Annotated in this window: 105 protein-coding genes, 3 tRNA genes and 2 pseudogenes (2 of these 110 running past the window's edge); 39 read left to right on the top strand and 71 right to left on the bottom strand. The window is 73.3% G+C overall.

Annotated elements, in window-relative coordinates; genetic code table 11:
* The 3 genes in view from flhA to BLASA_RS03755 are tightly spaced (each overlapping or abutting the next) and all read left to right on the top strand, a layout consistent with a single transcriptional unit that may run on beyond the window.
* Positions 1-1,325, top strand: the 3' portion of a protein-coding gene (gene flhA / locus BLASA_RS03765; RefSeq protein WP_014374681.1) for a flagellar biosynthesis protein FlhA. Its footprint begins 721 nt before the window's first position; the window shows 1,325 of its 2,046 coding nt (coding positions 722-2,046); its start codon lies beyond the left edge, outside the window; it ends in the stop codon at positions 1,323-1,325.
* A complete protein-coding gene (locus tag BLASA_RS24505) occupies positions 1,306-4,236 on the top strand; it encodes a hypothetical protein (RefSeq protein ID WP_014374680.1) in 2,931 nt (976 codons plus the stop codon). The genes flhA and BLASA_RS24505 overlap by 20 nt, the downstream gene beginning before the upstream one ends.
* A complete protein-coding gene (locus tag BLASA_RS03755) occupies positions 4,233-4,469 on the top strand; it encodes a hypothetical protein (protein WP_014374679.1) in 237 nt (78 codons plus the stop codon). The genes BLASA_RS24505 and BLASA_RS03755 overlap by 4 nt, the downstream gene beginning before the upstream one ends.
* An 89-nt stretch (positions 4,470-4,558) precedes the next feature.
* On the opposite strand, the gene BLASA_RS03750 is transcribed toward BLASA_RS03755, so the two are convergent.
* From BLASA_RS03750 to BLASA_RS03735, 4 genes are all read right to left on the bottom strand, one after another.
* Complete coding sequence (locus BLASA_RS03750) at positions 4,559-5,854, bottom strand: PhoH family protein (RefSeq protein ID WP_014374678.1); 1,296 nt, start codon at positions 5,852-5,854, stop codon at positions 4,559-4,561.
* A gap of 264 nt (positions 5,855-6,118) precedes the next feature.
* The gene (locus BLASA_RS03745; protein ID WP_041775586.1) at positions 6,119-6,526 is read right to left on the bottom strand and encodes a hypothetical protein; all 408 of its coding nucleotides are present in this window, start codon (positions 6,524-6,526) and stop codon (positions 6,119-6,121) included.
* Between the two features lie 3 nt (positions 6,527-6,529).
* A complete protein-coding gene (locus BLASA_RS03740) occupies positions 6,530-7,747 on the bottom strand; it encodes a hypothetical protein (protein ID WP_014374676.1) in 1,218 nt (405 codons plus the stop codon).
* A gap of 23 nt (positions 7,748-7,770) precedes the next feature.
* On the bottom strand, positions 7,771-8,550 hold the full coding sequence (locus BLASA_RS03735) for an isoprenyl transferase (protein ID WP_014374675.1): 780 nt from the start codon (positions 8,548-8,550) through the stop codon (positions 7,771-7,773).
* A 137-nt stretch (positions 8,551-8,687) separates the two neighbouring features.
* Between BLASA_RS03735 and trhA the strand changes: the two genes are divergently transcribed.
* Entirely contained in the window at positions 8,688-9,503 is an 816-nt protein-coding gene (trhA, locus tag BLASA_RS03730; protein WP_014374674.1) for a PAQR family membrane homeostasis protein TrhA, read from the top strand.
* Between the two features lie 10 nt (positions 9,504-9,513).
* On the opposite strand, the gene BLASA_RS03725 is transcribed toward trhA, so the two are convergent.
* The 3 genes from BLASA_RS03725 to BLASA_RS03715 form a co-directional block, all read right to left on the bottom strand.
* Positions 9,514-10,248 (bottom strand): SIMPL domain-containing protein, encoded by a 735-nt coding sequence (locus BLASA_RS03725; RefSeq protein WP_014374673.1) that lies wholly within the window; start codon positions 10,246-10,248, stop codon positions 9,514-9,516.
* Between the two features lie 128 nt (positions 10,249-10,376).
* On the bottom strand, positions 10,377-11,648 hold the full coding sequence (locus BLASA_RS03720; protein WP_014374672.1) for a geranylgeranyl reductase family protein: 1,272 nt from the start codon (positions 11,646-11,648) through the stop codon (positions 10,377-10,379).
* Positions 11,649-11,780: 132 nt separating this feature from the next.
* Complete coding sequence (locus BLASA_RS03715) at positions 11,781-12,554, bottom strand: formate/nitrite transporter family protein (RefSeq protein ID WP_014374671.1); 774 nt, start codon at positions 12,552-12,554, stop codon at positions 11,781-11,783.
* Between the two features lie 409 nt (positions 12,555-12,963).
* Here BLASA_RS03715 and BLASA_RS03710 point away from each other — a divergent pair, with 409 nt between their 5' ends.
* The 4 genes and pseudogenes from BLASA_RS03710 to BLASA_RS03695 all read left to right on the top strand — a co-directional run.
* Complete coding sequence (locus tag BLASA_RS03710; protein ID WP_051004815.1) at positions 12,964-13,452, top strand: vitamin K epoxide reductase family protein; 489 nt, start codon at positions 12,964-12,966, stop codon at positions 13,450-13,452.
* Entirely contained in the window at positions 13,449-14,315 is an 867-nt protein-coding gene (locus BLASA_RS03705; protein WP_014374669.1) for an alpha/beta fold hydrolase, read from the top strand. The genes BLASA_RS03710 and BLASA_RS03705 overlap by 4 nt, the downstream gene beginning before the upstream one ends.
* Positions 14,305-15,081 (top strand): hypothetical protein, encoded by a 777-nt coding sequence (locus BLASA_RS03700; RefSeq protein ID WP_014374668.1) that lies wholly within the window; start codon positions 14,305-14,307, stop codon positions 15,079-15,081. The genes BLASA_RS03705 and BLASA_RS03700 overlap by 11 nt, the downstream gene beginning before the upstream one ends.
* 7 nt (positions 15,082-15,088) lie before the next feature.
* Positions 15,089-15,574: pseudogene (locus tag BLASA_RS03695) on the top strand (haloacid dehalogenase type II); the annotation flags it as partial.
* A 6-nt stretch (positions 15,575-15,580) separates the two neighbouring features.
* Here BLASA_RS03695 and BLASA_RS03690 read toward each other — a convergent pair.
* The 5 genes from BLASA_RS03690 to mca form a co-directional block, all read right to left on the bottom strand.
* Entirely contained in the window at positions 15,581-16,381 is an 801-nt protein-coding gene (locus tag BLASA_RS03690; protein WP_041776083.1) for a DUF427 domain-containing protein, read from the bottom strand.
* Between the two features lie 66 nt (positions 16,382-16,447).
* Positions 16,448-17,221 carry a TVP38/TMEM64 family protein gene (locus BLASA_RS03685; protein WP_014374666.1) on the bottom strand — a complete coding sequence of 258 codons (774 nt, stop codon included), beginning with the start codon at positions 17,219-17,221 and terminating at the stop codon, positions 16,448-16,450.
* Positions 17,218-18,033: a discoidin domain-containing protein gene (locus BLASA_RS03680; protein WP_014374665.1), complete on the bottom strand. Its 816-nt coding sequence runs from the start codon at positions 18,031-18,033 to the stop codon at positions 17,218-17,220. The genes BLASA_RS03685 and BLASA_RS03680 overlap by 4 nt, the downstream gene beginning before the upstream one ends.
* Before the next feature lie 105 nt (positions 18,034-18,138).
* The gene (locus BLASA_RS03675) at positions 18,139-18,477 is read right to left on the bottom strand and encodes a hypothetical protein (protein WP_014374664.1); all 339 of its coding nucleotides are present in this window, start codon (positions 18,475-18,477) and stop codon (positions 18,139-18,141) included.
* Entirely contained in the window at positions 18,474-19,361 is an 888-nt protein-coding gene (gene mca / locus BLASA_RS03670; protein WP_014374663.1) for a mycothiol conjugate amidase Mca, read from the bottom strand. Before mca ends, BLASA_RS03675 begins: the two co-directional genes overlap by 4 nt.
* Positions 19,362-19,606: 245 nt before the next feature.
* Here mca and greA point away from each other — a divergent pair, with 245 nt between their 5' ends.
* Together greA and BLASA_RS03660 are read left to right on the top strand one after the other, a co-directional pair.
* Positions 19,607-20,107, top strand: coding sequence for a transcription elongation factor GreA (gene greA / locus BLASA_RS03665; RefSeq protein ID WP_014374662.1), 501 nt, complete (start codon positions 19,607-19,609; stop codon positions 20,105-20,107).
* Between the two features lie 7 nt (positions 20,108-20,114).
* Positions 20,115-20,447, top strand: a complete 333-nt coding sequence (locus BLASA_RS03660) for an RNHCP domain-containing protein (protein ID WP_041775585.1) — start codon at positions 20,115-20,117, stop codon at positions 20,445-20,447.
* Positions 20,448-20,561: 114 nt separating this feature from the next.
* Here BLASA_RS03660 and BLASA_RS03655 read toward each other — a convergent pair whose 3' ends face one another.
* The 4 genes from BLASA_RS03655 to ilvA form a co-directional block, all read right to left on the bottom strand.
* A complete protein-coding gene (locus BLASA_RS03655) occupies positions 20,562-22,616 on the bottom strand; it encodes a M3 family metallopeptidase (protein ID WP_014374660.1) in 2,055 nt (684 codons plus the stop codon).
* 179 nt (positions 22,617-22,795) lie between these two features.
* Positions 22,796-23,605 carry an ABC transporter permease gene (locus tag BLASA_RS03650; protein WP_014374659.1) on the bottom strand — a complete coding sequence of 270 codons (810 nt, stop codon included), beginning with the start codon at positions 23,603-23,605 and terminating at the stop codon, positions 22,796-22,798.
* Positions 23,602-24,609, bottom strand: a complete 1,008-nt coding sequence (locus BLASA_RS03645; RefSeq protein ID WP_014374658.1) for a daunorubicin resistance protein DrrA family ABC transporter ATP-binding protein — start codon at positions 24,607-24,609, stop codon at positions 23,602-23,604. Before BLASA_RS03645 ends, BLASA_RS03650 begins: the two co-directional genes overlap by 4 nt.
* 137 nt (positions 24,610-24,746) lie before the next feature.
* Positions 24,747-25,973, bottom strand: coding sequence for a threonine ammonia-lyase (gene ilvA, locus BLASA_RS03640; protein WP_014374657.1), 1,227 nt, complete (start codon positions 25,971-25,973; stop codon positions 24,747-24,749).
* Positions 25,974-26,043: 70 nt separating this feature from the next.
* Here ilvA and BLASA_RS03635 point away from each other — a divergent pair, with 70 nt between their 5' ends.
* Together BLASA_RS03635 and BLASA_RS03630 are read left to right on the top strand one after the other, a co-directional pair.
* Complete coding sequence (locus tag BLASA_RS03635) at positions 26,044-27,519, top strand: sigma 54-interacting transcriptional regulator (protein ID WP_014374656.1); 1,476 nt, start codon at positions 26,044-26,046, stop codon at positions 27,517-27,519.
* A gap of 1 nt (position 27,520) precedes the next feature.
* On the top strand, positions 27,521-29,527 hold the full coding sequence (locus BLASA_RS03630) for a VWA domain-containing protein (RefSeq protein ID WP_014374655.1): 2,007 nt from the start codon (positions 27,521-27,523) through the stop codon (positions 29,525-29,527).
* A 95-nt stretch (positions 29,528-29,622) separates the two neighbouring features.
* Here BLASA_RS03630 and BLASA_RS03625 read toward each other — a convergent pair whose 3' ends face one another.
* Positions 29,623-30,975 (bottom strand): DUF2252 domain-containing protein, encoded by a 1,353-nt coding sequence (locus BLASA_RS03625; RefSeq protein WP_041775583.1) that lies wholly within the window; start codon positions 30,973-30,975, stop codon positions 29,623-29,625.
* A gap of 90 nt (positions 30,976-31,065) precedes the next feature.
* Here BLASA_RS03625 and BLASA_RS03620 point away from each other — a divergent pair, with 90 nt between their 5' ends.
* Both BLASA_RS03620 and BLASA_RS03615 read left to right on the top strand, forming a co-directional pair.
* On the top strand, positions 31,066-32,097 hold the full coding sequence (locus BLASA_RS03620; RefSeq protein WP_014374653.1) for an SGNH/GDSL hydrolase family protein: 1,032 nt from the start codon (positions 31,066-31,068) through the stop codon (positions 32,095-32,097).
* 129 nt (positions 32,098-32,226) lie between these two features.
* The gene (locus BLASA_RS03615; protein ID WP_014374652.1) at positions 32,227-33,447 is read left to right on the top strand and encodes an acetyl-CoA C-acetyltransferase; all 1,221 of its coding nucleotides are present in this window, start codon (positions 32,227-32,229) and stop codon (positions 33,445-33,447) included.
* A 75-nt stretch (positions 33,448-33,522) separates the two neighbouring features.
* Here the strand turns inward: BLASA_RS03615 and BLASA_RS03610 are convergent, their stop codons facing one another.
* The 9 genes from BLASA_RS03610 to BLASA_RS03570 all read right to left on the bottom strand — a co-directional run bounded on the left by BLASA_RS03610 (position 33,523) and on the right by BLASA_RS03570 (position 41,683).
* On the bottom strand, positions 33,523-34,356 hold the full coding sequence (locus tag BLASA_RS03610) for a Bax inhibitor-1/YccA family membrane protein (RefSeq protein WP_014374651.1): 834 nt from the start codon (positions 34,354-34,356) through the stop codon (positions 33,523-33,525).
* Positions 34,357-34,494: 138 nt separating this feature from the next.
* A tRNA-Leu gene (locus tag BLASA_RS03605) sits at positions 34,495-34,568 on the bottom strand.
* A gap of 98 nt (positions 34,569-34,666) precedes the next feature.
* On the bottom strand, positions 34,667-36,265 hold the full coding sequence (locus BLASA_RS03600; RefSeq protein WP_014374650.1) for a M28 family metallopeptidase: 1,599 nt from the start codon (positions 36,263-36,265) through the stop codon (positions 34,667-34,669).
* Positions 36,266-36,435: 170 nt separating this feature from the next.
* The gene (locus BLASA_RS03595; RefSeq protein ID WP_014374649.1) at positions 36,436-37,275 is read right to left on the bottom strand and encodes a uracil-DNA glycosylase; all 840 of its coding nucleotides are present in this window, start codon (positions 37,273-37,275) and stop codon (positions 36,436-36,438) included.
* Positions 37,276-37,323: 48 nt separating this feature from the next.
* Entirely contained in the window at positions 37,324-38,280 is a 957-nt protein-coding gene (locus tag BLASA_RS03590; protein ID WP_014374648.1) for a Ppx/GppA phosphatase family protein, read from the bottom strand.
* A complete protein-coding gene (locus BLASA_RS03585; RefSeq protein ID WP_014374647.1) occupies positions 38,277-38,792 on the bottom strand; it encodes a DUF501 domain-containing protein in 516 nt (171 codons plus the stop codon). The genes BLASA_RS03590 and BLASA_RS03585 overlap by 4 nt, the downstream gene beginning before the upstream one ends.
* Positions 38,789-39,391 (bottom strand): septum formation initiator family protein, encoded by a 603-nt coding sequence (locus BLASA_RS03580; RefSeq protein ID WP_014374646.1) that lies wholly within the window; start codon positions 39,389-39,391, stop codon positions 38,789-38,791. Before BLASA_RS03580 ends, BLASA_RS03585 begins: the two co-directional genes overlap by 4 nt.
* A gap of 10 nt (positions 39,392-39,401) precedes the next feature.
* Positions 39,402-40,679 carry a phosphopyruvate hydratase gene (gene eno / locus BLASA_RS03575; protein ID WP_014374645.1) on the bottom strand — a complete coding sequence of 426 codons (1,278 nt, stop codon included), beginning with the start codon at positions 40,677-40,679 and terminating at the stop codon, positions 39,402-39,404.
* Between the two features lie 113 nt (positions 40,680-40,792).
* Positions 40,793-41,683, bottom strand: a complete 891-nt coding sequence (locus tag BLASA_RS03570; RefSeq protein ID WP_051004812.1) for a glycoside hydrolase family 26 protein — start codon at positions 41,681-41,683, stop codon at positions 40,793-40,795.
* A 470-nt stretch (positions 41,684-42,153) separates the two neighbouring features.
* On the opposite strand from BLASA_RS03570, the gene BLASA_RS03565 reads away from it, so the two are divergent.
* Entirely contained in the window at positions 42,154-44,001 is a 1,848-nt protein-coding gene (locus tag BLASA_RS03565) for a glycosyltransferase family 2 protein (RefSeq protein ID WP_231839545.1), read from the top strand.
* Between the two features lie 37 nt (positions 44,002-44,038).
* On the opposite strand, the gene BLASA_RS03560 is transcribed toward BLASA_RS03565, so the two are convergent.
* The 5 genes from BLASA_RS03560 to BLASA_RS03540 form a co-directional block, all read right to left on the bottom strand.
* Positions 44,039-45,367, bottom strand: coding sequence for a mechanosensitive ion channel family protein (locus BLASA_RS03560; RefSeq protein ID WP_014374644.1), 1,329 nt, complete (start codon positions 45,365-45,367; stop codon positions 44,039-44,041).
* A 41-nt stretch (positions 45,368-45,408) separates the two neighbouring features.
* Positions 45,409-46,338: a MazG family protein gene (locus BLASA_RS03555; protein ID WP_014374643.1), complete on the bottom strand. Its 930-nt coding sequence runs from the start codon at positions 46,336-46,338 to the stop codon at positions 45,409-45,411.
* A gap of 4 nt (positions 46,339-46,342) precedes the next feature.
* Positions 46,343-47,344 (bottom strand): SurA N-terminal domain-containing protein, encoded by a 1,002-nt coding sequence (locus BLASA_RS03550; protein WP_041775582.1) that lies wholly within the window; start codon positions 47,342-47,344, stop codon positions 46,343-46,345.
* 60 nt (positions 47,345-47,404) lie between these two features.
* Positions 47,405-50,962, bottom strand: a complete 3,558-nt coding sequence (mfd, locus tag BLASA_RS03545) for a transcription-repair coupling factor (protein WP_014374641.1) — start codon at positions 50,960-50,962, stop codon at positions 47,405-47,407.
* A 115-nt stretch (positions 50,963-51,077) separates the two neighbouring features.
* A complete protein-coding gene (locus BLASA_RS03540; protein ID WP_014374640.1) occupies positions 51,078-51,527 on the bottom strand; it encodes an adenylyltransferase/cytidyltransferase family protein in 450 nt (149 codons plus the stop codon).
* A 307-nt stretch (positions 51,528-51,834) separates the two neighbouring features.
* Between BLASA_RS03540 and BLASA_RS23275 the strand changes: the two genes are divergently transcribed.
* Positions 51,835-53,076 (top strand): YveK family protein, encoded by a 1,242-nt coding sequence (locus BLASA_RS23275; protein ID WP_014374639.1) that lies wholly within the window; start codon positions 51,835-51,837, stop codon positions 53,074-53,076.
* Here BLASA_RS23275 and BLASA_RS03530 read toward each other — a convergent pair.
* The 3 genes from BLASA_RS03530 to BLASA_RS03520 all read right to left on the bottom strand — a co-directional run bounded on the left by BLASA_RS03530 (position 53,060) and on the right by BLASA_RS03520 (position 56,555).
* Positions 53,060-54,343 carry a hypothetical protein gene (locus BLASA_RS03530; RefSeq protein ID WP_014374638.1) on the bottom strand — a complete coding sequence of 428 codons (1,284 nt, stop codon included), beginning with the start codon at positions 54,341-54,343 and terminating at the stop codon, positions 53,060-53,062. The two genes, BLASA_RS23275 and BLASA_RS03530, sit on opposite strands and share 17 nt — an antisense overlap.
* 118 nt (positions 54,344-54,461) lie before the next feature.
* Positions 54,462-55,604 (bottom strand): glycosyltransferase family 4 protein, encoded by a 1,143-nt coding sequence (locus tag BLASA_RS03525; RefSeq protein ID WP_014374637.1) that lies wholly within the window; start codon positions 55,602-55,604, stop codon positions 54,462-54,464.
* 180 nt (positions 55,605-55,784) lie between these two features.
* Complete coding sequence (locus BLASA_RS03520; protein WP_014374636.1) at positions 55,785-56,555, bottom strand: 2OG-Fe(II) oxygenase; 771 nt, start codon at positions 56,553-56,555, stop codon at positions 55,785-55,787.
* Positions 56,556-56,856: 301 nt separating this feature from the next.
* Between BLASA_RS03520 and BLASA_RS03515 the strand changes: the two genes are divergently transcribed.
* The gene (locus BLASA_RS03515) at positions 56,857-58,233 is read left to right on the top strand and encodes an IS1380 family transposase (RefSeq protein ID WP_014374634.1); all 1,377 of its coding nucleotides are present in this window, start codon (positions 56,857-56,859) and stop codon (positions 58,231-58,233) included.
* Between the two features lie 139 nt (positions 58,234-58,372).
* Here the strand turns inward: BLASA_RS03515 and BLASA_RS03510 are convergent, their stop codons facing one another.
* From BLASA_RS03510 to BLASA_RS03455, 12 genes are all read right to left on the bottom strand, one after another.
* Positions 58,373-59,341, bottom strand: a complete 969-nt coding sequence (locus tag BLASA_RS03510) for an oligosaccharide flippase family protein (protein WP_231839544.1) — start codon at positions 59,339-59,341, stop codon at positions 58,373-58,375.
* Between the two features lie 382 nt (positions 59,342-59,723).
* Entirely contained in the window at positions 59,724-63,386 is a 3,663-nt protein-coding gene (locus tag BLASA_RS03505; protein WP_014374632.1) for a PKD domain-containing protein, read from the bottom strand.
* Positions 63,387-63,647: 261 nt separating this feature from the next.
* The gene (locus BLASA_RS23270) at positions 63,648-64,250 is read right to left on the bottom strand and encodes a hypothetical protein (protein WP_014374631.1); all 603 of its coding nucleotides are present in this window, start codon (positions 64,248-64,250) and stop codon (positions 63,648-63,650) included.
* 98 nt (positions 64,251-64,348) lie between these two features.
* Positions 64,349-65,113, bottom strand: coding sequence for a CDP-alcohol phosphatidyltransferase family protein (locus BLASA_RS03495; protein ID WP_014374630.1), 765 nt, complete (start codon positions 65,111-65,113; stop codon positions 64,349-64,351).
* Complete coding sequence (locus tag BLASA_RS03490; protein ID WP_014374629.1) at positions 65,110-66,351, bottom strand: DUF1972 domain-containing protein; 1,242 nt, start codon at positions 66,349-66,351, stop codon at positions 65,110-65,112. Before BLASA_RS03490 ends, BLASA_RS03495 begins: the two co-directional genes overlap by 4 nt.
* Before the next feature lie 155 nt (positions 66,352-66,506).
* Positions 66,507-67,865: a sugar transferase gene (locus BLASA_RS03485; RefSeq protein ID WP_014374628.1), complete on the bottom strand. Its 1,359-nt coding sequence runs from the start codon at positions 67,863-67,865 to the stop codon at positions 66,507-66,509.
* Between the two features lie 375 nt (positions 67,866-68,240).
* Positions 68,241-68,828, bottom strand: coding sequence for an aminoacyl-tRNA hydrolase (gene pth, locus BLASA_RS03480; protein WP_014374627.1), 588 nt, complete (start codon positions 68,826-68,828; stop codon positions 68,241-68,243).
* A gap of 68 nt (positions 68,829-68,896) precedes the next feature.
* Positions 68,897-69,613, bottom strand: coding sequence for a 50S ribosomal protein L25/general stress protein Ctc (locus BLASA_RS03475; RefSeq protein ID WP_014374626.1), 717 nt, complete (start codon positions 69,611-69,613; stop codon positions 68,897-68,899).
* A gap of 135 nt (positions 69,614-69,748) precedes the next feature.
* Positions 69,749-70,792 (bottom strand): adenylyl-sulfate kinase, encoded by a 1,044-nt coding sequence (gene cysC, locus BLASA_RS23265; protein WP_051004806.1) that lies wholly within the window; start codon positions 70,790-70,792, stop codon positions 69,749-69,751.
* 75 nt (positions 70,793-70,867) lie between these two features.
* Positions 70,868-71,848, bottom strand: a complete 981-nt coding sequence (locus tag BLASA_RS03465) for a ribose-phosphate diphosphokinase (protein WP_014374625.1) — start codon at positions 71,846-71,848, stop codon at positions 70,868-70,870.
* 12 nt (positions 71,849-71,860) lie between these two features.
* Positions 71,861-73,372, bottom strand: coding sequence for a bifunctional UDP-N-acetylglucosamine diphosphorylase/glucosamine-1-phosphate N-acetyltransferase GlmU (gene glmU / locus BLASA_RS03460; RefSeq protein ID WP_014374624.1), 1,512 nt, complete (start codon positions 73,370-73,372; stop codon positions 71,861-71,863).
* Positions 73,373-73,404: 32 nt separating this feature from the next.
* Positions 73,405-73,477, bottom strand: a tRNA-Gln gene (locus BLASA_RS03455).
* A 208-nt stretch (positions 73,478-73,685) separates the two neighbouring features.
* On the opposite strand from BLASA_RS03455, the gene BLASA_RS03450 reads away from it, so the two are divergent.
* Positions 73,686-74,669 carry an acyl-CoA desaturase gene (locus BLASA_RS03450; protein WP_231839543.1) on the top strand — a complete coding sequence of 328 codons (984 nt, stop codon included), beginning with the start codon at positions 73,686-73,688 and terminating at the stop codon, positions 74,667-74,669.
* 47 nt (positions 74,670-74,716) lie between these two features.
* On the top strand, positions 74,717-75,328 hold the full coding sequence (locus BLASA_RS03445) for a TetR/AcrR family transcriptional regulator (protein WP_014374621.1): 612 nt from the start codon (positions 74,717-74,719) through the stop codon (positions 75,326-75,328).
* On the opposite strand, the gene BLASA_RS03440 is transcribed toward BLASA_RS03445, so the two are convergent.
* From BLASA_RS03440 to BLASA_RS03410, 7 genes are all read right to left on the bottom strand, one after another.
* The gene (locus BLASA_RS03440) at positions 75,325-76,260 is read right to left on the bottom strand and encodes a 4-(cytidine 5'-diphospho)-2-C-methyl-D-erythritol kinase (protein ID WP_014374620.1); all 936 of its coding nucleotides are present in this window, start codon (positions 76,258-76,260) and stop codon (positions 75,325-75,327) included. The two genes, BLASA_RS03445 and BLASA_RS03440, sit on opposite strands and share 4 nt — an antisense overlap.
* The gene (gene rsmA, locus BLASA_RS03435) at positions 76,257-77,168 is read right to left on the bottom strand and encodes a 16S rRNA (adenine(1518)-N(6)/adenine(1519)-N(6))-dimethyltransferase RsmA (RefSeq protein ID WP_014374619.1); all 912 of its coding nucleotides are present in this window, start codon (positions 77,166-77,168) and stop codon (positions 76,257-76,259) included. Before rsmA ends, BLASA_RS03440 begins: the two co-directional genes overlap by 4 nt.
* Complete coding sequence (locus tag BLASA_RS03430) at positions 77,135-78,226, bottom strand: resuscitation-promoting factor (RefSeq protein WP_014374618.1); 1,092 nt, start codon at positions 78,224-78,226, stop codon at positions 77,135-77,137. Before BLASA_RS03430 ends, rsmA begins: the two co-directional genes overlap by 34 nt.
* 338 nt (positions 78,227-78,564) lie before the next feature.
* Positions 78,565-79,404: a hypothetical protein gene (locus BLASA_RS03425; protein ID WP_041775581.1), complete on the bottom strand. Its 840-nt coding sequence runs from the start codon at positions 79,402-79,404 to the stop codon at positions 78,565-78,567.
* A gap of 88 nt (positions 79,405-79,492) precedes the next feature.
* Positions 79,493-80,401: a TatD family hydrolase gene (locus tag BLASA_RS03420; RefSeq protein WP_014374615.1), complete on the bottom strand. Its 909-nt coding sequence runs from the start codon at positions 80,399-80,401 to the stop codon at positions 79,493-79,495.
* Entirely contained in the window at positions 80,398-82,197 is a 1,800-nt protein-coding gene (metG, locus tag BLASA_RS03415; protein ID WP_014374614.1) for a methionine--tRNA ligase, read from the bottom strand. Before metG ends, BLASA_RS03420 begins: the two co-directional genes overlap by 4 nt.
* A gap of 139 nt (positions 82,198-82,336) precedes the next feature.
* Positions 82,337-82,969 (bottom strand): hypothetical protein, encoded by a 633-nt coding sequence (locus BLASA_RS03410; RefSeq protein WP_014374613.1) that lies wholly within the window; start codon positions 82,967-82,969, stop codon positions 82,337-82,339.
* 175 nt (positions 82,970-83,144) lie between these two features.
* Between BLASA_RS03410 and corA the strand changes: the two genes are divergently transcribed.
* Entirely contained in the window at positions 83,145-84,254 is a 1,110-nt protein-coding gene (gene corA, locus BLASA_RS03405) for a magnesium/cobalt transporter CorA (RefSeq protein ID WP_014374612.1), read from the top strand.
* Between the two features lie 176 nt (positions 84,255-84,430).
* Positions 84,431-85,354: a DUF559 domain-containing protein gene (locus BLASA_RS03400; RefSeq protein WP_014374611.1), complete on the top strand. Its 924-nt coding sequence runs from the start codon at positions 84,431-84,433 to the stop codon at positions 85,352-85,354.
* A 63-nt stretch (positions 85,355-85,417) separates the two neighbouring features.
* Here BLASA_RS03400 and rsmI read toward each other — a convergent pair whose 3' ends face one another.
* A complete protein-coding gene (gene rsmI / locus BLASA_RS03395; RefSeq protein ID WP_014374610.1) occupies positions 85,418-86,281 on the bottom strand; it encodes a 16S rRNA (cytidine(1402)-2'-O)-methyltransferase in 864 nt (287 codons plus the stop codon).
* Between the two features lie 52 nt (positions 86,282-86,333).
* On the opposite strand from rsmI, the gene BLASA_RS03390 reads away from it, so the two are divergent.
* Positions 86,334-87,869, top strand: a complete 1,536-nt coding sequence (locus tag BLASA_RS03390) for a dolichyl-phosphate-mannose--protein mannosyltransferase (RefSeq protein ID WP_014374609.1) — start codon at positions 86,334-86,336, stop codon at positions 87,867-87,869.
* 7 nt (positions 87,870-87,876) lie between these two features.
* On the opposite strand, the gene BLASA_RS03385 is transcribed toward BLASA_RS03390, so the two are convergent.
* Positions 87,877-88,374, bottom strand: a complete 498-nt coding sequence (locus BLASA_RS03385; protein WP_014374608.1) for a DUF4396 domain-containing protein — start codon at positions 88,372-88,374, stop codon at positions 87,877-87,879.
* Positions 88,375-88,564: 190 nt separating this feature from the next.
* Between BLASA_RS03385 and BLASA_RS03380 the strand changes: the two genes are divergently transcribed.
* Positions 88,565-89,467, top strand: a complete 903-nt coding sequence (locus BLASA_RS03380) for a ScbA/BarX family gamma-butyrolactone biosynthesis protein (protein ID WP_014374607.1) — start codon at positions 88,565-88,567, stop codon at positions 89,465-89,467.
* A gap of 1 nt (position 89,468) precedes the next feature.
* Here the strand turns inward: BLASA_RS03380 and BLASA_RS03375 are convergent, their stop codons facing one another.
* The 6 genes from BLASA_RS03375 to galU form a co-directional block, all read right to left on the bottom strand.
* Positions 89,469-90,113 (bottom strand): ScbR family autoregulator-binding transcription factor, encoded by a 645-nt coding sequence (locus BLASA_RS03375; RefSeq protein ID WP_014374606.1) that lies wholly within the window; start codon positions 90,111-90,113, stop codon positions 89,469-89,471.
* Between the two features lie 132 nt (positions 90,114-90,245).
* Positions 90,246-90,322 (bottom strand) — tRNA-Ala (locus BLASA_RS03370).
* Between the two features lie 79 nt (positions 90,323-90,401).
* The gene (locus tag BLASA_RS03365) at positions 90,402-91,112 is read right to left on the bottom strand and encodes a hypothetical protein (protein WP_014374605.1); all 711 of its coding nucleotides are present in this window, start codon (positions 91,110-91,112) and stop codon (positions 90,402-90,404) included.
* Positions 91,113-91,303: 191 nt separating this feature from the next.
* Positions 91,304-91,936 carry a GNAT family N-acetyltransferase gene (locus BLASA_RS03360; protein WP_041776069.1) on the bottom strand — a complete coding sequence of 211 codons (633 nt, stop codon included), beginning with the start codon at positions 91,934-91,936 and terminating at the stop codon, positions 91,304-91,306.
* 10 nt (positions 91,937-91,946) lie between these two features.
* A complete protein-coding gene (gene glp / locus BLASA_RS03355) occupies positions 91,947-93,371 on the bottom strand; it encodes a gephyrin-like molybdotransferase Glp (protein WP_014374603.1) in 1,425 nt (474 codons plus the stop codon).
* Between the two features lie 112 nt (positions 93,372-93,483).
* Positions 93,484-94,404 carry a UTP--glucose-1-phosphate uridylyltransferase GalU gene (galU, locus tag BLASA_RS03350; RefSeq protein WP_014374602.1) on the bottom strand — a complete coding sequence of 307 codons (921 nt, stop codon included), beginning with the start codon at positions 94,402-94,404 and terminating at the stop codon, positions 93,484-93,486.
* Positions 94,405-94,548: 144 nt separating this feature from the next.
* On the opposite strand from galU, the gene BLASA_RS03345 reads away from it, so the two are divergent.
* The 7 genes from BLASA_RS03345 to BLASA_RS03315 all read left to right on the top strand — a co-directional run bounded on the left by BLASA_RS03345 (position 94,549) and on the right by BLASA_RS03315 (position 102,259).
* Positions 94,549-95,886, top strand: a complete 1,338-nt coding sequence (locus BLASA_RS03345; protein ID WP_014374601.1) for an SLC13 family permease — start codon at positions 94,549-94,551, stop codon at positions 95,884-95,886.
* 84 nt (positions 95,887-95,970) lie between these two features.
* Positions 95,971-97,182 (top strand): CaiB/BaiF CoA transferase family protein, encoded by a 1,212-nt coding sequence (locus tag BLASA_RS03340; protein WP_014374600.1) that lies wholly within the window; start codon positions 95,971-95,973, stop codon positions 97,180-97,182.
* The gene (locus tag BLASA_RS03335) at positions 97,179-98,720 is read left to right on the top strand and encodes a carboxyl transferase domain-containing protein (protein ID WP_014374599.1); all 1,542 of its coding nucleotides are present in this window, start codon (positions 97,179-97,181) and stop codon (positions 98,718-98,720) included. Before BLASA_RS03340 ends, BLASA_RS03335 begins: the two co-directional genes overlap by 4 nt.
* 287 nt (positions 98,721-99,007) lie before the next feature.
* The gene (locus BLASA_RS03330; RefSeq protein ID WP_014373933.1) at positions 99,008-100,279 is read left to right on the top strand and encodes an IS110 family transposase; all 1,272 of its coding nucleotides are present in this window, start codon (positions 99,008-99,010) and stop codon (positions 100,277-100,279) included.
* 136 nt (positions 100,280-100,415) lie between these two features.
* Complete coding sequence (locus BLASA_RS03325; protein ID WP_014374598.1) at positions 100,416-101,222, top strand: AAA family ATPase; 807 nt, start codon at positions 100,416-100,418, stop codon at positions 101,220-101,222.
* Complete coding sequence (locus tag BLASA_RS03320) at positions 101,188-101,697, top strand: MarR family winged helix-turn-helix transcriptional regulator (protein WP_051004800.1); 510 nt, start codon at positions 101,188-101,190, stop codon at positions 101,695-101,697. Before BLASA_RS03325 ends, BLASA_RS03320 begins: the two co-directional genes overlap by 35 nt.
* A gap of 103 nt (positions 101,698-101,800) precedes the next feature.
* Positions 101,801-102,259 (top strand): DUF5313 family protein, encoded by a 459-nt coding sequence (locus BLASA_RS03315; RefSeq protein ID WP_041776065.1) that lies wholly within the window; start codon positions 101,801-101,803, stop codon positions 102,257-102,259.
* Between the two features lie 81 nt (positions 102,260-102,340).
* On the opposite strand, the gene BLASA_RS03310 is transcribed toward BLASA_RS03315, so the two are convergent.
* Positions 102,341-102,772, bottom strand: coding sequence for a PaaI family thioesterase (locus BLASA_RS03310; RefSeq protein WP_014374595.1), 432 nt, complete (start codon positions 102,770-102,772; stop codon positions 102,341-102,343).
* A 201-nt stretch (positions 102,773-102,973) separates the two neighbouring features.
* On the opposite strand from BLASA_RS03310, the gene BLASA_RS23955 reads away from it, so the two are divergent.
* From BLASA_RS23955 to mscL, 3 genes are all read left to right on the top strand, one after another.
* Positions 102,974-103,318 carry an FmdB family zinc ribbon protein gene (locus tag BLASA_RS23955; protein WP_014374593.1) on the top strand — a complete coding sequence of 115 codons (345 nt, stop codon included), beginning with the start codon at positions 102,974-102,976 and terminating at the stop codon, positions 103,316-103,318.
* Between the two features lie 94 nt (positions 103,319-103,412).
* Entirely contained in the window at positions 103,413-104,048 is a 636-nt protein-coding gene (gene cpaB / locus BLASA_RS03305) for a Flp pilus assembly protein CpaB (protein ID WP_014374592.1), read from the top strand.
* A 23-nt stretch (positions 104,049-104,071) separates the two neighbouring features.
* Positions 104,072-104,497, top strand: coding sequence for a large conductance mechanosensitive channel protein MscL (gene mscL, locus BLASA_RS03300; RefSeq protein ID WP_014374591.1), 426 nt, complete (start codon positions 104,072-104,074; stop codon positions 104,495-104,497).
* 7 nt (positions 104,498-104,504) lie between these two features.
* Here the strand turns inward: mscL and BLASA_RS03295 are convergent, their stop codons facing one another.
* Positions 104,505-105,197: a YbaK/EbsC family protein gene (locus tag BLASA_RS03295; protein ID WP_014374590.1), complete on the bottom strand. Its 693-nt coding sequence runs from the start codon at positions 105,195-105,197 to the stop codon at positions 104,505-104,507.
* Between the two features lie 150 nt (positions 105,198-105,347).
* Here BLASA_RS03295 and BLASA_RS03290 point away from each other — a divergent pair, with 150 nt between their 5' ends.
* Positions 105,348-105,704, top strand: coding sequence for a VOC family protein (locus BLASA_RS03290; RefSeq protein WP_014374589.1), 357 nt, complete (start codon positions 105,348-105,350; stop codon positions 105,702-105,704).
* Positions 105,701-106,120: a PaaI family thioesterase gene (locus tag BLASA_RS03285; protein ID WP_014374588.1), complete on the top strand. Its 420-nt coding sequence runs from the start codon at positions 105,701-105,703 to the stop codon at positions 106,118-106,120. Before BLASA_RS03290 ends, BLASA_RS03285 begins: the two co-directional genes overlap by 4 nt.
* Before the next feature lie 2 nt (positions 106,121-106,122).
* On the opposite strand, the gene BLASA_RS26190 is transcribed toward BLASA_RS03285, so the two are convergent.
* The 6 genes from BLASA_RS26190 to BLASA_RS03255 form a co-directional block, all read right to left on the bottom strand.
* The gene (locus BLASA_RS26190) at positions 106,123-107,037 is read right to left on the bottom strand and encodes an MSMEG_6728 family protein (RefSeq protein ID WP_014374587.1); all 915 of its coding nucleotides are present in this window, start codon (positions 107,035-107,037) and stop codon (positions 106,123-106,125) included.
* A gap of 46 nt (positions 107,038-107,083) precedes the next feature.
* Positions 107,084-107,656, bottom strand: a complete 573-nt coding sequence (locus BLASA_RS03275; protein WP_014374586.1) for a Sir2 family NAD-dependent protein deacetylase — start codon at positions 107,654-107,656, stop codon at positions 107,084-107,086.
* Between the two features lie 337 nt (positions 107,657-107,993).
* Positions 107,994-108,440, bottom strand: coding sequence for an SRPBCC family protein (locus tag BLASA_RS03270; protein ID WP_014374584.1), 447 nt, complete (start codon positions 108,438-108,440; stop codon positions 107,994-107,996).
* A gap of 29 nt (positions 108,441-108,469) precedes the next feature.
* Positions 108,470-108,829 (bottom strand): hypothetical protein, encoded by a 360-nt coding sequence (locus BLASA_RS03265; RefSeq protein ID WP_166486462.1) that lies wholly within the window; start codon positions 108,827-108,829, stop codon positions 108,470-108,472.
* Positions 108,830-108,875: 46 nt separating this feature from the next.
* A complete protein-coding gene (locus BLASA_RS03260; protein ID WP_014374582.1) occupies positions 108,876-109,574 on the bottom strand; it encodes a LuxR C-terminal-related transcriptional regulator in 699 nt (232 codons plus the stop codon).
* 261 nt (positions 109,575-109,835) lie between these two features.
* On the bottom strand, positions 109,836-110,453 hold the full coding sequence (locus BLASA_RS03255) for a LysE/ArgO family amino acid transporter (RefSeq protein WP_014374581.1): 618 nt from the start codon (positions 110,451-110,453) through the stop codon (positions 109,836-109,838).
* 73 nt (positions 110,454-110,526) lie between these two features.
* Here BLASA_RS03255 and BLASA_RS03250 point away from each other — a divergent pair, with 73 nt between their 5' ends.
* Positions 110,527-111,405 carry a LysR family transcriptional regulator ArgP gene (locus tag BLASA_RS03250; RefSeq protein WP_014374580.1) on the top strand — a complete coding sequence of 293 codons (879 nt, stop codon included), beginning with the start codon at positions 110,527-110,529 and terminating at the stop codon, positions 111,403-111,405.
* A 949-nt stretch (positions 111,406-112,354) separates the two neighbouring features.
* Here the strand turns inward: BLASA_RS03250 and BLASA_RS03245 are convergent.
* A complete protein-coding gene (locus BLASA_RS03245) occupies positions 112,355-112,567 on the bottom strand; it encodes a hypothetical protein (RefSeq protein WP_014374577.1) in 213 nt (70 codons plus the stop codon).
* 449 nt (positions 112,568-113,016) lie between these two features.
* Between BLASA_RS03245 and BLASA_RS03240 the strand changes: the two are divergent.
* Together BLASA_RS03240 and BLASA_RS03235 are read left to right on the top strand one after the other, a co-directional pair.
* Positions 113,017-113,223 (top strand): annotated as a pseudogene (locus BLASA_RS03240) (helix-turn-helix transcriptional regulator).
* A gap of 329 nt (positions 113,224-113,552) precedes the next feature.
* Complete coding sequence (locus BLASA_RS03235) at positions 113,553-114,164, top strand: hypothetical protein (protein ID WP_231839542.1); 612 nt, start codon at positions 113,553-113,555, stop codon at positions 114,162-114,164.
* A gap of 85 nt (positions 114,165-114,249) precedes the next feature.
* Here BLASA_RS03235 and BLASA_RS03230 read toward each other — a convergent pair whose 3' ends face one another.
* Positions 114,250-114,789 carry a sigma-70 family RNA polymerase sigma factor gene (locus BLASA_RS03230; RefSeq protein WP_014374574.1) on the bottom strand — a complete coding sequence of 180 codons (540 nt, stop codon included), beginning with the start codon at positions 114,787-114,789 and terminating at the stop codon, positions 114,250-114,252.
* Between the two features lie 56 nt (positions 114,790-114,845).
* On the opposite strand from BLASA_RS03230, the gene BLASA_RS03225 reads away from it, so the two are divergent.
* On the top strand, positions 114,846-115,343 hold the 5' portion of the coding sequence (locus tag BLASA_RS03225) for a zf-HC2 domain-containing protein (RefSeq protein ID WP_014374573.1). The gene runs 153 nt beyond the window's last position; the window shows 498 of its 651 coding nt (coding positions 1-498); the start codon lies at positions 114,846-114,848; the stop codon falls past the right edge of the window.

Below are 115,343 nucleotides of genomic sequence, written 5' to 3'. Positions count from 1 at the left end.
CCACCGCGACCGGCATCATCGTGACCCGGTCGGCCACCGAGGGCGACATGGGCACCGACCTGCTCGCCCAGCTCGGCCGGTTCCAGCAGCCGGTGCGCATCGCCGGCGGCGCCGCCCTGGCCCTGTGCCTGATCCCCGGGCTGCCGAAGCTGCCCTTCCTGCTCGTCGGCGGGCTCTTCCTGTTCCTCTCCACCCGGATGACCGACGAGCCGGAGGTCGACGAGGACGCCGAGGCCGCGGCCGCGGCGGCCGAGCTGGAACCCGCCCCCGACTCCCCCGAGGCCATCGCGGAGAAAATGCGGGTCGACCCGCTCGAGCTCGAGGTCGCCTTCGACCTGGTCGACCTCGTCGACGCCGCGCGGGGCGGCGACCTGCTGGACCGGGTCAAGGCGCTGCGCCGGAAGGTCGCCATGGAGACCGGTCTGGTCATCCCGCTGGTCCGCACCCGCGACAACCTGGACCTGCCCTCGTCCCAGTACGTCATCTGGCTCAACGGCGTCCCGGTCGCGAAGGGAAGCTCCCCCGCCGGCACCGTCCTCGCCATCGGCGACGCTCTCGACGGGCTGCCCGGCAAGCCCACCCGTGAGCCCGTCTTCGGCCTCGCCGCCAAGTGGGTGCCCGCCGAGCTGCAGCGCGCCGCCGAGATGGCCGGCGCCACCGTCGTCGACCGCTCGTCGGTCATCACCACCCACCTGGCCGAGGTCGTCCGGCAGAACGCCGCCGAGCTCCTCGGCCGGGAGGACGTCCGGCTCCTCGTGGAGATGGTGCGCCGCTCGCACCCCGTCGTCGTCGAGGAACTGACACCCACCCTGCTCACCCTGGGAGAGGTGCAACGCGTGTTGCACGCGTTGCTCGCCGAGGGTGTGTCGATCCGCGACCTCGTCCGCATCTTCGAGGCACTCTCTGTCCGTGCGAAGCACTCGAGCGACCTCGACGGACTCGTCGAGGCGGCCCGCACGGCGCTCGGCTCGGCGATCAGCCAGCCCTACGTCACGCCGGACGAGCGGCTGCACGTGTTCACCCTCGAGCCGGGCTTCGAGCAGCGGTTGCTGGAGGCCGTCCGCCAGACCGAGCTCGGCGCCGTCCTGGCGCTCGACGCCGGGGCCGTCGACGCCCTCGTGCACGGCTGCAGCGGGATGCTCGAGGAGGCCGAGCGCTCGGGGCTGTCCCCGGTCCTCGTCTGCTCCCCTCAGGTCCGCACCGCCCTCGCGCGCCTGATGCGCCAGATCCTGCCCCGGCTTCCGGTCATCTCCTACTCGGAGGTGTCCCGGACAGCACAGATCGAGTCGCTGGGAGTGGTGAGCGGTGCCGTTGCGATCCGTTGAGGCCGCCACGCGCGACGACGCGATCGCCGCCGCCCGCGAGCAGTTCGGTCCGCACGCGCGGGTCGTCGGTGTGCGCCGGGTCCGCTCGGGCGGCGTGCTCGGCTTCTTCGCGACCGAGCGGTACATCGCCGAGGTGGCGCCCGACCAGTTCGTCCGGCCCGGCGTCCCGGCCCGGGCGTCCGACCAGGGACCGGCCACCCCGGCGTCGTCCTACGACTCCCCGCTGGCGTCGGCGTCGCCCGCCCGCGCCCGGAGCGCGGCACCGGCCCGCAACGGCGCGGCGGCCTGGGCGGCCGAGGCCGCCCAGGCCGGCTCGGCAGCTCCCTCCTCCGGCGATCCCGGTCCCAACCCGGCCGCGTGGGACGTCCCGGCGCGCACGGCACCGGCCCGTCCGGCCGCGGCCCGACCCGCCGTGGACGACGACCGGCTCGACGAACTCGCCGGCCTGCTCGGCGCCACTCCGGCCGCCACCCCGCGCACCACCGCGCCGACCGTCGCCCCCTCGACGCCGGCAGCCGGGTCCGACGACCGCGGCTCCTTCCCGCGCGCGGTCTTCCCCAAGGCCACCCGGGAGGCGCCGCGTGCGGCGTCCCGGGCCGACCAGGCCCCGGCCGTCGCGCCCCCGCCGTCGGGCGCCCGCGGTGAGGCACCGGCTACCGCCCCCTCACCCTTCACCGCGGCACTGGCCCGCATGGTGTCCAGCGACCGCGAGGTGCGCCAGGCCGTCGCCGAGGCGCTCGAGGAGCCGGTGGAGCCCGCGCAGCCGCTGCGCGCGGAACGGGCCGCCGTGAAGTCCACCGCCGAGGTGCCGGACGGGCCGGCCCGCCGGCCGTCCCTGGCCGCGGCCATCCGTTCAGCAGATCCGTCCATGCGGTCGAAGGCCGTGCACCAGGAGGAAACCCCGGTGAGAGATCAGGCCACCACGCCGCCCTCCACGACGACGAGCCACGGCTCGGCGCTGCCCACCTGGGCCGACATCAGCGAGGTGACCGCACCCGCACCGTCCACCCGGCAGGAGGAGGTGGCCGAGGCGCTGCGGGTGGCCCTCGCCCAGGGACACTCCGACGAGGCGCTGGCCGGGATCCTCCGGAAGATGCTCGCCGGGGACTCCCCGCAGCAGGCGCTGACCGAGCCGGCCGTCGAGCCGGTCATCGAGCCGGTCGCCGAGTTCCTGCCGGCGCCTGAGCCGGCCGCCGACTTCGTGCCGGCCGCCGAGCCGCTCTCCGCCGCGCCCTTCTCGGCCGAGCCCTACGCCGCCCAGCACTTCTCCGTCGAGTCCTTCGCCGCCGAGCCGGCCGCAGCCGAGCCGGCCGCCGCCGAGCCGGCCGCAGCCGACGTCTGGGCCACCCCGGTGGCCGCCGCGGAGCCGGAGCCGCTCGTCAGCACGGTCACGGCACCCGCCTACCCCCTGTTCGATGCGCCCGCCGGCGATGCCGACCCGGGATGGCTCACCCCCGTCACGCAGTCCCCGCTGTGGGGCGAGCCGGCCACCGCCGACGCCGGGCTGGAGCCCGCGGTGGACGCCCCGATCTGGGCCGAGGCCGTGCAGAGCCACCTGTCCCGGCCGGCCCTGCCGGAGCTGTTCGCATCCCCCGCCGACGAGGAGCTGGTCGGCCAGGCCCCGCCCGTCGCCCAGACGCCGGCCCCGGCCGAGTCCCCGGCGCCCCTCGTCGAGGACTCGGCGGAGCCCAGCCCGGCGGTCGCGCCGCAGGACGTCGCCGAGGAGGCGGCCGAGGTCGCCGCCGAGGTGGTGGACGAGGTGGTGGCCGAGGTCGCCGCCGAGGTGGTGGCCGAGGTCGCCGCCGAGGTCAGCGAGATGGCCCCCATGCTCGCCCGGACCGCGAGCGACCCGGCTCCGATGAGCATGTCGCTCGACGCGACGACGGTCATGCCCCGCATCTCCCTGCTCCCCTCGCTCGCCGGGTCCCACGGCCGTGGGCTGCCCCCGGTGCCGCCGTCCCCGACCCGCCCGGCGGTCCCGTCGTCGCGGAGCAGTGCTCCTGCGGCGCCCAAGGACACCGTCCAGGGCACCGCGATCGCGCCCGATCCGACGCCGGAGACCCCGGCGCCGGAGGCCGTGGCGCCGGTCATTCGCACGCTGGCGACCGTCACCCGCCTGCCGGTGGGCCCGCTCATGGCCGGCGAGGAGTTCCCCGAGCTGGAGGACCTCCCCGCCGAGGAGCCGGTGGCCACCGCACCAGCGGCTCCCGCCCCGGCCGCCCCGGCCGCTCCGGCGACGCCCGGGGACGTCGTCACCCGGCTCGTCGAGCTCGGCGTGCCGCGGGACCTGCTCGGCGAGGACGCTGCAGAGCGGATCGCCGCGGAGGGCACCTACGCGGCGCTCACCGCTGCGCTGGCCGCCCGGCTGCCCGAGGCGCCTTCGATGCCCAGCGGCGCCGGTGACGTCCTGTTCATCGTCGGGCCGGGTGTCGAGACCCTGCGTGCCGCCCGCGCGCTGGCCGCCTCGCTGCGACTGGACCCCGAGCGGGTGCAGTGGGCGACCCGCGGCGACCTGGCCGGGCTGGCTCCCAAGGGCAGCCGCATGACCACCATCGACGCCGCGATCGACCGTCGTCAGGAGGCGGCCGGCGCCGGCACGGTCACGATCGTCGCCGTCGACGCGCCGCTGCGCAGTGACGTCTACTGGATGGCCCAGATGCTGGCCATCTGGTCGCCGGTGGCGGTCTGGGCCGTCGTCGAGGCGACCCGCAAGCCCGAGGACGTCGAGCTGTGGCTCGAGGGGCTCGCCCGGGTCGACGCCCTCGCCGTCCAGGACACCGACCTGAGCACCGACCCGGCCGCCGTGCTGCAGCGGCTCACCGTCCCCGTGGCCCTCCTCGACGGGGTCCGCGCGACTCCGCACCGCTGGGCGTCGCTGCTCTGTGAGCGCCTGGACAGCCCGCAGGCATGAGCCCGTTCCGCTGGGACGTGCTGCTGGTCGGCTTCGTGCTGGCCGTACCGGTGCTCGCGCTCGGACTCCGGGGTGACTTCACCACCGAGGAGGTGGTCAGCCGGCTGCCGTGGTGCCTGGCGGCGGGCTGGGCGGTGGTCGCGTTGCTGCGTGCCGTGGCGACGCCGCCGAAACCGGCGCCCAAGCGCGGGCGCGGGCGCCCCCGCGTGGACGCGCAGGCCGACGACGCCTGACGCACCGGCGCTCTTGCGGTGTTCGACCCGCTCCTGCGGTGCTGCGACACCGCCGACCTGGAGAAGGCACCGCACGAGCGGCCGGCAGCTCAGAGCGGCAGGTCCTCCAGCATCTCGGTGACCAGCGCGGCGATCGGCGACCGCTCGGACCGGGTGAGCGTCGTGTGCGAGAACAGCGGGTGACCCTTGAGCTTCTCGATCACCGCGGTGATCCCGTCGTGCCGGCCCACCCGCAGGTTGTCCCGCTGGGCGACGTCGTGGGTGAGCACCACCCGGGAGTTGGTGCCCAGCCGTGAGAGCACGGTGAGCAGCACGCCGCGCTCGAGCGACTGCGCCTCGTCGACGATCACGAAGGAGTCGTGCAGCGAGCGGCCCCGGATGTGGGTGAGCGGCAGCACCTCGATGAGGTCGCGGGAAGCGATCTCCTCCAGCACCTCGCGGGACACCAGGGCGCCCAGGGTGTCGTAGACCGCCTGGGCCCAGGGCGACATCTTCTCGCCCTCTCCGCCGGGCAGGTACCCCAGCTCCTGCCCGCCCACGGCGTACAGCGGCCGGAAGATGAGCACCTTCTTGTGCGCCCGCCGCTCCATGACCGACTCGAGGCCGGCGCAGAGCGCCAGCGCCGACTTGCCGGTGCCCGCGCGTCCGCCGAGCGAGACGATCCCGATCGCCGGGTCGAGCAGCAGGTCGAGGGCCACGCGCTGCTCCGCGGACCGCCCGTGCAGCCCGAACGCCTCGCGGTCGCCTCGCACCAGCCGGACCTGCTTGTCCGGCAGCACCCGGCCCAGCGCCGAGCCGCGGGAGGACAGCAGGACCAGGCCGGTGTGCGTCGGGAACTCCGCGGCGGCCGGCACGAAGGCCTCCCCCGCCTCGTAGAGCTCGTCGAGCTCCGCGTCGTCCAGGCTCACCTCGGCCATCCCGGTCCAGCCGGCGTCGACGGCGTCGTGCACCCGGTAGTCGTCGGCCTCCAGTCCCACGGCAGCGGCCTTGACCCGCAAGGGCACGTCCTTGGTGACGAGGCAGACGTCGCGGCCCTCGCCCCGCAGGTTCAGCGCGACGACCATGATGCGGCTGTCGTTGCTGCCGTGGCGGAAGCCGGCCGGCAGCACCGCGGGGTCGCTGTGGTTCAGCTCGACGTGCAGCGTGCCTCCCGACTCCCCCACCGGGACAGGTGCGTCGAGGCGACCGTGGGTGACCCGCAGGTCGTCCAGGATGCGCAGTGACTGACGGGCGAACCAGCCCAGCTCCGGGTGGTTGCGCTTGTCCTCCAGCTCACCGATGACGACGAGCGGCAGGACCACGTCGGCGTCGCCGAAGCGCAGCAGCGCCCCGGGATCGGACAGCAGGACCGAGGTGTCCAGGACGAACGTGCGGCGGATACTCACGAGTCGGCTCCCGTGGGACGCCACCCTGGTGACAAGGCGCGCCCCGGCTCGAAGGTGGCCGGGTCCCGGCGCAGGGGCCGGGTACCGGCCCCTCTGGTCGACGAACGCAGTCGCACCATCCGGGCCTCCCGTGAACGGCGAGGGCAGCTCACCGTTCACCGCGGACGCTAGGCCGAGACAGTGACATCCGCGTGACGTACACCCCACAAGAGGGAGTGCATGTCCCCCGGATGCATCACCCGTACCACTTCTCCCAGCCGGTGGTCAGCGGTGGCCGGTGCCGTCGGAGCGGCGGCGCAGCGCCGGACGCTCGACCGTGTCGGTGCGCTCCCCCGGCGGCAGCCGGGTCGCGCCGCGCGCCCGCGGGTCCTCGACCCACTCGTCCTCCGGCCGCTCGTCCTCGCGCCACTCGTCCTCGCGCCACTCGTCCTCGCGCCACTCGTCGTCGGCCCACCCGTCCTCCGTCACCCGGCGACGCGGCCGAGCCGGCGGCGGCCCCGCCGACCGCCGGGGACGGAGCGCCGCCAGCGCCCACAGGGCGGGCACCAGCAGCACCGGCCACTGCAGGGCGGGATCGCCGAACCGCACCATGCCCAGGACGAGCAGCAACGCCAGCCAGCCGGCGGTCCACAGGCCCAAAAACCGGGCCTGCGCCGAGGAACGGGTGCGCACGGCTCAGACGGCCCTGGTCTCCGCGGCGACCCGCTGCGGCGTCAGCGGCTCGTCGAGCAGGCGGACGAAGCGGTCCGCGACCGGCTGGTCGGCCGGTCGGGCAGCCAGCCACCGGGACAGCAGGTCGAAGCCCTCCACGTAGGTGGAGATGTAGGCACGCCACAGCGGATCGGTGAGGAACCGGATCTGCTGACGGGCCCGCTCCGGGCTGACCAGGGCCCAGCGCTGCAGGTACGCGCTCACCTCGTCGGCGTCGGCCCCCCGGTCGTGCAGCAGCACCGCCGCGTCCTGACGGACCCGGTTCAGCGGAGTCGCCGCCTCGGCGATCCGCTCCGCCAGCGCACCGTCGAACCGCAGCCCCAGATCGCCGAGGATCTCCGCCGACCACGCACCCCAGCCCTCGCCGATCGCGGCCGGGACGCCGAGATCGGCCAGGCCCTCGGCCATCAGGCACTCGGGGGTGTTCACGAGGAAGACGGTGTGCTCGACCCGGCCCGACCGCTCGACCAGGCCGGCCTCCTTGCGGCAGTGCTCGGTGTGGTGGCCGGGGTAGGACTCGTGCGCCACCAGGTGCGGCAGCTGGGAGAGCCGGTGCGGCAGGTCGGCGTTGATGGCGACCCGGGACCGGTAGCCGCCCTCGTAGTAGTTGAACCCCGACCACGGTTTGTCCGTGACCACCTCGTAGCGCACCGTCTCCAGCTCGGGGAGGCCGTACTGCCCGCGCACCCGGTCGCGCAGCGCGCTCGACAGCGCATGCACCGCCGTCTCCAACCGGTCGGGCGGGCACTCCTCGCGGCGGCGGTGCGCCGCGTACCGCTCGGCGAGCGTCCCCTCGCCGGGTAGCAACGCGTCGAGCTCGGCGTGCGCCGCGACGTAGGTGGCCTCGTCGCCCAGTTCGACGTCGACCTGGAAGTAGCCGCGCACCTCGTCGACGAAGCCCACCGGCTCACCGCTCATCTTCCGGGCGCTGCACTCCAGCCCGGTGAGCTGGCCGCGCAGGAAACCGGCGCGGTCGCCGTCCAGGGCCGCGGAGTCGAGTTCGCGCAGCAGCTCACGGGCCCGGTCGCGCAGCTGCCGGGGGGTCGATGCCGGCTCGTCCAGGACGGCGGCACGGATGCGCGGATCGCCGGTGTAGGCGTCGACGAACCCCGCCTCCAGACGGTCGAAACGCAGGCCCAGTCGCACGTACTCGAGGGCGACGTCCACGGCTCCGGCGGTCATGGACCCCAGTTTCGCAGCCGCGCCTACTCCCCGAAGCGGCGGTGTCTGGCTGAGTAATCGCGCAGCGCGCGCAGGAAGTCGACCCGCCGGAAGTCCGGCCAGTAGACGTCGGTGAAGTGGAACTCCGCATTCGCCGTCTGCCACAGCAGGAAGCCCGACATGCGCTGCTCGCCGCTGGTCCGGATGACCAGGTCCGGGTCGGGCTGGCCGCGGGTGTAGAGGTGATCGGCGATGTGCTCGACGTCGAGCACCTCCACCAGCTCCGCCAGGGAGGTGCCCCGCTCCGCGTGCTCGGCGAGGAGCGAACGGACGGCGTCGGCGATCTCCCGCCGGCCGCCGTAGCCGACGGCGAGGTTCACCGTCGCACCCGCGCGGTCACAGGTGTCCTCCTCGGCCTGCTTGAGGACGGTGACGGTCTCCGGCGGCAGCAGCTCGGGGGCGCCCATCTGCCGCACCCGCCAGCGGCGACCGGGGCGGGACAGGTCGACGGCGACGCCCTCGATGATCCGCAGCAGCGCGCTCAGCTCGGGTTCCGGGCGGCGCAGGTTGTCCGTGGACAGCATGAAGAGGGTGACCACCTGCACGCCGGCGTCGTCGCACCAGCTCAGCAGGTCGGCGATCTTGTCCGCGCCGCGGCGGTGACCGTGCGCCACGTCCTCGAGGCCGATGGCACGGGCCCACCGCCGGTTGCCGTCCATGATGACCCCGACGTGCCGCGGCACGTCCGCGTCGACCAGCGCCCTTGCCAGCCGCCGCTCGTAGACCTGGATCAGCGCGTCTCGGACCCGCCGACGCACCCCCACGCCGGTCACCCTAGGCCCCGCACCGCCGGCCGGCCGGGAGCCGCCCGGCTGGTCGTGCCGACCACGACCCGGCGCTGGCAGCAAGCTCACAGGGGCTTCCGGGTGACGCACAACCTACCGTTCCGTAACCTCGGGTCATGAGCCTGTCGCCCCACGATCGCCCACGCGTCCGGGTGGAAGCCGACGGCGCCGAGCTCGAGGCTCCCGCCGGCCAGGCCGCGGCCACCGTCGTCGCAGAGGGCGAGCAGATCGAGCACTCCTGGGTGGCCGCCGACTTCGACGACGACGACTGGGACCACCCCGACACCCGTCCGCGCATGCGTGGCTGGCTGCACCTGTTCTCGTTCTTCGGCGCGATCATCGCCGGTGCGGTGCTCATCCCGCTGGCCGCCGCGCAAGGGGCGCGGGCCGGCTGGCCGGTGGCGGTCTACTGCCTGACCATCCTCGGGCTCTTCGGCATCAGCGCGCTCTACCACCGGCGCCGCTGGTCACCGCGGGGCTGGAAGATCATGAAGCGGCTCGACCACTCGATGATCTTCCTGTTCATCGCGGGCACGTACACACCGTTCGCCCTCCTGGCGGTCGACCAGCCGACCGGCATGTGGATCCTGGCCGGCGTCTGGCTCGGCGCCCTGGCCGGCGTCACCCTGAAGATGACCTGGCCGACCGCGCCCCGCTGGGTCGGGGTCCCGCTGTACATCGGCCTCGGCTGGGTCGCGGTCTTCATCCTCACCGACATCCTGCAGATCGCCGGCGTCGCCTCGCTCGTGCTCCTCGCGGTCGGCGGACTGCTCTACACCGTCGGCGGGATCGCCTACGGCATCAAGAAGCCCAACCCGTGGCCCGGCACGTTCGGCTACCACGAGGTCTTCCACGCCATGACCGTCGTCGCGGCGATCTGCCACTACATCGCCGTCTACTTCGCCGTGTACAACAGCCCGTTCGTCGGCTGATGCCGCCGCCTCACTCCAGCGCCCACCGCACGTGGGCGGTGACCGTGACCTCGCTGGCGCCGGGCGCGAGCGGGACCGACCCGACGTCGGCTGCCTCGTCCAGCGGCATGGGGCCCGGCCCGGCGGCGCCGACCTGCTCGTCGATCGAGAGAACGGGGCCGAGCTCCCGGCCGGCCAGCTCCGCGTACTGCTCGGCGACCCGGCGGGCGTCGGCGAAGGCCTCCGCACGTGCCTGCGCGCGCAGGGCCGTGTCGTCCTCGAGCGCGAAGGAGAGGCCCTGCAGCCGCGCGGCCTCCCCACCGGCCTCGACGGCGGCGCCGATCGTCGCACCGGCCTCGGCGAGGTCGCGCAGCGTCACCGAGAGGGTCTGCCGGGCGACGTAGCCGTCCTGCTGCTCGCCGTCCGGCCTGAACCGGGGGTGCAGCTGCAGGTCGACCGACTGCACGTCCCGCTCGGCCACCCCGCGGGCGGCCAGCGTGTCCAGCACCCGGCGGGCCGCGGCGTCGGCATCCTCGAGCGCCTGCTCCACCGTCGGCGCCGTGGCCTCCACGGCCAGCATGACGCGCAGGAGGTCCGGGACGCCGACGGCCGTGCCGACCCCCGCCACCTGCACCCCGGCGCCGGCGGCCGACGCGCCGACGGCCGGGGACGGGGCGGGCGCCGCCGCCGCTCCCGGGGCGGCGCAGGCCGTCGCGGTGAGAATCGTCGGCATAGCCAGCAGGGCGAGGACTCGGCGTGCCTGCACGAGGAACTCCTGTCGTCGACGGCGGTCGCCGGGGAGACGACCACAGGAGCCCCTGCGAAAGCTCCCGGTCCGACGGTAGCCCCACAGGTGTGACCCAGGCCACCGATCCCCGCCGTCGGGCGGCGCGCTCAGCCGCGGCGGAGGTCGGCGGCCGGGAACGGCGGGCGATCGTCCAGCCGGACCGACAGCCGCCCCGCGGTGCGCCAGAGGCGGGCGGTGAGGTCGCGGTCCTCGTCGGTGACCAGATTGCCCATGACACGCAGGGCCACGGTCATCAGCGCCCGGGAGCGCATGCCGACCGGCCCGGCGGCCGGGAGGAAGCGGGGCACGGTGAGCAGCCCGGCCAGCCGCCGGGCGATGGAGAACGCCTCCCCGTAGTGCCGCCGCAGAGTGGCCGGCCAGGCCGCCGCCCAGTCCTCTTCCTCGAGCATCCCGGCGAGGGTGCGACCGGTCTCCAGTCCGTAGTCGATGCCCTCGCCGTTCAGCGGGTTCACGCAGCCGGCGGCGTCACCGATCAGCGCCCAGTTCCGGCCGGCCACGCCGGACACCGCACCGCCCATGGGCAGCAGCGCCGAGGCCGGGAGCCGGACGTCGCCGTCGAGCCGCCACTCCTCGCGCCGGGCCGCGGTGTAGGTCTCCAGCAGCGCCTTGAGCTGCACCCCCGCCGGGCGGCGCGAAGTGGCCAGCGTGCCCACCCCGATGTTCACCTCGCCGGCCTCCGCGCCGAGCGGGAACACCCAGCCGTAGCCCGACAGCAGCTCGCCCTCGCCGCCACGCAGCTCCAGGTGCGAGGAGATCCACTCGTCGTCGGCGCGGCCAGAGGACACGTACCCCCGGGCGGCGACCCCGTAGGCGGTGTTGCGGTGCCATTCGCGGCCCAGGATCCGGCCCAGTGGCGAACGGACGCCGTCCGCGACGACGAGCTTCCGGCAGGCGACGGTCGAGCGGCGCTCGTCGGCGTGCTCGAACACCACACCGGCGACCCGGTCGCCGTCCCGTTCCACGTCGACGGCCCGGGCGCCGTCCACCGGCTGCGCGCCGGCACCGACGGCGGCCTGCCGGATCCGGGCGTCGAGCTCGGTGCGCGGTACGGCGCTGCCGTGGTCGGGGAACCCACCGCCGGGCCAGGGCAGCTCCCACTCGCGGCCGAAACCGGCGGCACGCAGCCCGCGGTTGCGCGCCCTCGACCGCGCCCACTCCCCCAGCCCCAGGTGGTCGAGCTCGGCGATCGCCCGGGGCGTCAGCCCGTCGCCGCAAGTCTTGTCGCGCGGGAAGGTCGCGGCGTCGGCCAGCACGACGTCGTGGCCCGCGCGAGCCGCCCACGCGGCGGCAGCGGACCCTGCGGGCCCGGCACCGACCACGAGGACGTCGGTCGCGAGCGGCGCGGCAGGGACGGTCACCGGCCCAGTGTCCCCCGGCGCCGACGACGCCCCGCGGACGGCCGGCCACGACGGGCGCAGCGCCTCCTCGATGCCGCGCCGGCGTCTCGACCCGCGGGAGACGGGCGGACCTCCGGGTCCGCCGTCGGTTCACTAGCTCTTGACCTGCGCGGTGTGCGTCAGAGTCACGAGCAGCAAGCCGCCCAGCAGGTTTCCGAGCGTGGACAGACCCAGGTTCGTGGCGAGGGCGCCGTAGCCGACCGCGCCGTCCAGCCAGATCCCGAACAGCAGGTGCAGTGCGGACACCACGACGTGGTCGAACGGGCCGAGGGCCAGGAAGAAGCCGACCAGGTAGGTCACCAGGATGCGCGCCGCCACGGTGTCGACCGCGTTGAGCATGTAGGAGAGCAGCGTGATGAGCGCTCCGGCGAGGACGGCGCGCGCCAGGGTCGCGGACCAGCCCTTGCCCGCGATCTCCTCGGCCACGCGCGAGAGCGCGTGCGCCGCCCCCTCGGGCAGCGCACCGTCGACCGTCAGCAGGGCGACGAGGAGCGCCCCACCGACCAGGTTCAGCACGAGAGTGATGCCCCACAGGCGCAGCAGCCGGGCCCAGACGCGCCGACCGCGTTCCTCGATGGCGGCGGCGACGGGGTCGAAGAAGTCCTCGGTGAACAGCTCCGACCGCCCCACCACGAGAAACACCAGACCGATGGCGAACGCCAGCGCGCCGGCCAGGCTGCCGACACCCGACCCGGACGGGGGGGCCACCAGGGCCTCGACGACGCCGAGGGCGACGATGCCGAAGATGATCGTGACCCCGGCGATGAACCCGGTCGAGACCTGATCGAGCGCCGAGAGCGACAGCCTGCGTCGACCCTCGGCCGTCGCCCGCTCGTAGACCTGGTCAGGCGACGGGGCCACGCTCATCGCTCGCACCTCCTCCGGACGGTGCGGCGCCCGCGGCCTGCGGACGCCGTTCTCCCCGTTCGAGGAGGTCAGACGAGCGAGGCTACGAGGAGCACTGCGCCACCCGCCAGTCCAACCGGGACGAGCGTCCTCCGGGGCCCGCACCGCTGGGCGGGCGCCGGACGCAGGGCGGCGGGGCCGGGTGGCACTTCCTGGCCACTCCCGCGAGCTGACCGGCCGGCCGCCGGAAGTGCGTGGTCCGGGGAGTTCACCACGGGTCGGCTGGGCATGACGTGGGTCATACCGATCAGAGGAGCAGCGCGACATGCGAACCGTCACCGAGAGAACGCGCCCGGCCGGGCCACCCGCGGCGGCCGTGCGGCCACGGTCAGGAGGGATCGGCCGGTCGAGCTCGCCGGCGGCGGAGCAGGTGAGTGACGACCTGCGGCGGGGCAGCGGCAGCTTCCTGGAACAGCGACGTCGGGTGGCGGGGCTGACCTCGCTGGCCTCGGCCGCGCTGGGTGTGGTCGGTCTCTACCAGTTCGGGCTGCTGCGCCGGGTGCCGGAGCTTTCCCTGCCGTTCCTGGACGCCGACGCCGTCGACGCCTCCGGCGAGGCCTACCAGCAGCTGAAGACGCCGGATGCCGCGATCGGCCTGCTGAGCGCCGGGGCCACCCTGGCGCTGGCCGGCATGGGCGACCGCAACCGCGCCCGGACGATGCCGTGGATACCGCTGGCGCTGGCCGCGAAGACCGCGGCGGACGCCGGCGGCGGCATCTACCTGTTCATCGAGCAGGTGACCAAACACCGCAAGGTCTGCTCCTGGTGCACCGTCGCCGCGGTGGCCCAGGTCGCCACCCTCCCGCTGGCCCTGCCCGAGGCACGCGCCGCCCTCCGCCAGCTGCGGGGCCGGTCGTGAACGGGCTCGGCGGGCACCTGCACGAGGACCTCCTCGACGGCGAACCGATCCGCTGGCTCGAGAACGGCGAGGGCTCCCCCGTCATCCTCCTGCACGGCATCCCGACCTCGCCCCGGCTGTGGCGGCACGTCCTGCCGTTGATCACCGGCCGCTCGCTGGCGCTGGAGATGACCGGCTACGGCAGCTCCATCCCCGCCGGCGAGGGCCGCGATCTCGGCCTGTCCGCCCAGGCCGACCGGCTGCTGCGCTGGCTCGACATGGTCGGCGTCGAGGCGCCGGTCCTCGTCGGGCACGACCTCGGTGGTGGCGTGGCCCAGATCGCCGCGACCCGGGCGCCCGGCCGGTTCTCCGGGATCGTGCTCACCAACGCGGTCTGCTACGACTCCTGGCCCATCCCCAGCGTGAAGGCCATGGGCCGCGCCGCGCCGGTCCTGCGGTACCTGCCGGAGACCGCCCTCTACCCCTCGTTCGTCCAGCTGATCCACCGCGGTCACGACGACCGGGCACGGGCGCTGGAGTCCCTCGGCGTGCACTGGCAGCACTACGTCACCCACGGCGCCGCCCGCAGCCTCATGCGCCAGGTCAGCGCGCTGCGCGTGGAGGACACGATCGCCATCAGTGACCAGCTGCCCTCCCTCGGCCTGCCCGCCCGCGTGGTGTGGGGCGAAGCCGACCAGTTCCAGAAGGTCGAGTACGGCCGCCGTCTCGCCGCCGACCTCGGCACGACGCTGCAGCCCATCCCCGGCGGCAAGCACTTCACCCCCGAAGACCATCCGGAGGTCATCGCCGCCGCCGTCAACGAGCTGCTCTCCCCGCCGCCGGGGGACACCGCGCCGGCACCGGGGGACGCTCGTGGGCACTGACGCCTCCGCACGGTTCGCGGCCTATCCCATGGTGGAGGAGGCCGACGCCACCGGCGTCGTCGCCGCCGTCTACGCCCGGCTCCTCGAGCAGATGCCGTTCGTCCCCAGCCTGTTCAAGTCGCTGGCGCTCTGCCCGGGTTACCTGCTGCTGGCCTACGAGCAGTCCGCGCCCGTGCTGTCGCAGGACCAGTTCGGGTCGACGGCGCAGGACCTCGTCTCCTCGGTGCGGGGCGTCGTGCAGCCGCCCGCCGACGCCGACGTCCGGGCCGGGCTCGCGGAGTTCGCCGGCCCGCTGAGCCGGATGCTGCTCCTGGCCGCCGGTCTGCGGCTGGCACTGGACGGCGAGCTCGACCTGCCGTCCGCGCCGGGGGACGCTCCCGCGCCCCGTCCGGTGCAGCCGCGCAGCCCCGCCCCCTCCCCCTGGGACGCCCCGGCCCCGCGGCTGTACGGCGAGATCTGCACCGCCCTGGAGACGCCGATCGTCAACAGCATCTGGCGCACGCTGGCCGGACGGGGCCTGCTGGAACCGGCCTGGGCAGCACTGGGTCCCCAGGTACCGGCCAGCCGGCCGGCCGCCGACGACCTGCAGGCGAGGGTGTCCGAGGCCGCGCGCCGACTGCCCTGGCGGGTCGCCGCCACACCGGCCGCCCTGGAGCAGGCGGGGCTGGGCGACGCCCGCCCCGGCATGGCCGGCGTCCTGGACGCCTACCTCGCGACCCTGCCGCGGGTCCTGGTGCTGGTGGCCTCGAGCACCGACGCCGGATGACTCCGCCACCGGATCCCTGTCCCCGGCCCGCCGTACCGTCCTCGTGCCATCGACCTCCCTGGACACGGCCGTCGACCACGTCATGAGCGGGTTCAGCCAGCTGGCCGTGCACCCCGACGTGCCCGCAGGGATCCGGGCCCTGCGCGCGTCGGGACGGCGCCTGGTCACCCTGACCAACGGCTCCACCTCGGTGTCGGAGGCGCTGCTCACCGGCGCCGGCATCCGCGATCAGTTCGAGGCGCTGCTGTCGGTGGAGGACGCCGGCGCCTGGAAGCCGGCCCGCGGCGCCTACGAGTACGCCGCCCGGACCTGCGGCACCGACCCGGCCGCGATGCTGCTGGTGGCCGTCCATCCGTGGGACGTCGACGGCGCCGCCCGAGCCGGGCTGAGCACCGCGTGGATCGACCGTGCCGGAACGCCGTACCCGGAGTCCTTCACCCCGCCGTCGCTGCGCGCCACCGGCCTGACCGACCTCGCCGCCCAGCTGGGCTGACCACGATCAGGTACTGACCTCCACCTCCACCTCCACGCCGTCCCCGTCGAACGAGCGGTGGCCGGCCGCCGGGAGAGCCTCCAGCAGGGGCTCCCGGTAGCACCACGCCACGTCGTCGTACCGCCGGCCGTCGACGGTCACGTGCTCGTAGCTCGCCACCCCCTTGTACGGGCAGACCGAGGTGGTGTCGCTCTGCTCCAGCACGCCGTCGTGCACGTCGGCCTCCGGGACGTACCAGCGCACCGGCAGGCCGGTCTCGAAGACCCCCACCGGTGTGCGGGTGTCGGCGACCACCTGCCCGCCGACGCGGACGACGACGTGGCGGGAGGAGCGCCGGGCGTCGACGCGGTGGAACGGGTCGCGCGGATGACCGAGCAGCTCCTCCTCCTCGACGTACCAGGCATCCAGCCGTTCCAGGTAGAAGGAGACGAACCCGGCCAGCGCCGGACATCCGGGCACCGGGTCGGGGTAGGACCAGGCGGCGTCCTCCACCCGGTGGCCGCCCACCTCCAGGTGCCAGTAGCGGGCCTCCCCCTTGAACGGGCAGGTCGTGCGGGTGGCGCTCGGGTGCAGCAGACCGGAGGCCACGTCCGCCTCGGGGAGGTACCAGCGCGGGAGCAGCCCGGTCTCGTGCAGCAGCAGGGCGCCGGTGGTGTCCACGACGGTGCGCCCGCCGAGTACGCCACGGATGCGCTCCTGGACCGGATGCAGGTAGAGCGCGTGCTCCGGAGCCACCGACCAGAGGTCGGCATTGAGCTGCCCGGTCGAGGGCCGGGCGAGGGGACCGGTGCCGAGAGTCAGCGACATGACCCGACCGTAGGCCCCCGACTCCACCGATACCTCCCTCCTGGCGCGTACCGCCGGACCAGCGGACTACCTGGACCTCTCAGCGGGGCCGGCCTCGAGGCGGCCGGAGGCCGCCGCCGTCCCGCGGCGCCGGTAACGGTGGACGGCGGTCGCACCCCCGGCGGTCAGTGCGACCAGGACCAGGACTGCTACGACGAACGGCCACGACCCCGGTGACGTCCCGTACGCGCCGAGAGCCACGTAGGCCACGGTGCCCGGGATGATGCCGAGCGCGGTGCCGATCAGGTAGTCCCGGAGGCCGACGGTGGTCAGTCCAGCCGCGTAGTTGATGGCGGTGAAGGGCAGCACGGGCACCAGCCGCACGCCGAGCACCGCCAGCAGTCCACGACGGCGGAACAGCGCATCGACGCGCGCCGTCCGCCCGCGGGTGATCCGTTCGACGGCGTCCCGGCCCAGCGCCCGTCCCAGGAGGAAGGCGGCGAGGGCGCCCGCCAGCGCGGCAAGGAGGACGAGGGCGACTCCCGCGACGAGTCCGAACAGCAGGCCGGCCGCCACGCTGAGCACGTTCTTCGGCAGCGGCGCGAGGGTCGCTACCGCGTACAGCAGGACGAACAGCGCGGGAGCCACGGGTCCCACGGCGGCGACGCCCGCGCGCAGCTGCTGCTCATCGGGGAGCCCGACGAGGAGCGCCACCACCGCCGCCAGCGCCACGACGAGAACGAGGACGGTCAGCCGGACCCACACCGACTGGGTGCTGCCGCCGGCCCCGGCCTGCTGAACGGAGCTGCCGCCGTCGGCGGATCGGGGTGGGCGTGTCCCGGCCCGCGACACGGGGGTCACGGCGCCTCGTAGAGCTCGATCTCCGCGGCACCGGTGTTCCCGCCACTCGTCGCCTCCGCGTCGATCCTGAGCACCTGGCCGGTGAAGTCGGCCTCGTTGACCACGGCCGTCGTGCCGGCGTCGAACGGGCCGTAGGTCTCGCCGCCGTCGACGGTCACGGTGAAGGTCTCGATCACCGCCGTGCCGTCGCTCATCGACCGGCTGCGCAGCGCCACCCCCACCACGTCGACCGGGCGGCCCAGGTCGAGAGTGATCGACGCGTCGTCGCCGTCACCCGCACTGGACCACTCCGAGCCGAGGTTCCCGTCCACGGCGCCGGCGGCGGCGAACGCGTCCGAGAACTCAGAACTGACGTCGACGACCTCGGCACCGAGAGCCGCGTTCGCACCGGGAGCCGTGGGGCCGTCCGCGGGAGGTGTCCGGAAGCTCATCAGCTCGCTGCGGTAGAGGTTGCCGTCGGCGCCGGACCCCTGCACCCGGTAGAAGTACTCGGTGTCGGGCTCCAACCCGCGCATGACCGCCTGGTGCTCGGCGTGGGCGCCACCGCCCATGTCGGCGTCCGTGGCGATCCCGTCCCCGAGGGACTCGTCGCGCCCGAAGACCACCGCGCAGGCCATGTCGATGTCGGTCGAGACCCGCAGCGTCGCCGACGTACCCGACGCATCGGGCTCCACGACCGGCGTCTCGACGAAGACCTCCTCCGCGGGGAGTACCTCTCGGCCGGCGGACGTGGGAGCCGCGGGATCGGCACAGGCGGCCAGGACGACGACGGCGACGGGCAGCAGCAGGAGCCGACGGAGGAGGGGGGTCACAGCCGACCCAACGGCGCTGGCGGGGACGGCGTTCCGACGCGCCGGGACCAGGGAGGACGCGGACCGCGGGGAGGTGCCCTCAGCGCCCCCGGACCGGGGCGGAGGTCAGGCCTGGGGGCTCCGCTCGTCCCCGTCGCGGCGCGGCGCCTCGATCGCCCGCGGGGCGCGCCGGAGCGTGTCGAGCAGCTCCTGACCGGGCTCCGGCCGGGCGTCCAGCCCGGAGAGGTCGTCGGGAACGGTGACGCGGGGCTCCTGGTCCTCCGGATCGAAGCTGCGCGGCAGCTTCTTGAGGTGGCCGCTCATCGACTTCACCAGCAGGGCGACGGCGATGAGGAGCACCACGATCAGCAGCAGGCCCAGCGGTCCGGCCTTGCCGACGTCCTCCGGCAGCTGCTCCTGCTGGGTGGCGGCCAGGACGTAGGTCGTGGCGACGGACGCGGTCATCGGACGGTCACCTCGCTGCGGATGCCGGCGAACAGGTCGTCCTCCGGGGTGGTGGTGTCGACCAGGGAGCGGGCGAGCTCGTAGTCCTCGGTGGGCCACACCTGCTGCTGGGTGTCCACCGGGCAGGCGAACCACCGGCCGAGCGGGTCGATCTGGGTGGCGTGCGCGATCAGCGCGGCGTCACGCACCGCGAAGTACTCCCCGCACGGGACGCGGGTGGTGACCCGGTGCGAGATGTCGTGGGCCGGGTCCCACTTCTGCAGCCACTCGGCGTACGGCGACTCCGCACCGGTCGCGAGGATCGCCTCGTGCAGCGCCTTGGTGCGAGGCAGCGTGAAGCTCATGTGGTAGTAGAGCTTGCTCGGCTGCCAGGGCTCACCCAGCTCCGGGTACCGGTCCGGATCGCCGGCCGCCTCGAAGGCGTGCACCGAGATCTCGTGGGTCTTGATGTGGTCCGGGTGCGGGTACCCGCCGCGCTCGTCGTAGGTGGTGATCACCTGGGGCTTGAACCGGCGGATCAGCGCGACCAGCGGCGCCGCGGCCTCCTCGACCGGCAGCAGCGCGAAGCAGCCCTCGGGTAGCGGCGGCAGCGGGTCCCCCTCGGGCAGCCCGGAGTCGACGAAGCCGAGGAACTCCTGCTCGACGCCGAGGATCTCCCGGGCCCGCGCCATCTCCTCGACGCGGATCTGCGGCAACCGTTCCCACACCTCGGGACGGTCCATCGCCGGGTTCAGCACCGAGCCGCGCTCGCCACCGGTGGCGGTGGCCACCATCACGCGGACGCCTTCGGCGACGTACTTCGCCATCGTGGCGGCGCCCTTGCTCGACTCGTCGTCCGGATGAGCGTGCACGGCGAGCAGGCGCAGCTGGTCGGGGTGGGTCACCCGAACAGTGTCCCTCGCCGGGACGGGGAGACGACGGATGCCCGGCCAGGTGTGGCCCACACCTCGTCGGAGGACCACCCGGACGGGCGTCTGGTGGCGTTGGTCACTCGGTCGGTACGCTCGGGTTCCGCTTTCCGCGGAGGTCGTCGCATCACTGCATCGGACCGATCCGCGGTGTTAGCTTGGCCGGATGACCAGCGGCCACCCGCCCGGGTGGCCTCCCCGAGTTCCAGGAGTTCTTCCACGTGTCCACCCCCACTGACGAGCACGACGGCATCTGGCTGACCCAGGACGCCTACGACCGGCTGAAGGCCGAGCTCGACCAGCTGGTGGCGAACCGCCCGGCCATGTCCGCCGAGATCAACGCCCGCCGCGAGGAGGGTGACCTCAAGGAGAACGGTGGCTACCACGCCGCCAAGGAGGAACAGGGCAAGCAGGAGGGGCGGATCCGCCAGCTCACCGACCTGCTGCGCAAGGCCCGCGTGGGCGAGCCGCCCACCACGGCCACGGACGCCGCCCTCGGCACGGTCATCACGATCAAGTTCGCCGGGGACGACGACACCGAGAAGTTCCTGCTGGGTTCCCGCGAGATCGCCGGCACCACCGAGCTGACCGTCTACTCCCCCGAGTCGGCCCTCGGCTCGGCGATCATGGGCGCCGCGCCGGGCACCTCGGTGACCTACCAGGCCCCGAACGGCCGGGACATCACCGTCGAGGTCGTCGCGGTCGAGCCGTTCGTCCCCTGACCGTTCGGTGACCGCACCGCGCGCCCGCTCCCGGCGGGCGGAGAACACCGGCTTCCCGTGCGTGCACTGCGCTGCACCGGTGCCGGCGAGCACCGACGGGCACTACCGCAACCACTGCCCGTACTGCCTGTGGTCGCTGCACGTCGATGAGCTCCCCGGCGACCGCGCCAGCGAGTGCCGCCGGCCCATGGAGCCGGTCGGGCTGGTGGAGAAGTCGGGCAAGGGCTGGCAGGTGGTCCACCGCTGCACGGCGTGCGGCCACCGCCAGCCCAATCGGCTGGTGCGTGACGGAGACGCGCCGGACGACCTCGACCTGGTGCTCTCGCTGCCCTGGTTGTAGAGCAGTTCTGTCGTGAGGAGTGGGGGCCCGGAGGGTCCCCACGATCGAGCGACGCAGCGGCTCAGCGGCGCGGGGGGACGGCACTTGGCCGCGGTGCGGTCCGGAGGATCGCAGTCAGCAGAGCCCCCGGCGGCGGAGCAGCGGTGCGGGGTCGGCGTCCCGGCCGCGGACGGCGCGGAAGGCCTCCAGCGGGTCCACCGAGCCGCCGACGGCGAGCAGCCGCTGCCGGAAGGCGTCCCCGTTCTCCCGCCGCAGGCCCCCGTTGTCCTTGAACCACTCCACGGTGTCGGCGTCGAGCACCTCCGACCAGATGTAGGAGTAGTACCCGGCCGAGTAGCCGCCCGCGAAGACGTGCTGGAAGTAGGTCGTCCGGTACCGGGGCGGCACGAGCTCGGATGCCACACCGGCGGCCTCGAGGGCGGCCCGCTCGAACGCCACCGGATCGCCCACCTCGGTCTCCGGCGCAAGCCGGTGCCAGGCCTGGTCGAGCAGGGTGGCGGCCAGGTACTCCAGCGTGCCGAACCCCTCCCCCCACAGCTGGGCGGCGTCGATGGCCTCGACCACCGACGACGGCAGCGGCTCACCGGTGTCCACGTGCCGGGCGTAGTGGGCGAGGACCTCCGGCCAGAGCGCCCACATCTCGTTGACCTGGCTCGGGAACTCGACGAAGTCACGGGGCACCGCGGTGCCGGCGAAGCGCGGGTAGGTGACGGCGGAGCTCAGGCCGTGCAGCGCGTGACCGAACTCGTGGAAGAGCGTGTTCACCTCGTCGAGGGTGAGCAGCGTCGGCCGCCCCTCCGGTGCCCGCGAGATGTTCAGGTTGTTGACCACGACCGGCCGGGTGCCCAGCAACCCCGACTGCCGGACGAACGAGCTCATCCACGCCCCGCCGCGCTTGCCTTCCCGGGCGAAGAAGTCGCCCAGGTACAGCCCTACCTCCTTACCGGCGGCGTCGCTGACCTCCCAGACCCGGACGTCGGGGTGGTAGCCGGCGAGGTCGGCCCGCGGGGTGAACCGGAAGCCGTAGAGCAGCTCGGCGGCGTGGAAGACACCGTCGACGAGCACGCGGTCGAGCTCGAAGTACGGCCGCAGCGCCGTCGTGTCGACGGCGTAGCGCTCGGCCCGCACCCGCTCGCTGTAGAACGCCCAGTCCCAGGCGGCCAGCTCCACGCCGTCCCGCACGGCGATCCCGCGCAGCACCGCCGCCTCCGCCTCGGCGTTGGCCACCGACGCCGGGACCATGGAGCCGAGCATCCGGTCGACGGCCTCGGTCGTCGCGGCGGTCTGGTCGGCCAGGACCAGATCGGCGTGGGCCCGGAAGCCGAGCAGCCGGGCCCGCTCCGCGCGTACCCGGGCGATCCGCTCGGCCACCGGGCCGTTGTCGTGCTCACCGGCGGAGGCGCGGCTGGTCGATGCCTCGAACACCCGCCGGCGCAGCTCGCGGTCGCGCAGCTTGGCCAGCACCGGCTGGCCGGTGGGCAGCACCAGGGTGAGCAGGTACCCGCCCAGATCGCGGTCGGCGGCGGCGCGAGCGGCGGCGGCGACCTCCTCCTCGCCGAGCCCGTCCAGCTCCGCGACCTCGGTGACGTGCACCGCCGCCGCCTCGGTGGCCAGCTGCAGGTTCTGGCCGAAGGTCGTGGAGAGCTGCGACAGCTCCTGGTTGAGCTCGCTGAGCCGGGCCCGGCCGGTCTCGTCGAGCCGGGCACCGGCGAGCACGAAGTCGAGGTGGTACCGCTCGACCAGGCGGAGGGACTCGGCGTCCAGGCCGGCGTCGTGCCGGGTGCTGTGGACGGCGTCGATCCGGGCGAACAGCGCAGGGTCCAGCCGCAGGGCGTCGTCGTGGGCGGCCGCCAGCGGGGCGATCTCCCGCTCGATCTCCCGCAGCCGCGGGGTGGCGACCGACGACGAGAGGTTGCCGAACACCGACCACGCCCGGTCGAGGAGCGCACCCGAGCGCTCCAGCGCGACGACCGTGTTCCCGAAGCCGGGCTCCTCGGCCGACCCGGCGATCGCCGCGACCTCCCGCCGCTGCTCCGCCATCCCGGCCAGCAGCGCCTCGCGGCAGTGCTCCAGGTCGATGTCGGCGAACGGCGGCAGCCGGAACGGTAGTTCCGACGGCGCGGCGAGAGGGTTGGCGGGCGACAGGGCGGGGGATTCGACGGCACTCATCGCCGTCATTACATCGCGATCCGCCGGATCGCACCCGCGGGCCATGACATCGCGATCCTCCGGATCGCACCGCGGCCAGGAGCCGTCCCCCTCCGTCGCTGAGCCCATCCGTCGACACGTCGGGGACCCTCCGGGCCCCACTCCGTGCCGACCAGACGGCCGCGAAGAAGCTGGAGCGTTCAGCGGGTGGCGACGCCCTGGTAGGTCCGCACCGACAGCGGGACGAAAACCGCCAGGAACACCACCACCCACAGGAACACGTAGAGCACCGGGTTCTGCAGCGCCCAGCTGTCCCCCGACGTCGTCACCCCCGGGGCGATGTTGCCGAACAGCTCCCGCGCCCCCTGGACCACAGCGGACACCGGGTTCCACTCCGCGAACGTCTTGAGGACCGAGGGGAAGCCTTCGATGGGGACGAACGTGTTGGCGATGAAGGTGATCGGGAAGATCACGATGAAGCTGGCGTTGTTGACCACCTCGGGGGTGCGCACCAGCAGCCCGACGAACGCCATCACCCAGGACATCGCGTAGGCGAAGGCCAGGAGGAGCAGCACGCCGAGGATGGCCTCGCCGATCGAGGTGTTGATCCGCCAGCCGACCAGCAGGCCCGTCACCATCATGACGGCGATGGTGATGACGTTGAGGGCGAGGTCGGCCAGGGTGCGGCCGACGAGCACCGCCGACCGCGCCATCGGCAGTGACCGGAACCGGTCGATCAGCCCCTTCTGCAGGTCCTCGGCGAGGCTCGCGCCGGTGATGGTGCTGCCGAACACCACCGTCTGGGCGAAGATCCCGGGCAGCAGGAACTCCGCGTAGCTGATCCCCTCCGGCAGCGGGATCGCGCTGCCGAAGATGTAGCGGAACAGCAGCACGAACATGATCGGTGACAACGTCGCGAACACGATCAGGTCCGGGACCCGCTTGACCTTGATCAGGTTGCGCCGGGTGATGGTCAGGCTGTCGGAGACGGTGTCGGTCAGGGCGCTCATCGTGCCGCTCCAGCGGAGGCGCTCGACGGGGCGGCCTCGGTGTCGTCGACGGGCGGGGTCTCGTCCTCCGCGGCGTGGCCGGTGAGGGTGAGGAAGACGTCGTCCAGGTCGGGGCGGCGCAGCCCGACGTCCAGCACGGTGACCGTGGCGCCCTCCAGCCGGCGCAGCGCCTCGGCCAGCACCGGCGGACCGCCGGTGACCGGCACGGTGACCCGGCGGGTCTGCTCGTCGCGGTGCACCGGCCCCGCGGCGAGCGGGGCCAGGGCGTCGGCGACGACGACGGCGTCCTCCACCGACCCGAGGGTGAACTCCAGCCGCTGGCCGCCGACCTGCGCCTTCAGCTCGTCGCCGGTGCCGCGGGCGATGACCTTCCCGCGGTCGATCACCACCATCCGGTCGGCCAGCCGGTCGGCCTCCTCCAGGTACTGGGTGGTGAGCAGGATCGTCGTCCCCCCGTCGGCGAGATCGGCGATGAACTCCCACATGGCCAGCCGGCTGCGCGGGTCCAGCCCGGTCGTCGGCTCGTCCAGGAACAGCACCCGCGGGCGGTTGATCAGCGAGGCCGCGATGTCCAGCCGGCGGCGCATGCCCCCGGAGTAGGTCTTGGCCGGCCGGTTCGCCGCCTCGACGAGGTCGAACCGCTCCAGCAGCTCGCCGGCCCGCCGGCGCGCCTCCGCCTTGGGCAGGTGGTAGAGCCGGCCCACCATCTCCAGGTTCTCGAAGCCGGTCAGGTACTCGTCGACCGCGGCGTACTGCCCGGTGAGCCCGATGGCCGCACGCACCTGATCGGCGTCGCGGGTCACGTCGAGGCCCACCACCTCCGCCCGCCCCTCGTCGGCCACCAGCAGGGTGGTGAGGATGCGCACCACCGTCGTCTTCCCCGCGCCGTTCGGACCGAGCAGCCCGAGCACCGACCCCTCGGCCACGGTCAGGTCCACTCCGTCGAGTGCGGTGGTGGCGCCGTAGCGCTTGACCAGCCCCTCGACGACGATCGCGTCGGTCATGCTGCGGACGGTAGGCGGTCCCACCGACAGTTCCCGGACGTCTTCCCCGATGGCGTGCGCACGTGAGCTCCTCGATCCCCGCCCCGCCCGGTGCGAGGTCAGGAGCTAGGACCCGGACCGGTCCCGGGACTCATCGGTCACTCGGGCGTGACGGCGTAGCCGCCGCGGCGGAGTGCGGCGATGACCTCCCCCGCGTGCACCGGGCCCCGGGTCTCCAGCACGACGAAGACCTCGACGTCGCCGACGCCCAGCCGGGTCGTCGTCCGCTGGTGCTCGACCTCCAGCACGTTGGCGCCGACGGCGGCCAGCTCCGCCAGGACGGCGGCCAGCGAGCCGGGGCGGTCGGGGACCTGCAACCGCAGCGACAGGTACCGGCCCGCTGCGGCCATGCCGTGCTGGACGACCTTGAGCAGCAGCACCGGGTCGATGTTGCCGCCGGAGAGGACCGCGACCACCGGCGGCGCGAAGGCGGTCGGGTCGGCCAGGACCGCCGCGACCGCCGCCACCCCGGCCGGCTCCACGACCAGCTTGGCGCGCTCCAGGCAGAACAGCAGCGCCCGGGAGAGCTCCTCCTCGCTGACCGTGCGCACCTCGTCGACCAGCCCCTGCACGTGGGCGAACGTGAGGTCGGTGGGACGCGGGACGGCGATCCCGTCGGCCATCGTGGACATGGACTCCAGCGCCACCGGCCGGCCCGCGGCCAGCGACCCGGGGAACGCGGCCGCCTCCGCGGCCTGCACCGCCACCACCCGCACGTCGGGACGGCGCTGCTTCACCGCGGCCGCGATACCGGACACCAGGCCCCCACCCCCGGCGCACACCAGCACGGTCGCCACCTCGGGGCACTGCTCCAGCACCTCGAGCCCCACCGTGCCCTGCCCGGCGATGACGTCGGGGTGGTCGAACGGGTGGATGAACACCGCACCGGTCCGCTCTGCGTGCTCCGCCGCGGCCAGCAGCGGCTCGGCCAGCGACTGGCCGAACATCTCGATCCGCGCCCCGTAGGCCTCGGTGGCGGCCATCTTGGGCAGCGGCGCGCTCTCCGGCATGTAGACCGTCGCCCGGGTGCCCAGCAGGCGCGCGGCCAGGGCCACGCCCTGGGCGTGGTTGCCGGCGCTGGCGGCCACCACACCCCGCGCGCGCTCGGCGTCGGTCAGCCGGGCGATGCGGGTGTAGGCGCCGCGGATCTTGAAGGAACCGGTGCGCTGCAGGTTCTCGCACTTGAGCCAGACCGGGCCACCGACCCGGTCGGCCAGGCCCCGCGAGTGCTCCAGCGGGGTGCGGCGGACGACGCCCTCGATCAGCTCCGCCGCCGCCTCGACGTCGGCGCCCGAGACGAGCGGCGGCCCACCGGATCCGGTCACGCAGGGATCCTCGCAGGCGGCGGCACGGACGCCGCACCGGACGCGCCCTCCTCGTCGTACCGTGGCGGGGGTGACGGACACCACGGGTGCCACCACCGCACCGGCAAGCCCCTCCCCCGCAGCCACCACCCTCGGCGAGCTCCGCGCCACCGGCGCCACCTTCCGGCCGGTCAAGGCCGAGCTCCGCGCCAACCTGCTCACCCGCCTCGCCGCCGGCGAGGCCACCCTGCCCGGCATGGTCGGCTTCGAGGACACCGTCCTGCCCGAGGTCGAGCGCGCACTGATCGCCGGCCACGACCTGGTGCTCCTCGGCGAGCGCGGGCAGGGCAAGACCCGGCTGATCCGCACCCTCGTCGGCCTGCTCGACGAGTGGACGCCGGTGCTCACCGGCAGCGAGCTCAACGAGCACCCGCTGGCGCCGATCAGCGTCTGGGCGCACCGGCAGATCGCCGAGCACGGCGACGCCACCCCGGTCGGCTGGCTGCACCGCAGCGACCGGTTCGGCGAGAAGCTGGCGACACCGGACACGAGCGTGGGCGACCTGATCGGCGACGTCGACCCGATCAAGGTGGCCGAGGGCCGCACGCTGGGCGACCCGGAGACGGTCCACTACGGCCTGGTGCCGCGCACCAACCGCGGCATCTTCAGCATCAACGAGCTGCCCGACCTGGCCGAGCGGATCCAGGTGGCGCTGCTCAACGTGCTGGAGGAGCGCGACATCCAGATCCGCGGGTACCGGGTGCGGCTGCCGCTGGACCTGCTGCTGGTGGCCAGCGCGAACCCGGAGGACTACACCAACCGCGGGCGGATCATCACCCCGCTCAAGGACCGGTTCGGCGCCGAGGTCCGCACGCACTACCCGATCGAGCTCGCCGACGAGATCCGGCTGCTGCAGCAGGAGGCGGCGCTGAGCTGGCCGACCGCGTTCGGCGCCGACCACCTGGCGCGACCCGTCGTCCCCCAGCACCTGGTCGAGATCGTCGCCCGCTTCACCCGGCTGGTCCGCGAGTCCAGCCACGTCGACACCCGCTCCGGCGTCAGCGCCCGGTTCGCCATCGCCGGGCTGGAGACCGTCGCCGCCTCCGCCGTCCGCCGCGCCGCCGTCGCCGGCGAGACCCGGCCGGTGGCCCGGGTCGTCGACCTGCCGAGCATCGTCCCGGCCAGCCGCGGCAAGGTCGAGTTCGCCGACTCCGGCTCCGACCCGGACGACGACCGCGAGCTCGAGGTGCTCGAGCACCTGCTCCGCCAGGCCACCGCGCAGACCTTCCGCGCCCGGTGCGCGGGGCTGGACCTCAGCGGCCTGCAGGAGCACTTCACCGGCGGGGAGACCGTCGAGTCCGGCGACCTGGTGCCCGCCCCGGCGCTGCTCGGCCAGCTGGGCACGATCCCCAAGCTCGCCGAGCTGCTCGGCCGGCTGGGCGTGCCCGAGGGCGACCAGTCGGCCGAGCAGGCGGCGGCCGCGGTGGAGTTCGCCCTGGAAGGCCTCTACCTCACCCGGCGGCTGGCCAAGGACACCGACGGCGGCCGCACCGTCTACGGGGCCTGAGGTGAGCGGACGCCGTCCGCGCGGCTACCGGTACGGCGCCTGGCGGGGTGGCCCGGACCCGCTGGCGCCGCCGTACGACCTGGGCAACGCCGTCGACGAGATCGGCGACTCGGTGCTCGGCGGCAACGGCGTGCGCGAGGCGCTGCGCGAGCTGCTCCGCCGCGGCACGGAGGGCCGGCGCGGCCTGGACGAGCTGCGCCGGTCGGTCCGTGACCGGCTGCGCAGCGCCCGCACCGCGGGCCGGATGGACGGCACGCTGCAGGAGGTGCGGGAGCTGCTCGACCGGGCTCTCGCAGCGGAGCGGCGCGAGCTCTTCCCCGACCCGGACGACGCCGCCCGGTTGGCCGAGGCCGAGCTCGACGCGCTGCCCGAGGACACCTCCGGGGCGGTGCGCGCGCTCAAGGACTGGTCGTGGCGCTCGGCCGAGGGCCGGCAGGCCTACGAGCAGATCCAGGACCTGCTGCGCCGGGAGGTGCTCGACAGCTCGTTCGCCTCCATGAAGCAGGCGCTGCAGCACGCCACCGAGGGCGATCTGCAGGCGGTCAAGGACATGGTGGCCGACCTGTCCCGCCTCGTGGACGCGCACAACCGCGGCGAGGACACCGACCAGCAGTTCGCCGACTTCATGGCGGACCACGGGCAGTTCTTCCCGGACGACCCGCAGTCGGTCGAGGAGCTCATCGACTCGCTGGCCCGGCGGGCGGCCGCGCAGGAACGGATGATTGCCGGCCTCTCCCCCGAGCAGCGGGCCGAACTCGCCGACCTCATGGCCCAGACGATGGAGGACATGGGGCTGGCCAGCGAGATGGCCCACCTCTCCGACGCGCTGCGGCAGGCCCGCCCCGATCTGCCGTGGGGGCAGCGCGGCCAGGTGCCCGACGGCGAGCAGTCGCTGGGGATGGGCGACGCCACGCGCGCCGTCGCGGAGCTGGCCGACCTGGAGGCGCTGTCCAACCAGCTCTCGCAGGGCTACGCCGGTGCCTCCCTGGCCGACGTCGACGAGGAGCTGCTCGAGCGGGCGCTGGGCCGCTCGGCCGCCGACGACCTCGCGGCCCTGCGGCAGCTGGAGCGCGAGCTGGAGCGCCAGGGCTATCTCAACCGGTCCGGCGGCACCCTGGAGCTCTCCCCCAAGGCGGTGCGCCGGCTGGGCGCCACGGCACTGCGCCGCGTCTTCGCGAAGCTCGACGCCACCGGCCGCGGGGAGCACGACGTCGCCGACGCCGGTGCCGCGGGTGAGCTCACCGGCAGCTCGCGCGAGTGGCGGTTCGGTGACGAGCAGCCGCTGGACGTCGTCCGCACGGTGAAGAACGCCGTCCTGCGGACGGCGGGCACGCGGCGCCTTCCTACCCACCCCACCGCCCCGGACCAGGACCGCCGGGTGCGGATCGCCGTCGAGGACTTCGAGGTGGTGGAGACGGAGCGGCGCACCGGCGCCGCCGTCGCCCTGCTGGTCGACCTCTCCTACTCGATGGCGCTGCGCGGCACGTGGGGCGCGGCGAAGTCGACGGCGATGGCGCTGCACTCGCTGGTGACCACGCGGTTCCCGCAGGACGCGATCGAGATCATCGGTTTCTCCTCCACCGCGCAGGTGCTCCGCCCGGAGACCCTCGCCGAGCTGTCGGTGGACACGCTGCAAGGCACCAACCTGCAGCACGGGCTGATGCTCGCCCGGCGCTTCCTGGCCCGGCACCGGGACGCCGAGCCGGTGGTCCTGGTGGTCACCGACGGCGAACCCACCGCCCACCTCGAGGACGACGGCACGCCGTTCTTCTGCTGGCCGCCCATGCCGGAGACGATCGCCCGCACGGTGGCCGAGGTCGAGCGCGTCGCCCGCTCCGGCGCCACGGTGAACGTGTTCGCGCTCGACCCCGACCCGGGGCTGATCCACTTCGTGCACGACCTCACCCAGCGGGCCGGCGGCCGGGTCTTCCAGCCCGACACCGAGCGGCTCGGCGAGTACGTCGTCGCGGACTACCTGCGCACCCGCCGCGGCCGCCGCGCCCGCTGAGCGAGGTCCTCGCCGGGCCGCCCCCGCCCCCGCCCCCGCCCAGGCATAGGAGGCAATGCCTACGGTTTCGGCCACGCGGACGTAGGCATTGCCTCCTATGCCCGATCCGCCGGCAGCGGGTGCGAGCCGCTCGAGCTGATCCCGGGGATCATGCCGGCCCGGAAGGCGTTGACGAACAGCCGGAAGTCGTCCTGCGTCCGGCGCGCGTAGGAGTGCGCGAAGTCGACCAGGTCGGCGACGAACTCCTGCCGCCGGTCGCCGACCATCTCGGAGATCGCGTCCTCGGTCTGGAACGGCACCAGCGTGTGGTCGCTGTCGGCGTCCCCGACGCAGTGCAGCTTCGCGGTGGCCCGCCCCAGCTGGACCATGACCGGGGCGATGTCCTCCGGCTCGGTGAGGTCCTCCCAGTCCAGGTCCAGCTCGTAGGGCGACAGCTCGGCGACGACGAAGCCACGGCCGTCGATCTCGGTGTAGCCGAGGAACTGCGAGGTGTTGGCCTGCAGCGCCCGCTGGCTGAGCGCCGTCCGGTGCCCCTCGTTCTCGAAGTAGGCCCGGATCTCGGGGTCGGTCACCACCCGGCTGGGTGCGGGCACGTTGCCCTGCTTCAGCGACAGGACGACGTCGTTCTCCAGCGCCTGGTCGTACCCCTCGAGCAGCACGTTGTAGGCCGGCAGCCCGGCGCTGCCGATGCCGAAGCCACCGGTGCCGATGACGTCCTTCACGTCGTAGGTGACCTCCCGGCGGCGCTGCCCCTTGGGCACCGTCTCGCGGTACCGCTCCAGGGCGGCCAGCACCCGCTCCCGCTCGTCGCCCTCCAGCCGCCGGTTGCGCGGGCGGTCGGCGAACCGCCGGTGGTAGCCCTCGATCACCGTGATGCGCTCCAGCAGCCCGAGACGGGTGCGGGTGGTGGTCTCGTGGATCACCTCGCGCACCGCCCCCTCGGTGTTGTCGGCCAGCAGCGCGAACGAGCGGTCCTCGTCCGACCGCCGGAACGCATCGACCTGGTCGAGGTAGGCGTGCAGGTAGCCGCTGAGCAGCTCACCGATGACGTCGTCGCCGAACGCCTTGCGCCACGACAGCAGCGCGAAGCTGGCGGCGAACCGGCGCAGGTCCCAGCTGACGTGGCCCAGGTAGGCCTCGTCGAAGTCGTTGACGTCGAAGACGATCCGGCCCGCGCTGTCCATGTACGTGCCGAAGTTCTCCGCGTGCAGGTCACCCTGGATCCACACACGCGACGTCCGCTCGTCGCACCAGGGGTCCTCGGACGTCGCCATGTCCGCGTAGAACAGGGGCGCGCTGCCCCGGTAGAAGGCGAACGGATCGGCCGCCATCTTCCGGAACTTGGTGCGGAAGGCATCGGCATCGGCCTCCATGAGGTCGCCGAACGCGTCGACGAGGACGTCGACGATCTGCCGCGTGCGGTCGTCGTCGGATGTGGGACGGGTCACACCAGCGAGGGAGGAGGCCACAGGTTGCACCGTAGGCGGCCGATAACGTCAGCGGTGCCACGACAGCGCCGAAGGGGGACGGGAGGGACCATGACGCGTACCGACACGGCCCGATGGCTCGCCACCGGCGCCGCCTACGGCGGCGGCGGGGTCGGGATCGCCGGCGCTGCCCTGGTCGCCCTCCTCCGCGAGGAGGCCCGCGCCGCCCGCCGCAAGGTCGAGGCCCGCTCCCACAAGAACGACCCGCCCTCGGGCGACGGCGTCTACGGGCGCGGCCGCGGCGAGCCGATCGTCCTCGCGGTGCTCGGCGACTCCAGCGCGGTGGGCCTGGGAGCGCACCGCGCCGCCGACACCCCGGGGGTCCTGGTCGCCGCCGGGCTGGCCGAGCTCGCCGAGCGCCCCGTCCGGCTGGTGCGGCTGGCCAAGTCCGGTGCCCGCGCCGCCGACCTCGAGGTGCAGGTCGACCGCGCGCTTTCCGAGGAGCCCGCGGTCGCGGTCATCATGATCGGCGCCAACGACGTCACCGCCCGGACCCCGACGCCGGTCTCCGTCGGTCACCTCACCGACGCGGTGCGCCGGCTGACCGCGGCCGGTTGCGAGGTCGTCGTCGGCACCTGCCCCGATCTCGGGACCATCCGGCCCATCGCGCAGCCGCTGCGCACGCTGGCTCGCCGGTGGAGCCGCCAGATGGCCGCCGCGCAGACGATCGCCGCCGTCGAGGCGGGCGGGCGCACGGTCTCCCTCGGCTCCCTGCTCGGCCCGGCGTTCGCATCGGACTCCAGCATGTTCAGCGTCGACGAGTTCCACCCGAGCGCCGCGGGCTACGCGGCGGCGGCGGCGGCGCTGCTGCCCTCGGTCGCCGACGCGGTCGGCGTGTGGCCGGCCCGCGCGGACCGTGGGCTGCGGGGACTCCGCCGCGAGACCGTGCGTCCCGTGGCCCGCGCCGCGGCGCGTGCGGCCAACCGCCCCGGCACCGAGGTGCAGGCGGCAGAGGTCGGCGGCTCCGGCACCGGCCCGTGGGGTCCCTGGGCGCTGCTGCGCCGGCGCCGGCCGACGCAGATGCCGACACCGGAGCAGGCCGAGCACGCCGGGTCGGCAGCGGGGGCTCCGGTCGGCGGCTGAACGGCGTGACGCGCACCACACCGGTGCGCGAGGGGGCCGGGGCGGATCCGTCGCCGGGCAGCCGGGGTACGTTCCAAAGTGACCTACGTCCGGCGAACCGCGTCGGACCCACCTCATCGTGGAGGACCCATGCCCGAAGCCGTCATCGTCGCGACCGCGCGCTCCCCCATCGGCCGCGCCTTCAAGGGGTCGCTCAAGGACATGCGCCCCGACGACCTGGCCGTCGCCGTCGTCCGCGCGGCGCTGGACAAGGTCCCCTCGCTCGACCCGACCGACATTGACGACCTGATGCTCGGCTGCGGCCTCCCCGGCGGCGAGCAGGGCTACAACATGGGCCGCGTCGTCAGCGTGCTGCTGGGCATGGACCACCTGCCCGGCACGACGATCACCCGCTACTGCTCCTCGTCGCTGCAGACCACCCGCATGGCCTTGCACGCGATCAAGGCGGGCGAGGGTGACGTCTTCATCTCCGCGGGCGTCGAGACCGTCTCCCGGTTCGTGAAGGGCAACAGCGACGCCATTCCCGACACGAAGAACCCGGCGTTCGTCGACGCCGAGGCCCGCGTGGCCAAGGTCGCCGAGAGCGGCGCCGACTCGTGGACCGACCCGCGGCAGAACGGCGACATCCCCGACGTCTACATCGCCATGGGCCAGACCGCCGAGAACCTGGCGCTGCTCAAGGGTGTCACCCGCGAGGAGATGGACGAGTTCGCCGTCCGCAGCCAGAACCTCGCCGAGGAGTCGATCAACAACGGCTTCTGGGAGCGGGAGATCGTCCCGATCACCACGCCCGACGGCACCGTCGTCACCACGGACGACGGCCCGCGGCCGGGCACCACGCTCGAGGGCATCTCCGGCCTCAAGCCGGTCTTCCGCCCTGACGGCCGGGTCACCGCCGGCAACGCCTGCCCGCTCAACGACGGCGCGTCGGCGGTCATCGTCATGAGCGACACCAAGGCGCGCGAGCTGGGCCTCACCCCGCTGGCCCGCGTCGTCTCCACCGCGGTCACCGGCCTGTCGCCGGAGATCATGGGCTACGGCCCGGTCGACGCCTCCCGCCTGGCGCTGAAGCGGGCCGGCATGTCCATCGACGACATCGACCTGGTCGAGATCAACGAGGCGTTCGCCGCGCAGGTCATCCCGAGCTACCGCGACCTGAACATCCCGATCGAGAAGCTGAACGTGCACGGTGGCGCCATCGCCGTCGGGCACCCGTTCGGCAGCACCGGCGCCCGGATCACCGGCACGCTGATCAACGGGCTGCAGACCAAGGACAAGACCTTCGGCCTGGAGACGATGTGCGTCGGTGGCGGCATGGGCATGGCGATGGTGCTCGAGCGCCTCTCCTGAGATCCACCGCCAGAACGAGCAGTGGCCCGGCCCCCTCGCGGGGACCGGGCCACTGTCATGTGCAGCGGAGCTGGCTCACTCGTCCTGGAAGTAGGACAGCAGCCGCAGGATCTCGATGTACAGCCAGATGACGGTCACGAGCAGACCGAAGGCGATGTACCAGGCGAACTTCGCGGGCGCGCCGCGGCGGATCGCCTCGTCGGCCAGGTCGAAGTCCAGCAGCAGCGTGAACGCCGCCACACCGATGACCAGCAGGCTGAAGCCGATGGCCAGCGGGCCACCGTCACGCAGCCCCAGGCCGCCCGGGGTGAAGAAGCTGGCGATCAGGTTCACCACGACGAGCACCAGGACGCCGATCAGCGCCCCGACGATCCAGCGGGTCAGCTTGGGGGTGACCCGGATGGCGCCGGTCTTGTAGATGACCAGCATCCCGGCGAAGACACCGAAGGTGCCGATCAGCGCCTGGACGACGATGCCGCTGCCGAACTGGGCGGCGAACACCTCGCTGATCGCGCCGAGCGCCACGCCGTACAAGGCGCCGTAGGACAGCGTCGCGACCGGGTTGGCGATCTGCTTGAAGGCGATCACCAGGCCGAGCACGAAGGCGATCAGCACGGCCGGGAGGGCCAGGCCCAAGGCCGCCTGGCCGGGCATGGCCCAGGTGGCTGCGGCGGCCAGGACGGTCACCAGGAAGGACAGGCCCGTCTTGGTGACGACGTCGTCCATCGTCATGTATCGCATATCCGCGGTCGTCCCGTACGGGGACGGCGCGGTGTACGCGTCCTGCTGCGGCGCCGGAGCGCCGTACTGGGGCGTGCCGTACTGGGGTGCGTTGCCCCAACCGGCGGACTGCTGGCCGGGGCCGGCATTCCCGAACCCGCGGCTGAACGCCGGGTTCTTACTGGGCATCGTCATCTCCTCGAGGTGACATCTGGGTCGTGGAGCCAACTTGGCGCACTCCACTCGGTCAGGTCAACGCCCGACACGCCCGAACCGTTCCGCAGGAGGGCGATCCCCCTCTGCCGGGTGTCCTGCCGGCCGAGCGCGTGCCCCCGGTCGGGTTCGAACCGACACTGGGACCCTTTTAAGGGGCCTGCCTCTGCCGATTGGGCTACGGGGGCCCGAGGGCACGCTAGTCGCGCGCCGACGGCAGCGGCGCCGCCCCTCCCGGAGAAGGGACGGCGCCGCCGGTCGGTCAGGCGCTGGCGGTCAGCGCCGATCAGGCCGTCTCGCCGCGGTCGTGGTCGTGGTCGTGCTCCAGGCCACCACCCTCGCCACCACCCGGCGCGAGCCGGTGCTCCCGGTCCTCCGGGTCACCGGCGTAGGTCCCGCCGGGGACCTGCTGACCGGTCACACCGTTCACGGCCCGTGTCGTGTAGGCGAGCGTGAGGATCGAGTAGGCGATCGCATCGGCGTTCTGGTCGAGCGCGTCGAGGTCCAGGTTCCCGATGTCGTCGCACTCCTGGTGGTAGCACGGGTCGTAGGCCACCCCGGCCTCGCCGTCGTACGCCTCGGCCTGGTAGGGCTGCATGACGCCTTCGGCGCCGGTGAACAGACCGCCCGACGGGATCCCCGCCAGCGCGAACGCCTGGTAGTCGCTGCGGCCGCTGAACTCGGTGCCCTCGTAGAAGAGGTCACGGGATTCGTAGAAGTCCTCGAACACGTACTCGATCTGCGCCGAGCCCTCGGGGACGACGAAGTTCGGCTGGAACGAGGACTGGTCGCCGTCGTAGATGAACCGGGCGAAGTTCGGCGACGCCACCATGTCGAAGTTCAGGTACAGGGCGATGTCCTCGATCTGGGCGTCGCTGAGCGAGTTGACGTAGTACGTCGACCCGATGAGGCCGAGCTCCTCGGCGCCCCACCACGCGAAGCGCACCGTGTTGGCCGGCTTCACCTTGGCGATGCTCTCGGCCACCTCGAGCAGCGCGGCGCTGCCGCTGCCGTTGTCGTTGATGCCCGGCCCCACGGCCACCGAGTCCAGGTGCGCGCCGGCCATGACGACGTTGCCGGAGGTCCGGCCGGGGAGCTCGGCGAACACGTTCTCCGTCTCGCGGATCCCGCTGACCGTGTCGATGGACAGGCTCAGCGTGGCATCGGCGAGCGACTCGCCGATGGCCGTGGTGGTGAACAGCGCCGGGATGCCCACCGGTGCACCGAGCGTGCCGTTGATCAGCCCCTCGTTGCCGGGCGTACCGCTGTTGTAGATGACCACGGCGCTGGCGCCGGACGCCTCCGCGTTGGCCGCCTTGGTGCCGAAAGTGCAGCCGCCGCGACGGACGAGCGCGATGTCACCGTCGACCAAGCCCGCGAAGTCGGTGGCCTCACAGCCACTGGTGGTGGTGGCGGGGTCGACCGCGACCGCGGTACCGGTGACGTCCGCTGCGCCGGAGAAGCTCATGTCGGAGAAGTCGGAGCCGTAGGCGAAGGACCGCGCCGTGGGCGCGGTCTGGACCAGCGTCGGGGTCCCGACCAGCTCGTAGTAGGGGAACTCGAACGCCTGCCGGGTCACCGCGTAACCGGCGGCCTCGAGGCGCGCCTGCACGTAGTCAGCCGAGGCGTCGTAGCCAGGAGTGCCCGAAGCCCGCGTGCCGCCGTTGGCGTCGGCGACCGCCTGGAAGGCCTTGAGGTGGTCCATGGTGCCGTCCAGCGTGACGCACTCGAGCAGCTTGGCGACGGTGTTGTCGTTCCGGCTGTCACAGCCCGGGCCGGCCGCGCCGGCCGGGAAGCTGGTGGCGACGCTGCCGGCCAGCGCGAGCATCCCCGCCGCCGACGCGGCGACGAGCCGCGAGCGACGGGGTGCGGTGGATGGGGTCATGGGAGAGAGCCTCCTTCGCGATGGCGTGCGCCGCTCTGCGCACGCCCCCATGCACTCTCTGTGAGTGACCACACCGTGTCAACTGCTTGACACTTTCCGTGAAGTGTGCAAGGAGTGAGCAGGTCGCCTCGCACCGTGACGCCGCTGGGCGTCCATGGGCGCAGGGGCGATCACGGGCGGTGGTGCTCCTGGCGGCCCTGCCGCGGTGTCCCGATCGGCCGCGGGAGCCCGCCGTCACCGAGGGGCGGCGCCGATCCGGCCAGCTCCGTCGCCCGGGACAGCACGGCGTCGAGCATCGGCTCGGTGAGCTTGCCGGTGAAGGTGTTCTGCTGGCTCACGTGGTAGCTGCCCAGCAGGGTTAGCGGCCCGCCGGGACCGTCCAGCGCCACCTCCACGCCGTGCCCGAACGCCGGGCGCGGCCGGGGCAGCGCGTATCCGGCGGCGGCGAGCACCGGCCACAGCGCCGTCCAGCCGAAGCCGCCGAGCACCACGATCACCCGCAGCCGCGGCAGCAGCTGCAGCTCGCGAGCCAGCCACGGTGAGCAGGTGTCCCGCTCCTCCGGCGTCGGGGCGTTGGCCGGCGGCGCGCAGCGGACCGACGCGGCCACCCGGACGTCGGTGAGCTCCAGCCCGTCACCGATGTGCGTGGAGGTGGGCTGGTTGGCCAGCCCGGCGCGCCAGAGCGCGGCGAAGATCCAGTCCCCGCTGCGGTCGCCGGTGAACACCCGGCCGGTCCGGTTGCCGCCGTGCGCGGCCGGCGCCAGCCCGACGACGGCGATCCGTGCGTCGGCCGGGCCGAGACCAGGGACCGGCCGGCCCCAGTAGTCCTGGTCCCGGAACGACGCGCGCTTGATCCGCGCGACCTCCTCCCGCCAGGCCACGAGCCGGGGGCAGGCGTAGCAGCCGGAGATCCGGTCGTCGAGCACGGCGAGGTCGCGGACCGCACGGGCCGCCCGGGCCACGCCCGCCGGCGTGCGGGTGACGGGGAAACCCCCGGCGTCTACCGGCATAGGAGGCTATGCACCCCCGCGGGGGTCGGAGGACGTAGGCATGGCTTCCTATGCCTGGGCCCGGGCCAGCCGCAGGGCGATGCCGTCGAGGATGTCGTGCTCGCTCACCGCCAGCTCGGGCATCCCGAACTCGTCCATCAGCACCCGCAGGATGAGCGCGCCGGCTCCGATCACGTCGACTCGGCCGGGGTGCATGACCGGGGAGGCGGCGCGGCGCTCCCGGGTCGCCGCGAGCAGATCGGCGGAGACCTGCCACACGTCCCCGACCGGGACGCGCGACCCGTGGATCGCCTCGGAGTCGTAGGCGGGCAGCTCCAGGGCGAGCGCCGCGACGGTGGTCACCGAGCCGGCCAGCCCGACCAGGCTCGCCGCCCGGTCCACCGGCACCTCGGCGACGACGTCGGCCAGCGCGGCGCGGATGTCGCGCTCGGCCAGGGTCACCTGCTCGGCCGCCGGCGGGTCGTCGCGCAGGTGCCGCTCGGTGAGCCGCACGCAGCCGATGTCCACCGACCGGGCGGCGATGACCCCGCCGCCGTCCCCGAGCACGAACTCCGTCGAGCCGCCCCCGATGTCCACCACCAGGTACGGCGGCCGGGGCGGCTGCAGCCCGTGGGCGGCGGCCGCGGCGTCGACCGAGCCGGTGGCGCCGAGGAAGGACAGCTCCGCCTCCTCGCGCCCGGTGACCACGTCGGGCAACCGGCCGAGGGTGGCCCGCACCATCTCCTCGAAGTCGGCGCGGTTGGCCGCGTCGCGGGTGGCGCTCGTGGCGACCATCCGGACGTCGGTCGCACCCAGCTCGCGGGCCTGCGCCGCGTACTCGGCGAGCACCAGGCGGGTGCGCTCGATGGCCTCGGGCGCGAGCCGGCCGGTGGCGTCGACCCCCTGGCCCAGCCGCACGACCTCCATCCGGCGCAGCAGGTCGGTGTGCGCCCCGGTGGCGGGCACGTCGGCCACGAGCAGCCGGATGGAGTTGGTGCCGCAGTCGATCGCCGCGACCCGCGTCACGCGCCGGCCCCGTCGCTGGGCCCCTCGGGCAGGGCGCACGGGCCCTTGGCCCACCACTCCCCCATGCCCTCGACCGCGCGGTCGCCGATCGGGTTGACCCCGGGCCCGGCCGCCAGCGCGTGACCGGCCAGGGCGTGCAGGCACTTGACCCGGTCGGGCATCCCGCCGGCGGTGGCGCGGGTGGGCAGCACGTCGCGGGCGTTCCGGGTGGCGAGGTAGGCCTCGTGCGCAGCCCGGTAGCCCCCGGCCAGCTCCGGGTCGGTGGCCAGCTCGTCCTGCCACTCCCGCATCCGGCCGGCGGACTCCAGCCGGCTGGCGGCGGCCGAGGCACGCGGGCAGGTCAGGTAGTACAGGGTGGGGAACGGCGTGCCGTCGTCCAGCCGCGGTGCGGTCTCCACGACGTCGGGCTGGCCGCACGGGCAGCGGTGCGCCACGGCCACCAGCGCCCGCGGGGGGCGGCCCAGCTGCCGGGCGACGACCTCGCGGTCCTCCGGGCTCACCGGCTCGCTCACTGCGCTGCCCCTTCCGTGCCGGGCCGATCCGGTCCGCCCGCTGCGTCCGCGTCGGCCACCGACCGCAGCAGCGTCTCGTACCAGGACACCGGCTCCGGCTCCTCGGCGGCGGCGGCCAGCGTGCCGGCGTCGCCCTCGACGGCCTCGCCGTCGACGACGATCACCAGCCGGTCACCGGGCAGCACGTAGGAGAGCCGCTCGCGCGCCTGCCGCTCGGCGTACGCGGGATCGGCCTGCCGGTCCAGCTCGGTCTCCAGCTCGGCGGCCCGCTGGTCCAGCGCCTCCCCCTCGGCCACGAGCCGGGCCAGTTCCGCCTGCCCGGCCAGGTACTGGCGGATCGGGCCGGCCAGGGTGAGGGCGAGCAGCAGCACCAGTCCGACCAGGACCACGGCGCGGCCGGTGAACAGCGGCCGGCGGCGAGCCGCGGCCGGGGTGGCAGGACGCCGCTCGGGACGGCGGTTGGGACGCCGCCGCCCGGGCCGGCTCGAGGTGCCCGACCGCAGGCCGGTGCGCACCGGGCGGGTGGTGTGGACGCGCGGCACCCGGCCGGTGGCGCGCCGTCCGTCCCCCCCGCCCCGCCGGCCCGGAACGTTGCTCATCGGCCGCTGATCAGACCTTCAGCCGCGGAAAGGCCGACGCGCCGGCGTACCGGGCGGCGTCGTCGAGCTCCTCCTCGATCCGCAGCAGCTGGTTGTACTTGGCGACGCGCTCGCTGCGGGCCGGGGCACCGGTCTTGATCTGCCCGCAGTCGGTGGCGACGGCGAGGTCGGCGATCGTGGTGTCCTCGGTCTCGCCGGAACGGTGGCTCATCATCGAGCGGTAGCCGTTGCGGTGGGCCAGGTTGACCGCGTCGAGGGTCTCGGTCAGCGTGCCGATCTGGTTGACCTTGACCAGCAGCGCGTTGGCGGCACCGCGGGCGATGCCGTCGGCCAGCCGGATGGGGTTCGTGACGAACAGGTCGTCGCCGACGATCTGCACCCGGTCGCCGAGGGCGGCGGTCATCGCGATCCAGCCGTCCCAGTCCTCCTCCGAGAGCGGGTCCTCGATGGAGACGATCGGGTAGGCGTCGACCAGGCCGCGGTAGTAGTCGACCAGGTACTCGGCCGAGCGGGACTGGCCCTCGAAGTCGTAGCCGCCGTCGGTGTGGAACTCGGTCGCGGCCACGTCGAGGGCGAACGCGATGTCCGACCCCAGGGTGTAGCCGGCCTTGTCGACCGCCTCGGCGATGAGGTCGAGGGCGTCGCGGTTGCTCGGGAGGTCGGGGGCGAAGCCGCCCTCGTCACCCAGGCCGGTGGCGAGCCCGCGGCCCTTCAGCACCGCCTTGAGCGCGTGGTAGGTCTCGGTGCCCATGGTCAGCGCCTCGGCGAAACTGCCGGCACCCACGGGTGCGATCATGAACTCCTGGACGTCGACGTTGCTGTCGGCGTGGGCGCCACCGTTGAGGATGTTCATCATCGGCACGGGCAGCAGGTGCGCGGACGGGCCGCCCACGTAGCGGAACAGCGGCAGGCCGGTGGAGTCCGCGGCGGCCCGCGCGACGGCGAGGCTGACGCCCAGGATGGCGTTGGCGCCCAGGCGCGACTTGTCCGGCGTCCCGTCGAGGTCGAGCAGGCGCTGGTCGACCAGCCGCTGCTCGGTGGCCTCGTAGCCGACCAGCTCGGGGCCGATGACGTCGAGGACGCCGTCGACGGCCTTGGTGACGCCCTTGCCGCCGTAGCGGTCGCCGCCGTCGCGCAGCTCCACGGCCTCGAAGGCACCTGTGGAGGCCCCGCTGGGCACGGCGGCCCGGGCGATCGTCCCGTCGTCGAGGGCGACCTCGACCTCAACGGTGGGGTTTCCGCGCGAGTCCAGGATCTCCCGCGCGCCTACGGCATCGATGCTCGGCACGGGGGCAGCCTAACCAGCCGCGCGCGCCGGACCATGCCGACCACGCACAGCTCGCCACTGGTGCCGGCGGAGAACGAGTTCTGGCTGGCCTCTCCCGCCGGCGTCGGGTAGGGCTACCGGACGGTCGGGCGGGCGTGGAACCCGGTGCGCCAGGCGGTCGCCGCGTCAGGGTCCGGCTCGATCCGCCAGTCGACTCCGGTTCCCCGATCGACGTGGTGGAACCAGACCACGCCCGCGATCTCGGGCCGGTTCGGCAGCTCGCCGAGCATGGCGGCCAACCATTCCGCCTTGCTGCCGCCTCGGTCCGAGCTGCCGATCTCGGCGATCCACAGCGGCCGATCGGTGATCGACCGCAGCGCGGCGATGCTGGCGTCGAACAGCGAGCCGAACGTGCGCCAGTGGGTGGTGAACCCGCCGCGGGTCTGCTCGCCCCAGTTGTAGTTGCTGACCCCGACGGCGTCGACGTGGTCGTCCCCGGGGTACAAGGGGCCGAACGGGGCGGAGCCGGTGTAGAGGGCGTTCGGTGCCCACAACCACTCGACATTCGTCACCCCGAGCGCGGCGAATCGGTCGTGGACGTGCATCCATGCGGGGACGAACTGCGCCACCTGATTGCCGTTCGTTCCTACGGACCACGGGTACCAGTTCCCGTTCATCTCGTGCATCAGCCGGATCGTGACGGTGTACGGGAGATCTTTGATGGACGCCGCGAACATGTCGATGTAGCGGTCGTGCGCGCCGGCGACGATCGACGCGAGCGTGTAGTCAGGCTGATCGGTGGCCGAAGCGTCGGGATCCCAGGGCTCCCACGTGATGGACAGGCGGGCTCCCCGCGCCGCCACGCTTTCGGCGAGCTTCCGGTCCAGCGGGCGATCGCGCGACCACTGCTCGAAGACGTCGAACACCTCCGGACGCGTGCCGGTGGCGGTGATGAACCGATCGAGGTCTGTCACCGAGCCGGCGGAGATGCCGAGTACCGGGCGCTGGGTGGGCTGGTCGGGCATGGGGGGTGGCACCTCGGAGTCCGGGGAGGTGGGCGCGGCGGGTCCGGCGCAGCACGGTGCCGAAGACGGTGCACGACCCGCCGGCTGCGCACTGGGAGACGCCCATGCGATGTAGACGGGCAGCGCCAACACTGCCAGGCAGGTGACCGCGAGCCACCAGGGCCTCCGGGCGCGACGAGCCTCGGGTCGCCGAGACGTCCGGGGGAGGATGCGCACTCTGCTCCATCGGCTGAAACGGCTCCGGTCTGAAGTGCGGCTCCTACCGCGGGCTGGCGCGGCCAGTGACGGGGCGTCCACCCGCAGCGTGGCCCGACGTGCACACCCTTCCGAGTGGGACCGCGGCCCGATCGCTCATCGGGCGGCCCCCGTCGGCCGACGTCCACCGTGTGAAGGATCAGACTCCCCAGCCGCCGCACGGGTTCACGGAACGCCGGCAGTCCGGGCGGTTGTACGGCCGTACCGCAACGGAGGTGACCGGCAGGCTCCACGGTTATGAGGACCAGGTGCGCTATCGCGACGCGTTGACTCCGCGGCAGCGCCGGAGCGTGCTGGCGCTGGGCTGGTTCCACGTCGTCCTCGCCGCCGCCCTCATCTGCTACCTGCTGGTGCCGGACAACCTTCCCCGCCTGGGAGCGGGGATCGTGGTCGACACGGTGACCGTGGCCGGGCTCGCCATGATGGTGCTGCTGCAGCTGATCGCCGGTCTGCGCACCTGGACGATCACCTACCACGCGGGACGGGCGCGCGACCCGATCCCCATGCGCCCCCGCCCGGGACTGCGGGTCGCCGTCCTCACGACGATCGTGCCGGGCAAGGAGCCGGTAGAGCTCGTCATGGCCACCCTGCGGGCCATGACTCGCATCCGCCACGACGGGCACCTCGACGTCTGGCTGCTCGACGAGGGCAACGACCCGGAGGTCCGACGACGCTGCGCGGAACTGGGCGTCTTCCACTTCAGCCGGAAGGATCGGCCGGAGTGGAACCAGCCGAGCGGGCCCTTCCGCGCGAGGACCAAGCACGGCAACCACAACGCCTGGCGTAGCCAGTACGAGCACAGGTACGACGTCGTGGCGCAGATGGACCCCGACCACGTCCCGTTCCCGAACTTCCTGGAGCGCACGCTGGGGTACTTTTCCGACCCGGACGTGGCCTTCGTCGTCGCGCCCCAGGTTTACGGCAACCTGCAGGAGTCCTTCGTCGCTCGAGGTTCGGCCGAGCTGGCCTACCTCTTCCACGGGATCATCCAACGGGGCGGGAACGGCCACGGCGCACCACTGCTGATAGGGACCAATCACCTCTACCGGCCCGCGGCATTCGCCCAGATCGGCGGCTACCAGGACTGCATCATCGAGGACCACCTGACCTCGATGGTGGTCTACAGCGCGGTCAACGAGGCGACCGGCGGGAACTGGAAGGGCGTCTACACCCCCGACATCGTGGCGGTCGGAGAGGGGCCGGCCACCTACTCGGACTTCTTCAGCCAGCAGAAGCGCTGGGCATACGGCATCTGGGAGATCGCCCGCCGGCATTCCCCGCGCATCTTCCCGCTGATGCGGACCCGGCAGCAGCGGTTGTCCTTCTTCGCGCTGCAGACCCACTACCCCACGACGGCGATCGCCTGGGTCGGCGGTGTGAGCCTCTCGGTCCTGTACCTGGTGGGCGGCGTGACGGTCACCCACCTGCCGGTCATGGAGTGGTCGCTCCTGTTCGGTGCCAACCTGCTGGTGGGGATGGGCTTCGCCTTCTGCATGCGCCGCTTCAACCTGGTGGAGCACGAACGGAGGTCCTGGGGACTGTCCGGCATGTTGCTGGACCTGATCACCGCACCGGTCTTCGTCGCGGCCGCGGCCGCGCAGCTGGCCGGCCGACCCCTGGTCTATGTGGTCACCGCCAAAGGCAGCGCCGCCACCGGTGACACGTGGCGGACCTTCCGACCGCACCTGTTCTGGCTGGCCGTGGCGGTCGGTGCCATGGTCACCGGCAGGCTGCTCGACCACGATTATCCTGCGCTCTACGTCTGGGCGGGCATCACCGCGCTCCTCTGCACGCTGCCCCTGGCGCAGGTGTACGTCACTCGCACGGCCGAGGCCGTGCGCTTCGCCCGGATGCGCCCGGTGCTCCCGCACCGACGGATCGGCGATGCCCTCATCGCTCAGGGGATGCTCAGCAACGCCCAGCTGCGGGACCTGCTGGACCTGCAGGCGACCATGGAGGAGGAGTGGACGCGGCTCGGCGACCTGGCGGTCAGCGAGGGCTACATCAGCCCGGCCGAACTCTCCGCCGCGCTCGGTATGCCGGCCGGTGCCCTGGCCCGCTGACGGCGACCCGGGTCCGGGGCACCGCACCGCGCCGCGCTCAGCTGCCGCGCGCCGGGTGGTCCTCGTCCGGGGGTCCGGGAGTGGTGTCGCGGTCGGCGACCTCCTCCTGGCTGGGGCCGGCGAAGGCCCGGGAACGCTCCCGCGCCTCGGTGCTCCCGGTGAACAGCGAGCTGTCGGTCGCCGACGGCGCGGCCGCTCGCCGGTCCGCCCGCGCGGCCGACGGGGCGGCGGCGGCCCCCTCGACGCGCACCCGCGGCAGCCCCGAGGGGTGCTCCCGCTGCAGCCAGCCGACCAGCTGCTCGCGCACATGGCAGCGCAGGTCGAACAGGGTCCCGGCGTCCTGCGCGCTCACCAGCACCCGCGCCCGCACCACCGAGCCGACCGCGTCGGTCACCTGCAGCACGCCCACCCGGCGGTCCCAGAGCTCCGGGCCGCGGCCGCCCTCGTCCTCCAGCAGCCGGTGCAGCTCGGTGCGCATGTCGTCGAAGGGCACCGTCCAGTCGACGTCCAGCTCCACCGCGCCGAGGACGGCCGACTCCTTGCGGGTCCAGTTCTCGAACGGGGTGGTGGTGAAGTAGGTCGACGGCAGGACCAGCCGGCGGTCGTCCCAGATGTGGACGACGACGTAGGTCAGCGTGATCTCCTCGATCCGCCCCCACTCGTCCTCGACCACCACGACGTCGTCCACCCGGATCGCGTCGGTGAAGGCCAGTTGCAGCCCGGCGAAGACGTTGGCCAGCGAGGTCTGCGCGGCCAGGCCGGCGACGATCGAGATGACCCCCGCGCTGGCCAGGATGCCGGCGCCGGCGGCCCGGGCGGTCGGGAAGGTCAGCAGCATCGCGCCCACCGTCAGGATGACGACCAGCACGATCGCCAACCGGCGCAGCAGGCCGATCTGCGTCCGGACCCGGCGGGCGTGCCGGTTGTCGACGACGTCGACGTCGTACCGGGCCAGCGCCAGGTCCGCGGCCACCTGCACCGCGACCGTCAGCAACCAGCCGACGGTCGCGATCAGGGCCAGCCCGAGCACCCGCACCGCCGGATCCCGCCAGCCGCCCAGCTCGGGCCCGGCGTCCAGCACCACCGTGACGGCGATGAGGACCAGCAGGGTGCGCAGCGGCGTCCGGCCGCGACGGGACAGGTCGGCGGCGACCACCGACGTGCGGGCCAGCCGGCGCACCAGGACGCCGATCAGGACGCCGACCAGCCACGCGGCGAGCGCGGCGGCAGCGACGAGCGCCAGCACCTGCCACGTGTCGTCGGGCACCAGGCTCTCCACCTCCTCGACGGCGGCGGCGAGCGGTGCGGACGCGGGGGCCGGCTCGGACAGGGCGACGCTCCTTCCTGCGGACACGAGGGGTACCACCCGACCACGCTAGGGCCTGCGGTGTCCGTGCACCGGCACGGTCAGCGCCGGGCGCGGTCGGCCGCCTCGGCGTCCAGCTCGCCGGCGTACCGGCGGACCGCCTCGCGCAGCGCGTCCTCGGCGTCCCAGCCCCGGGCCTCGGCCGCCGCCACGACCGCGAGCAGCCGCTCGCCCAGTTCCTCCGGGCTCTGCGCGGACAGCTCGGCCGCCGCTGGGGTGGGCAGTCCGGCCCGGCCGGCCCGGCGGACCAGCGCCGCGCCCCACGAGGCCGCCGGCTGCGAGCGGGAGACCCCCTCGGTCGGCGAGCGGCGCTGCTTCTCGGCCTGCTTGATCGCCTCCCAGCCGGCCTCCACCTGGGCTATGTCCGGGCGTGGCCCCGCGTCACCCGCGTCGCCGAACACGTGCGGGTGCCGGCGGACCAGCTTGTCCACCAGGTCACCGGCCACGCCGTCCACGTCGAACCGGCGCGGCGCCCCCGCCTCGGCCGCGACCCGGGCGTGGAAGACCACCTGCAGGAGCACGTCGCCCAACTCCTCGCGCATGGCGGTCGGGTCCTCGTCGACGATCGCGTCGTAGGCCTCGTGCGCCTCCTCCAGCAGGTAGCCGCGCAGCGAGGCGTGCGTCTGCTCGGCGTCCCAGGGGCAGCCGCCGGGCGAGCGCAGCCGGTCCGTCACTGCCACGACGTCGAGCAGCCGGGCCCCGGCCGGCTCGGGGGCCCCGTCGACCGTCTCCACCCCCGGGACCGGCTCCGAGGCGGGGGTGAGCAGCACGACGTCGCCGGGCAGGGCGCCGGCGGCGGCCGCGTCGGGGACGTCGGTGACGGCGAAGCCCTCGGCACGCAGCGCCGCGGCCGTGCCGCCGGCCCCCGGCAGCGCGGCGAGCGCTCCGCCGGCGGAGACCGCCCGCCAACCGGCCGGGCTCAGCAGGCCGGGGAGACGGGGGCTGACGGTGACGGCGCGGGCGACGGGCACCCGGTCAGTCTGCCGAAGGAACGCCGGGCAGCGACGCGGCGGCCGACTCCTCCAGGATCCGCACGACACCACCGTTCCCGGGCGGCAGCAGCCGGCCCTCCTCCAGGACGCCGTACCGCGGGTTGACGGTGATGCCGAGATCGGTCCGCACCTCGGCCAGCAGCGGCTGCACCTCCGCCTCGACCGCCTCGAGGGCCTCGCTCTCGAGCTGCGGCCGGAGCTCCTCGAAGGAGGGGTAGACCGTGCCCGCCCGGAACCCGACGACGACGCCACCCACCTCGGGCACGGGGACGGCGACGGCGGTGCCCGGGGCGGCCGCGGTGAGCGGCTCGGCCAGCGCCGAGGGCAGCTCCGCGGCCGCCCGCCGCTCCAGCGCGGGCAGCGTGTACTGCCCCGGGAACCCGGCGGCCAGCTCGGCGTAGGCGGCCGGGTCCGCGGTGAGCTGCTCGACCAGAGCGTCGGCCGCCACCTGGTCGGACACGGTGATGTAGCCGAACTCCACCTGCGCCAGCTCCTCGCGGACCTCCTCGTAGCGGGCCCGCAGCGCCGCGGTGTCCAGCCCCTCCGCGCGGCCCTCGGCCTCGGCGATCTCCCGCCGCACCAGCTGCTGGCGCACGTTCTCCCGGACGTCCGCGCGGCTGACCCCCTGCTGCGCGAGCCGGTCGTAGACGGCCTCGGGGTCGTCGCTGCCCAGCAGCTCCTCGATCCGGCGGTTCACCTCGCGGTCGGTGACCCGCACCCCGTAGCGCTCCGCCGCGGCGTCGTGGACCGCGCCCTCCAGCAGCAGCCCCAGCACCGCGCGGGTGAACTCGTCCTCCCGGCCCTCGGCCGACGCCGCGACGAGCTCGTCGGCCAGCCGCTCGTCGATCTCGGCCTGCAACTCGTCGACGCTGATCTGCTCCTCGCCCACGTAGGCGGCGACGTCAGGTGCCGAGCGGCACCCGGCCAACGCGACGGCGACCAGGAACACGGCGGCACACGAGCGGGCAGCGCGACGGATCAGCACGCCCGGCAGACTCCCACACCTGCTGTGACGGGCGCCGCACGCCGCCCCGGGCGGTGCCCGCTACGCAGCGACCGGCTGGTCGAGCACCGCGCGCAGCACCGAGTGCAGGTTCTCCAGCAGGGCGACGTCGCGCAGCGGGGTGCGGCGGTCGGGGCCCACCGGCACCTTGAGCGAGATGGTCCGCACGGCGGCCTTGTAGGACGCGCCGTCGGCCAGCCGGGCGAGCCGCATCTGCTTGGACTCCGGCAGGTCGACCGGGCCGATCCGGATGGTGCGGCCCTGCAGCGACACCTCGGTGACGCCGAGCGCCCGCATCGCGACCCGGAACCGGGCCACGGCCAGCAGGTTGAGCACCGGCGCCGGCGGGGCGCCGTACCGGTCGGTGAGCTCGTCGAGCACCGCCTGCGCCTGCTCGTCGTCCTGGATCGAGGCCACCTTGCGGTAAGCCTCCATGCGCAGCCGCTCGCCGGGCACGTAGTCGTGCGGCAGGTGCGCGTCCACCGGCAGGTCGACGCGGACCTCCACCGGCTCGGCGGGCGCCTCCTCGCCGGTGACCTGCGCCCGGTAGTCGGCCACGGCCTCGCCGACCAGCCGCACGTAGAGGTCGAAGCCGACACCGGCGATGTGCCCGGACTGCTCGCCGCCGAGCAGGTTGCCCGAGCCGCGGATCTCCAGGTCCTTCATCGCCACCGCCATGCCGGCGCCGAGGTCGGTGTTGTTGGCGATGGTGGTCAGCCGGTCGACCGAGGTCTCGGTGAGCGTGCGGGTGGGGTCGTAGGTGAAGTAGGCGTAGGCCCGCTCCCGGCCCCGGCCGACCCGGCCGCGGATCTGGTGCAGCTGGGAGAGCCCGAAGGTGTCGGCGCGGTCGACGATCAGCGTGTTGGCGTTCGGGATGTCCAGGCCCGACTCGACGATCGTCGTCGCGACCAGGACGTCGTACTCCTTCTCCCAGAAGCCGACCATGATCCGCTCGAGCTCGTGCTCCTTCATCTGCCCGTGCCCGACGGCGATCCGGGCCTCGGGCACCAGGGAGCGGATCTTCGCCGCTGCCTTGTCGATCGACTGCACCCGGTTGTGGATGACGAAGACCTGGCCGTCGCGCAGCAGCTCGCGGCGGATCGCGGCGGCCATCTGCTTGTCGCTCCAGGCGCCCACGTAGGTGAGCACGGGGTGCCGCTCCTCGGGCGGGGTGAGGATCGTCGACATCTCGCGGATGCCGGTGAGGCTCATCTCCAGGGTGCGCGGGATGGGGGTGGCCGACATCGACAGGACGTCGACCGCCGTCCGCATCGTCTTCAGGTACTCCTTGTGCTCGACGCCGAAGCGCTGCTCCTCGTCGACGATGACCAGCCCGAGGTCCTTCCACCGGGTGGTCGGCTGCAGCAGCCGGTGCGTGCCGACCAGGATGTCGATCTCGCCGGCGGCGAGCTGCCGGAGGATCTCGGTGGTCTCCTTGTCCGACTGGAACCGGGAGAGCACCTTCACCGTCACCGGGAACTGCGCGACCCGCTCGGAGAAGGTCTTGACGTGCTGGTTGGCCAGCAGCGTCGTCGGCACCAGGACGGCGACCTGCTTGCCGTCCTGCACCGCCTTGAAGGCGGCCCGGATCGCGATCTCGGTCTTCCCGTAGCCGACGTCGCCGCAGATGATCCGGTCCATCGGCACCGTCTGCTGCATGTCTGCCTTGACCTCGTCGATCGCGGCCAGCTGGTCGGGCGTCTCCTGGAACGGGAAGGCGTCCTCCAGCTCCCGCTGCCAGACGGTGTCGGGCCCGAAGGCGTGCCCCTGGGTGGCCATGCGCGCGGAGTACAGCCGGATGAGCTCGCCGGCGATCTGCTTGACCGCCTTGCGGGCCGAGCTCTTGGTCTTCTGCCAGTCGGCGCCACCGAGCTTGGACAGCGCGGGGGCCTCGCCGCCGACGTAGCGGGTGAGCTGGTCCAGCGCGTCGGTCGGCACGAACAGCCGGTCCGGCGGCTGGTTCCGCCGCGACGGGGCGTACTCGACGATCAGGTAGTCGCGCTGACCGCCGTTGACCGTGCGGCTGATCATCTCGATGTAGCGGCCGACGCCGTGCTGCTCGTGGACCACGAGGTCACCCGGCTGCAGCTGCACCAGGTCGACGGCGTTGCGCCGCCGCGCGGGCATCTTCACCGCGTCGCGCATCGTCGTGCCGCGCTGACCGGTCAGGTCGTGCTCGGTGACCAGCGCCAGGCCGACACCGGGGAAGGCGAACCCCGCCTCGAGGTTGCCTTGGGTGACGTGGGTCAGCCCGGCGTCCGGGGCGGTGGCGACGTCGGGCACCAGCCGGACGCCGAGCTCGGTCTCGGTGAGCTGGTCGGCGGCCCGCTGGGCGGGGCCGGGGCCGGCGAAGGTGACGACGACCCGCCAGCCGTCGCGGTGCCAGCCGCGCATCCGCTCCACGGCGGCGCCCTGGTCGCCGTGGAACCGCTCGACCGGAGTCGCGTCGAGGGTCACCTGGCCCTCGTCGGCCGTGCCCTCGTCCCCCAGCCCACCCCCGAGCGCGAACACCCCGGTGGTCCACCACGGCAGCCCGCGGGTGCGCGCGCCGGCCTCGACGTCGGCGAGGTCGCGGAAGGCGGACGCACCGAGGTCCAGCGGCGCCTCTCCCGCCTCCGCGGCGGTCGCCCACGAGGCGGCGAGGAACTCGTCGGCGGTGCGCACCAGGTCCGCCGCCCGGCTGCGCACCCGCTCGGGGTCGGAGACCAGGACGTGCGTGCCCGCCGGCACGAGGTCGGTGAGCAGCTGCATGGCCTCGTCGCCGATCAGGGCGGGGGTCAGCGACTCCATGCCCTCGACGGCGATGCCCTCGGCGAGCTTGCCCAGGACCTCGATCAGGCCGGGGTGCTCGACCGCCAGCGCCGCCGCACGGGCCCGCACCTCGTCGGTGAGCAGCAGCTCGCGGCAGGGCGGTGCCCACAGCCGGTCGGGGCGCTCGTCGAGCGAGCGCTGGTCGGCGGCGGAGAAGTAGCGGAGCTCGTCGACCTCGTCACCCCAGAACTCCACCCGCACCGGGTGCGGCTCGGTGGGCGGGAAGACGTCGAGCAGCCCACCGCGGACGGCGAACTCGCCGCGCTTCTCGACCAGCTCCACCCGGGTGTAGGCGGCGTCGGACAGTGCCTGGGCGACGCCGTCCAGTTCCGCGGAGTCCCCCGGCTCCAGTTCCACCGGCACCAGGTCGCCGAGCCCAGGGGCCAGCGGCTGCAGCACGCTCCGGACCGGAGCGACCAGGACGTCGATCGTGCCGTTCGCGCCGGGGTGGGTGAGGTCGCGCAGCACCGCCAGCCGGCGCCCGACGGTGTCCGCCCGGGGGCTCATGCGCTCGTGGGGCAGCGTCTCCCAGGCCGGGAAGACCTCGACCCGCCGGTCCGGCACGAAGCAGCGGAGCAGGTCCGCGGTCGCGTCGGCGTCCCGCTCGCCGGCAGTGACGACGAGGACCGGCACGCCCGCCCCCGGCTGCCGCGCGGCCAGCGCGGCGGCGACGAGGGGCTGGACCGGCGGCGGAGCGGTGACGGCGAGCGACGCGCGCCCGGCCGAGGCGACCACGCGGGCCATGCCGGGGTCGGTGAGGACGACGTCGAGCACGCCGCGCAAGGTCACGGGGTTTCCCACTCCTGGAGATCTGTCGGCGGCACACGCGCCGCCGGTCGCGGCGGTGCCGATCTCCCAGGTTAGATGGCCGCTTCCGGTGCTGCCGCCCGCCGTCCGGCTCCGGTCAGGAGATGAGAGCTCGGGCCGCGGGCTCCTGCGCCTCGATGGCGGCCAGCGCCCTGCGCAGGGCCGTGCTCGAGGTGTGCATCGTGTACGGGAAGTACCGCACCTCGACGCCGACCTCGGCGAAATCGCGCTCCAGGCGGTCGCCCTTCGGCGTGCCCCGCCAGTCGTCGCCCTTGAAGATCACGTCGAACCGGACGTCCCGCCAGGTGTCGATCTTGTCCGGGAGGACCTCCGCGTGCACGTCGTCGACGAAGCGGAGGCTGCGGACGATCTCCATCCGCTCCGCGAGCGGGACGACCGGGGCTCGGCCCTTGGTCAGCAGCAGCATCTCGTCGGAGACGACTCCGGCAATCAGGCGGTCGCAGCTCTCCGAGGCGTGCCGGAGGATGTTCAGGTGCCCGACGTGGAACAGGTCGTATGCGCCTGGCGCATATCCGATCACGGTCATGCCGATTCTTCCCCCGTCCGATCCGGCGCCCGTCGGGGCACCGTCGCCCGGCCACGTGTTCGATGGCCTGTGACGCACCGTAGTCGGATTCGGTGACCCAGCGTGATGGGTTGCGCCTACTTCACCCGATCGGATTGACGGTCGTGATTCCCGTCCCCCAGGCCCCGCTCGATGGAGTGAGGCCTCCCCCCGCTCGCCGAGTGGTCGACGTCTCGCGGTCCTAGCCTTCCCACAGCCCCCGCGGGCGGGGCGCCCGTGCGGCATGTGCCGCGTCGGCGGCTGAGGCGAACGAGGGCAGGGCGGAACGATGGAATTGCGTGACTATCTGGCGGCACTCCACCGGTACTGGCGGACGTGGGTAGCCATGACCATCGTCGGTCTGCTCCTCGCCGTCCTCGTCATCCAGGTCTCGCCTCGGGTCTACCGCGCTACCGCCGGAGTCTTCGTGGCCAGCTCCATCGAGGGCACCAGCGGCTCACAGTTCGTCAATCAGCGGGTCCGCAGCTATCCGGAGATCGCGCGCAGCCTCACCGTGCTCGAGCCCGTCATCGACGAGCTCGAGCTGGACATCTCCTTCAGCCGGCTCCGCGACGCCGTCACGGCCGTCAACCCGGTGGACACGTCCCGGATCACCATCTCGGTCACCTCCGCCTCGCCGGAGTGGGCCACCGAGGTCGCGAACGCCGTGGCCATCGAATTCGGCGAGGTGATGGAGGAACTCGAGACGTCGACCGCCGGTTCTTCACCGGTGACCCTGACGGTGACCGACCCCGCGGCGGTTCCGGCGGACCCCGTGTCACCGGATACGGGCCTCCTGCTCACGCTCGGGTTCGTGGTCGGCCTCTCTCTCGGGCTGGCTCTCGCCATCGTGCGCAGCCGGATGAGCGATGCCGTGTACACCGATGAGGACGTGCGTGCGGCCTGGGGCGATGCCGGCGCAGAACTCGTCATCCACGCGCCACGCGTGGGCCGCGCCGCCACTGCGGACAACGCCGTGTCCGGACTGATCCGGCAGCTCGAAGCACTCGCACACGAACGTCCGGTGCGCCTGCTGGCCGTGTCCCCCGCCAGCGGTAAGGAGGCCGCCCTGACCCGAGTGCTCGCCCTCGTCGCCACGGAGCTGTCCGCCCGTGGCGTCCCGGCCGTCCTCGCGGGTCAGCCGAAGGGCGCCGGCCACGGCGAGCTCGTCCGGCTGGAAGTGGCCGCTCCCGCCGACGCCCTCCGGGACTGGCGCCGGTTGGCGGCCGGCCACGACGGCCTCCTCCTCGTGGCCGAGGCCGGTCGCGTGACCGCCGAGCAGCTGCGCGAGCTGCGGGACATGACGTCTGCGGTGCAGTTCGAAACTGTCGCGCTGGTACTGCTCCGTACGTGGCGTCCGCCTGTCCGGAGCTCGAGCTCCGCGGCTCCACGAGAAACCCGCGGCGCAGTCGACCGCACCGGGCTCGCCGTCCAGCCGCCCACGACCGTGGCGAGCAGCGACCCGGTCCTGCGACACCCGTCCGGGAAGCCGGTTGCCGCACCGGACGCAGACCTCAGTCAGCGCCGCTGACGGATCCCGCGGACCCGACCACGGACCCCGCTCTGGGTGCGCTGCGCTCCGCCGCTCGACCGACCGACCGGGCACGGCGGTCCGACTCGACCGGGCCGGCAACCAGGTCCTCCTGCAGATCGGCGCGTGATCCGCGTTCGACGAGCAAGGAGACCGCGATGAAGAGCAGGAACTCAGGAGTCGCGTCGAAGAGGCCGCTCTCCAGGAGACTGCGGCCCAGCAGGAAGGTCAGCAGACCCAGGCACAGCACCCGGTGCGGTCGAGGCGCCCGGAGAGCGCCGAGCCCAGTCCACATGGCCCATGTGCCGGCAGTGGCCAGACCGAGGAGCCCTGCCTGCACCAGGGCGGACACCCACGAGCTGTCCAGCAGCTGCTCGTCCCACCACTGGCCCTCGACGGGGATGTACTTGACCGACAGCCCTCCGCCGAAGACCCACTGCCACCACGACTCGGCCCACGACTGTGCCGCCGACCAGGCGATGAAGCGGGACTCCAGGGTGCTCGTACCCACTCCGTCCCGCTCCACGAAGCCACCGACGGCGCCGGTGGCGACCACCACCACCGAGCCGACCGCCACCGCGACCAGGCCACCCACCACGAGCCCGACGCGGGGGCGCCGTAGATGCAGCGCCATGACTACGAGGGCCAGGGCGAGCATGAGCAGGCCGGTCCGCGAGCCGGTCAACCAGACGACTGCCAGGTAGCCGCCACCCAGCAGCGCGTGGCGCCACCGCGCCTCCCCCAGGACGGTTCGCCAGGCCGCCCAGAGCACGACGACGCCGGCGAGCAGCGCCAGGCCGTTCGGGTGCAGTGGGGGGATCCCGCCGAAGAACCGCCCACCGAGGAGGCTGGGGATGCCTGTCGCCGCGGCGAACGCCGCCACCAGTCCGCACGACGCCACCGCGGCACGCAGGACCTGGAGAGCCGGGGCGGCGCGTGACAGGAAGAAGACCGTGGCACCGAGGACGGCGACCCGCGCCGCGGCAACTGCACTGGCGACGAGGGTCCCGTGCTCAAGAGCGCCCAGGACCGACCCCACGAGCACGATGCCGAGGAGCCACAGCGTGCCGGTGCCCAGCCGTTGCCGGTCGGCGCCGGCCGTCTGGGCCGCGATGAAGGCGAGCACCAGCGCCAGGAGAGCGCACAACGCCTTGCCGAGGACGACCGGGTCCACCGAGCCGGCGAACACCTCACCTCGGCGCCAGACGACCGTGCTGGCCACCATGAGCAGGCAGGCGAGGCCGATCCGCGCGGTCGCCACGGGCACGTGTGCGCCTCCTGCCTGGCCGGTCGTCGGCGCAGGACCGCGCCGGAGGGGATCGTAGGTGCTCGACACCGGAATCACGGGCAGGCTGCATCCGCCCCGTGGTGCCGGGCGGCTCCGTTCAGCTGCCTGGGAGAACAGCCTCGGAGAGGGCCGCTGAGTACGTCGCCATGGAGAAGCGTGCTCGCGCCTCCACCTGGCCCGCCCGGCCGAGGGCAGCGGCGAGCTCGGAGTCGGAGAGCAGGCGGATGATCGCGTCGGCCAGCATCCGCGGGTCCCCCGGATCGACCAGGAGCCCGGTGCGGCGGTCCTCGATGACCTCCGGAAGACCCCCGACCCTCGAGGCGATGACCGGCCGACCGAGGAGAAGGGCTTCCACCGCCACCAGCCCGAAGGGCTCGACCCGTGAGGGCACCAGCACGACGTCCGCCGCGGCGACATGAGGCGAGGGGTCCTGGAAGCCGGCGAAGTCCGTCACCTCTCGGATTCCTTCGCGGGCCGCCAGTTCGTGCAAGCCGTTCACGTAACCCTCGTAGCCCGGGTAGCTGTCACCGACGAGGGTGAGCCGCACGTCGAAGCCCGCCTGCCGGACCAGCGCCGTCGCGACGATGGCGGTGTCCTGGCCCTTGCGCGCGGCCAGCCTGCCGACGACGACGACGCTCCTGGCTCCGGGCGGGACGTCGGGGACGTCGGCGACGGCTGGAGCCGCCGGCTCACGCACGCCGTTGTGGATCACCCGACTGCGGCGGGCCGCCCGCACGCCGAGCGAGGACCGGATCCACGCCAAGGAATCCTTGCTGTTGGCGATGACCAGATCAGCCGCGAGGAGCGGTGACAGGAGGAGTGCGCTCGCCAGGCGCGACATCTGCGGCTCGCTCTCGTGGAGATGACACACGACGCGAGCCCCGCTGAATCGACCGGCGAGAAGCCATTCAGGTGCCGCAATCGTGCTCACGTAGACGACGGCGGCCCCCCGCGCGCGGAGCCAGGCCGTCAGAGCGACCACCGACCGGAGGAATCGCACGACGAAGATGGCGGCGTGCCACGGGGTGCGTAATTCGACCTTGCGCAGGACAGGAAAGTCCTTGATCTGGACGTCGATACCCCGGAGCCGCAGAGCCTCGGCCAGTTGACCGTCATTCGGCAGAATGGTGACCACGTCGGGCGCCATCGCGGTGACGCTCTCGAGGAACATCACGTCGCTGCCGTACAGATCGACGTGAGGGTGCGCGGCGATGACCGCCTTCCGGCCGTGGAAGTCCACAGCAAGCCTCTTTTCCGTTTCTCGGCGGTCGATTGCGTGACGCCGACGCGGTGGGCCCAACCGGGGAAGGCCGACCGGGGAGGGCGCACGCTGTGGCGCCGTGGGATGCCGAGATGCGCGGCCGGACGGCGGCTGCCCGGGCCGTCGACGCGGTGCGTCCGCCCGGGCAGCCGCAGTCGGTCAGCGGTTGTTGGCCGTGGCGCTGCCGAACAGCTTCGTCTTGACGCGGACCGCAGTGTCGTAGTGGCGTGCGAACGCCCTCTTCAGCGGGCCGGCCGCCTCAGGAGACCACCCGGTGGTGCGGGCGACCATGCTGCCCTCGGGCACCTTCTCGTATGCGTAGGTCGCGATGGACTTCCGGGTCACGCCGGGGGGCAGGCTCATCTTCTTGAAACCGTGGTAAGTGCGGTCGTCGGTCACCATGATCAGTCCGCGGTTGAACAGCGGCTCGATCGCACGCGGCTCCTCGTCGGGGCGGGACTTGATCAACAGGCGGCCGTCGTAGGCGGACTGCCAGTCCTTGTTGAGGTAGAGCAGGACGTTGAGGGTGCGCTTCCAGTCCGAGTGCAGCGGGTGCATGTTGAAGTCGACGTGCGTGTCGAGGAAGCCGCCGTCCCCGCTCTGGTGGAAGCCGCCGCCGTGGAAGACCGGGTCGACAAAGAGTTCCTTGTCGGAGATCGTGCTGATGAACTGCCGGAACTGCTCGCTCATCAGTGAGTCATAGAACGCCTTGCTGGTCGGGCCCTGCTCGGCGACGCTCGACAGCTCGTGCTTGTCGCCGAAGACGTAGTCGCGGGACTTGGGCATGGCGTCCGGCGCCGGGAACTCCTCGAGCAGCTTCTCCGCGGTGGCGGCGTCGAGGAAGTCATCGATGACCAGAAGCGGAAATGGCCGGGCATTCTGGAACTCGACCTTCAGCCGCTCCGCCTGGTCGATCCATGTGTTGAACATGCTGATTCTCCCTGATCTGCGCCTGCTCGGCGGGCACATTACCCGTCAGTTGTGACGCGCCCCTCGCAAGAATTGCAGAGTAGCTTCGCCAACTTTCCGAGAACCAGACGGAATGACCCATTGGGGGGAGCCGGGAACGTCGTCCCCGCGAGTCGTATCACGGAGCTTTCCCATCCTTCAGCCTCGATCCGCTGGCCGGTTGGGGATCGCCGGTAGGTCGTGACAGACGAATGCCCCCGTGACCAGCGATGATGGGACTTGCGACGGTTCCATCTGACTGAGCAGCGGGGGCATCCGGTAAATGCGAGTCTCGCACAGCGTCTCGGCGGTTTTCGACGATCCCAATCTCGTGTCCGCGGCGGGTCTGGCCCCGGTGCTGGCGTTGGCCGAGCGGGCCGGGCTGCACGATCTGGTCGCCGAGCACCTGACGGTGCCGGGGTCGGCTGGAGCGAACCTGGTGGTGAAGATTCCGTCGCTGGTCGCCGGGATGGTCGCCGGTGCCGACAGCATCACCGACATGGACCTGCTGCGCCACGGCGGCATGGGTCGGTTGTTCACCGAGGTCCGGGCCCCGACGACGTTGGGCACGTGCCTGCGCGGATTCACCTTCGGCCACGTCCGCCAGCTGGACGCGATCGCTTCCCGGTTGCTGATCGCGCTGGCGAAGCGAACGCCGCTGTTGGCCGGCGCCGACCAGGTCGCCTACCTCGACATCGACGACACCATGCGGGAGACCCACGGCTACGCCAAGCAGGGCGTGGGCTACGGCTACTCCAAGGTGAAGGGCCTCAACGCGCTGCTGGCGATCATCTCCACGCCGATCGCCGCGCCGGTGATCGCCGGCACCCGGCTGCGCAAGGGAGCGACCAACTCCGCCCGGGGCGCATCCCGGCTGATCACCGACGCGCTGGCCACCGCCGGCAAGGCCGGCGCATCCGGGCGGGTGACCGTGCGCTGCGACAGCGCCTTCTACAACCACGACGTCGTCGCGGCGGCTCGCCGGGGCGGGGCGCACTTCTCGGTCACCGCCCGGATGGATCCGGCGGTGCGCAAGGCGATCGCCTCGATCGGCGAAGCCGATTGGGTGGCGATCAAGTACCCGAACGCCATCTGGGATGACGACGAGGGCCGCTGGATCTCCGATGCCGAGGTCGCCGAGATCGCGTTCACAGCCTTCACCTCCCGCCGCAAGGCCGAGCACATCAGTGCCCGCCTGATCGTGCGCCGGGTCAAGCGGCTGAATCCGCAGTCGGTGCCGGCCGGGCAGAGTGAGCTGTTCGCCGCCTACCGCCACCACGCGGTGTTCACCGACTCTCCGCTGCCGATGCTCGACGCCGAGGCCGGCCACCGCGACCACGCGATCGTCGAGCAGGTCATCGCCGATGTGAAGAGCGGGCCGTTGGCGCACATGCCCTCGGGGGAGTTCTCGGCCAACGGCGCCTGGACCGTGCTGGCTGCGATCGCCTTCAACCTCACCCGCGCCGCCGGCGTCCTGGCATCGACGTTCCACGCCAAGGCGAGAACCGCCACCATCCGCGCTCAACTGATCGCCGTGCCCGCCCGGCTGGCCCGCTCCGCCCGACGAATCCGGATGCATCTACCGCGCGACTGGCCCTGGGAAAGCGCCTGGACCGAGCTGTTCACCAGCACCTGCGGTCCACCAGCGGCGGTGGCCTGACCACCCAGCCGCACGCGGCGCGAGAAACGACCGAAGTGGAAAGGCCGGAAAGACCGGCAGCTCTCGCACGGCCATCATCCCGAAGCCAGATCACCGAACGGAATCAGAAGCACGAACTATCGACGCGGCGGATCGAGGTTCAGGAAGACCCGACCCGCACGCCGCCGGCGGCCACGGTCGCAGCAGTCGGGACGCGGGTGAGCGGCAGGAGCACCACGCGGCGGACGGCCAGCGCAGCCAGCAGAGGTCCGATCGCGAGCGCCGCGGGCGCCCAGATGTGACCGCCGCCGACACCCAGGACGAGGAGCAGGGCCGCTGCCAGGCCCACGAACTCCAACCCGCGGAAGGCGAGCACCAGGCGGTGCCGGTGGTGAACGGTCGCCAAGGCCGAGTAGGGCAGCAGAACGGCAGCGGCGGCGGCGTAGGCCGACCATCCGGCGACCGCCGCCAGCGGTACCTCGTACCGCCCGCCGACCAGGAGGGGGCCGAGCCACGGCAGCAGCACGCACGCCAGCGCGCCGACACCCGCGACGCCTGCGGCCAGCCCAGCGGCGTACCGATCGGCCGACTGCAGGGTCTCCCGCACGGGTCGGGCGCGGAGCGCCACGAACCTCGGCAGCAGGAACGACCCCAAGCCCGCCACGAGGACCAGCGTGGGCGCGGTGAGCACGCGCGCCGCCTCGAGCGGTCCGAAGGCAGCCGCACCGACCAGGGCCACGACGAGGACTCGCACCGCTGTGAGCAGCGTTGGTCGGATGATCTGTGCCGCCGCTCGCCACATCCCGAAGGCCAGGACCGTCCGCAGCGCCGGGGTGCGCCAGGGACCGCGGGGGCGCTCGGACGTCGACAATCGGAACCAGGCGACCCAGGCGGCACCGGTCTGACCGACCAGCAGCGCCACTACGAAGGTGGTGAGAGTGAGTTCGCCCTGGGTCGCCCCGGCCACCAGGACGGCGAGGGCCAGTACGAGGCTCGTGCCGTCGACGGCAGCCAGCGACCAGAAGCGGTGGGTCGCCATGAGCAGTCGGCGCAAGGTGTCCTCGATGATGTACGCCGCGGCGGCCGCCCCGACCAGCACTCCGCCCCACAGCGGCAGGAGTCCCGTCATGAGCCCCCCGAGTGCACCCAGAACTGCGGCGACGCCTGCCAACACGGCTGTCCACCCGTGCAGACCGGCTCGGATACCGGCATGCTGGCGGTCGAGGACGGTCAGCGAGTCTCCGACGAGTCCACTACAGACGGCCGTGGCCATGACCAGGAGCCCGTAGCCGAGCGCGAATGTGGCCAAGCCCGCGGCGTCCAGTGACCGGGCCGCCGCTACCTGGAGCACCAGTCCCGCGAGAGCCTGGGTTATCTGACCAGCGATCGCCCCCGTGGCCGGTCGTCGCAGGATCGCCGGTACTCCTCCCGTCACGCGACCATCCTCCTGGGCGGGACGCTCGGCCCGGCTCCCGCCGGACCGAGCGTCACCCCATGTGAGGGCAGTTCGATCAGCCGATCGCCTGGACGCTCAAGGCCGTGAAGCGGATCGCGACCGGTGAGGTCGCGCTGCCGGAGAGGTAGGCGGAGAGGCCCACCCCACCGGGAGCCTGCAGCGACGGGGTGCTGTCGGTGCGGGTGAGCGTCGGCGTGGCCGGCTCGGCCGCGCCCTGGGCCCACACCGTGGCCGCCAGCTCCGTGGTGCCGGCGCCCTGGAGCTGCAGCCGGACGTTCAGCGCCGTCCCCGCCGCCGAGCTCGCCCCCGGAACCAGCACCTCCCCACCGATCACCGTCTCGCTGAACGAACCCGACAGCCGGGTCACAGCCAGCCGCACCGTGCCGTCGGTCAGGAACCGCAACCGCGCCCGGTACAGCTCGGTCTCACTCACCCGCCGAGCCGCGATGTAGACGAACGTGCCACCACCGGTGGGCGCCTGGTCCACGACCAGGGAGGCCCGCACGTCGACGTCCGCGTGCGACACCCCACCCAGGAACGAGCCGGTGTTGTTGCCCGCCGCCGCCAGGTTCACCGTCGCCGCACCCGGACTCACCGACTGCCGGGCGGCACCGAACTGCACCGTCCAGTCCCCACCCACATCCGCGGTCCCCAGCCCACCGGTCACCGTGCGGTCGAAGGTGTCCACCACCAGCGCAGCCGGATCGACCGGCTCGACCGGGTCGACCGGCTCCTCACCAGCGGTCACCGTGACCGACTCCGTCGCCGTACCCGTGGCACCCTCGCCGTCGGTCACCGTCAACGTCACCGTGTACGTGCCGGCCGCGGCATAGGTGTGACTCGCCGTCGCCCCGGCACCGGTCGCCCCGTCACCGAAGTCCCAGCCATAGGACGCGATGCTGCCGTCGGCGTCCGAGGAACCCGACCCGTCCAGCGACACCGACAGCCCCTCCACCGCAGCAGTGAACGCCGCCACCGGCTCGGCGTTCGGTGGGTCGGTGACGGTCACCGGGGTCGAGGTCTGCGCGGTGGCACCGTGGTCGTCGGTCACCGTCAGCGTGACCGTGTAGGTGCCGGCGGCGGCGTAGACGTGTTCCACGGTGGCACCTGTGCCGATCGATCCGTCCCCGAAGTCCCACTCGTGCGACGTGATGCTGCCGTCGGGATCGATCGATCCGGTGGCGTCGAGCGCCGCCGTCAGGTCCTCGGTGGCCGCCGTGAAGTCGGCCGTCGGGACCAGGTTGATGGCCGTGCCGGTCGAGCCGAGGCTGTGGTGGTTGGCCACCTGGTCGGGCGTGAGGGCGGTCGGGTAGACCGCGACCTCGTCGATCAGGCCGTCGAAGTACGCGGCACCGGACCAGCTGGTGTCGCCACCGACCCGCCAGTAGCCGGTGTAGGCCGCCGCCGACGTGGTGTCGGTCCGCGAGCCGACCAGGACGCCGTCGACGTGGAGCGCCATGCCCGCCGGGCTCAGCGACGCGGCGACGTGGTGCCACTGCCCGTCGTTGTAGGCGCTCGGGCTGGTCACGACGAGGCGCGCGCCGGGGTAGACCCCGAAGTTCAGCTGACCGGCGGTGTCCATGTAGACGTGCCGGTCGTAGCTGCCGCTGTTCCCCGTCGCCGAGCTGCCGAAGCCGATGATCTTGCCGCCGGCGGTCGACGTGGTCCGGAACCAGGCCTCGACGGTGAACGTCTGCGGACCAGCGACCGCAGTCTGTGTGGAGAGGTGGCCCAGGTTCGAGTCAGAGGTCATGCCGCGGAACCGGAACGCCGTGTCCGGGTCGTCGACGATGGCACCCTCCTCGCCCATGTCCGGCGTCGCACCGAGGAGCCCCGCTCGCACCGCCAGGTCACCACGAGCCGCGTAGTCGTAGGCCGTCGCGCCGGAGCTCTCTCCCAGCGGCCAGTAGTGAGCGGCTCCGTCATGTCGCACCGCGTCGCTGTAGGACCGCTGGACGATGTCCCCTTCGGTCACCTCGACCGGCATCCACGGGGAGTTCGCCCGATTGCCCAGGGGGTCGACCGCGCTGACCCGATAGGTGTGCGCGCCGGCCGGCACGCCGAGGTCCACGAAGTCGAGCGGCTGCGGGCTCCACCAGAGGGACGACCTCGCCGTCTCATGCACCGGGTTCGCGTTGTCGCCGTCCCGGTACACCCGGTAGATCAGGTGCTCGTTGTCCCGGTCGTTGGTGGTGCTCCAGCCCACGCGCACCATGCCACCGAGCGGCGAGTCGACCGACGCCGCCAGGGCGCCGGCGGCCGGACCCACCCGGTTGGGGGCGCTGGTCGGGAGGGCGTAACGGACGAGGCCCTGCTGCCCGGTGCCGTTGACCCGCGGGAACTCACCGCCGTACACGACGTACTGCTCGTTCCCCGCGACGCTCCAGCCGGACTGGTACTGACCCGTGTACGACCCCATCGCCATCGTCGGGAACCAGGTCAGCAGCGACGGAGCGGGCTTGCCCTGGAGCAGCGTGCCGCTGCAGGGGTAGCTGCTCTCGCTCTTGTGCACGATCGTGCCGTCAGGGGTCACCCGGCTGCCGCACAGCGTGTCGGTGCCCACGGTGCCCGTCGGCGCCAGGCTCACCGCCGTTGCGTAGCGGTGGATCCGCGGCTCGTGCTCGTGGTAACCACCGATGTTGCTGCAGACGTGCGGGTGCCCGGCGACGTACAGCGCCCCGCCGAGGGGGTGGCTCGAGTACGTGTCGCCGTGGCACTCGTTGATCCAGTTCACGGCGCCACCGTCGGCCTTCGCCGAGAAGCCGCCTTCCAGGTTGCCGGGACCGTAGTAGTCGTACGCGGTGCCGTAGACGTTCGTACCGTCGGTGGAGAGACCGGTCACGGCACCGTTGGTCCCCTGGTTGGTGATCAGCTGGTTGATCGCGAACGGACGGGTCTCACCCGTGACCGCATCGAGTGCGCCGACACCGGTGGCCTTCACCCCGTTGAGCGTGTCGAAGTGGCCCCCGGCGACCACCTGAGATCCGCCCCCGGTCACCACGAGCGCCCGGACGACATCGCTCGTGCCGGTGTTGCCGTCGCGGTTGAGGACCGGCCCGGTGCCCGGGATCGGGTTCCACGGGAGAAGAGCACCGTCAGCCGCGGACAGAGCCGCCAGCCGGTGCCGGCTGACCGAGCCGACCGCGGTGAAGGTGCCGCCGATGTAGACCGTGGACCCGGCCGTGGCGATGGCGCCGACCCGGCTGGAGACGTTGGGCCGGAAGTCCGGGATCAGCTGTCCGGTCGAGGTGCTGTAGGCAGCGATGCGGTTCCGCGGCTCGCCGTCGGCCTGGCTGAAATCTCCGCCGACGTAGATGCGCGATCCGTCCGGCGAGGCGGCCACCACGAGCGCCTGCGCGTTCAGGTCGGGTGCGAAGGAGCTGATCAGCTCGCCGGTGCGGATGTCGTAGGCGAGCAGGTTGTTCCGGGCCGTCTCCTGGCTGCCGGCAGGGGCGCCGGCCGGACGGGCGTGGGTGAACTGCCCGGCCGCGTAGACGGTGTCTCCGACGACGACCTGCGACCACACGACGCCGTTGATCTGCACCGTCGGCAGCGCATCGGCGGTCACCGTGGTCGGGGTGGCCGGATCGGCCGGGTCCAGCGGAGCGGAGTCGGCCTGCGCCTTCCCCCCGAGCGGCCCAGCGAACGCACCTACCGTCATCAGCAGGGCGACCAGCCCCGCGACGAGCGCCCGAGGCGCCGCCGAGCGTGCAGACATTCTTTCCCCCGTGTCCGATATCGCCAGCCCCATCCGAGGCCAGCTGTCGAACACTAAGCGTGACCATGGACCGCGATGCATCCCCCGAAACGGTGACTCTGCGTTCATATCGACGGGGGAAGCGCCCGATGGTCACCCTGCGTGATCGCGCCCTCATGGAAGGTCGTGCTCGGCCGCCCACCCGCGGATGAGGCACGTGTTCCCGGACGCGTCAGAGCCCCCGCGACCGATCGGTCACGGGGGCTCTGCGTCGGACGAGCGTCAGCCCACGGGGCCGGAGAACAGGGCCAGAGGTGCTCCGGCCCGATAGCGGACCTCGACGGTCACGTCCTCGCGGGCGTCTGCGGGCACCCGGAACACGTACACGCCCTCGGCCGCATCTCCCGGAGGCAGCGCACCGGCGAACGGTGACCGCGAGGGATCATCGAGCGGGGAGCCGGGTGTGCGCTCGGGGCCGTGGTACAGGTTGACCGAGACCCCGTCGAGAGCGACGTCGCCGCTCGTCTCGTTGACCACCCGTACGGTGACCCGCAGAGCCGGGCCGGCGACGTCGCCGGGACCGGTGGCCCGACCGTCGATCTCCTCGATGAGTGCGATGGACGCAGTGACGTCTCCTACGGCGACGGACTCGTCGAGAGCCACGACCGGCAGGACGGGCACCTCGCCGCTGTCACTTCCCTCCGTCCCGGGCTCCTCCTGCGGCAGCGGGTCGGTCGAAGGGTCGGGGGTCTCGGAGGGCACGGTGGGTTCGCTCGTCGCGGTCGGCGACGCGCTCGCCGGTGAACTGTCGGTGGCGGCCGCACTCTTCTCGTCGCCGTTGCCGAGGGCGAGGCCCACGAGCGAGAGGGCGGCGACGACGGCCACGGCTGCAGCAGCGATCAGCGCTCGCCGCCGGGGACCGGCTGCCTGTCGCCGAGGGACACCCGCGCCACCCCCGGACGACGGGACATCTGCGGGGGAGCTCATGGCGTCAACCTGCCCATCTCTGTGAACCACTTGACCAAGGCGAGGGCCAGATAGGCCCCCGTAGCGACGAAGAGGACGCCGTAGCCCACGAGGAAGGCGGGTGGCGCGCCGAGCAGGACGAAGACCAGACAGAGGACTCCATAGTCCGTCGGAGCCACGAGCAGCGACCGGGCGACGCTCGGGCGTTCGCCGGTTCGCTCGGCGCGGGTCCTGGCCCCGTACTGGGCGCGGAGGGCCTCGTTGAGCAGCGTCGCGAAGAAGTGCACGACGGCAACTACGGCGAACCCGAGGGGAACCAGCAGCCACGGCCCGCGGTCGACGGTCTCGAATCGGTACCAGCCGATCAGCACTGCAAGGTGCAGCGAGGCGATCTTGAACGCGTCGACCATGTGGTCGAGCCACTCCCCCGCTGGGGATCCCCCGCCACGCAGACGAGCGAGCTGGCCGTCCGCGGCATCGAAGGCGTAGCCCACGGCCAGGCAAGCGGTCACGGCCGCTCCGAGGGTCCACGACGGCGGCACGAGGGCGACCAGCGCTATGCCTGTGAAGGTGAACGCGGCGCTGATGCCGGTGACCGCGTTGGGCGTCAGCCGGGCGTGGAAGGCCACCGCCGCCAGAACCCTGCCCAGCTTGCGGTTGACGAACCGGGAGTAGGCCGGCGCGCCCTTCGCGCCCTTCTGGGCAGCCGACAGGCGGTGCAGCGTCGCGCGAAGACCCTCCGCCGTCGCCGGCTGCGTCCCCCGGGCCTCGACAGCGGTCACTGCCGGGCTCCGGGGAAGGGGATGACGTCGGAACCCGCCGCCGTCGCCTCATCACGCGTCGCCGCGCGCGGGAGCGGGAGCGGGACCGGCGCAAGGATCGACAGCGGCGCCGGGAGGCGCCGGCCGGAGGGGCGCCGCTTCGGGACGTGCCGGCCAGCCAGCCGCAGAGCGAGCCGCTCGTAGCCGGCGGCCACGTCGTCCCAGTCGTAATTCTTCGCCAGCTCACGGGCGCGGACGCCGCGCCCGCGCACCTGGTCGGGGTCGGCCTCGGCCCCGTCGACGAGCGCTGCCACGTCGGCCGGGCTGACGAAGAACCGGCCGGAGTCCTCGACCACCTCGCGGTTGAACTCGACGTCGTAGGCGAGAACGGCGGTCCCGGCGCCGATCGCCCGGAGCAGCGAGGGGTTCGTGCCCCCGACCGAGTGCCCGTGCAGGTAGGTGAAGGCGTGCGCATAGAGCTGGTCGAGCTGCTCCTGGTCCCACACCCCGCCGAGGAAGCGGACGCGGTCATCTGCCAGGCGGTGCACCCGTCTGGTGTAGGCGTCGGAGTAGGGCGCGGAGCCCACCACGACCAGTGGCTTCGTCCCCCGACTACGGCGGTAGCCCTCGACGATGACGTCGACGTGGTTCTCCGGCTCGAACCGGGCCACGGCCAGGTGGAAATCGCCCGGCGTGAGCCCCAGCTCGGCCAGCTTGTCCGTGCCTGGGTCGATGGTCGGGGCCCCGTAGGTCAGCAGGGTGGTCGGCGCCCCGAACTCCGAGCGGTAGTAGTCGGCGATGCCCTGGGCGTCGGCGATCAGGGCGTCGGACCAGCGCACGGCCAGCGACTCGGCCATGCGGTAGTAGCGCTGCCCGGTGGCCCCCCACTTGGCGCGCTTCCACTCCAGCCCGTCGACGTGGGTCGCGACCGGGATGCGGGCGGCCCGCAGTGCCGGCAGCAGCGGGGCGTTCGCGGCGTTGAACACGAAGGCAGCGTCTGTGCGGTGCGCGACGAGGTGGGCCACCGAGAGAGCCGAATGGCTGAGCGTCTCCAGCGAGCGCTTGCGGGCGGCCGGCAGGTGCACCAGCTCCATGCCTAGATGCCGCTCGGGCCGTTCGTCCTGGCCGGGCATCGTCCGGCAGTAGGCGACCACCCGGTGGCCCCGGTCGGCCAGCCTGCGGCCGACCTCTTCCACGGCGGTCTCGAAGCCTCCGTAGCGAGCGGGCACGCCGCGCGTGCCGACCATGGCGATCCGCATGGTGCCTCCGTCCTGTGCAGGCGCGTCGGGCTCGACAGCCACCTGGTGGGTGCCGTCTGGACGCGTGCTTCTCACGAGCTTCGCCGACCTGACGGCGCAGCGGGACCGTTCGGCGGGGGTCCGTGACCCGTGCGAGTGACGCCCGTCAGAGCGGGTCAGTAAGCCCCGGAGCGGGACAGCACGGCTCGGCCGGTCTTCCAGAGGATCAGCCCGTCGAGGGCCAGCGACCAGTTCTCCACGTACCGGAGGTCCAGCCGGACGGACTCCTCCCACGAGAGGTCACTCCGGCCGGAGATCTGCCACAGGCCGGTGAGGCCGGGCTTGACCAGCAGCCGCCGGCGCACGGAGTTGTCGTAGTGCGCCACCTCGCTGGGCAGCGGGGGCCGGGGGCCGACCAGCGACATGCTGCCGCCCAGGACGTTGAGCAGCTGCGGCAGCTCATCGAGAGAGAGCCGGCGCAGGGTGCGCCCGATCCGGGTGACCCGCGGGTCGTGCCTGGCCTTGAAGAGCAGCCCGTCGGACAAGTTGGCGTCGCGCACCGCGTCGAGCTGACGATCGGCGTCGGCGACCATGCTGCGGAACTTGAGCATGGTGAACGTGCTGCCGCCGAGGCCGACCCGCTCCTGGCGGTAGAGGACCGGGCCGGCAGAGGACAGCCGTACCGCGGCGGCGAGGGCCAGCAGGAGCGGCGCGAGCAGCACCAGGGCCGCGGCGGCGGCGGTCCGGTCGACCGCGCCCTTGACCAGGCGGCGCCAGCCCTCGAACTGGGGCGCCTCCACGGTCAGCAGCGGCAGCCCGTCGAAGGGGCGGATGTGCAGCCGCGGGCCGGCCACCTCGATGAGGCCGGGAGCGACGAGCAGTTCCAGGCCGGTTCCCTCCAGCTGCCAGGACAGCCGGCGGAGGTATTCGGCGGCGGTCTCGCTGGACGAGGTCACGGCAACGGTGTCGGCGCCGTACCGGGCGGCCAGGTCCACCACGTCGTCGAGCCCACCAACTGGCACCGCGACGGCGGCCCGCACGCGGTGTCGGTCGTCGGGGGTGACGCAGGCCGCGACCACCTCCAGACCCATGTGGCTCTGCCGGCGCACGCTGGCGGTCAGGTCGAGGACCGCGCCACCGCGGCCCACCACGACGACGCGCTTGACGCACCGCCCCAGGGAGCGGGCGCGGCCCAGCTGCCGGCGGGCGCAGCAGCGGGCGACGAGCGTCGCTACCCCGAGGAGCGGGAGGGCGACGACCACCAGCGCCCGGGAGAGGTCCAGCGCGACGGCGTAGGACACGAAGCCGGCCGCGGCGAGCAGCACGAGCGTGGCCCGGACGACCCGCCGGTACTCCTCGCCGCCGGTCCCGAAGACCCGCTCGGAGTACGCGCCGGACGCGGACAGCAGGGTGGGCCAGATGAGGGGCAGGACGGCACAGGCCCAGAACAGCGCGCCGAAAACCTGCCCGGGTTCGGCACGGGTCAGCAGCACCGCTGCCCCGGCTCCGGCAGCGGCCGCCGCATCGAGTCCCACGAGTGCGGCACGGTAGGGGCGAACCCACCGTGGTGCGCCTCGTCCGGCCCAGCGTGAGGACCGGGTACCGCCGTCGGGAGCGAGCCGCGGACGAGGTACAGGCAGGTGCGTGACGACGCCGTCAGCAACCGCGGTGTGGTTCAGCAGCACAGTCCCCCCCGAGAGCTGTCATCACCTGCTGTCACCAGCAGGGGCGACGCACGGCCGGCTACATGGGCTGCCGTGCGGCGGAGAGGCAGCTCCCCGCTGTCATCGCGACCAGAACCCTCACAGAGAGTCATGGAGGGGGTCAACGCGAGACGCGTCCGTTCACCCGATGGAGGCCGCCGCCTCGGTCCGCGCTCACCCGCGCAGGGGGATCGAGGCAGCGCGGCGTCAGCTACGCGGGTGCACCCGGTTCTGCGCCGCCTCGAGGCCGAGGGTGAGGAGCTCCTCGACGGCGTCGGCTGCCTCGACGAGCAGCAGGTCCAGCTCCTTGCGCTCGGTGGCGGAGAAGTCCTTGAGGACGAAGTCGGCGGGATCCTGCCGACCGGGCGGGCGGCCGATGCCCACCCGCACCCGCAGGTACTCCTTGGTGCCGGCCGAGCGGGTGATCGAGCGGAGGCCGTTGTGGCCGCCCTCCCCGCCGCCGCGCTTGAGCCGGACCGAGCCGAACGGGATGTCGAGCTCGTCGTGGAGGACGACGAGCTGATCGGCCGGGAGCTTGTAGTAGTCCAGCAGTCCCCGGACCGGGCTGCCCGACTCGTTCATGTACGTGAGCGGCTGCGCGAGCACCACGCGCCGGCCGGCCAGGCGGCCCTCCCCGGCGACCGCCCGGGCGCGGGCGCCCTTGCCGGGGGCCGGCGTGATCCCTGCCCGGCGGGCGAGCTCGTCGAGGACCATGGCCCCCACGTTGTGCCGGTTGCCGGCGTAACCCGGACCGGGGTTCCCGAGCCCGACGACCAGGTACGGGCCGTCCGGCACCGGGGACGCCGCAGGGGCGCCGGCGTCGCCGGCGCCCCTGCGGGCCGTGCTCTCGGTCAGCGGAGGCCTCAGCCGTTGTCGGCGGACTTCTCGGCCGAGTCCATCGACTCGCCGCTGCCCTGGTCGAGGGGCTCGGGGACGATGTCGCCCTCGCCGGCACCCTCGGCCGCCTCGTCGGACTCCTCGCGCTCGATGCCGGCCTCGGCCTCGGCCTCGGCCAGCTCCGCCTCGAGCGCCTCGGCGCTGGGCGCACCCAGGAAGCCGATGACCAGCGCCTCCGGGTCGGTGATCAGCGTGGACCCGGCGGGCAGCGCGAGGTCGCCGGCGGTGATGCCCTGGCCGGCCTCACGGCCGGTGATGTCCACCTCGATGCTGTCGGGCAGCTTGGTGGCGTCGGCCTCGATCGAGACGGTGTTGAGCTGGTGGTTCGGGATGGAGTCGGGCGCCGGCTGGCCGACGACCACGATCGGCACGTCGACGGTGGTCTTCTCGCCGCGGCGGACCGCGAGCAGGTCGACGTGCTCGTGCACGCGGGTCAGCGGGTCCCGCTGCACCGCCTTGGCCAGCGTCAGGTGCTCCGTGCCGTCGAGCACGACGGTGATCAGCGCGTTGGTGCCGCCGTTGCGCAGGACCGCGGCAAATTCCAGGGCCGGCAGCGACAGGTGGACGACGTCCTGGCCGTGCCCGTAGAGGACGGCGGGGACGCGGCCGGCGCGACGGGTGCGGCGGGCGCTGCCCTTGCCGAACTCGGTACGGGTCTCGGCCTCGAGGCGGAAGTCAGCCACGGTGATGTGCTCCTCAGAAGGTGGATCGGTCTGCGGTCCGGCGCCGGACGCAGCACACCTCGCGGGGCACACGCACGTCGATCACGGAGTGCGGACGGGCCGCCTCCCTCGCCGGGCAACGGCGACGAGACTACCTCAGTCCCGGGAACGGCTGTGCCCCGGCACCTGGTCGAGGACCTGCTGGGCGCACTCGTCGACGGTGCGCCCAGCGGTCTCGACGGTCACCTCGGCGTCGCCCGGTGTCTCGTACGGGTCGCTGATCCCGGTGAAGGCCGGGATCTCACCGCGTCGCGCCTTGGCGTAGAGGCCCTTCCGATCCCGGGCCTCGCAGTCGGCCAGCGAGGTGGCCACGTGGACGAGCACGAAGCTGCCCGGCCCTGCCTGGCTCTCGACCTCGCGGCGGACGTCGTCGCGTACCCCGGCGTAGGGCGCGATGGGCGCGCACACCGCGACGCCGCCGTGCTTGGCGATCTGTGCGCCCACCCAGCCGATCCGGCGGACGTTGGTGTCGCGGTCCTCCTTCGAGAAGCCCAGTCCGGCCGACAGGTGGTGCCGGACCTCGTCGCCGTCGAGGAGGGTCACCGTCCGCCCGGCCTCGATCAGCAGCTCCACCACCCGCGCCGCGATCGTCGACTTGCCGGCTCCGGACAGGCCGGTGCAGAAGACGACGGTGCCGCCGGTCCGCGCGGGACCGGACCCGAGCCGGTGCCCGGCGAGCCCGGCCCCGTAGCAGGTGGCGAGCTCCCCGGGGGGCAGCTCGGGTACGTACGGGGTCACCGGCACCGGCACGACGACGACCTCGCGACCCTCCTCCCGCACCGTCGCCCAGGCGGCCGCCGCCACCGACAGCGCGGCCGAGTCCGGCGGCAGACCCGCGGCCGGGAGCAGGGCCAGCACCCGCTGCGGCAGCGCGGTGCGGTCGTCGGGAGGCAGGCCCACCCATGCGGCGGGAGCGGCCCACCCGCGGTCCCGCAGACCGACGGCGACAGCTCCGGGGGCGTCCCACCGCGGCACCTCGACCACCGTCAGGTCACCGTCGGCCGCCGTGGCCACCAGCACGCCCTGGGCGTCCTCGTACTCGTCGGCCGGCGGCAGGTCCGGCGCCGTCGAGCCGATGCCGAAGCAGTACCGGGCCACGGCGGCGACCTGCGCATCACTGAGTCTGGCGCGAGCGACCACGTCGCCATCCTCGCAGGAGGTCGGCACCGGCCTGCCGTTCCCCGTTCCCCCGGCGGCCGACCGCGGTCCTCCGGCTCAGCTCGCCCCGTCGAAGAGGCTGGTGACCGAGTCGTCCTCGAAGACGGCCTTGATCGCCCGGGCGATCAGGGGGGCGATCGAGAGGACGGTCAGCTTGTCGAACTGACGGGCGGGCTCGATCGGCAGCGTGTTGGTGACGATGACCTCGCTGACCTGGCTGTTCTTCAGCCGGTCCACCGCGGGGCCGGACAGCACGCCGTGCGTCGCGGTGACGATCACGTCGGCGGCGCCGGCCTCGAAGAGGGTCTCGGCGGCCTTCACGATGGTGCCGCCGGTGTCGATCATGTCGTCGACGAGGATGCAGACCCGCCCCTGCACGTCACCGACCACGCGGTTGGCGACGACCTCGTTCGGCCGCAACGGATCGCGCGTCTTGTGGATGAAGGCCAGCGGGGTGCCGCCGAGCTTGTCGGTCCAGCGCTCGGCCACCCGTACCCGGCCGGAGTCGGGAGAGACGACGGTGATGTCCCGGTCGCCCCAGCGCTCGCACACGTGCGAGACCAGCAGGTCGAGGGCGAACAGGTGATCCACCGGGCCGTCGAAGAAGCCCTGGATCTGGGCGGTGTGCAGGTCGACGGTCATCAGCCGGTCGGCGCCCGCCGTCTTGAACATGTCCGCGACGAGCCGGGCGGAGATGGGCTCGCGGCCGCGGTGCTTCTTGTCCTGCCGGGCATAGGGGAAGAAGGGCGCCACCACGGTGATCCGCTTGGCCGACGCGCGCTTGAGCGCGTCCACCATGATCAGCTGCTCCATGAGCCAGGTGTTGATCGGCGCGGTGTGGCTCTGCACCACGAAGGCGTCGCAGCCGCGCACCGACTCCTCGAACCGCACGAAGAGCTCTCCGTTGGCGAACTCGTAGGCCGCCGTCGGGGTCGGCGTCACGCCCAGGTGACCGGCGATCTCGTCGGTCAGTGCCGGGAAGGCCCGACCGGAGAAGAGCATGAGGCTCTTGTTCGTGGTCTGCCGGATCACGCTCATCGGCTCTCGTCCCTAGCTGTCGGAGTCCGCACGGGAGGGCTCGGACCGGTCCTCCCGGGGCGCCTCGGCCCGGCTCTCCGCCGCTGCCGCGGCCTCCGCAGCGGGGGTTCCGGACCGTCGGCGACGCACCCAGCCTGCCACATTGCGCTGCGGTGCCCGAGCGACGGCCATCGCTCCTGGGGGGACGTCGGAGGTGATGACCGATCCGGCGGCGGTGTACGCCCCGTCCCCCACCGTGACCGGGGCCACGAACATGTTGTCGGCCCCGGTGCGGGCGTGGTCGCCGATCGTCGTGTGGTGCTTGGCGACGCCGTCGTAGTTGACGAAGACCGTCGCCGCCCCGATGTTGCTGCCGCGGCCGATCGTGGCGTCGCCGACGTAGGACAGGTGCGGCACCTTCGACCCCTCTCCCACCTGGGCGTTCTTGGTCTCGACGAAGGTGCCGACCTTCGCCCGGGCGCCGAGGACCGTGCCCGGGCGCAGGTAGGCGAACGGCCCGACCGAGACCTGGGGGCCGATGCGCGCCCCGACGGCGTGGGTGCGCACCACCGTGGCGTCCCCGGCGACCTCGGTGTCGACCAGCGTCGTGTCGGGGCCCACCTGGGCCCCTCCCCCGATCGAGGTGTCCCCTTCGAGCTGGGTGCCCGGCAGGAGGACGGCGTCGGGGGCGACGGTCACGGTCACGTCGACCCAGGTGGTCAGCGGATCGACCACGGTGACGCCGTCTCGCATCAGCTCGTCCAGCATCCGGTCGTTCAGGGTGCGGCGCCGGGCGGCGAGCTCCTTGCGGTCGTTGCAGCCGAGCACGTCGTCGGGGTCCTCGGCGACCGATCCCCCGACGGGCGCCCCCTCGGCGACCAGCAGGCCGAGGACGTCGGTGACGTACTGCTCGCCCTGCTCGTTGTCCTCGCCGATGCGGCCCAGCGCGGCGCGCACCGCAGCGGCGTCGCCCACGTAGACGCCGGCGTTGATCTCGCGGACGGCCCGCTGCTCGGGGGTCGCGTCGCGCTGCTCGACGATGCCCCGCACCGCCCCGTCGCCGTCCCGGACGATGCGGCCCAGGCCGGTCGGGTCCTCGACCTCGGCGGTGAGGACGGTGAGGACGTTGCCGGCGGCGGTGTGCTCGGCGACGAGGCGGCGCACCGTCGAGGCCCGCAGCAGCGGCGCGTCGCCGTTGACCAGCAGCACCGGCCCCTCGACGTCGGGGATGGCGGCGAGGGCGACGGCGGCGGCGTGCCCGGACCCGCGCTGCTCCTCCTGCACGACCGCCTGCGCGTCCGGGGCGATCGCGGCCAGGTGCTCGCGCACGGCCTCGCGCCCGGCCCCGACCACCACGACGGTGGTGCCGGCAGCGAGCGGGGCGGTGGCGGCGAGGACGTGACCGAGCATGCTGCGTCCCCCCAGGGCGTGCAGCACCTTGGGCCGCGACGAGCGCATGCGCGTGCCCTGCCCGGCCGCCAAGACGACGACGGCGGCCACCGTCGGAGCAGGCTCGGCTGCGGTGTCCGGCTGGACCTGGTTCACGGCTCTCCTCGGTCGGCGACGACGACGTGCGGCTGGGGGACTCGGACTCGAACCGAGACTTCCCGGCTCCAAAGGCCGGCGGGCTGCCGATTACCCCATCCCCCATCCCGGGGCCGGTTCGGGCCCTGGGGGCGCGCCGGTGCACCGGCGTCCTCCGCGAGCCTAGGGCCCGCGCGAGAGGAGAGCACCCGGCCGGTACTGCTCTCCCAGCCGCTGCGGTCGCCACTGTTCCTACGGTGCCGTAGGTTGCGACCAGACAGCCGGGACCAGCGTGGGCCGGCCGTACCGCACCTCGGTCGCCCCCGGAGGCCCCTTGTCCGCTCCTGCCCGCACCCGGCCCATGGCTCCGCCGCGCCCCGCAGATCCGCACGCCGGGTTGCCGGCCAACGCGATCGGCCGGCACAAGAGCGCGCTGGAGATCATCACGCTCTACGTCTTCGTGGTGGTGCCCTTCCTGGCCGTCGCCGCGATCGTTCCGGCCACGTGGGGCTGGGGCCTGTCGTGGCTGGACGTCGGGCTGGCGATCGGCTTCTACTTCTTCACCCTGCTGGGCGTGACCGTCGGCTACCACCGCTACTTCACGCACGGCTCGTTCAAGGCCAGGCGGCCGCTGCGGCTGCTGCTGGCCGCCGCGGGCTCCATGGCCATCCAGGGCCCCGTCGTCCAGTGGGTGGCCGATCACCGGCGGCACCACGCGTTCTCCGACCGCGAGGGCGACCCGCACTCGCCGTGGCGCTACGGCACCGACGCGCGAGCCCTCCTCAAGGGCATGTTCCACGCCCACCTGGGCTGGCTGTTCGAGCGGCGGAAGACCAACCAGGAGCGCTACGCCCCCGACCTGCTCAAGGACTCCGCGCTGGTCACCACCGGTCGGCTGTTCGTGGTCTGGGCCGCCATCAGCCTCTTCCTGCCGGCCCTCATCGGCGGCCTGGTCACGACGAGCTGGGCCGGCGCCTGGACGGCGTTCTTCTGGGCCGGACTGGTGCGCATCGCGCTGCTGCACCACGTGACCTGGTCGATCAACTCGGTGTGCCACGTGGTGGGCAACCGGCCCTTCGCCTCGCGGGACCGTGCCACGAACTTCTGGCCGCTGGCGATCCTCAGCGCGGGCGAGTCATGGCACAACCTGCACCACGCCGACCCCACCTGCGCCCGGCACGGGGTGCTGCGCGGCCAGATCGACATCAGCGCCCGGGTGATCTGGATCTTCGAGAAGCTCGGCTGGGCCTGGAACGTCAGGTGGCCGGACCCGGTGCGTCTCGCCGCCAAGCGCGCCCCCGCGGCGGTCGGCAACTGACGGTCGCCCCTCCGGCGGCCTCCGGGCCGGGCCGGGCGCGCGTGCGCATGCCCGGCCCGGAGCGCCGCCGCCAGCTGCTCGACGTCGGGCGGGCCCTGTTCGCCGAGAACGGGTTCGCGGCGACCTCCGTCGAGGAGATCGCCGCCTCCGCCGGGGTGAGCAAGCCCGTGGTCTACGAGCACTTCGGCGGCAAGCAGGGGTTGCACGCCGTCGTGGTCGACCGCGAGATGCACCGGCTGCTCGACCGGTTCGAGACGGCACTGTCGGCCCCCGGTCATCCACGTGAGCTGCTGGAGCGCGCCGCGCTGGTCCTGCTGGAGTACATCGAGCAGGACACCGACGGCTTCCGGGTGCTGGTCCGGGACGCACCGGTCACGAGCGGGGCCGGCTCGTTCGGCTCCCTGCTCGGGGAGGTGGCCCGGAAGGTCGAGCACGTCCTCGCACGGGAGTTCGCCCCCCGCGGTCACCGGCCGGAGCTGGCCGGGCTCTACAGCCAGGCGCTGGTCGGCATGGTGGCGCTGGCCGGCCAGTGGTGGCTGGACACCCGGTCCCCCGGCAAGCACGAGGTGGCCGCCCACCTGGTCAACCTCGCCTACAACGGCCTGGCGCACCTCGAGCCGCACCCCGGAGCGCTGGACGTGCGGGCGACCGTTCGCTAGGAGACGACCCGGGCTCCGGGCACCGGGCCGGTGACGGCCCGCACGGACCGGAACACGCCGACGCCGGCGAGCTCGGCCGCCAGCCGGACGGCGCCCTCCTCGTCGCCGGCGAGCGCCGCGACGGTGGGCCCCGAGCCGCTGACCACGGCGGCCACGGCACCGGCGGCCTCAGCCGCGCGCAGCGCCCGGCGCAGGTCCGGCCGCAGGCTGAGCGCCGCCGGCTGGAGGTCGTTGGCCAGGGACCTCGCGAGCTCGCCCGCCGCGCCACCGCGCAGCGCGGCGAGGACCGGCTCCGCCGACGTCGGCTCGGTTCCGTCGGGCACCCGGCCGGTGGCGCGCAGCCGGTCCAGCTCGGCGTAGACAGCCGGCGTGGACAGACCCTCGCCGGCGATGCCGAGCACCCAGTGCCATCGACCGCCGGCCAGGACCGGGGACACCTGCTCCCCCCGCCCGGTGCCGAGCGCGACCCCGCCGGTCAGGCTGAACGGCACGTCGCTGCCCAGCTGCGCGGCCAGAGCCAGCAGATCCGCACGAGCTGCCCGGGTGCCCCACAGCGCATCCAGGGCGACCAGCGTCGCCGCGGCATCCGCACTCCCCCCGGCCAGGCCGGCGGCGACCGGGATGCGCTTGACGACGTCCATCGCGGCGTCCGGACGGACGCCGGCGTGGTCGGCCAGCAGCTCGGCCGCCCGCCAGACCAGGTTCGTGGGCCCACCCGGGACCTGGCCGGGGCCGGTCGTCGTCCCGGCGCCCTCCCCGGACAGGGTCAACGACAGCCCCTCACCGGGGCGGACGGCCACCGTGTCGAACAGGGACACGGCGAGGTAGACCGTGTGCAGGGCATGGAAGCCGTCGCCGCGCAGCGGGCCCACGCCGAGGTGGATGTTGATCTTCGCCGGGGCACGGACGACCACCGGCTCCCGGACGGTCACGGCAGCACCGGGTCGGTCGCTGCCAGACGGGCGAAGTCGGTGACCGACAGCTGCTCGCCCCGGGCCGACGGGTCGATACCCGCGGCGCGCAGCCGCGCCTCCGCGGCGGCCGGGCTCCCCGCCCAGCGGGCCAGCGCGGCCCGCAGACCCTTGCGCCGCATGCCGAAGGCGGCGTCCACGACGGCGAAGGTCGCCCGCCGGTCGCCCGGCGGCGGTGGACGGCGGACCAGCCCGACCAGACCCGAGTCGACGTTGGGCTCGGGCCAGAAGACGCGGCGGCCGACGGTGCCGGCGCGACGCACCTCGCCGTACCAGGCCGCCTTGACCGACGGCACGCCGTACGCGGACGTGCCCGGTCCCGCGGCCAGCCGTTCGGCCACCTCGGCCTGCACGAGGATCAGCGCGCGGTCGAGGCTCGGCAGCAGCTCCAGCAGGTGCAGCAGCACCGGCACCGCCACGTTGTAGGGCAGGTTCGCGACCAGCGCGGTGGGCGGCGGGCCCGGGAGGTCGGTCACCCGCAGGGCGTCGCCCTCGACGATGGTCAACCGGTCGGCCAGGTCCGGCCGGCGATCACCCACCGTGACCGGCAGGAGGGAGGCGAGCCGCGGGTCGATCTCCACGGCCGTCACCCGTGCCGCGGCCGGCAGCAGCCCGAGGGTCAGCGAGCCGAGGCCGGGGCCCACCTCGAGCACCACGTCGTCCGGCCGTACGGCGGCGGTGCGCACGATCCGCCGGATCGTGTTGGCGTCGTGCAGGAAGTTCTGGCCGAGGGACTTCGTGGGACGCAGATCGAGCTGCTGGGCCAGGTCGCGGATGACGGCCGGGCCCAGCAGCCCGTCGGTCTGCTCAGGGACGGTGCTCAGCGCCGGTCCGATCAGCCGAACAGGCGCGGCCCGCAGTGCGGCCACTGGCCGGCACCGGAGCGGTTGTAGAGGAGCTGCGCCCGGTAGGTCTGCTCGTCGGCCGACGCGGCCGCCGGGTCACCGGTGCCACCGACGCCGTTCCAGGTGGCCTGGGAGAACTGGTACATCCCGCGGTATTTGCCGGTCGAGCTGACGGCGTCGGGACGCCCACCCGACTCGCACGCGGCCAGCGCCGCCCAGTTGAGGCCGTCGGCGGTGGGGCTGTTGGCGGGGCGGGCCTTGGTCCCGACCGTGACCTGCTCGTCGACCGGCGCGCGGGTGACCGTGCTGGAGAGCTGCTCGCGGCTGGTCTCCTGGCCGTCGACGACGGTCACCCGGTAGGTGGTGGCCTGCTCGCCGTCGACGCCCTGCTGGGTGACCTCGTCGTCCCCTTCGAAGGCCTCGGCGTTCGCGGTCTCCACCCGGCCGTGCGCGATGGGGGCCGTCTCGGTGACCTCGGAGACCTGCACCCGGTACACCTGCAGCCGCATGCGGTTGAGCAGGCCCTGCTCGAGGTAGAGGCTGGTGCGGTCGGTCTCGCTGAGCGCGATCCCCTGCTCGGCGAGCAGGTCGCCGGCCGTGGCCGCCGCCGTGGTGACCACCCGCTCCTGGCCGTCGGCGACCAGCACGACGTCCTTGGGGGTGGTGATCGTCAGCTGCATGCCCTCGAGCGGAAGACGCTCGGCGCGGCTGGCCGACAGGACCAGGCCGTCGGTGCGGAAGCCCAGCTGGTCCAGCGCCTCCTCGACCGACAGCGCGGTCACGTGCACCTCGCGCGAGACGCCGTCGACGGTGAGCTCGAGCGGCCGGGCGCGGTTGAGGACGACGGCGTCGCCGTCGGACAGCGCATGGTCCGTCGCCGGCAGGACGACGTCGTGAGCGGCGAGGGTGAGCCCCTCCTCCTCCAGGACCTCACCCACGGTGCCGGCATAGGTGCCGACGTCGCGGGTCTGCCCGTCGACGGTGAGCGCGACGGACTTCTGGGCGAGGAAGAAGGCCAGCGTCCCGCCCACCAGTCCGACGAGGACGAGGGCGAAGAGGCTGAGCTGCAAGGAGCGACGCACGACACTTCCAGGGGTTACAGAACCCGGGCAGGAGAGCGACCTGACCGCCGGGGGCGGCCCGGACGCGGCTGCGACTCGGGCGACGACCGCCGGGATCCCGGAGCAGTACGGCACCCCGGTCGCTCTCCACCCCGGCTGTCGGTCACGACACGATAACGAACATTCTGCGTGTGGCAATGCTGCGCGAGGAGTGAAACAGACGCCGACGGTTGCGCGCAGTCGACGCGCCGAGACGGAGAGTCGACGACATGCCGAGATGTCGACCTCCCACCCCCTACGCCTGCTGTGAGCAAGCGCACGGCGTAGGAGGGTCTCCAGCGGGGCAGTGCGGCTGCTTGTCAGCCTGCCAGCGCGGGAGCGCTCGACCGCACCGGCCGCAGCCAGCTGAACAGGAAGACGGTCACGGCCAGCCCGGCCGCGAGGGCGGAGAAGCCGCCGGCCACGAAGGCCACGGGCAGCACGTCGAAGTTCGTGCTGACCCGCTCCCCCAGGTCCAGCCCGGCGCGCAGCAGCAGCGTGCCGAACGGGAGCAGGGCCGTCACGCTCGCGGCCGCGGCCACCAGGTGCGCCGTCCACGTCCGCAGCGCCTCGTCGATCGGCACGTCGGCGCCCTCGGCGGGCATCGGCCGGGCCAGCGCCCGGAGCAGCGCCCCCTCGGCCAGGAGCCAGGCGGCCAGCGGCACGACGACGACCGCCCAGGCGGTGGTGCTCCCCAGCTCACCGGACGACCACAGCCACCCCGCCGTCGCCAGCTCGGCGGCGACCACCAGGCGCATCGTCCAGACCAGCCAGGCGGAGATCTGCTCGGTCTGCCGCGGGCGGCGCGGCGGGGAGCTCAGCGCCCAACGCGGTCGCGGCCGCGTCACCTCGGCCAGCAGGACCCCCGCCAGCAGACCCACCGAGAGCACGGGGATCCAGAGGAAGACCGAAGCCTCCGCGAAGAGCACCACGCTGGCCACGATCCCGGCCAGGCCCAGGACCAGGCCCAGCAGGCGCCAGCGGCGTCCGTGGGCCGCCTGGCGCCGCAGCGTCGCCAGCCCCTCGGGCGTCGGCTCGGCGAGCTCCACCGCTCCGCCGGCGACCGCACGGCGGTTCGCCGCCAGCTGCCAGGCACGGGCCAGGAGCACGCCGGGGACCAGCAGAGCGACGAAGACCACGACCGCAATGAGACGACCCACAGGACAAGTGTGCATCGCTTCTGCATCCGTGTGCCGAGACCTGGCTCCAGTCGGCAGCCGCATCGCCGCCCGCAGTGCCCGGCGGCGGTCATCGAGTCGGCGAGACCTGCTCCGCCCAGGGGCCGAAGACGCGTTCGGCGGTGGCAGTGAGGGTGTGGCAGAGCTCGGCCAGGTCGGTGCCGGTCACCTCGGCCAGGGCGCGCACCGTGTGCGGCACCAGGCGGGAGGCGTTCGGCCGCCCACGGAACGGCACGGGGGTGAGAAACGGGGAGTCGGTCTCCACGAGCAGCTGCTCGAGCGGGGTGAGCGCCGCGGCCTCTCGAAGGTAGCCGGCGTTGCCGAAGGTCAGCGTGCCGGCGAAGGACAGCACGAAGCCGCGCTCGACGCAGGCCTTCGCGAACACCGCGTCCCCGGAGAAGCAGTGGAAGACCGTGTGCTCCGGGGCGCCCTCGTCCTCGAGCACGCGGAGGATCTCCTCGTGGGCGTCCCGGTCGTGGACGACCAGCGCGAGGCCGTGGTCCTTGGCGATGCGGATGTGTGCCCGGAAGGACTCCTCCTGCGCCGCCCAGCCCGCGGGCCCGGTGCGGTAGCGGTCGAGGCCCGTCTCCCCCACGGCGCGCACCCGCGGCCGCGCCGCCAACCGGTCGATCTCGGCCAGCGCCTCGTCGGTCGCCCTGCCCTCCCCCGCCTCGTTCGGGTGCAGAGCGACGGCGGCCAGCACGTTCGGGTGCCGGGCGGCCAGCTCCGCCGACCACCGGGACGACGCGACGTCGACACCGACCTGCACCAGCCGCGGGATGCCGACCGCCTCGGCCGCGGCGATCTCCGCGTCGACCGCCGCGTCGGACGCCCACTCCCCGTGCTCACCGTCGGCGGGGCGCTCCCCCAGGACGATGTCCAGGTGGGTGTGGCTGTCCAGGGCGGGGGCCGGCAGCGGCTCCGGCGACGGCGGCGGCTCGCCCCGCCGATCGGCGCGGGACGAGGCCGAGCGACTCATTCGCCGCCCTCCTCCAGGCGCCGGATCTCCTCGTCGACGATCGACGGGTCCAGCTTGGTGAAGATCGGCTTCGGCGGGGCCAGCGGCGTGCCGGGCGCCGGCAGCGGCGTCGACGCCCAGACCGCCTGGCCCTGCTCGTAGGAGCCGGTGATGATCGGGTACGGCGAGCCCTCGTCGAGGTCGGTGACCTCCTCGACCTGCGGCGCGACGGACCAGACGCCGTCCCCACCGAGCAGTTCGTGCACCTGCTGCGAGGAGTGCGGCAGGAACGGCGTCAGCAGGGCGTTGCAGTCCTTGATCGCCTGCAGCGCGGTGTGCAGGACGGTGTCCCGGCGGGCCGGGTCCTCCTTGAGCTTCCACGGCGCCTGGTCCGACAGGTACTTGTTCGCCTCGCCGACGACCCGCATGGCCTCGTTGATCGCGGCCTTCTGCCGGTTGCGCGACAGCAGGTCCCCGACCGGCGCGAAGGCGCCGGACGTCGTCGCCAGCAGCGCGCGGTCGTCGTCGGTCAGCTCGCCGGGCGTCGGGACGGCGCCGACGTTCTTCGCCGCCATCGACACCGACCGGTTGACCAGGTTGCCCCAGCCGGCGACCAGCTCGTCGTTGTTGCGGCGCAGGAACTCCGCCCAGGTGAAGTCGGTGTCCTGGTTCTCGGGGCCGGCGACGGCGATGAAGTAGCGCAGCGCGTCGGCGTCGTACCGGGCGAGGAAGTCCCGCACGTAGATGACCACGTTCCGGGAGGAGGAGAACTTGCGCCCCTCCATGGTCAGGAACTCGCTCGAGACCACCTCGGTCGGCAGGTTCAGCCGGCCGTAGGAGCCCGGCGTCCCCCCCTTGTCGCCCTCGCCGTTGTAGCCGAGCAGCTGGGCGGGCCAGATCTCGGAGTGGAAGACGATGTTGTCCTTGCCCATGAAGTAGTAGGCGCCCGCGTCCGGCGTCTGCCACCACTGCCGCCAGGCGTCGGGGTCGCCCGACCGGCGGGCCCACTCGATCGAGGCCGACAGGTAGCCGACGACGGCGTCGAACCAGACGTAGATGCGCTTGTCCGGCCGGTCGCGCCAGCCGTCCAGCGGCACCGGGACACCCCAGTCGATGTCGCGCGTGTAGCTGCGCGGCTTGAGGTCCTCGAGCAGGTTGACGCTGAAGTTCAGGACGTTGGGCCGCCAGCTCTTGCGGGTGCCCAGCCAGTCGCCGAGCGCGCGGGTGAACGCCGGGAGGTCGAGGAAGTAGTGCTCCTCCTCGACGAACTTCGGCGTCTCGCCGTTGATCTTGCTCACCGGCTTGATCAGGTCGATCGGGTCCAGCTGGTTGCCGCAGTTGTCGCACTGGTCGCCCCGCGCGCCGTCGTAGCCGCAGATCGGGCAGGTGCCCTCGATGTAGCGGTCGGGCAGCGTGCGGCCGGTCGACGGGCTGATCGCGCCGAGCGTCGTCTTCGGGAAGACGTACCCGTTCTTCAGCAGGCCCAGGAAGATCTCCTGGCTGACGGCGGCGTGGTTGGCCGTCGTCGTCCGGGTGAACAGGTCGTAGCTCAGCCCGAGGGACTGCAGGTCCCCCACGATGATCCGGTTGTTCCGGTCGGCGATCTCCCGGGGCGCGATGCCCTCGGCGTCGGCGGCGACGGTGATCGGGGTGCCGTGCTCGTCGGTGCCGCTGACCATGAGGACCTTGTCCCCGGCCATGCGGTGGTACCGGCTGAAGACGTCGGAGGGGACGCCGAACCCGGAGACGTGGCCGATGTGCCTCGGCCCGTTCGCATAGGGCCAGGCGACTGCGGTCAGGATGTGCCGATCACTCACGGCCCGACTCTAGTGAAGGCGACGGAGTCGTGAGCATCGCAGGGAGCGCCAGCGACCGAGGAGCGGAGCGGCGGAGGCGCCGAGCGGGTCATGGTGGCGCGGTCGAGCCGGTCGCCCGGGCGGGCGACCGACAGCCGGCTCAGGGCTGGTGGACGACGCTCGATGCCGGGCTGCCGAGGCCCGCGTCGGACGGTCCCACGACGGCCACCGCGCCCAGGCCCAGGGCGATCACGCCCAGGGTGAGAGTGCACAGCACCCGGTGGTGGGCCACCGGGTCGGGCCGCCGTGCGCGCACGCGCGGCCCCTGCAGCACCCACTCCCGGGCGGACGGGGTGTCGGACAGGAGCAGCTTGCCGATCGGCAGCGCGACGGCGAGCGCGAAGAGCAGGGGCAGCGGCAGGCCACCGGTCAGCCAGGTCGGCAGCGGGAGCATGACCGCGAGGACGCCGAGCGTCGACACGACGAAGAGCTCGACCGACGAGGTGATCACCACCAGCCGGCGGCCCGAGCCGTCGATGAGCGCCGCACCGCCACCGCCGCACAGCACGATCCAGCCGGCCAGGACGCCCAGGCCGAGCACGATCAGCAACCCGGCCGGGCGAATCGGGGACGCCAGGACGACGTCGACCTGGGCGAGTCCGGTGGCGAGCAGGCCGACGGCCTCGAGGACGGCGAGCGACCCCGCCGCCAGCGCGGCGACCGGCACCCGGCGGGACGTGCGGACGCGTGCCGGCGCGCCGGTGTCGCGGACGTCGAGGACGGTGCTCGCCACGAGGCTCTCTCCCTGACCGGTGGGCGCTGTCTCCGGTGAGGTCGGCGCGTGGAGGGGATCCCTGGACGCCCGGTCGGGTGCACTCACCCCATCGAGGGGGACGGGTGGGTCCGCCGGGCAGCCCTACGCTGCAACCGGCGTCCTACCGACCGACCGCGAAGGAGAGGCGACCGCGATGAGCACCGGGGACACCAGACCCGCCGCGCCGCTCCCACTGGCACCCGGCGAGCCGCCGACGCTGCGGCCACGGCCCGCCGGCCGGCCACCGCGGACACCCGCGGGGCGACCGGAGGCCGGCGCCGTCATCGACTGCGCCGTCTACGTCGACGGGCGCCGGCAGGAGGCCGTCCGTCCGGAGGACGCGCTCGGGGTGGCGGAGGAACGCGGCGGCTACGTCTGGCTGGGCCTCTACGCCCCCACCGAGGCCCAGGTGGGGGTGATCGCCGAGGAGTACGACCTGCACCCCCTCGCCGTCGAGGACGCGGTCTACGCCCACCAGCGGCCCAAGCTCGAGCGCTACGACGACGCCCTGTTCATGGTGCTGAAGACCGCCACCTACGTCGAGCACGAGGAGCTGACGGCGACCAGCGAGGTCATCGACACCGGCGAGGTGATGGTCTTCCTGGGGCCCCGGTACGTGATCACCGTCCGGCACGGCGAGCACAGCGGGCTCTCGGGGCTGCGGCAGCGGCTGGAGGAGCAGCGGGAACTGCTCTGCCTCGGCCCGTCCGCAGTGCTCTACGCCGTCGCCGACCTGGTCGTCGACTCCTTCGTGGAGGTCGCCAGGGCGGTGGAGGAGGACGTCGAGGAGCTCGAGGCGTCGGTCTTCAGCCCCCAGCGCACCGACGACGTCGGCCGGCTCTACCAGCTCAAGCGGGAGCTGCTGTCGCTGCGGCGGGCGGTCTCGCCGCTGGAGGTGCCGCTGCAGCAGCTCGCCGAGCGGCCGGTCGACGTCGTCCCCGAGGCGATGCGCTCCTACTTCCGCGACGTGCTCGACCACGCCATCCGCGTGCGCGACCAGGTCGCGGGGATGGACGAGCTGCTCACCTCCATCCTGCAGGCGTCCCTTGCCCGGACGCAGATGGCCGACAACGAGGACATGCGGAAGATCTCGGCGTACGCCGGCATCATCGCCGTCCCCACGGCCATCGCCGGCATTTACGGGATGAACTTCCAGTACATGCCGGAACTGGACGAGAAGTGGGGCTATCCGGCGGTGCTGCTGGTCATCGTCACCGCCATCGTGCTGCTCTACCGCGGCTTCAAACGCAACGGCTGGCTCTGACCCGCCGTCCCCTTCCCCGCCCCCAGGCATAGGAGGCTTTGCCTACGGTTTGGGCGCCGAATCCATAGGCATAGCTTCCTATGCCCCCGCGGGGCTCATAGGACGGCCGCCGGCGACTTATCCACAGACCGCGTCATCGGCCCCGAGCGGGTGGTCGGATCGCCGAGGCTGCCGGCATGGACTGGCGGAAGGTCATCGGCGACGCAGTGCGCGACCACGGCGGGCTGGCCACGCGTCGACAACTGCTCGAGCGGGTGCCGCGGCAGGTGCTCGACAGCTACGTCGGTCGGCGTCACCTCATCCGGGTCTTTCCCAGGGTGTACCGGCTGCGGGACGGCGGCGAGGACGACGTGACCACTCTGCGGGCGGCTCTCCTGCACGCGGGGCCGGCCGCGGCGCTGAGCCACACGACCGCGCTGGCCGTGTGGGGGCTGCGCGAGCTCGATCGGCCGCTGCACCTGACGGTGGACCAGAGCGTCAAGAGAGCCGGTGCGCCTGGGCTGCTCGTACACCGCCGGCTGCGCTTCGACCCTGCGTCCACGCAGTGCGTGCAGCGACGCGGTCTCCTGGTCACGGCACTACCTCGGACCGTCATCGACTCGTGGCCGTTGCTGCCGCTCCCGGAACGCCGTCCGCTGGCCCTGGACCTGAGCAACCGCGGACTGGTCACCGCAAAAAATCTCAGCGAGGCGCTGGCCGAGCGCCCGAACGTCGCCGGCCGGCGCGGCCTGCGGCAGGCCATCGATCTCATCGCCGACGGCTGCAGGAGCGAGCTCGAGGCCCACGGCGTCCTGAACGTCTTCCGCCACCGTTCGCTGCCGCCGAGCGTCGGCCAGTACCAGGTGCAGCTACCCACCCACCGGATCAGGCTCGATCGAGCATGGCCGGAGGTGAAGCTGGCGGTGGAGTTGGACGGCGCGCAGCACCACACCGCGCCCTCCGACCGCCGCAAGGACCTGGCCCGTGACCGGGAGCTCGCCGCGCTCGGCTGGATCGTCCTCCGCTTCACGTACGCGGACGTGCTTCGCGACCCCGAGGGCGTGCGGGCCACAGTGCTCGAGGTCTACCGCGCCCGCCTGGAGCAGCTGCGAGTGGGCTGAGCCCCATCCAGGTATAGGAGGCTTTGCCTACGGATCGGGGGCGGAAGCCGTAGGTAAAGCCTCCTATGCCTGGGGCGCGGCGGCGGCTGAGGAGGCCTTGGCGGCGACGACGGCGTCGTAGACGGTGCGCCTCGGCAGCCCGGTCCGGGTGACGACGGCGCGGATGGCGTCCTTGCGGGGGGCGCCGGCGGCCTCCTCGGCGGCGACCTCGGCCGCGAGCTCCGCGGCGGTCAGCTCCACCGGCTCGGCGCTCGCGCCGGCGACCACCAGCGTGATCTCGCCCCGCACGCCCTCGGCCGCCCACGCCGCGAGCTCGGCCAGGCCGCCGCGACGGATCTCCTCGTAGGTCTTGGTCAGCTCCCGGCAGACGGCGGCCGGGCGATCGTCGCCCAGCACCGCGGCGGCGTCGGTGAGCGCGTCGGCCAGCCGGTGCGGCGACTCGAAGAAGACCATGGTCCGCCGCTCGCCGGCCAGCCCGGCGAACCGTGACCGCCGCTCGCCGCCCTTGCGGGGCAGGAATCCCTCGAAGCAGAAGCGGTCGACCGGCAGCCCGGAGACGGCGAGCGCGGTGGTCACCGCCGACGGCCCGGGCACCGAGGTCACCTCGATGCCGGCGTCGATGGCGGCCCGCACCAGCGTGTAGCCGGGGTCGGAGACCGACGGCATCCCGGCGTCGGTGAGCAGCAGCACCGTCGCGCCGGAGGAGAGCGCGTCCAGCAGCCCGGGCAGCCGGGCGCGTTCCACCGACTCGTGGAAGGTGACCACCCGGCCGGTCAGGGTCACCTCGAGGTCGGTGGCGAGCCGGTGCAGGCGGCGGGTGTCCTCGCACGCCAGGACGTCGGCGGAGGCCATGGCGGCGCGCAGCCGCGGGCCGACGTCGCCGGGCTGTCCGAGGGGCGCGCCACCCAGCACCAGCCGTCCGCTCACCCGGCCAGCCTGTCACGGCGGGGCGCCGCCCCGGCCCACCTACCCTGGCGGCATGGCGGTGCTGGCACCCGAGCGGGCGGACCGCGACTCGGGGGATCCCCGCCGCCCGCCGTCCCCGCGCACGCGGCGCCTGCCCCCGCCCCGGCGCCGGACGGACGTCGTCCCACCACTGCCCGACGACCGGCGGACGGCGTGGATCATCGCCGCCGTCCTGGGGGCGGTCGCGCTCACCGTCCGGCTGTGGGGCATCGGCTACCCGCGCGACCTGCTGTTCGACGAGGCGTACTACCCGCCCGAGGCCCGGGAGCTGCTGACCTGGGGCTACGAGTACAACCGCGGCTACACCTTCATCGTCCACCCGCCGCTGGGCAAGTGGCTGATCGCCGCCGGCGAGCAGGTGTTCGGCTACAACTCCTTCGGCTGGCGGTTCCCGTCGGCGGTGGCCGGGGCGGTCGCCGTCGTCGTCCTGTTCCGGCTGACCCGCCGGCTCACCGGCTCCACGCTGATCGGCCTGTTCGCCGGGGTGCTGCTGCTGGTCGACGGCTTCGCCTTCACCCTGTCCCGCATCGGCCTGCTGGACGTCTTCCTGCAGGTCTTGGTCATCAGCGCGGTCGCCTGCCTGGTGGTCGACCGCGACGTCGTCCGGGCCCGGGTGCGCGCGGCCCAGCAGGTCGCGAGCACCGGCTTCCGGCTCGGCCCCCGCGGCTGGCGGCTCGCGGCCGGCGTCCTGTTCGGCTGCGCCTGCGCGGTCAAATGGAGCGGGGTCTGGTTCCTGGCCTTCTTCGCCGTCCTGTCGCTGTTCTGGGACCGCGCCGCCTGGCGGGAGGCGGGGCTTCCCCGGCCGACGTGGACCGCGGCCCGCCGGGGGCTGCCGGGGGCGCTGTGGGCGCTGGCCGCCGTCCCCGTGCTGACCTATCTGGCGAGCTTCACGGGCTGGTTCCTGGGCGAGACGTCGCAGGGCAGGGCGTGGGCGCAGCAGAACCCCGGGACCGCGTTCCCGTGGATCCCGGACGCGCTGCGGTCGCTGTGGCACCAGCACGCCGAGTGGTTCCGCTTCCACAGCGGCCTGTCGAGCCCGCACCCGTGGGAGTCCGGCCCCTGGTCCTGGCTGGTCAACGGCCGGCCGATCCTGCTGTGGAACCCGCAGGGCATCGTCGACGCCCAGGGCGAGCAGGTGGTGCGCTACATCCTGATGGTCGGGACGCCGACGCTGTGGCTGGCCTTCGTGCCGGCGACGCTGTGGCTGTTCTGGCGCATCGTCGCACGTCGGGACCCGGCGGCCGTGGTCGCGGCCGTCGCGATCGCCGCGGGCTGGCTCACCTGGTTCGTGAACCTGGACCGCACGATGTTCAGCTTCTACATGGCGCCAGTCGTGCCGTTCTTCGTGCTGGCGGTGGCACTGGTGCTGCAGGACGTGCTCGGCCCCCGCGACGCCGGCCCGCTCCGCCGCCAGGTCGGGATCGCGGCGAGCTGCGGCTACGTGGCGGTGGTGGCGGCGACGTTCGTCTTCTTCTGGCCGGTGCTCACCGGGCAGCCGCTCTCGCACGCGGAGTGGCTGCGGCGGATGTGGTTCCCCTCGTGGTTCTGACGGCCGCTCAGTGGTGGTAATGGTGGACGACGGCGTGCCCCATGCCGCGGCCGATCAGCGCACGGTTCACCGGCACGGTCACCGCGAACGCGACGGCCAGGGCGAACGCCAGCGAGCCCCAGAACAGCGGTGCGGCGAGGCCGGCGTCCATCGCTCCGGGGATGAGCAGCATGATCCCGTTGTCGACCACCTCCATCACCAGGATGGAGACGGTGTCGGCGGCCAGGGCGACGCGGACGGCCGCGCGCAGCGGCAGGCCGGAACGCAGCACCGGCGCGATGGTCAGCGCGTAACCGAAGACGAAGGCCAGCGCGACGGCGAGCGCGATGGTGGCGCCGTCGGACCAGCCCAGCGCGGTGCCGATGACCATGCCGAGCACCTCACCGATGGCGCAGCCGGTGAGGCAGTGCAGCGTGGCGCTGATCGCCAGCCGGGTGAGCGCGCGGCGCTCCATCGGGCCGGCGTCCGGCGCGTGACCTCCGTGGCCGTGGGTGTGCTGCTCCATGACGCCGTCTCCTCTCGTGCGGTCGGAACCGCCTGACCGTATACCCCGCGGGGGTACAGCGCCAAGGTGGGCGGCGCGCCTCACGCCGGGTCGGAACGGCCGGGTCCACCGGCGCGCATGGTCCGGACGGCGGCCGGTCGCGTCCGGCGGGTGACCATGGGGGCACACCTCGTCCACACCGGGAGACCCCATGCCGCCGCGCACCTCACCGACGCTGTCCGCCGTGCCCGACGACGCCGCCGTGCCGTGGTCCCCGGTCGGCCAGCACCTGGTGCACAAGGCGGCGGCCGCGGAGGTCCTGGTGACGGACTTCGCCGCGGTGACCCCGACGCTCGCCGCGGTGGCGACCCGGTGGCCGGCCGCGCACCCGCGGTACGACCGTCGCACCGGCACCGCGGGACATCTGCTGCTGCTGGCCGAGACCATCCGCCAGGCGGGCCTCTGCCTGGCCCACCTGCAGCTGGGGATCCCGGTCGGTGAGCAGTTCATCTTCCACCGGATCGCGGTGCGCCTGGCCGCGCCCGTCGCCGCACTCGGGGAGACGGCACCCGACCGCACGGTGACCACGGTCGAGCCGACCCCCCGCTACCGGGTCGGTCGGCCGGCCGGTGCGGTGCTGGCCGTGGAGATCCGCCACGGCGGAGACCTCTGGGCCACCGCCGAGGCCGACTACTCCTCGGTGCCGCGCCGGGTCTACGACCGGCTGCGCGCCTCCGCTCGGGACCACGCGACCGCCGGCAGCGGGCGACCGGTCCCGAGTCCGCGGGACGCCGGCCCGGACCGCCGCACCCAGGCCGGGGTGGAGCGCTCGCGCGTCCTCGTCGACCTCGCCGACCCCACCTTCTTCGACCACGAGGTCGACCACCTGCCGGGCATGCTGCTGATCGACGCCGTGCTCACCGCAGCGGCCGCCCGGGCGGGCAGCGGAGCCGCGCTCGCGGGGATCGACGTGACGTTCGACCGCTTCGCCGAGCTCGATCGCCCCACCTGGGTGCGCACCGGGCCGGCGCCGGGCACCGACGAGCAGGCGCTGGCGGTGGCCCTGGAGCAGGGCTCCGGCCCCGTGGCCCGGGGCCGGGTCCTCCTCGGGTAGGTCAGGCCGGGGACGTCGGCCGCAGCTGCGGCAGCACGAGGGCCCAAAACCCGTCCAGCCGGCTCCTGAGGTCGCGCCGGGCGCTGAGCTCCTGCGACACCTGCTGCATGCCGAAGAAGCTGGCCACGATCACCTGGGCGGTGCTGACCGGGTCGGCCCCGGCGTTGATCTGGCCGCGTTGCTGACCGTCGGAGATCAGCGTGACCAGGGCGTGCTGCCAGCCCACGTAGGGCTGCGGCAGCTTGGCCATCGCCTCCGGCGGCAACTCCGACATCAACCGCTTGGAGGCCCGGGTGACGGGGTCCTTGGCGAACTGCTCCCCCGCCACGTAGGTGACGGCGACGAGCGCCTCCAGGGCGTCGTCGTGCGCGCCGAGCACCTCACCCAGCATCACCGGCCAGGTCTCGAACATCTGGTGGACGACCGCGATCGCCACGCTCTCCTTGGAGGCGAAGTGCCAGTAGAGAGCCCCCTTGGTCATCCCGGTGCCGGCGACGATGTCGCTCAGCGACGTGGCCGCGTACCCACGTTCGCCGAACTCCCGCGCGGCGACATCGATGATCAACTGCCGCGTGGCGGCACTGTCGCTGGCCCGCCCCCGGGCGCGCCGCGGCGAGGACGAGATGCCCACCGGTGCCTCAGTCATCATCCGCCTCCTGCGGGACGCCCTGCCCCGGTCTCGCCGGGCAGCCTAGCCGTAGCAACCGCGCGGACGGCCCGAGCGCGCAACGGCGACGGCGCCGCCGGAACGAGATCCCGGCGGCGCCGGCCGCTGTCCTGGTGGAGCTGAGGGGATTTGAACCCCTGACCCCCTCGATGCGAACGAGGTGCGCTACCGGTCTGCGCCACAGCCCCCAGTGCTGCGAGGAAGACTACCGCCCGGCTCCTCCGGACCCGCCACCGGGGCGGGTGCGGAGCAGCCGTGGCGGACGCCTCAGGCGTTGGCCGCCCGCGGTGGCTGGTACTCGTCGATGTCGGCGAACCCGATGTCGTCGTCGTCCAGGCCGACGACCGCACTGTTCTGCCAGCCGACGGGGGCCGGCGTGCGGGCAGCCACGACCCGGCCCGGGCGCAGCGTGTGCACCGGAGCCAGCGGGAGGCTGGGGTGCGACAGCGCGGGCAGCGCCTCCTGGGCGACCGTCTCGTGCACCGCGGCCGGCGGGGCGGTCCGCTGCGCCGGGGCCGGCACCGGCGCGGCCGCAGGGCGTGCCGGGGCGCGCATGGCCTGCCGCGCGGCGGCGCGGGCGGCCCGGCGGGCGGCCAGCCGCTCGCGGCGGGCCACCTTGCGGAGCACGAGGACGTAGCCGACCGTCGCGACGGTGCTGAGCGCCTGGGCGATCCACAGCCACGGCGTCAGCAGCAGCGCGCCGGCCAGCGAGGCCAGCGTCAGGGCGACGAGACCGCCCAGCGCCCGGCGGCGCAGTGCGTGCACGTCGACCGTCAGCTCGCCGGTGGTGTGCAGCACCGCGCGGTCGATCGTCACCCGCTCGGTCTCGGCGTGCCGCACCGGGTCGACGGTCCGTCGCCGCTGCAACGTCCGCCCCGAGTCGGCAGCCGCCGTCCGGCCGTCCTGGGCCTCGCCGCGGGTCACCACCATGGGCACCAGCACGACGAACCACAGCACGACCAGAGCGGCCAAGAGCACGCCGGATCCCATTACCCAACACCACCTGTCACATCAGTCACTCGCCCGGCGAGGTTAAGCACCGCCGGGGTCCGGACCCGGGAGGCGCGCGGCGTGTCGTCGAGTCTTGTGGGACCGGTGTGACGACGTCCGGCGTGTCCCCCACCGGCGCCCGGGCACCGGCCGGCGTGCGTGCTAGGCCGACGAGCCGATCAGTCGACAGGTCGCGCCGGGGACATCTGCTGCCACCGGCCCAGCACGCCCCGGGGCAGGTCCTCGGCCAGCAGCGAGAAGGCCAGGTGGTCGCGCCAGTCGCCGTCGATGTCGAGGTAGCGCCGCAGCAACCCCTCCCGCTCGAACCCCAGCCGCTCCACCAGGCGCTGACTGGGCAGGTTCTCCGGGCGGATGTCGGCCTGCAGGCGGTGCAGGCCCACGGGGCCGAAGGCGTGGTCGCACACCAGCGCCACGGCCAGCGAGGCGATCCCCCGCCCGGCGACCGAACGATCGATCCAGTAGCCCAGGTACCCGGCACGGAGCGCGCCCCGGACGATGTTGTCCACCGTCACCTGGCCGGCCAGCCGCCCGTCCACGCGGACGGCGAAGGGCAGCGAGGTGCCCAGCCGCGCCCGGCGCGCCACGACGCGCCGCATCGCCCGGTAGGCCGCCGGGCTGTGCCGCGCGTGCCAGGCGACCGTCGACGTCGGTTCCCAGGGCCGCAACCACGACTCGTTGGCCAGCCGGATCCGGCTCCACTCCACCGCGTCCCGCCGGCGCAGCGGGTGCAGCTCCACCGGTCCCCAGGCCAGGCGGGCGGGCCAGCCGGGGTGCGCAGCGGGATCGGTCACGGCGCGGAAGTCAGCCACCGAGGAGTAGCGGCATGACGGTGATCAGCCCGCCGGCGGCCACCTCGGTGACGTCCTCGTCGATGACGATCAGGCAGTTGGCGCGGGCCATCCGGGCGAGGAGCGCGTCGGTGGCCTCGCCGACCGGCTCCACGACGTAGCCGCCGTCCGGGTGCCGCATCACGGTGCCGTGCAGGTACTGGCGGTAGCCCAGCGGCGACAGCAGCGGCTGGCCGGCGATCGCCTGGACGGTGCGACGGAACAGCTGGCGCTTGCCGAGCATGAGCCGGATGGCCGGCCGGACGAAGACCTCGAAGGCCACCAGCGCGGCCACCGGCTCCCCGGGCACGCAGATGACCGGCACCTCGTCCCGGCCCAGCCGGCCGAATCCCTGCGCCGGGCCCGGGTGCATCGCCACCTGCCGGAAGCGCATGCCGCCCAGGCCGGCCAACGCCTCCTGCACCATGTCGAACCCGCCGCTGGCGAACGTGCCGGAGATCAGGAGCAGGTCGCTGCGGAGCAGCTGGCTCTCCAGCACCTCGGTCAGCCGGCGGGGGTCCCCGGGGAGGATGCCCCACCGGTAGGCGTCTGCACCGGCGTCCCGCGCGGCCGCGGCCAGCGCGTAGCTGTTGACGTCGACCACCTGGCCGGGCGACGGGGTGGCGCTCACGTCCACCAGCTCGGTGCCGGCGCTCAGCACCACGACCCGGGGCCGGGGCCGGACGAGGACCCGGTCGCGTCCCACGGCCGCCAGCAGGCTGATCTGGGCGGGACCGATCGGGGTGCCCACGTGCACGGCCGGATCCCCCGGTGCGACGTCGTCGCCCGTCCGGCGCACGTAGCTGCCGGCCGGCGGACCGGCCTGCACCGCGACCCGCACCGTTCCCTGGTCGGTCCAGACGCCCGGGACGACGACGTCGGCGCCCGACGGCAGCATGGCGCCCGCGGCCACCTTCAGCGCGAGACCCGGCCCGATGGACGACGGCGCGCTGGCCCCCGCGACGCTCTCCCCCACCACGGCCAGCTCCACCGGCTGCGCCACGGTGGCGGCGGCGACGTCGTCGGCCCGTGCGGCGTAGCCGTCGAGCGCCGCCTGGTCGAAGGCCGGCAGGGCCCGCTGGCTGACGACGTCCTCGGCGCAGAGCAGCCCCTGCGCGTCGAGGACGGCGAGCTCGATGGCGTCCGGCTGGGGCACGGCGGCGAGGATCTCGTCGAGGTGCCGCTCCACGGTGCGCACCAGCGGCGAGGCGTCCGAGCGGCCGTCGGCCGGCAGGGGCACCGGCCCGGTGAGCGCGGGAACCGGCACCGAGGGGGCGGCGGGCGCCACGCCGGCACCGGGACGACGGGGCGGCGCCATGGGCATGTCGACCTGGGCGGTGTCCCGATGGCTCCGGAACCCTCCGCCGCCGCTGCCGCCGTTGTCGCTCTGCCCGGACATCCTCACCACCGTCCCGCCGTGCCCTCTGCCGGCACCGCTGCCTGCGGCAGCGCCGGCCCCGGACGGGGACCTCCCACGCGCCGCCGTCCGATCGTGCCCTCGCGGGCGCCGGTCAGGACGACGACGCGCCCTCGGCGGGCAGCTCGGTGACGAAGTCGCGCAGGAATGCGGTGAACGACGGCCCCAGGTCGTCGCGCTCCGCGGCGAGCCGGACCACCGCCTTGAGGTAGTCGAGCTTGTCCCCGGTGTCGTACCGGCGACCGCCGAAGACCACCCCGTGGACGGGTCGGCCGCGCTCGACCAGCGTGGCGAGCGCGTCGGTCAGCTGGATCTCCCCGCCGCGGCCGGGAGCGGTCTCCCGCAGCACCTCGAAGATCTCCGGCGCCAACACGTAGCGGCCGATGATCGCCAGGCTGCTGGGTGCCTCCTCGACCGGCGGCTTCTCGACCAGACCGGTGACCGCGACGACGTCGCCGCCGTCGGCGGTGGGCTCCACGGCCACGGCGCCGTACTTGTCGATGTTCTCCCGGCCGACGTCGAGCAGCGCGATCACCGAGCCGCCGTGCTCGGCCTGGACGGCGAGCATCTGCTCGAGCAGGTGGTCGCGGGCGTCGATCAGGTCGTCACCGAGCAGGACCGCGAACGGCTCGTCCCCGACGAAGGCGGCCGCCTGCAGCACCGCGTGACCCAGGCCCTGGGCCTCCCCCTGGCGCACGAAGTGCACCTGCGCGACCTCGGTGGACTCGTGCACGGCCGCCAGGCGGGCGGCGTCACCCTTCTTCTCCAGCGCCGCCTCGAGCTCCGGGGTGCGGTCGAAGAAGTCCTCGATCGCCGCCTTGCCGCGGCCGGTGACCATGAGGACCTCGGGCAGGCCGGCGCGGGCGGCCTCCTCGACGATGTACTGCAGTGCCGGCCGGTCGACGACCGGGAGCAGCTCCTTGGGCACCGCCTTGGTGGCCGGCAGGAACCGGGTGCCCATCCCCGCGACGGGGATGACCGCCTTCCGGGCCGGACGGCTGCTGGAGATCGACATGCGGGCAGCCTAGCGAGGCCGGCGGAAACGACCCGGCGCGCGACCCCGAGCGGTGCCGCAGCCGCCACCACGACCGGCGGGCGCTACCGGCCGGTCACTGACAGAGTGTGGCCGACCTCATCCACCGACGCCGCGGGAGCGCCCGTGTCACCCGAGATCGTCACCATCATCGCGCTGGTCGTGATCTTCGCGATCGCGACCTTCCTGCCCATCAACATGGGTGCGCTCGCCTTCGTCGCCGCCTTCGTGGTGGGCACCCTCTCGGTGGGCCTCAGCACCGACGACATCCTGACCGGGTTCCCCGCCGAGCTGGTGCTGACCCTGATCGGCGTCACGTACCTGTTCGCGATAGCGCAGAACAACGGCACGGTCGACCTGCTGGTGCGCGGGGCGGTGACGCTCGTCGGCGGCCACGTCGCGGCGATCCCCTGGATCATGTTCTTCGTCACCGCGCTGCTCACGGCGATCGGCGCCCTCTCCCCCGCTGCGGTGGCGATCATCGCGCCGATCGCGCTCACCTTCGCCGCGCGCCACGACATCAGCCCGCTGCTGATGGGGATGATGGTCATCCACGGCGCCCAGGGCGGCGGCTTCTCGCCGATCAGCGTCTACGGCGTCACGGTGAACACCATCGTCGAGGGCGAGGGCCTGCCGGGCAGCCCGCTCGCCGTCTTCCTCGGGGCGCTGTTCTTCAACATCGCCATCGCCCTGGTGCTGTTCTTCCTGCTGGGCGGGCGCAAGCTCATCGGCCGGAAGGTCGCCGCGCAGCCGGTGCCGCACGCCGAGCAGGTCCACGGCACGGTGGTCCGTGGTCACGGCGCCGCGCCGGGCCCCGCCGTCGGCGGGGACGACGACGAGCACATCCACCCCGACCGTCCGGAGCCCGTCCGCTTCGAGCAGATCCTCACGCTCGTCGGCCTGGTCGTGGTCGCCGTCCTGGCCCTGGTGTTCGATCTCGACATCGGCTTCGTCGCCATCACCGTCGCCGTCGTCCTCGCGCTGTTCTCGGCCACGCAGCACAAGGGGGCGGTCAGCCAGATCAGCTGGTCGACCGTGCTCCTCATCGCCGGCGTCCTGACCTTCGTGTTCGTGCTCCAGGAAGCCGGCACGATCGACTACGTCGGGGACGCCGTGATCGGGCTCGGGGTGCCGCTGGTGATCGCGCTCCTCCTGGCCTACATCGGCGGCGTGGTGTCGGCGTTCGCGTCGTCGACGGCGATCATCGGCGTCGCCATCCTGCTCGCGGTGCCGTTCCTGGAGTCCGGGGAGATCAGCGCCGTGGGTGTGGTGGTCGCCCTGTCCGTGGCCTCGACCATCGTCGACGTGAGCCCGTTCTCGACCAACGGCGCGCTGGTCCTGGCCGCCGCGCAGGACGTGGACAAGGACCGCTTCTACAAGCAGATCCTGGGCTACGCCGCGATCGTCGTCGCCGTGGGCCCGTTGCTCGCGTGGCTGGTGTTCGTCGTCCCGGGCTGGCTGTGACCCGCCTACCGAAATTACCTCAACGCTGAGACACTTTCCGCGTGCGCCGCCGGAGCCGGCGGGCACTGAGCCAGGGAGACTGCCATGTCCGGACCTCTCGACGGCGTCCTCGTCGTCGACCTGACCCGCGCCCTCGCCGGGCCGCACGCCGCGATGATGCTGGGCGACCTCGGCGCCCGGGTGATCAAGGTGGAGAGCCCGGGCAGCGGGGACGACACCCGCGGCTGGGGCCCGCCGTTCGTGTGGCCCGGGGGTGGTGGGGCGGGCGACGACATGGCCGGCGACCGGGAGTCCACGTACTTCCTGTCGACGAACAGGAACAAGGAGTCGATCACCCTCGACCTCAAGGACGAGGCCGACAAGGCGACGCTCACCGAACTGCTGCGCCGAGCGGACGTGCTGATGGAGAACTTCCGCCCGGGCACACTGGCCCGGCTCGGGTTCGGAACCGACGTCCTCGCCGAGCTCAACCCGCGGTTGGTGACGCTGGCGATCAGCGGCTTCGGCCACGACGGCCCCGAGGGCGGCCGGGCCGGCTACGACCAGATCGCCCAGGGCGAGGGCGGGCTGATGTCGCTCACCGGCTCGGGGCCCGACGACCCGCAGCGGGTCGGCGTCCCGATCGGTGACCTGCTGGCCGGCATGTACGGCGCCTACGGGGTGCTCGCCGCGCTGATGGAGCGGGAGAAGACCGGCCGCGGGCAGGTGGTGCGCACCTCGCTGCTCGCCGCGATCGTCGGCGTCCACGCCTTCCAGGGCACGGCGTGGACGGTGGCCGGGAAGGTGGGCCGCGCGCAGGGCAACCACCACCCCTCGATCGCGCCGTACGGCCTGTTCCACTGCAAGGGCGGCAGCGTCCAGGTGGCCTGCGCCAACGACTCGCTGTGGCGGAAGCTGTGCGCCGAGTTCGGCTTCGACCCCGAGGCGCCCGGGATGGGCACCAACGGCGACCGCGTGGAGCACCGCCAGGAGGTGATCGCCCTGCTCGAGGGCGCCTTCGCCGACATCGAGGCCGAGGAGCTGCTCGCCCGGCTCGCGACGGTCGGCATCCCCTCGGGGAAGGTGCGCTCGATCGACGAGGTCTACGGCTGGGACCAGGCGCTCTCCCAGGGCCTGCGGGTCGACGTCGACCACGCCACGCTCGGCCGGGTGTCGCTGCCCGGCCCGCCGCTGCGGTTCTTCGCGCCGGGTCCGGACGGCGAGACGGAGACGACCCGCCGCGACCACGCCGCCCCCCCGGTGCTCGGCGCCGACGGCGACGCGATCCGCGCCTGGCTGGACGGGTCGTCCACGTGAGCGGGAAGCCCGCCCGGCTCGACGCACGCTCGCTCCGGGACCTCGTGCTCGACGCGGGCTCGTGGACGTCGTGGGACTCCCCGGTCGTCCGCCCCGACGTGTCGGAGGGCTACGCGCGCGAGCTGGCGGCGGCCGAGGAGAAGTCGCGGCAGGACGAGTCGATCATCACCGGCGAGGGGAGGCTGCGCGGCCGGCGCGTGGCCGTCGTCGCCGGCGAGTTCGGCTTCCTCGCCGGCTCCATCGGCGTGGCCGCCGCCGAGCGGTTGATCGCCGCGGTGGAGCGGGCCACCGACGAGGGGCTGCCGCTGCTCGCGGCACCGGTGTCGGGCGGCACCCGGATGCAGGAGGGCACGGTCGCCTTCCTGCAGATGATCGGCATCACCGCGGCCATCGCCCGGCACAAGGAGGCCGGACTGCCCTACCTGGTGTACCTGCGCCACCCGACCTTCGGCGGCGTGCTCGCCTCCTGGGGCTCGCTCGGGCACGTCACCATCGCCGAGCCCGGCGCCTCGATCGGCTTCCTCGGCCCGCGGGTGTTCGAGGCCCTCTACGGCGAACCGTTCCCCGAGGGGGTGCAGACCGCCGAGAACCTGGCCGAGCACGGCCTGATCGACGCCGTCGTCCCGCACGGGGAGATCGCCGAGGTCGCCGACCGCGCGCTGCGCGTGCTCTCGGCCCGGCAGACCTGGCACCTCGACGTCCGGGACGCCGAGCGGCCCACCCCCGAGGACGGCACCGACGCGGGGCTGGGCGGGGTGGACGGTGCAGACGGGCGTACCGCCTGGGACGTCGTCACCGCGTCGCGACGGGAGGACCGCCCGGGCGTGCGGCGGCTGCTGCGGACCGCCGCCACCGACGTCGTCGGGCTCTCGGGCACCGGGGCCGGTGAGAAGGACCCGGGGCTGCTGCTCGCGCTGGCCCGGTTCGGCGGCGCCCCGTGCGTCGTGCTCGGGCAGGACCGGCGGGGCCAGTCGCTGTCGGTGCCGCTGGGCCCGGCGGCCCTGCGCGAGGCGCGGCGCGGCATGCACCTGGCCGCGGAGCTGCGGCTGCCGCTGGTGACCCTGATCGACACCCCCGGCGCGGCGCTGTCGCGGGAGGCCGAGGAGGGCGGGCTGGCCGGGGAGATCGCCCGCTGCCTGCACGACCTGGTGGTGCTGAAGGCGCCGACGCTGGCGGTGCTGCTCGGGCAGGGCACCGGCGGCGGGGCGCTCGCCCTGGTGCCGGCCGACCGGGTGCTGGCCGCGGCCAACGGCTGGCTGGGCCCGCTGCCGCCGGAGGGCGCCTCGGCCATCGTGCACCGCACCGTGGACCGGGCCGGCGAGATGGCCGCCGACCAGGGAGTACGGGCCACCGATCTCTGGCGGGCCGGCATCGTCGACCGGGTGGTGCCGGAGCGGCCCGATGCCGCCGACGAACCGACCGAGTTCTGCCTGCGGCTGGGCCGGGTGCTCGGCGAGGAGCTGGCCGGTCTGCTCGGCCGGGACGACACCGAGCGCTTCCGCACCCGGCTGCACCGGTACCGCCACCTCGGCCGCTGAGGGCGCCCCGATGATCAGGTCTCCTGGTCATCAGGGTTCCTGGCTCACGGTCGGCGCTGAGCCAGCATCCTTGGCCTTGGCGGCCGCGCGTTCCGCGCTGAAAATGTGTGTCGGGTCGCCCGCCGACGCCGGTTGTCCCTGATCGTGGGAGGTCGTGAGCCAGCAGGGTGCCGAGGGCTGCGCCGTGGGCGCTTCCTTGTCGCTTCGAGCACGCGGATCAGATTGCTCGTCCTGCCCAGCAGTCCTCGCGGGCGGCCCCCCGAGGGGTCGGTGAGAGCGAGGAGGTCATGGTGCTTCAGGAAGATCAACAGGTCGAGGAGATCGTCGCCCGGGTGGCGGCGCTGGATATCGGCAAGGCCGAGCTGGTGTGCTGTGTGCGGGTGCCGCATCCGACCCGGCCGGGCAAGCGGATGCAGGAGGTGGTCACCTATCGCACGATGACCCGCTCACTGCTGGTGATGGCCGACCGGCTGGCCGGGCTGGGCGTCAGCGAGGTGGTCATGGAGGCCACCAGCGACTACTGGAAGCCGCCGTACTACCTGCTCGAGGCCCGCGGATTGAACCCGAAGCTGGTCAACGCCCGCGACGTCAAGCACCTGCCCGGCCGGCCCAAGACCGACAAGCTGGACGCGGTGTGGCTGGCCAAGCTGGCCGAGCGCGGCATGCTGCGGCCCAGCTTCGTGCCTCCGCCGAAGATCCGCCGGCTGCGCGATGTCACCCGCTACCGCGCCGATCTGGTCGAGGTGCGTACCGCGGAGAAGCAGCGGGTGGAGAAGCTGCTCGAAGACGCACAGATCAAGCTGTCGGTGGTGGCCAGCGACATCTTCGGCGCCTCCGGGCGGGACATGCTGGCCGCGCTGATCGCCGGCACCCGCGACCCCAAGGTGCTCGCCGCGCTGGCCCGGGGCCGGATGCGCGCCAAGCTCACCGACCTGGAAGAGGCGTTCACCGGCTACTTCACCGATCACCACGCCCGGCTGCTGACCACGATGCTGGCCCGCATCGACGGCCTCTCAGCCGACATCGCCGAGCTCGAGGTGATGATCGAGGAGATGGTCGCCCCTTTCACCGACGCGGTGGCGAAGCTCGATGAGATCCCCGGCATCGGCCGCGTCGCCGCCAGCGCAATCCTGGCCGAGATCGGCCTGGACATGAGTCGGTTCCCCACCGACGGGCACCTGTGCGCCTGGGCCCGCTTCGCCCCCGGCACCAAGGAATCGGCCGGCAAGAAGAAGGGCGCCGGCAGCACCGGCCACGGAAACCGCTACCTGGCCAAAGTCATCGGCGAGGCCGTCGCCGGCGCGGCGAAGACCGACACCTTCCTCGGTGAGCGATATCGCCGCCTGGCCCGCCGCCGCGGCGGGAAGAAGGCCATGGTCGCCGTCGGCCGCTCCATGCTGGTGATCATCTGGCATCTGCTGTCTGATCCCGACGCCCGATTCGTCGACCTCGGCTCGGACTTCCACGCCAAACGAACCGACCCCGACCGGCGACGCCGCGCTCACGTTCACCAGCTCGAAGCCCTCGGCTACACCGTCACCCTCACCCCAGCCGCCTAACCCCACAAGCGTTCGCCCGTCCCCGACTCGGCGCAGCCCCAAGGCCGAGCCGTCGGTTCCGTTCGCCCGTACCCCAGTCATTTTCGGGTCAGTCATTTTCGGGTCAGGACCCGCAGAGGTGAGCCAGGATCGGCTCGTGGACCGCAGACCCGTCCGCCGGCTCAGGCCCGACCCGGACGCCCCTCCCCCTGCCGCGGGCTGGCCGGCCACCGTGCCCGCGGTCGCCCAGATCCTCCGGGAGGGACTGGAGCTGGGCGGGGGCGCCACGGTCCTCGTCGGGGAGAACGGCTCGGGCAAGTCGACGGTGCTCGAGGTGCTGGCCGCCGCGCTCGGGCTCAACGCCGAGGGCGGGTCGGTGTCCGCCCGGCACCGCACCCGGCCGAGCGAGCCCGGCGCCCTCGACCTGATCGTCGAACGCAGCCCCGGCGCGGCCCGGTGGGCGTACTTCCTGCGCGACGAGACGCTGCACGGCCTCTACAGCTACCTCGAGGACAACCGCAACGACAAGCGGCCCGAACCGCTGTTCCACGAGCTCTCCCACGGCGAGGCGTTCCTGTCGCTGCTGGGCGACCGTGCCCGCGGACCGGGGCTGTACGTCCTCGACGAGCCCGATGCGGCCCTGTCCTTCACCGGCACGCTGTCGCTCGTGGCGCAGCTGGCCGATCTCACGGCGCGTGGGGCGCAGGTCGTCGTCGCCACGCATTCGCCGGTCCTGGCCGCACTGCCCGGAGCACGGCTGCTCGAGTTGGTCCCTGGGGGCTGCGGGACGCCGACTGGGCCGACCTGGAGCTCACCGCGAGCTGGCGGCAGTTCCTCGCCGATCCGCAGTCGTTCCTGCGGCATCTGTCGTGAGCGGTGCCGTTGGATGCGGACGCGTGGGGCACCAAGCGTCCTAGGCTGGAGCCGTGATGACCGACCAGCCGCGACAGCCCGAGCCCGGTGACCTCCTGGAACTCGAGCGGCAGGTGTGCTTCGCCCTGTCGGTGGCCGCCCGCAACGTGGTCGCCGTCTACCGCCCGGTCCTCGAGCCTCTGGGGCTGACGCATCCGCAGTACCTGGTGATGTTGGCGTTGTGGCAGCACGGCTCCTTGTCCGTCAAGGATCTGGCCGGGCTGCTGCAGCTCGACCCGGGCACCCTCTCGCCGCTCCTCAAGCGACTGGAGGCGGCGGGCCTCCTGCGGCGGGAAAGAGATGCGCGAGACCAGCGGAACCTGGCCCTGACACTGACCGACGAGGGTCGGGCGCTGCGCGACAGGGCCGAGCGGATCCCGGCCGGCATCGTCCAGCGTCTCGGCATGCCGGTCGCCGACCTCTTGTCGCTGCACGAGTCGCTCACCGATGTCATCGCCGCCTCCCGGCGGGCACTGGCCTCCATCGACGCCGGCAACCCCGAGGCCTCCGACGCCACGGTGGCCTGACGAGCTGTGACCTCTGGCGCATGTGGTGCACTAATCGTTGGTGCACCATGCATCATGGCACCATCAAGGCGTGCACCTCGTCGAGCAGCAGCAGAGAGTGGTCATGGCAGAGCCTGAGACCGCGGCCGGTGCGCCGGCCGAGCCCCTCGTCCGTCCAGCTCCGCACCGGTGGATCTGGTATGCCCTCGGCGGCGGGCTGCCCGCGCGGCACCGCGGCTGGGTGCTGCACGACACGACGACCGGCACGTGGTGGCAGCGGCACGTCGCCCGCAGTCTGGTCCAGGTGGCCATCCCGATCGCCCTGGTGATGGCGCTGCTCCCGGCCCCGTGGGGGCTGCGCGCCGCCGTGGCCGGCGGAGGCCTGGCGCTGGCGATGCTGTACTCGCTGGCCTACATGCCGGAGGCGACCGAGAACCGGGTGGTGAAGGCGGGCTATCCCGCCGGGACGGCGACCGCGGTCCGGGACCGCGCAGGTCTCGTGCGACAGCAGCTCGAGAGCGAGCGCAAACGGGCCGCCGCCGCGAAGCGGGCCGCGCGGTACCGCGAGCGCAGCGGCCGCTGAGCGCCGCGCCCGTCCCCGGGCTGTACGTACACCCCGCGGCGAGCGCGCCTGGTCAGGCGCTGACGTCTCATGCCGAATCGGTCACCGGGTCGGCGTCTCGACCACAGAGATCGCGCCCTGCGTCACCGCGCACAGGCGTTCCGCGCCATCGTGGTCGACCGTGGAGAGGTCGCATCGGCAGATGATGCGCGACCGGCCCGCGTTGATCACGCGAGCGTGCGCACGGAGAATGGTGCCGACGGCCGGACGCACGTAGTCGATCGAGAAGCCGGCGGTCAGCACACCGCCGGCGCTCACGCTGCCCGCGGCGAACGTGAGCGCATTGTCAGCGGCGTAGCTGACCACGCCGCCGTGCAGGAAGCCGTGCTGCTGGCACAGCTCTTCCCGGACGTCGATCTCCAGGGTCGCGGAACCGTCCCCGCACTCGGTGATCCTCGTCCCGAGCAACACGCTGAAGGGCTGCTCGGCGAGCACGCGCTGCGCTCTGGCCAGATCGGCGGTCTCGTCACCCATCCGTCCTCCATAGCAGGCGCAGGAGGGCGGAGCAGCGGCGGGATCGTCCGCGGACCGGTAGACGGACGCCCTCACCGCCAGGGTGAGTGACACTCATCGAGATGCGTGGACGAGCGGTGGCGGCATGGCGCATCATTGGCAGTCGCCGGGCGAGAGTGCCAGCTCGGCGACCCACTCCGCACGACCAGGGAGAGCCACGCCGTGCCCACTTATCAGTACGCCTGCACCAATCCCGGGGGCAAGCACGAGTTCGAGGTCGTGCAGTCGTTCAGCGACGCGGCGGTGGCCGAGTGCCCCGAGTGCGGCCTCCCGGTGCGCAAGGTCTACGGCTCGGTGGGCGTGGTCTTCAAGGGCTCCGGCTTCTACCGCACCGACAGCCGGAAGAGCAGCTCCGCCTCCGAGACCGCCGGCAGCTCCTCCTCCGACGGTGGGACGTCGTCGACCCCGGCCAAGGAGAGTTCGTCGAGCTCCGCGAGCTCGGCAGCGAGCAGCTCGACGTCGTCGTCGGCTGCCGGCAGCAGCGCCAAGGCCGCGAAGGCCGACTGACCCAGGTCGTCCCCGTCCGTCCACAGGCCCGGGTGCGATCCACAGTCCGCCGCGAAGCAGACCCGGACGTCCGCCCGGCGGGCAGGGTCGGGGCATGCTCCGTCTCCGCCGTCCCCGCTCCCCGCTGCTCCTCGCGCGCCGGCTGGCCGCCGCCGCACTCGTGGCGCTCGCGCTGGCGCTGGCGCTGCGCCCCGGACCCGCCCCGGCCGGTGACCGGAGCCCGGCGGGGCTCCCGGTGGTGGTCGCCGCGACCGACCTTCCCGCCGGTATCGCGCTGACTCCGGGTGATCTCCGGGTCGTCCGCCTGCTGCCGCAGGCCGCGCCCGACGGCGTGGTCGGCGAGCCCGCGCTGCTGGTGCACCGCGTCCTCGCCGGGCCCGTCCGCCGCGGCGAGCCGATCACCGACGCCCGGCTGGTCGGCGCCGGCCTCACCACCCTTCTCGCGCCCGGTGAGGTGGCGGCGCCGGTGCGGCTGGCCGACCTCGCGGTCGCCGCCCTCGTCCGCACCGGTGACCGGGTCGACGTCCTGGCGACCGTCGCCGGGGCCGGCGCGGCCGAGCGGGTGGCATCGGGAGCACGCGTGCTCGCCGCGCCCGGTCAGGACGGCGGGGACGACGCTCCCGGCGCCGGGCTGCTGCTGCTCGCCGTCGACGAGGAGACCGCGGCCCGCCTCGCCGCGGCCTCGGCCGGCGCCACGCTCACCGTGAACCTGCCGCCACCCCGGAACTGACGGAAACGCGCCGGTGTGGCTGGATGGTCGGCGTGCTGAAGGGGTTCAAGGACTTCGTGTTCCGCGGCAACGTCGTCGACCTGGCCGTTGCCGTGGTCATCGGTTCGGCGTTCACCGCCGTGGTGACCTCGTTCGCCGATTCGTTCCTGCAGCCGCTGATCGGGTTGCTCGGCGGCGGCGGCGAGCTGGGCGGCGTGCTCGAGGTGAACGGCCAGGAGTTCACCTGGGGCGCGTTCCTGAGCACCGTGATCACGTTCCTGCTGACGGCTGCGATCGTGTACTTCCTGGTCGTGCTCCCGATCCACCGGCTGTTCGAGCGCCGGGTGCGCGGCGAGGAGGCCGGCCCGATCGGCCCGACGGAGCTGGAGCTGCTCGTCGAGATCCGCGACCTGCTGCGCACCCAGCAAGGCTTGGGGCCGGCCGGTCCTCCCCGTCCCCCGGCCCCCTGAGGGCCGCTCAGTCGCTACCCCAGTGCGGCGGGCGGTCCTCCAGGTAGCGGCGGTCGTCGTCGGAGACGTCGGAAGGCCGCTCACCCCAGCCGACGTCGCTGTCGTCGGCCGCACGCTCGCGCCGCACCGGTGCCGTGACCGGCGCCGGCGGCTCGGCCGGCAGCGGCTGGCCGAGGTCCTCCAGCACCTCCGCACCGGGCAGCGCGGCCAGGAGCGCGCCGGGCACCGCGAGCTTGCTGCCGCGGGTGCCCGAGCCGATGACCACCAGCTCGGCCGCGGCGACGGCGGCGTCCACCAGCACCGGCCAGGACGCCGGGAGCCCCACCGGGGTGATCCCGCCGTAGGCCATGCCGCTCTCCGACACGGCGACGTCCTGCGGCGCGAAGGAGGCCTTCCGGACGCCGAGGTGCCGGCGCACCCGCCCGTTCACGTCGGCGCGGGTCGTGGCCAGCACCAGGCAGGCGGCCAGGGTGGTCTCCCCCGCCCGCCGGCCCGCGACGACCACGCAGTTCGCCGAGGCCTCGAGCGGCACCCCGTAGGCGTCGGAGAACGCCGCGGTGTCGGCGAGGTCGTCGTCGATCTCGGCGACCCAGGCGGGCCCGGGCAGCGCCGCGAGCGCGGCAGCGACCGGTGGACCCAGGAGGTCGGTCCGTTCGGCGGCCGGCAGCCAGCGCAGCGACCCGAGGGCGGGGGCGGTCATCGGACGGATCCGGAGCAGGCGGGCACGGGTCGATCCTCGGGCACCGGGGACGACCGCCGCAGGTCGGGGGGACGGCGGCATCGCTGCGCCCGGTGTCCGGTGTCCGGGATCCGGCTGTTCGGCGTCGTACTCGCACGCCAGGATGGGGACATGATCGGTCAGCTGCACTCCGTCGTGATCGACGCGCCGGACGCCCACGCGCTCGCCACCTTCTACGCCGACCTGCTGGGCATGGAGGTGAAGGGAGGGCCCGGTGACGACTGGGTCGTCGTCACCGGCGCCGGGTACCGCATCGCCTTCCAGCAGGCGCCCGACCTCCAGCCGCCGGCGTGGCCCGAACCCGAGCGTCCGCAGCAGTTCCACCTCGACATCCGCGTCGCCGACATCGCCGCGGCCGAGCCCGAGGTGCTGGCCCTGGGCGCCCGGGCGCTCCCGGGCGGCGGTGGCGACTTCCGGGTGTACGCCGACCCGGTCGGCCACCCCTTCTGCCTGGTCTGGGACGCGTGAGCGGCGAGCAGCCCGCGGCCGGCCGGACGGCCGTCACCCCGTTCGTCGCCGCGATGCACTTCGAGGTGGCCGAGGCCGGCGGCTCCCGGGTGACCGGGCACGTCGACCTGGGCCCCGACCAGCACACCCCCTGGGGCGTCGTCCACGGCGGCGCCTACTGCTCGGTCGTCGAGTCGGCCGCCAGCATCGGGGCCAGCCGCGCGGTGCAGGACCACGGGCAGTTCGCGGTCGGGGTCAACAACAACACCGACTTCATCCGCAGCATGACCAGCGGCCGGGTCGACGTCGTCGCAGAGCCGATCCAGCAGGGGCGGACCCAGCAGCTGTGGCAGGTGCTGCTCACCCGCGCCGACGACGGCGCACTCGTGGCCCGCGGTCAGGTGCGGCTGCAGAACGTGCCGCTGCCGTCGGCCTGAGGTCAGCCCAGCACCGCCGGGTCGAGCGTGACCTGGAACAGCGCCCGCGGGTCCTGCAGGGTCGCCGGTGGCCGGGCGGCCGAGCGGGGCACCACCCGGTCCCAGCGGGCCGGACGGCGGTGCGGCAGCAGCTCCCGGCCCTGGAAGAGGTACTCCCCCACCACCTCGCCGACCAGCAGCCCGCCGCCGTGCTCGACGGGCAGCGCCACCGCGTCACCGGGCGCCATCTCGTCCAGGAAGGCCGACAGCTGGCGCAGGTCCTTGGCCGGGCGGCGTCCGGAGATCTCCTTGGACAGCGCCCGCAGGTCGGCCGGGGTCAGGCCGCCGGCGTCGACGTCGATCCCCGACTGCGTCCCCAGGCCGACCACGCCGGCGGCCAGGCAGGCGCCCAGCTCGTTGTGCGACCGCGGCCGCACCACCCACACCCGCACCCCTTCGGGCTCGGGAGCCGGTGGCAGGTCGTCGGGGCCCGGCCACACGTAGGGCAGGTCGTCGGGCTCCGGGCCGAACCGCTCGGTGAACCGGCCGCGGTAGAACTCCGGGTCCTTGGCCAGCAGGTTCGACCGGTGCGAGCGGTGCAGCTCCTCGTCGCCCAGCCAGGACGGCAGCAGCCCGGCGGCGGCCAGGTCGGCCTGCGGCACGCCGACCACCTCGGGCGCGAACTCCCCGATCTGCGCCGCCGTGGTGTCGGCGAAGCCCCGCTCCCGCCAGACGCGGGCCATCGCCAGCCCGTAGGCGGCCAGCGCCGGCGTCCGCCGCTTCCACATGAGGACGGCGGGGTGGCTGGCCCAGCCGTAGTCGGGCAGCTCGATCGCCCGCAGGATCTGCAGCGACTCCACCCGCTGCTTCCCCAGGCGCGGGGAGTCCAGCAGCCGCGCGCTGTCCTCGAAGTCGGCCACGGGCAGGAATGTCTGCATCGCCGCCATCCTCACCGAGCAGCGGCCGCCCCGCCGACCGAGCGCGTCAGCCCAGTCGGGCGGCCAGCTCCGGCAGCACCTCGCCCAGCGGCCCGTCGACCCGCACGTCGGCCTTCGCGTCGCCCCGCGTGGGGCCGACGTTCACGATGCCGACCGGGATGCCGAGCTTGGCGGCGCGGAGCACGAACCGGTAGCCGCTCATGACGGTCAGGGAGGAGCCCAGCACCAGCAGGCCGCCGGCGTCCTCCACCAGCCCGAAGCAGTGGTCGACGCGGTCGCGCGGCACCGTCTCGCCGAAGAAGACCACGTCCGGCTTGAGCGGCCCGGCCCCGCAGGCCAAGCAGTCCACCATCACGAACCCGTCGAGCACCTCATCGGGCAGCTCGGCGTCGCCGTCGGGATTGATCTCGTCCACCCGTGGCCCGAAGTGCGGGTTGGCGGCGGTCAGCCGCGCGTCCAGCGTCGCCCGGTCGGCGACGTCCCCGCAGCCGAGGCAGACCGTCCGGTCGAGCCCGCCGTGCAGCTCGACGACGTCGCGGGCGCCGCCGGCCTGGTGCAGACCGTCGACGTTCTGCGTGATGACGCCGGCCAGCAGCCCGGCGTCCTGCAGCCCGGCCACGGCACGGTGCCCCGTCGTTGGGCCGGGGCCGCGCGCAGCTGCCGCCAGCCGACGAAGCTGCGCGCCCAGTACCGGTGCCGGCCCCGCGGGTCGCGGGTGAAGGTCTGGTACGTCATCGGCGTGTGCCGGCGCAGGCTACCGGTGGCCCCGCGGTAGTCGGGGATGCCGGAGTCGGTGGACAGACCGGCCCCGGTCAGGACGACGACGTCGCCGTCGGCGACCAGGTCGGCCAGCGCGTCGAGGGCCGCGGCCCCCGTCCCCGGGACGGCGGCAGGTGCGAGGGTCACGCGCCCATGGTCCCTGCCGCGCGGCCGATGCGCCGCCGAGACCAGTCTGGTCAGCCGGCGGCGACGGCCTGCTCGAGCCGGGTCAGCATCGCGTCCTGGATCCGGGCCAGACCCTTCGGGGCGAAGGTGCGCTCGAAGAACCCGCCGATCCCGGTGGCGCCGGTCCAGGTGGTGCGTGCCCGCACCGTGCTGACCCCGGCGTCGGCGGGCGTGACGGTCCAGGTGGTCACCATGCTGGAGTTGGTGTCGGTCTCCACGAGCGCCCCGTCCGGGGTCTCGGTGACGACGACGTCCTGCTCGCGCACGCGCTTGGACGTGGCCTGCAGCCGCCAGTGCACCTTCGTGCCGGCGCCCTGCCCGCCGGCGTCCACGCGGTACTCGCTGTACTGCTCGGGGAGCACCTGCGGCCGGGTGACGGCGTAGTCGGCGAGCGCGGCACGGACGACGTCCGCCGGTGCGCGCAGAACCCGTTCGGTGGTGGCGACGACCTGACCCATGCCCCCCATCCTGCCCGCCCGCGGAACGGCTATGCCTGCCCCTCCTCGGTGTTGAGGTAGGAGCAGCGGAACCGGGCGCCGGCCATCGCCTCGGTGAAGCGCGCCTCCCACATCGGGTCATCCGACGGGAAGGTGTCGAACACGCGCTCCTCGAGCACCTCCGGGTGCCCGTCCGGACCGGGGCAGCTGCGGCGCAGCAGCACCCGGGTCACCCCGTCGACCTGGTCGTGTGCGGCACTCCAGCGCGCTGCGGCGACCGCCCGCTCGCGCCAGACCCGTTCCCGCGCGGGCAGCGGCCGGCCGGCGGCCGGCTGCGGCGCCGAGACGGCCCAGACGACGATCCCGGCCAGCAGCAGGAGCAGCAGCGCAGCCGCCAGGATGCCGACCATGCCCAGCACGGTAACCCCGCCGGCCCCGACCGGCGGGGGCCCCGGCTCAGATCTCGGCGGGTGCGGCCGTCAGGCTGTGCGCACCGCAGGTGCAGCCGGGGGTACGGGCCTTCAGGACCAGGGAGACGGCGTGCGCCCGGTCGCGGGCACCGAGCTTGCGCAGGATCGCCTTCACGTGGGACTTCACGGTGTCCTCGGAGATGAACAGGTTCTCGCCGATCTTCCGGTTCGACTGCCCCAGCACGAGCTCGTCGAGGACGTCGGACTCACGGCGGGTGAGCGGGATCTCGGGGGTCAGCTCCCGGACCACGGGGGCGGTGCCCCCTTCGACCCGGCGGATCTGGGGGTCGACGACGGTGCGCCCGGCGCGGGCGGCGAGCACGGCCCAGCCCAGCAGGGTCGCCGAGGTGTTCATGAGCAGGTACCCGCGGACGCCGGCGGCCAGCGCCTCGTTGACCACGGCCGGGTCCTCGGAGGTGGCCACGGCCACGATCGCGATCCGCGGGAAGCGGCGGCGCAGGTCACGGCAGGCGTTCAGCGTCTCACCGCGGCCGGAACCGAGTTCGACGACGACGGCGTCGGGGCGGGCGGACTCGGCCAGCACGAGTCCGCGTCGCGGCTCACCGGGGGCACCGACGGCCTGCATGCCCGCCGTCTCGTCGATCATGCCGACGAGCCCGCGGCGGAGGACCGGGGCGTCGGCGAGGACGAGGACTCGGGTGACGCCTGCCATGGCGATGGACACGCTGGTTGCTCCGCTTCCGATCGGGAACGCTGACCTGCATTCCATCGACCGGGTGGACACGGTGCTTGAGCAGGACTTTTCTGCTGCGCATGCCGCGCCGCCGCGGCGAGCAGGGGCTAGGCGACGACGGTGCAGGACAGGCCGGCGCCCGCCAGGAGTCGCGCACACCGGCCCGGCCAGGTGCCGCAGGACGGCCGGCCGGCTCGGGTCGTCGGGCTGCGGAAGAGGCGAGTGGCGAGCGGGAGTGCCGCAGGCCCGGCGTCAGAACACCGTGGCGAGGAGTGCGAGGCCGAGGAGGGCCATCACGACGGCGATGCCGGCGTCGAGCACCCGCCACGCCGCCGGACGGGCGAACAGCGGCCGCAGCAGGCGGGCGCCGTAGCCCAGCGCGCTGAACCAGACCACGCTGCCGACGGCCGCACCGACGGCGAACCACCACTTGCCGATTCCGCGGCTCTCGGCCACCGAGCCGAGCAGCAGCACGGTGTCCAGGTAGACGTGCGGGTTCAGCCAGGTCAGAGCCATGCAGGTGAGGACGGTGGCGAGCAGGCCGTTGCGCGTGCCACCGGCGTCGACGGCGATCGACGACGGGCGCAGTGCCCGGCGGGCGGCGAGGACGGCGTAGCCGAGCAGGAAGGCGGCGCCGGCCACACGGATCACGGTGACCGCCTCGGGCAGCCGGGCGCTGAGCCAGGCGTTGCCCGCGACCCCGGCGAGGATGAGGACCGCGTCGGACACCGCGCACACCGCCACGACCGCGGTCACGTGCTCCAGGCGCAGCCCCTGCCGGAGGACGAAGGCGTTCTGCGCCCCGATGGCCACGATCAGCGAGAGGCCCATCCCCAGCCCGGCCAGTGCAGCCAGCAGCTCCGTCGTCACGTGCGTCGACGCTAGGGACGCCACGGACGACAGTCCAGCTAACTTTGCTTGTGTCCCATTAGCGTATCTGTCCATGGACGTGGAGCTGGCCCAGCTGCAGACGCTGGTCGCGGTCATCGACGAGGGCACGCTCGAGGCGGCCGCGCGACGGCTGCACGTGACGCCGTCCGCCGTCTCCCAGCGTCTGCGTGCGCTGGAGGTGGCCACCGGCCGGGTGCTGGTGCAGCGCGGGCGGCCGGCGACCGCCACCGCCGCCGGCGAGCCGGTGCTGCGACTGGCCCGCCAGGTGGGCCTCCTGGTCGCCGACACCAGCCGCCAGTTGGATCCGGCGGAGCCGGGCCGCGCACCGGTGCTACCGATCGCGCTGAACGCCGACTCGCTGGCCACCTGGGCCCTCCCGGCGCTGGCTCCGCTGGCCGACGAGCTGCGGTTCGACCTGCACAGCTCCGACCAGTCGCACACCAGTGCGCTGCTGCGGGCCGGCACCGTCATGGGCGCGGTCACCTCGGACGCCGACCCGGTCGCCGGCTGCCGCGTGACGCCGCTCGGCCGCATGCACTACCTGCCCTGCGCCGCCCCCGCGTTCATCGACCGCTGGTTCCCGGACGGGCCCGACGCCGCCGCGCTGCACCGTGCCCCGGTGGTGGTCTTCGACCGCCGCGACGACCTGCAGCACGCCTATCTGCGCCGGCACGTGCCGACGACGACGGACGTGCCGATCCACTACGTCCCCTCCTCGGCGGACTTCCTCGCCGCCGTGGCCCTCGGCTTCGGATGGGGCATGCTGCCGGAACTCCAGCTCGCCGGCGGGCAGCGCCCGGCGACACCGTTCGACCCCGCCGGAGCCGTCGACGTCGTCCTCTACTGGCAGCAGTGGCGGCTGGAATCCGACCCGCTCGACCGGGTCGCCGACGCGCTGACCCGAGCCGCGCACGCACAGCTGCTGCGCTGATCGCGACCGCTGGATCGGTCCGGACGTGCTGGTGCCCCCGGCAGGATTCGAACCTGCGACACACGGTTTAGGAATGCGTTCTGCGCGTGATTTAACGCGATTGGTGTTCGACGAATATGACGGTTGACCTGCGGTTACGTCATTTGTGGGTTACGGCCGTGGAGGGTCCCGACTGGACGTTCTGCGGACTGAGTGCGGACTGAATGCGGACTGACCTCCGTCGAGCCCGCCTCGATGGCCGCGGTCTCCGTGCCCATGAGCCCGTGCCGGGGGTGGGCCCGGGAGGACCGCCTCCCCCACCGCCCAGGGGATCGTGTCCGGCAGCGCCGGCCGCCGGAAGAGCGCTGCGCGTCCCTTCGGGATGGGCCTACGGCCCACCCCTCCCCCGCCCGGCGCAACCGGAGTTGGGCGGGTTGTGGGAAAGCCGGCAAAGTGGAACTGCCCGGGCTGCTCGTGAAGGGGACGGTGCGTCGAGCCGGTGTCGGTAGCCCCGCCCGTGGACGTCAAGCGCAGGCGGTCGGTGACGGCGGCTCCTCGGACCAGGACCGGTATAGACGGTGGATGCCCTCGGACTCGCGAGCACGGTGCGCCAGTCAGGGTTCGGCGGCTCGGCGCCCATCTCGATGCACCACTGCACCGCCGACTCCAGGGTCTGTCGCGGCGTGACGAATTGATCGTCGCGACGGACGGTGTACAGGTGCAGGTGCGGAAAGGTGGCGTGGCTCCTCCCCGCCGGGTGCCAGTGCATCGCCCAGAGCTTCCGGCTGTCCGGTGTCCGGAACTCCTACAGGTATGCCGAGGTGGTGACCCGCCAGCGTCCCTGCCCGACGTCGTGCATCCCGGAATCGGCCGGGATGATCCGGTAGTGCATGGCCGCCAGGAAGCGTGAGCCCGCCGCATCACCATCCCATCGCCGGCGTTCAGGCTCCAGGAGTGCGGCAACGATGCGTCAGCGAACGAGAGGCAGCGCCATGAGTGCGTCGAGCAGCCCGGGGTAGTCGTCGGGGTCGACGTCGTCGTACTTGCCGTCGTCGAGGGCCTGGAGGAAGTCCGGTCCGCGCAGGTCCAAGGCGCGGCGGGCGATCCGGTCGAACGTGGCCGCGGCCTCCGCGGGGCCGAGCTCGTCGACCTCGACCGATGGCCTGCGGTCAGCGAGCGTCACGAACTCCTACCCTCACTCAGGATCCACGGCCCCTGGCCCGACGGCAGTGCGCGGGTTCTGCCTACACGGTGCCACCGCCGGAAACCATCCGCAGCGATGGCGGACGCGGCGTCACACCACCGGGAGTACCGGATTGCGGCATACGACCGGGTCGACGCAGACGAAGGACGCTTCACGCGAGCGTCAGCTGCAGACCTCCCGTATTCCTCCGGTGCAAGCGGACGTCTTGGCGGAAGATTCCCAACCTGGTAGCTCCCGGGGCCCGGCGCCGGCCCAGGCAGTGCGCCCATGATCCCGAGCTCCGGAGCGGGACGCGCGCGCAACAGCAGGAGTACCGGAGAAGGACCGGAGGAAAACTGGAGAAGTTGGCTGTGGGCTGTCACCAAGGGCCGTGGAATAGCGCCTTCTGGAGAGCACCACGGGACCTTCCCACCAGCCTGGAGACAGCCATGACCGAGCACACCGCCGACCAGCCCGAGTTGCTCACCATCAGCGAGGCCGCCGAAGTGCTGCGCGCTCCCGTCGCCACCCTTCGGTACTAGCGCCACCTCGGCACAGGACCGCACAGCTTCCGCCTCGGCCGCCGCGTCCTCTACCGCCGCGACGACCTCGACGCGTGGGTCGAAGCCCGTCGCGGGCAGGCCGACTACCTGTAGCCGCTTGCGCCGCCGTGTCCGCGGATGGCCAATGCCGTCGGCGAGATCGTGCGATGCGCCTCCTGCGCTGCCGGCACCAGGCTGCCGGTCGAACGTGACCGAACCGACCTCGTCGCTCAGCGCGTCGATGTGCGCCCTGCTGATCGAGGGCCGGCATTCACGCGCCGGGCCGGCGCCGCCTGCCCCTGTGGACAACGACGGTCGTCCACAGAAGCGCCCGATGCGGGCCTGCGGCGGAGCCGGGCTGACGACGCTGCTCGTAGGCACCCGGAGGAGGAGCGATGGGCTGGATAGGTCCGGTCGTAAACGGCCAGGAGCATGAGGGCTGGGTGGTGCCCGTATTCGTCGACGGCGCCCAAGGCGCCGGCACCACCAGCGCCCGTGGGGTACTGGTGGCCCGCCGACCCGACGACGGTCCGCGGGACGGCGACCGGGTGCGGCTCGCCTACAGCGACGACTGCACCGTCGAGGGCGTGTGGCAAGACGGCGCGGTCATCGGCGGTGACGGGATCGTGCCCGGCGAGACCGGTGGCCCGGTGCACTGCGAGGTGATCGAGGAGGCCGAGGAGTGGCGTCCGGACGCGGAGGTGGTCGGCTGGGTCGCCTGCTGCACCTGTGGCTGGCGCGGCATTCCCTGGGTCCGCGTGACGGTATGGGAGCTGGCCGACCCGGCGGCGCGGCGGCTGGCCGTAGCCGGCCCGTGGGCCGATTTGGAGGCCGCCGACGAGACGCGGGTCATGCGCGAATGGCGCCGGCACATCGCCGGATGGCAGGCCCTCGAAGACGTCGAGGAGGCCGCCGCGAGGCAGGCCGCCGCTACCCAGGCACTCGACGAGGCGGTGCGGACTGCGGTCGCGGCCGGAGCCTCGTGGGCCGACGTCGGCCGGGCCACCGGCCTGACCGGCCGGGTAGCCATCGAGCGGTGGTCCGCCGGTGGCTGAGCGTGCGGCGTCCAGCCTGCAGCGAAGGTCAGCTGGGCCCATCACTGGCCCGCCTCCTGGTGCCCCGCAGGGGATCGGTGGAAGGTCATCCGAGCGCTGCGTCCTCCGCCGTGGCGAGCGCCTCGACCAGGTCGGCTCGTGCCCGCGCGACCCGTGAGCGGATGGTGCCCACCGGGCAGCCGACCACTTCGGCGGCCTCGGCGTAGGGCAGGCCGAGTAGCTGGGTCAGCACGAAGGCTTCCCGGCGATCACGGTCGAGCCGGGCCAACAGGTCACGGACGGCGGCCTGCTCGCCGACCCGGTCGGCATCGTCGGGAACCTCGGCGTCCGCCGGCTCCACGCCGCGGGCCAGGGTCGGTCGTCGGCGGCGGGAGCGGATGGCGTCGGCGCATACCCGTCGCGCGATGGACAGCAGCCAGGTGCGCAGGGACGAACGGCCCTCGAATCGGTGTAGCGCGGCGAACGCGCGCAGGTAGGTCTCCTGGGTGAGGTCGTCGGCCGACTGCCGGTCGCCGAGCACCGCGCACAGCCGCCACACCTCGGACTGGGTGGCCCGTACCAGGGCCGCCGCCGCGAGCGGGTCGCCTTCGGCGGCGGCAGCGGCGAACCGCTCGAGCTCGTCCACCGCACTCCTCCCGGCCGGCCGGGAACCGGACGGGCCCCGATGGCGACTACCTCATCATGCAGTGTTCCGCGTTCCGAGAGGCCGGCTCCGCGCGGCTCGACGGCGAGCCGCTCGGCATGCCCGAGGCGGTCCTCGACCGGCACCTGGCCGCCTGCCCTGCCTGTGCCGGCTGGACGAGCCAGGCGGCGGCGGTGACCCGCCGGGCCCGCCTGTCCCCGGCGCCGCAAGTGCCCGATCTCACCGTGCGCGTGCTCACCGCGCTGCCGAAGGAGCTGCCCGGCACGCGGGCGGCCGCCCGCGCCCGCCTGGTGGGCAGCGGCCTGCGCCTGGCCCTGGTGGTGGTCGCCACGGCCCAGGCCGGGTTGGCCTGGCCGGCGCTGATGAGCGGGACGGCGGCGATGAGCGCGCCGGTGCACATGGCGCACGAGGCCGGCGCCTGGAACGCCGCCCTGGCCGTGGCGTTCCTCGCCGTCGCCGCCGTGCCGCGCTGGGCGCCCGGCTCGCTGCCGTTCCTGGCCGCGTTTACCGTCTTTTTGCTGGCCACCACGGTCAGC

The organism is Blastococcus saxobsidens DD2 (genome assembly GCF_000284015.1).
In the GTDB taxonomy this organism is placed as follows: Bacteria; Actinomycetota; Actinomycetes; order Mycobacteriales; family Geodermatophilaceae; genus Blastococcus; species Blastococcus saxobsidens_A.
Note: the sequence above shows the minus strand (reverse complement) of the source record. Positions and strands in the feature narration are given on the sequence as shown.

Bases quoted from the DNA above. Each gene is read 5' to 3' on its own strand.
- BLASA_RS03755 (WP_014374679.1), top strand. From the start codon at position 4,233: ATGAGCCCGTTCCGCTGGGACGTGCTGCTGGTCGGCTTCGTGCTGGCC.
- BLASA_RS03740 (WP_014374676.1), bottom strand. From the start codon at position 7,747: ATGACCGCCGGAGCCGTGGACGTCGCCCTCGAGTACGTGCGACTGGGC.
- trhA (WP_014374674.1), top strand. From the start codon at position 8,688: ATGAGCCTGTCGCCCCACGATCGCCCACGCGTCCGGGTGGAAGCCGAC.
- BLASA_RS03715 (WP_014374671.1), bottom strand. From the start codon at position 12,554: ATGAGCGTGGCCCCGTCGCCTGACCAGGTCTACGAGCGGGCGACGGCC.
- BLASA_RS03690 (WP_041776083.1), bottom strand. From the start codon at position 16,381: ATGTCGCTGACTCTCGGCACCGGTCCCCTCGCCCGGCCCTCGACCGGG.
- BLASA_RS03675 (WP_014374664.1), bottom strand. From the start codon at position 18,477: ATGACCGCGTCCGTCGCCACGACCTACGTCCTGGCCGCCACCCAGCAG.
- BLASA_RS03655 (WP_014374660.1), bottom strand. From the start codon at position 22,616: ATGAGTGCCGTCGAATCCCCCGCCCTGTCGCCCGCCAACCCTCTCGCC.
- BLASA_RS03650 (WP_014374659.1), bottom strand. From the start codon at position 23,605: ATGAGCGCCCTGACCGACACCGTCTCCGACAGCCTGACCATCACCCGG.
- BLASA_RS03645 (WP_014374658.1), bottom strand. From the start codon at position 24,609: ATGACCGACGCGATCGTCGTCGAGGGGCTGGTCAAGCGCTACGGCGCC.
- BLASA_RS03620 (WP_014374653.1), top strand. From the start codon at position 31,066: ATGACGCGTACCGACACGGCCCGATGGCTCGCCACCGGCGCCGCCTAC.
- BLASA_RS03615 (WP_014374652.1), top strand. From the start codon at position 32,227: ATGCCCGAAGCCGTCATCGTCGCGACCGCGCGCTCCCCCATCGGCCGC.
- BLASA_RS03610 (WP_014374651.1), bottom strand. From the start codon at position 34,356: ATGCCCAGTAAGAACCCGGCGTTCAGCCGCGGGTTCGGGAATGCCGGC.
- BLASA_RS03600 (WP_014374650.1), bottom strand. From the start codon at position 36,265: ATGACCCCATCCACCGCACCCCGTCGCTCGCGGCTCGTCGCCGCGTCG.
- BLASA_RS03595 (WP_014374649.1), bottom strand. From the start codon at position 37,275: ATGCCGGTAGACGCCGGGGGTTTCCCCGTCACCCGCACGCCGGCGGGC.
- BLASA_RS03580 (WP_014374646.1), bottom strand. From the start codon at position 39,391: ATGAGCAACGTTCCGGGCCGGCGGGGCGGGGGGGACGGACGGCGCGCC.
- BLASA_RS03570 (WP_051004812.1), bottom strand. From the start codon at position 41,683: ATGCCCGACCAGCCCACCCAGCGCCCGGTACTCGGCATCTCCGCCGGC.
- BLASA_RS03540 (WP_014374640.1), bottom strand. From the start codon at position 51,527: ATGACCGTGATCGGATATGCGCCAGGCGCATACGACCTGTTCCACGTC.
- BLASA_RS23275 (WP_014374639.1), top strand. From the start codon at position 51,835: ATGGAATTGCGTGACTATCTGGCGGCACTCCACCGGTACTGGCGGACG.
- BLASA_RS03520 (WP_014374636.1), bottom strand. From the start codon at position 56,555: ATGTTCAACACATGGATCGACCAGGCGGAGCGGCTGAAGGTCGAGTTC.
- BLASA_RS03515 (WP_014374634.1), top strand. From the start codon at position 56,857: ATGCGAGTCTCGCACAGCGTCTCGGCGGTTTTCGACGATCCCAATCTC.
- BLASA_RS03510 (WP_231839544.1), bottom strand. From the start codon at position 59,341: ATGACGGGACTCCTGCCGCTGTGGGGCGGAGTGCTGGTCGGGGCGGCC.
- BLASA_RS03505 (WP_014374632.1), bottom strand. From the start codon at position 63,386: ATGTCTGCACGCTCGGCGGCGCCTCGGGCGCTCGTCGCGGGGCTGGTC.
- BLASA_RS03490 (WP_014374629.1), bottom strand. From the start codon at position 66,351: ATGCGGATCGCCATGGTCGGCACGCGCGGCGTGCCCGCTCGCTACGGA.
- BLASA_RS03465 (WP_014374625.1), bottom strand. From the start codon at position 71,848: ATGAGCGTGATCCGGCAGACCACGAACAAGAGCCTCATGCTCTTCTCC.
- BLASA_RS03445 (WP_014374621.1), top strand. From the start codon at position 74,717: ATGCCCGGCCCGGAGCGCCGCCGCCAGCTGCTCGACGTCGGGCGGGCC.
- BLASA_RS03420 (WP_014374615.1), bottom strand. From the start codon at position 80,401: ATGAGTCGCTCGGCCTCGTCCCGCGCCGATCGGCGGGGCGAGCCGCCG.
- corA (WP_014374612.1), top strand. From the start codon at position 83,145: ATGAGCACCGGGGACACCAGACCCGCCGCGCCGCTCCCACTGGCACCC.
- BLASA_RS03400 (WP_014374611.1), top strand. From the start codon at position 84,431: ATGGACTGGCGGAAGGTCATCGGCGACGCAGTGCGCGACCACGGCGGG.
- BLASA_RS03390 (WP_014374609.1), top strand. From the start codon at position 86,334: ATGGCGGTGCTGGCACCCGAGCGGGCGGACCGCGACTCGGGGGATCCC.
- BLASA_RS03385 (WP_014374608.1), bottom strand. From the start codon at position 88,374: ATGGAGCAGCACACCCACGGCCACGGAGGTCACGCGCCGGACGCCGGC.
- BLASA_RS03380 (WP_014374607.1), top strand. From the start codon at position 88,565: ATGCCGCCGCGCACCTCACCGACGCTGTCCGCCGTGCCCGACGACGCC.
- BLASA_RS03375 (WP_014374606.1), bottom strand. From the start codon at position 90,113: ATGACTGAGGCACCGGTGGGCATCTCGTCCTCGCCGCGGCGCGCCCGG.
- glp (WP_014374603.1), bottom strand. From the start codon at position 93,371: ATGTCCGGGCAGAGCGACAACGGCGGCAGCGGCGGCGGAGGGTTCCGG.
- galU (WP_014374602.1), bottom strand. From the start codon at position 94,404: ATGTCGATCTCCAGCAGCCGTCCGGCCCGGAAGGCGGTCATCCCCGTC.
- BLASA_RS03340 (WP_014374600.1), top strand. From the start codon at position 95,971: ATGTCCGGACCTCTCGACGGCGTCCTCGTCGTCGACCTGACCCGCGCC.
- BLASA_RS03330 (WP_014373933.1), top strand. From the start codon at position 99,008: ATGGTGCTTCAGGAAGATCAACAGGTCGAGGAGATCGTCGCCCGGGTG.
- BLASA_RS03320 (WP_051004800.1), top strand. From the start codon at position 101,188: ATGACCGACCAGCCGCGACAGCCCGAGCCCGGTGACCTCCTGGAACTC.
- BLASA_RS03315 (WP_041776065.1), top strand. From the start codon at position 101,801: ATGGCAGAGCCTGAGACCGCGGCCGGTGCGCCGGCCGAGCCCCTCGTC.
- BLASA_RS03310 (WP_014374595.1), bottom strand. From the start codon at position 102,772: ATGGGTGACGAGACCGCCGATCTGGCCAGAGCGCAGCGCGTGCTCGCC.
- cpaB (WP_014374592.1), top strand. From the start codon at position 103,413: ATGCTCCGTCTCCGCCGTCCCCGCTCCCCGCTGCTCCTCGCGCGCCGG.
- mscL (WP_014374591.1), top strand. From the start codon at position 104,072: ATGGTCGGCGTGCTGAAGGGGTTCAAGGACTTCGTGTTCCGCGGCAAC.
- BLASA_RS03295 (WP_014374590.1), bottom strand. From the start codon at position 105,197: ATGACCGCCCCCGCCCTCGGGTCGCTGCGCTGGCTGCCGGCCGCCGAA.
- BLASA_RS03290 (WP_014374589.1), top strand. From the start codon at position 105,348: ATGATCGGTCAGCTGCACTCCGTCGTGATCGACGCGCCGGACGCCCAC.
- BLASA_RS26190 (WP_014374587.1), bottom strand. From the start codon at position 107,037: ATGCAGACATTCCTGCCCGTGGCCGACTTCGAGGACAGCGCGCGGCTG.
- BLASA_RS03270 (WP_014374584.1), bottom strand. From the start codon at position 108,440: ATGGGTCAGGTCGTCGCCACCACCGAACGGGTTCTGCGCGCACCGGCG.
- BLASA_RS03265 (WP_166486462.1), bottom strand. From the start codon at position 108,829: ATGGTCGGCATCCTGGCGGCTGCGCTGCTGCTCCTGCTGCTGGCCGGG.
- BLASA_RS03250 (WP_014374580.1), top strand. From the start codon at position 110,527: ATGGACGTGGAGCTGGCCCAGCTGCAGACGCTGGTCGCGGTCATCGAC.